General features: G+C 69.4%; 103 protein-coding genes and 1 pseudogene (2 of these 104 only partly in view). 49 read left to right on the top strand and 55 right to left on the bottom strand.

Going from position 1 to position 112,132, the window contains the following annotated elements; all coding sequences use genetic code 11:
* The 3 genes in view from AC4GY7_RS12220 to AC4GY7_RS12230 are tightly spaced (at most 11 nt apart) and all read left to right on the top strand, a layout consistent with a single transcriptional unit that may run on beyond the window.
* Position 1: a 1-nt sliver of a DUF4153 domain-containing protein gene (locus AC4GY7_RS12220; protein WP_491114412.1), read on the top strand. Its footprint begins 1,517 nt before the window's first position; just 1 of its 1,518 coding nucleotides falls inside the window; the start codon falls outside the window, past its left edge; its stop codon straddles the left edge of the window (only 1 of its three bases is visible, at position 1).
* Positions 2 to 12: 11 nt separating this feature from the next.
* Positions 13 to 711, top strand: a complete 699-nt coding sequence (locus AC4GY7_RS12225) for a response regulator transcription factor (protein ID WP_491114414.1) — start codon at positions 13 to 15, stop codon at positions 709 to 711.
* Complete coding sequence (locus AC4GY7_RS12230) at positions 696 to 2,261, top strand: sensor histidine kinase (protein ID WP_491114417.1); 1,566 nt, start codon at positions 696 to 698, stop codon at positions 2,259 to 2,261. Before AC4GY7_RS12225 ends, AC4GY7_RS12230 begins: the two co-directional genes overlap by 16 nt.
* Before the next feature lie 34 nt (positions 2,262 to 2,295).
* Here the strand turns inward: AC4GY7_RS12230 and AC4GY7_RS12235 are convergent, their stop codons facing one another.
* From AC4GY7_RS12235 to AC4GY7_RS12245, 3 genes are all read right to left on the bottom strand, one after another.
* On the bottom strand, positions 2,296 to 4,221 hold the full coding sequence (locus AC4GY7_RS12235; protein ID WP_491114420.1) for a CocE/NonD family hydrolase: 1,926 nt from the start codon (positions 4,219 to 4,221) through the stop codon (positions 2,296 to 2,298).
* A 78-nt stretch (positions 4,222 to 4,299) separates the two neighbouring features.
* The gene (locus tag AC4GY7_RS12240) at positions 4,300 to 4,785 is read right to left on the bottom strand and encodes a MarR family winged helix-turn-helix transcriptional regulator (protein WP_491114422.1); all 486 of its coding nucleotides are present in this window, start codon (positions 4,783 to 4,785) and stop codon (positions 4,300 to 4,302) included.
* An 89-nt stretch (positions 4,786 to 4,874) separates the two neighbouring features.
* On the bottom strand, positions 4,875 to 5,486 hold the full coding sequence (locus AC4GY7_RS12245) for a class I SAM-dependent methyltransferase (RefSeq protein ID WP_491114425.1): 612 nt from the start codon (positions 5,484 to 5,486) through the stop codon (positions 4,875 to 4,877).
* A gap of 188 nt (positions 5,487 to 5,674) precedes the next feature.
* On the opposite strand from AC4GY7_RS12245, the gene AC4GY7_RS12250 reads away from it, so the two are divergent.
* Both AC4GY7_RS12250 and AC4GY7_RS12255 read left to right on the top strand, forming a co-directional pair.
* The gene (locus tag AC4GY7_RS12250; protein WP_491114428.1) at positions 5,675 to 5,995 is read left to right on the top strand and encodes an antibiotic biosynthesis monooxygenase; all 321 of its coding nucleotides are present in this window, start codon (positions 5,675 to 5,677) and stop codon (positions 5,993 to 5,995) included.
* A complete protein-coding gene (locus tag AC4GY7_RS12255; protein WP_491114431.1) occupies positions 5,992 to 7,284 on the top strand; it encodes an MFS transporter in 1,293 nt (430 codons plus the stop codon). The genes AC4GY7_RS12250 and AC4GY7_RS12255 overlap by 4 nt, the downstream gene beginning before the upstream one ends.
* Positions 7,285 to 7,417: 133 nt before the next feature.
* Here AC4GY7_RS12255 and AC4GY7_RS12260 read toward each other — a convergent pair whose 3' ends face one another.
* Positions 7,418 to 9,688: a CDC48 family AAA ATPase gene (locus AC4GY7_RS12260; RefSeq protein WP_491114434.1), complete on the bottom strand. Its 2,271-nt coding sequence runs from the start codon at positions 9,686 to 9,688 to the stop codon at positions 7,418 to 7,420.
* Positions 9,689 to 9,969: 281 nt separating this feature from the next.
* Here AC4GY7_RS12260 and AC4GY7_RS12265 point away from each other — a divergent pair, with 281 nt between their 5' ends.
* Positions 9,970 to 10,857: a LysR substrate-binding domain-containing protein gene (locus tag AC4GY7_RS12265; protein ID WP_443583490.1), complete on the top strand. Its 888-nt coding sequence runs from the start codon at positions 9,970 to 9,972 to the stop codon at positions 10,855 to 10,857.
* A 137-nt stretch (positions 10,858 to 10,994) separates the two neighbouring features.
* On the opposite strand, the gene AC4GY7_RS12270 is transcribed toward AC4GY7_RS12265, so the two are convergent.
* Positions 10,995 to 11,453 carry a peptidylprolyl isomerase gene (locus tag AC4GY7_RS12270; protein ID WP_491114437.1) on the bottom strand — a complete coding sequence of 153 codons (459 nt, stop codon included), beginning with the start codon at positions 11,451 to 11,453 and terminating at the stop codon, positions 10,995 to 10,997.
* 124 nt (positions 11,454 to 11,577) lie between these two features.
* On the opposite strand from AC4GY7_RS12270, the gene mgtE reads away from it, so the two are divergent.
* Positions 11,578 to 12,981 (top strand): magnesium transporter, encoded by a 1,404-nt coding sequence (mgtE, locus tag AC4GY7_RS12275; protein WP_491114439.1) that lies wholly within the window; start codon positions 11,578 to 11,580, stop codon positions 12,979 to 12,981.
* A 95-nt stretch (positions 12,982 to 13,076) separates the two neighbouring features.
* The gene (locus AC4GY7_RS12280) at positions 13,077 to 13,478 is read left to right on the top strand and encodes a DUF1489 family protein (RefSeq protein ID WP_443583493.1); all 402 of its coding nucleotides are present in this window, start codon (positions 13,077 to 13,079) and stop codon (positions 13,476 to 13,478) included.
* Between the two features lie 290 nt (positions 13,479 to 13,768).
* On the opposite strand, the gene AC4GY7_RS12285 is transcribed toward AC4GY7_RS12280, so the two are convergent.
* From AC4GY7_RS12285 to AC4GY7_RS12315, 7 genes are all read right to left on the bottom strand, one after another.
* A complete protein-coding gene (locus AC4GY7_RS12285) occupies positions 13,769 to 14,470 on the bottom strand; it encodes a GIN domain-containing protein (protein ID WP_491114443.1) in 702 nt (233 codons plus the stop codon).
* 50 nt (positions 14,471 to 14,520) lie between these two features.
* On the bottom strand, positions 14,521 to 15,261 hold the full coding sequence (locus AC4GY7_RS12290; protein ID WP_491114446.1) for a head GIN domain-containing protein: 741 nt from the start codon (positions 15,259 to 15,261) through the stop codon (positions 14,521 to 14,523).
* A gap of 62 nt (positions 15,262 to 15,323) precedes the next feature.
* Positions 15,324 to 16,052, bottom strand: a complete 729-nt coding sequence (locus tag AC4GY7_RS12295) for a GIN domain-containing protein (RefSeq protein ID WP_491114449.1) — start codon at positions 16,050 to 16,052, stop codon at positions 15,324 to 15,326.
* A 150-nt stretch (positions 16,053 to 16,202) separates the two neighbouring features.
* Positions 16,203 to 16,736, bottom strand: a complete 534-nt coding sequence (locus tag AC4GY7_RS12300) for a CarD family transcriptional regulator (RefSeq protein WP_443583497.1) — start codon at positions 16,734 to 16,736, stop codon at positions 16,203 to 16,205.
* A gap of 230 nt (positions 16,737 to 16,966) precedes the next feature.
* Entirely contained in the window at positions 16,967 to 17,308 is a 342-nt protein-coding gene (gene fdxA, locus AC4GY7_RS12305) for a ferredoxin FdxA (protein WP_443583498.1), read from the bottom strand.
* A gap of 85 nt (positions 17,309 to 17,393) precedes the next feature.
* Positions 17,394 to 17,687, bottom strand: a complete 294-nt coding sequence (locus AC4GY7_RS12310) for an RNA-binding S4 domain-containing protein (protein ID WP_443583499.1) — start codon at positions 17,685 to 17,687, stop codon at positions 17,394 to 17,396.
* Positions 17,680 to 20,172: a helicase-related protein gene (locus AC4GY7_RS12315; RefSeq protein WP_491114454.1), complete on the bottom strand. Its 2,493-nt coding sequence runs from the start codon at positions 20,170 to 20,172 to the stop codon at positions 17,680 to 17,682. Before AC4GY7_RS12315 ends, AC4GY7_RS12310 begins: the two co-directional genes overlap by 8 nt.
* Positions 20,173 to 20,392: 220 nt before the next feature.
* On the opposite strand from AC4GY7_RS12315, the gene AC4GY7_RS12320 reads away from it, so the two are divergent.
* On the top strand, positions 20,393 to 21,868 hold the full coding sequence (locus AC4GY7_RS12320; protein ID WP_491114457.1) for a M23 family metallopeptidase: 1,476 nt from the start codon (positions 20,393 to 20,395) through the stop codon (positions 21,866 to 21,868).
* Positions 21,869 to 21,901: 33 nt separating this feature from the next.
* Here AC4GY7_RS12320 and AC4GY7_RS12325 read toward each other — a convergent pair whose 3' ends face one another.
* The 8 genes and pseudogenes from AC4GY7_RS12325 to AC4GY7_RS12360 all read right to left on the bottom strand — a co-directional run.
* The gene (locus tag AC4GY7_RS12325; protein WP_491114460.1) at positions 21,902 to 23,587 is read right to left on the bottom strand and encodes an ATP-binding protein; all 1,686 of its coding nucleotides are present in this window, start codon (positions 23,585 to 23,587) and stop codon (positions 21,902 to 21,904) included.
* Between the two features lie 70 nt (positions 23,588 to 23,657).
* The gene (locus tag AC4GY7_RS12330; protein WP_491114689.1) at positions 23,658 to 24,392 is read right to left on the bottom strand and encodes a TIGR02186 family protein; all 735 of its coding nucleotides are present in this window, start codon (positions 24,390 to 24,392) and stop codon (positions 23,658 to 23,660) included.
* A gap of 35 nt (positions 24,393 to 24,427) precedes the next feature.
* On the bottom strand, positions 24,428 to 25,342 hold the full coding sequence (locus AC4GY7_RS12335; protein WP_491114463.1) for a sulfite exporter TauE/SafE family protein: 915 nt from the start codon (positions 25,340 to 25,342) through the stop codon (positions 24,428 to 24,430).
* Between the two features lie 63 nt (positions 25,343 to 25,405).
* Positions 25,406 to 26,407, bottom strand: a complete 1,002-nt coding sequence (locus AC4GY7_RS12340; protein ID WP_491114466.1) for a hypothetical protein — start codon at positions 26,405 to 26,407, stop codon at positions 25,406 to 25,408.
* Between the two features lie 14 nt (positions 26,408 to 26,421).
* Complete coding sequence (locus AC4GY7_RS12345) at positions 26,422 to 27,090, bottom strand: glycosyltransferase family 2 protein (RefSeq protein WP_491114469.1); 669 nt, start codon at positions 27,088 to 27,090, stop codon at positions 26,422 to 26,424.
* Positions 27,033 to 27,803, bottom strand: a complete 771-nt coding sequence (locus AC4GY7_RS12350; protein WP_491114471.1) for a glycosyltransferase — start codon at positions 27,801 to 27,803, stop codon at positions 27,033 to 27,035. The genes AC4GY7_RS12345 and AC4GY7_RS12350 overlap by 58 nt, the downstream gene beginning before the upstream one ends.
* Positions 27,804 to 28,142: 339 nt before the next feature.
* The gene (locus tag AC4GY7_RS12355) at positions 28,143 to 28,610 is read right to left on the bottom strand and encodes a transposase (protein WP_491114473.1); all 468 of its coding nucleotides are present in this window, start codon (positions 28,608 to 28,610) and stop codon (positions 28,143 to 28,145) included.
* Between the two features lie 76 nt (positions 28,611 to 28,686).
* Positions 28,687 to 29,085 (bottom strand): annotated as a pseudogene (locus AC4GY7_RS12360) (IS110 family transposase); the annotation flags it as partial.
* Positions 29,086 to 29,581: 496 nt separating this feature from the next.
* On the opposite strand from AC4GY7_RS12360, the gene AC4GY7_RS12365 reads away from it, so the two are divergent.
* Both AC4GY7_RS12365 and pbpC read left to right on the top strand, forming a co-directional pair.
* The gene (locus tag AC4GY7_RS12365; RefSeq protein ID WP_491114476.1) at positions 29,582 to 35,311 is read left to right on the top strand and encodes an alpha-2-macroglobulin family protein; all 5,730 of its coding nucleotides are present in this window, start codon (positions 29,582 to 29,584) and stop codon (positions 35,309 to 35,311) included.
* A gap of 126 nt (positions 35,312 to 35,437) precedes the next feature.
* Positions 35,438 to 37,552 (top strand): penicillin-binding protein 1C, encoded by a 2,115-nt coding sequence (gene pbpC, locus AC4GY7_RS12370; RefSeq protein ID WP_491114479.1) that lies wholly within the window; start codon positions 35,438 to 35,440, stop codon positions 37,550 to 37,552.
* Positions 37,553 to 37,752: 200 nt separating this feature from the next.
* On the opposite strand, the gene AC4GY7_RS12375 is transcribed toward pbpC, so the two are convergent.
* A complete protein-coding gene (locus tag AC4GY7_RS12375; protein ID WP_443583508.1) occupies positions 37,753 to 38,250 on the bottom strand; it encodes an outer membrane protein assembly factor BamE in 498 nt (165 codons plus the stop codon).
* Positions 38,251 to 38,355: 105 nt separating this feature from the next.
* Here AC4GY7_RS12375 and AC4GY7_RS12380 point away from each other — a divergent pair, with 105 nt between their 5' ends.
* Complete coding sequence (locus tag AC4GY7_RS12380; RefSeq protein WP_491114483.1) at positions 38,356 to 38,868, top strand: ubiquinol-cytochrome C chaperone family protein; 513 nt, start codon at positions 38,356 to 38,358, stop codon at positions 38,866 to 38,868.
* Positions 38,865 to 39,383: a DUF177 domain-containing protein gene (locus AC4GY7_RS12385; protein ID WP_491114486.1), complete on the top strand. Its 519-nt coding sequence runs from the start codon at positions 38,865 to 38,867 to the stop codon at positions 39,381 to 39,383. Before AC4GY7_RS12380 ends, AC4GY7_RS12385 begins: the two co-directional genes overlap by 4 nt.
* Here AC4GY7_RS12385 and AC4GY7_RS12390 read toward each other — a convergent pair.
* From AC4GY7_RS12390 to AC4GY7_RS12405, 4 genes are all read right to left on the bottom strand, one after another.
* A complete protein-coding gene (locus AC4GY7_RS12390; protein WP_491114489.1) occupies positions 39,358 to 40,464 on the bottom strand; it encodes an AI-2E family transporter in 1,107 nt (368 codons plus the stop codon). The two genes, AC4GY7_RS12385 and AC4GY7_RS12390, sit on opposite strands and share 26 nt — an antisense overlap.
* 125 nt (positions 40,465 to 40,589) lie before the next feature.
* Positions 40,590 to 41,129, bottom strand: a complete 540-nt coding sequence (locus tag AC4GY7_RS12395) for a SixA phosphatase family protein (protein WP_491114492.1) — start codon at positions 41,127 to 41,129, stop codon at positions 40,590 to 40,592.
* On the bottom strand, positions 41,126 to 43,843 hold the full coding sequence (locus AC4GY7_RS12400) for an ATP-dependent DNA helicase (RefSeq protein ID WP_443583513.1): 2,718 nt from the start codon (positions 43,841 to 43,843) through the stop codon (positions 41,126 to 41,128). Before AC4GY7_RS12400 ends, AC4GY7_RS12395 begins: the two co-directional genes overlap by 4 nt.
* Before the next feature lie 46 nt (positions 43,844 to 43,889).
* Positions 43,890 to 44,456, bottom strand: coding sequence for a Uma2 family endonuclease (locus AC4GY7_RS12405; RefSeq protein WP_491114495.1), 567 nt, complete (start codon positions 44,454 to 44,456; stop codon positions 43,890 to 43,892).
* Positions 44,457 to 44,510: 54 nt separating this feature from the next.
* On the opposite strand from AC4GY7_RS12405, the gene AC4GY7_RS12410 reads away from it, so the two are divergent.
* The 4 genes from AC4GY7_RS12410 to AC4GY7_RS12425 all read left to right on the top strand — a co-directional run bounded on the left by AC4GY7_RS12410 (position 44,511) and on the right by AC4GY7_RS12425 (position 49,810).
* A complete protein-coding gene (locus AC4GY7_RS12410; protein ID WP_491114498.1) occupies positions 44,511 to 46,091 on the top strand; it encodes a lysine--tRNA ligase in 1,581 nt (526 codons plus the stop codon).
* A 95-nt stretch (positions 46,092 to 46,186) separates the two neighbouring features.
* Complete coding sequence (locus AC4GY7_RS12415; RefSeq protein WP_491114501.1) at positions 46,187 to 47,401, top strand: MFS transporter; 1,215 nt, start codon at positions 46,187 to 46,189, stop codon at positions 47,399 to 47,401.
* Entirely contained in the window at positions 47,398 to 48,594 is a 1,197-nt protein-coding gene (gene nhaA, locus AC4GY7_RS12420; protein ID WP_491114503.1) for a Na+/H+ antiporter NhaA, read from the top strand. Before AC4GY7_RS12415 ends, nhaA begins: the two co-directional genes overlap by 4 nt.
* Complete coding sequence (locus AC4GY7_RS12425) at positions 48,584 to 49,810, top strand: MFS transporter (protein ID WP_491114506.1); 1,227 nt, start codon at positions 48,584 to 48,586, stop codon at positions 49,808 to 49,810. The genes nhaA and AC4GY7_RS12425 overlap by 11 nt, the downstream gene beginning before the upstream one ends.
* Here AC4GY7_RS12425 and AC4GY7_RS12430 read toward each other — a convergent pair.
* Complete coding sequence (locus tag AC4GY7_RS12430) at positions 49,807 to 51,045, bottom strand: dipeptidase (protein ID WP_491114509.1); 1,239 nt, start codon at positions 51,043 to 51,045, stop codon at positions 49,807 to 49,809. The two genes, AC4GY7_RS12425 and AC4GY7_RS12430, sit on opposite strands and share 4 nt — an antisense overlap.
* 166 nt (positions 51,046 to 51,211) lie before the next feature.
* Here AC4GY7_RS12430 and epsC point away from each other — a divergent pair, with 166 nt between their 5' ends.
* From epsC to AC4GY7_RS12445, 3 genes are read left to right on the top strand one after another with little or no spacing between them, the layout of a single operon-like run.
* Positions 51,212 to 52,171, top strand: a complete 960-nt coding sequence (gene epsC, locus AC4GY7_RS12435) for a serine O-acetyltransferase EpsC (RefSeq protein ID WP_491114511.1) — start codon at positions 51,212 to 51,214, stop codon at positions 52,169 to 52,171.
* Positions 52,171 to 52,956 (top strand): gamma-glutamyl-gamma-aminobutyrate hydrolase family protein, encoded by a 786-nt coding sequence (locus tag AC4GY7_RS12440; RefSeq protein ID WP_491114514.1) that lies wholly within the window; start codon positions 52,171 to 52,173, stop codon positions 52,954 to 52,956. Before epsC ends, AC4GY7_RS12440 begins: the two co-directional genes overlap by 1 nt.
* Positions 52,953 to 53,198, top strand: a complete 246-nt coding sequence (locus tag AC4GY7_RS12445; protein ID WP_491114517.1) for a hypothetical protein — start codon at positions 52,953 to 52,955, stop codon at positions 53,196 to 53,198. The genes AC4GY7_RS12440 and AC4GY7_RS12445 overlap by 4 nt, the downstream gene beginning before the upstream one ends.
* A 92-nt stretch (positions 53,199 to 53,290) precedes the next feature.
* Here AC4GY7_RS12445 and AC4GY7_RS12450 read toward each other — a convergent pair whose 3' ends face one another.
* Complete coding sequence (locus tag AC4GY7_RS12450) at positions 53,291 to 53,569, bottom strand: acylphosphatase (RefSeq protein ID WP_491114519.1); 279 nt, start codon at positions 53,567 to 53,569, stop codon at positions 53,291 to 53,293.
* The gene (locus tag AC4GY7_RS12455) at positions 53,566 to 53,877 is read right to left on the bottom strand and encodes a metalloregulator ArsR/SmtB family transcription factor (protein ID WP_443583524.1); all 312 of its coding nucleotides are present in this window, start codon (positions 53,875 to 53,877) and stop codon (positions 53,566 to 53,568) included. The genes AC4GY7_RS12450 and AC4GY7_RS12455 overlap by 4 nt, the downstream gene beginning before the upstream one ends.
* An 82-nt stretch (positions 53,878 to 53,959) precedes the next feature.
* On the opposite strand from AC4GY7_RS12455, the gene AC4GY7_RS12460 reads away from it, so the two are divergent.
* Positions 53,960 to 54,904: an acyl-CoA desaturase gene (locus AC4GY7_RS12460; RefSeq protein ID WP_491114522.1), complete on the top strand. Its 945-nt coding sequence runs from the start codon at positions 53,960 to 53,962 to the stop codon at positions 54,902 to 54,904.
* Positions 54,905 to 54,966: 62 nt separating this feature from the next.
* On the opposite strand, the gene AC4GY7_RS12465 is transcribed toward AC4GY7_RS12460, so the two are convergent.
* The 3 genes from AC4GY7_RS12465 to sucC form a co-directional block, all read right to left on the bottom strand.
* A complete protein-coding gene (locus tag AC4GY7_RS12465) occupies positions 54,967 to 55,896 on the bottom strand; it encodes an electron transfer flavoprotein subunit alpha/FixB family protein (RefSeq protein ID WP_491114525.1) in 930 nt (309 codons plus the stop codon).
* The gene (locus AC4GY7_RS12470; protein WP_443583527.1) at positions 55,893 to 56,639 is read right to left on the bottom strand and encodes an electron transfer flavoprotein subunit beta/FixA family protein; all 747 of its coding nucleotides are present in this window, start codon (positions 56,637 to 56,639) and stop codon (positions 55,893 to 55,895) included. The genes AC4GY7_RS12465 and AC4GY7_RS12470 overlap by 4 nt, the downstream gene beginning before the upstream one ends.
* A gap of 358 nt (positions 56,640 to 56,997) precedes the next feature.
* Positions 56,998 to 58,197 carry an ADP-forming succinate--CoA ligase subunit beta gene (gene sucC, locus AC4GY7_RS12475; RefSeq protein ID WP_491114528.1) on the bottom strand — a complete coding sequence of 400 codons (1,200 nt, stop codon included), beginning with the start codon at positions 58,195 to 58,197 and terminating at the stop codon, positions 56,998 to 57,000.
* Between the two features lie 178 nt (positions 58,198 to 58,375).
* Here sucC and AC4GY7_RS12480 point away from each other — a divergent pair, with 178 nt between their 5' ends.
* Complete coding sequence (locus AC4GY7_RS12480; RefSeq protein WP_491114531.1) at positions 58,376 to 58,849, top strand: sterol desaturase family protein; 474 nt, start codon at positions 58,376 to 58,378, stop codon at positions 58,847 to 58,849.
* A 25-nt stretch (positions 58,850 to 58,874) separates the two neighbouring features.
* Complete coding sequence (locus tag AC4GY7_RS12485; RefSeq protein ID WP_443583530.1) at positions 58,875 to 59,210, top strand: PilZ domain-containing protein; 336 nt, start codon at positions 58,875 to 58,877, stop codon at positions 59,208 to 59,210.
* A gap of 305 nt (positions 59,211 to 59,515) precedes the next feature.
* On the opposite strand, the gene AC4GY7_RS12490 is transcribed toward AC4GY7_RS12485, so the two are convergent.
* On the bottom strand, positions 59,516 to 60,463 hold the full coding sequence (locus tag AC4GY7_RS12490) for a ribose-phosphate pyrophosphokinase (protein ID WP_491114535.1): 948 nt from the start codon (positions 60,461 to 60,463) through the stop codon (positions 59,516 to 59,518).
* 112 nt (positions 60,464 to 60,575) lie between these two features.
* Here AC4GY7_RS12490 and gltX point away from each other — a divergent pair, with 112 nt between their 5' ends.
* From gltX to ribH, 7 genes are all read left to right on the top strand, one after another.
* Positions 60,576 to 61,916, top strand: a complete 1,341-nt coding sequence (gene gltX / locus AC4GY7_RS12495) for a glutamate--tRNA ligase (protein ID WP_491114538.1) — start codon at positions 60,576 to 60,578, stop codon at positions 61,914 to 61,916.
* A 119-nt stretch (positions 61,917 to 62,035) separates the two neighbouring features.
* Positions 62,036 to 62,713, top strand: a complete 678-nt coding sequence (locus tag AC4GY7_RS12500) for an energy transducer TonB (RefSeq protein ID WP_491114541.1) — start codon at positions 62,036 to 62,038, stop codon at positions 62,711 to 62,713.
* Between the two features lie 118 nt (positions 62,714 to 62,831).
* Complete coding sequence (locus tag AC4GY7_RS12505) at positions 62,832 to 63,179, top strand: hypothetical protein (protein ID WP_491114543.1); 348 nt, start codon at positions 62,832 to 62,834, stop codon at positions 63,177 to 63,179.
* A gap of 20 nt (positions 63,180 to 63,199) precedes the next feature.
* The gene (ribD, locus tag AC4GY7_RS12510) at positions 63,200 to 64,213 is read left to right on the top strand and encodes a bifunctional diaminohydroxyphosphoribosylaminopyrimidine deaminase/5-amino-6-(5-phosphoribosylamino)uracil reductase RibD (protein ID WP_491114691.1); all 1,014 of its coding nucleotides are present in this window, start codon (positions 63,200 to 63,202) and stop codon (positions 64,211 to 64,213) included.
* Between the two features lie 11 nt (positions 64,214 to 64,224).
* Positions 64,225 to 64,836 (top strand): riboflavin synthase, encoded by a 612-nt coding sequence (locus tag AC4GY7_RS12515; RefSeq protein WP_491114546.1) that lies wholly within the window; start codon positions 64,225 to 64,227, stop codon positions 64,834 to 64,836.
* Complete coding sequence (gene ribB / locus AC4GY7_RS12520) at positions 64,820 to 65,962, top strand: 3,4-dihydroxy-2-butanone-4-phosphate synthase (protein ID WP_491114549.1); 1,143 nt, start codon at positions 64,820 to 64,822, stop codon at positions 65,960 to 65,962. Before AC4GY7_RS12515 ends, ribB begins: the two co-directional genes overlap by 17 nt.
* Positions 65,963 to 65,964: 2 nt before the next feature.
* On the top strand, positions 65,965 to 66,384 hold the full coding sequence (gene ribH, locus AC4GY7_RS12525; protein WP_443583537.1) for a 6,7-dimethyl-8-ribityllumazine synthase: 420 nt from the start codon (positions 65,965 to 65,967) through the stop codon (positions 66,382 to 66,384).
* Between the two features lie 253 nt (positions 66,385 to 66,637).
* On the opposite strand, the gene AC4GY7_RS12530 is transcribed toward ribH, so the two are convergent.
* From AC4GY7_RS12530 to AC4GY7_RS12540, 3 genes are all read right to left on the bottom strand, one after another.
* On the bottom strand, positions 66,638 to 68,008 hold the full coding sequence (locus AC4GY7_RS12530; protein WP_491114553.1) for an ammonium transporter: 1,371 nt from the start codon (positions 68,006 to 68,008) through the stop codon (positions 66,638 to 66,640).
* Between the two features lie 8 nt (positions 68,009 to 68,016).
* Positions 68,017 to 68,355, bottom strand: coding sequence for a P-II family nitrogen regulator (locus AC4GY7_RS12535; RefSeq protein WP_017980283.1), 339 nt, complete (start codon positions 68,353 to 68,355; stop codon positions 68,017 to 68,019).
* Between the two features lie 140 nt (positions 68,356 to 68,495).
* Complete coding sequence (locus AC4GY7_RS12540; RefSeq protein ID WP_491114557.1) at positions 68,496 to 68,696, bottom strand: putative signal transducing protein; 201 nt, start codon at positions 68,694 to 68,696, stop codon at positions 68,496 to 68,498.
* Between the two features lie 47 nt (positions 68,697 to 68,743).
* Here AC4GY7_RS12540 and AC4GY7_RS12545 point away from each other — a divergent pair, with 47 nt between their 5' ends.
* Positions 68,744 to 68,989 carry a type II toxin-antitoxin system CcdA family antitoxin gene (locus AC4GY7_RS12545; RefSeq protein WP_443583540.1) on the top strand — a complete coding sequence of 82 codons (246 nt, stop codon included), beginning with the start codon at positions 68,744 to 68,746 and terminating at the stop codon, positions 68,987 to 68,989.
* Positions 68,989 to 69,279, top strand: coding sequence for a CcdB family protein (locus AC4GY7_RS12550; RefSeq protein WP_443583541.1), 291 nt, complete (start codon positions 68,989 to 68,991; stop codon positions 69,277 to 69,279). Before AC4GY7_RS12545 ends, AC4GY7_RS12550 begins: the two co-directional genes overlap by 1 nt.
* Here AC4GY7_RS12550 and tldD read toward each other — a convergent pair.
* Together tldD and AC4GY7_RS12560 are read right to left on the bottom strand one after the other, a co-directional pair.
* The gene (tldD, locus tag AC4GY7_RS12555) at positions 69,276 to 70,718 is read right to left on the bottom strand and encodes a metalloprotease TldD (RefSeq protein WP_491114560.1); all 1,443 of its coding nucleotides are present in this window, start codon (positions 70,716 to 70,718) and stop codon (positions 69,276 to 69,278) included. The genes AC4GY7_RS12550 and tldD overlap by 4 nt on opposite strands.
* Before the next feature lie 18 nt (positions 70,719 to 70,736).
* Positions 70,737 to 70,970 carry a zinc-finger domain-containing protein gene (locus tag AC4GY7_RS12560; protein WP_443583543.1) on the bottom strand — a complete coding sequence of 78 codons (234 nt, stop codon included), beginning with the start codon at positions 70,968 to 70,970 and terminating at the stop codon, positions 70,737 to 70,739.
* A 193-nt stretch (positions 70,971 to 71,163) separates the two neighbouring features.
* On the opposite strand from AC4GY7_RS12560, the gene AC4GY7_RS12565 reads away from it, so the two are divergent.
* From AC4GY7_RS12565 to nadB, 3 genes are read left to right on the top strand one after another with little or no spacing between them, the layout of a single operon-like run.
* Positions 71,164 to 72,123 carry an ABC transporter ATP-binding protein gene (locus AC4GY7_RS12565; protein ID WP_491114563.1) on the top strand — a complete coding sequence of 320 codons (960 nt, stop codon included), beginning with the start codon at positions 71,164 to 71,166 and terminating at the stop codon, positions 72,121 to 72,123.
* Positions 72,124 to 72,513 carry an endonuclease domain-containing protein gene (locus AC4GY7_RS12570; protein ID WP_491114566.1) on the top strand — a complete coding sequence of 130 codons (390 nt, stop codon included), beginning with the start codon at positions 72,124 to 72,126 and terminating at the stop codon, positions 72,511 to 72,513.
* The gene (nadB, locus tag AC4GY7_RS12575) at positions 72,510 to 74,087 is read left to right on the top strand and encodes an L-aspartate oxidase (RefSeq protein WP_491114569.1); all 1,578 of its coding nucleotides are present in this window, start codon (positions 72,510 to 72,512) and stop codon (positions 74,085 to 74,087) included. The genes AC4GY7_RS12570 and nadB overlap by 4 nt, the downstream gene beginning before the upstream one ends.
* Before the next feature lie 108 nt (positions 74,088 to 74,195).
* Here nadB and AC4GY7_RS12580 read toward each other — a convergent pair whose 3' ends face one another.
* Positions 74,196 to 75,971 (bottom strand): thiamine pyrophosphate-requiring protein, encoded by a 1,776-nt coding sequence (locus AC4GY7_RS12580; RefSeq protein WP_491114572.1) that lies wholly within the window; start codon positions 75,969 to 75,971, stop codon positions 74,196 to 74,198.
* A gap of 222 nt (positions 75,972 to 76,193) precedes the next feature.
* Between AC4GY7_RS12580 and AC4GY7_RS12585 the strand changes: the two genes are divergently transcribed.
* The 3 genes from AC4GY7_RS12585 (at position 76,194) to AC4GY7_RS12595 (ending at position 82,104) form a co-directional block, all read left to right on the top strand.
* On the top strand, positions 76,194 to 77,267 hold the full coding sequence (locus AC4GY7_RS12585) for a serine hydrolase (RefSeq protein WP_443583703.1): 1,074 nt from the start codon (positions 76,194 to 76,196) through the stop codon (positions 77,265 to 77,267).
* A gap of 447 nt (positions 77,268 to 77,714) precedes the next feature.
* Positions 77,715 to 80,468 carry a DNA polymerase I gene (gene polA, locus AC4GY7_RS12590; RefSeq protein WP_491114575.1) on the top strand — a complete coding sequence of 918 codons (2,754 nt, stop codon included), beginning with the start codon at positions 77,715 to 77,717 and terminating at the stop codon, positions 80,466 to 80,468.
* A 121-nt stretch (positions 80,469 to 80,589) separates the two neighbouring features.
* Complete coding sequence (locus AC4GY7_RS12595) at positions 80,590 to 82,104, top strand: lipopolysaccharide biosynthesis protein (RefSeq protein ID WP_491114578.1); 1,515 nt, start codon at positions 80,590 to 80,592, stop codon at positions 82,102 to 82,104.
* A gap of 269 nt (positions 82,105 to 82,373) precedes the next feature.
* Here AC4GY7_RS12595 and purH read toward each other — a convergent pair whose 3' ends face one another.
* The 4 genes from purH to AC4GY7_RS12615 form a co-directional block, all read right to left on the bottom strand.
* Positions 82,374 to 83,945, bottom strand: coding sequence for a bifunctional phosphoribosylaminoimidazolecarboxamide formyltransferase/IMP cyclohydrolase (gene purH / locus AC4GY7_RS12600; protein WP_491114581.1), 1,572 nt, complete (start codon positions 83,943 to 83,945; stop codon positions 82,374 to 82,376).
* Between the two features lie 165 nt (positions 83,946 to 84,110).
* Complete coding sequence (locus tag AC4GY7_RS12605) at positions 84,111 to 85,844, bottom strand: heparinase II/III family protein (protein ID WP_491114584.1); 1,734 nt, start codon at positions 85,842 to 85,844, stop codon at positions 84,111 to 84,113.
* Entirely contained in the window at positions 85,841 to 86,497 is a 657-nt protein-coding gene (gene rpe / locus AC4GY7_RS12610) for a ribulose-phosphate 3-epimerase (protein WP_443583551.1), read from the bottom strand. Before rpe ends, AC4GY7_RS12605 begins: the two co-directional genes overlap by 4 nt.
* Positions 86,498 to 86,558: 61 nt before the next feature.
* Positions 86,559 to 87,857, bottom strand: a complete 1,299-nt coding sequence (locus AC4GY7_RS12615; RefSeq protein ID WP_491114588.1) for an RsmB/NOP family class I SAM-dependent RNA methyltransferase — start codon at positions 87,855 to 87,857, stop codon at positions 86,559 to 86,561.
* A gap of 59 nt (positions 87,858 to 87,916) precedes the next feature.
* Here AC4GY7_RS12615 and AC4GY7_RS12620 point away from each other — a divergent pair, with 59 nt between their 5' ends.
* The 3 genes from AC4GY7_RS12620 (at position 87,917) to AC4GY7_RS12630 (ending at position 90,725) form a co-directional block, all read left to right on the top strand.
* Positions 87,917 to 88,087, top strand: coding sequence for a DUF1674 domain-containing protein (locus tag AC4GY7_RS12620; protein WP_443583553.1), 171 nt, complete (start codon positions 87,917 to 87,919; stop codon positions 88,085 to 88,087).
* A 59-nt stretch (positions 88,088 to 88,146) separates the two neighbouring features.
* Positions 88,147 to 89,982, top strand: a complete 1,836-nt coding sequence (locus AC4GY7_RS12625; protein WP_491114591.1) for an AsmA family protein — start codon at positions 88,147 to 88,149, stop codon at positions 89,980 to 89,982.
* Between the two features lie 65 nt (positions 89,983 to 90,047).
* Positions 90,048 to 90,725, top strand: a complete 678-nt coding sequence (locus AC4GY7_RS12630; protein WP_491114594.1) for a helix-hairpin-helix domain-containing protein — start codon at positions 90,048 to 90,050, stop codon at positions 90,723 to 90,725.
* Between the two features lie 140 nt (positions 90,726 to 90,865).
* Here AC4GY7_RS12630 and AC4GY7_RS12635 read toward each other — a convergent pair whose 3' ends face one another.
* A complete protein-coding gene (locus AC4GY7_RS12635; RefSeq protein ID WP_443583556.1) occupies positions 90,866 to 92,167 on the bottom strand; it encodes a hemolysin family protein in 1,302 nt (433 codons plus the stop codon).
* A gap of 153 nt (positions 92,168 to 92,320) precedes the next feature.
* Here AC4GY7_RS12635 and AC4GY7_RS12640 point away from each other — a divergent pair, with 153 nt between their 5' ends.
* Positions 92,321 to 92,992 (top strand): YiaD family glycine zipper/OmpA-like lipoprotein, encoded by a 672-nt coding sequence (locus AC4GY7_RS12640; protein WP_443583557.1) that lies wholly within the window; start codon positions 92,321 to 92,323, stop codon positions 92,990 to 92,992.
* A 61-nt stretch (positions 92,993 to 93,053) separates the two neighbouring features.
* Here the strand turns inward: AC4GY7_RS12640 and AC4GY7_RS12645 are convergent, their stop codons facing one another.
* Together AC4GY7_RS12645 and AC4GY7_RS12650 are read right to left on the bottom strand one after the other, a co-directional pair.
* Positions 93,054 to 93,482 (bottom strand): nucleoside deaminase, encoded by a 429-nt coding sequence (locus AC4GY7_RS12645; RefSeq protein WP_491114694.1) that lies wholly within the window; start codon positions 93,480 to 93,482, stop codon positions 93,054 to 93,056.
* A gap of 71 nt (positions 93,483 to 93,553) precedes the next feature.
* Positions 93,554 to 93,763, bottom strand: coding sequence for a hypothetical protein (locus tag AC4GY7_RS12650; RefSeq protein WP_443583558.1), 210 nt, complete (start codon positions 93,761 to 93,763; stop codon positions 93,554 to 93,556).
* 144 nt (positions 93,764 to 93,907) lie between these two features.
* Here AC4GY7_RS12650 and rpmB point away from each other — a divergent pair, with 144 nt between their 5' ends.
* Positions 93,908 to 94,207, top strand: coding sequence for a 50S ribosomal protein L28 (gene rpmB, locus AC4GY7_RS12655; RefSeq protein ID WP_443583559.1), 300 nt, complete (start codon positions 93,908 to 93,910; stop codon positions 94,205 to 94,207).
* Positions 94,208 to 94,270: 63 nt separating this feature from the next.
* On the opposite strand, the gene AC4GY7_RS12660 is transcribed toward rpmB, so the two are convergent.
* The gene (locus AC4GY7_RS12660) at positions 94,271 to 95,284 is read right to left on the bottom strand and encodes an esterase-like activity of phytase family protein (RefSeq protein WP_491114599.1); all 1,014 of its coding nucleotides are present in this window, start codon (positions 95,282 to 95,284) and stop codon (positions 94,271 to 94,273) included.
* Positions 95,285 to 95,450: 166 nt separating this feature from the next.
* Between AC4GY7_RS12660 and AC4GY7_RS12665 the strand changes: the two genes are divergently transcribed.
* Complete coding sequence (locus AC4GY7_RS12665) at positions 95,451 to 95,819, top strand: glycine zipper 2TM domain-containing protein (RefSeq protein WP_491114602.1); 369 nt, start codon at positions 95,451 to 95,453, stop codon at positions 95,817 to 95,819.
* 404 nt (positions 95,820 to 96,223) lie between these two features.
* On the opposite strand, the gene phbB is transcribed toward AC4GY7_RS12665, so the two are convergent.
* The 4 genes from phbB to AC4GY7_RS12685 all read right to left on the bottom strand — a co-directional run bounded on the left by phbB (position 96,224) and on the right by AC4GY7_RS12685 (position 102,258).
* On the bottom strand, positions 96,224 to 96,946 hold the full coding sequence (phbB, locus tag AC4GY7_RS12670) for an acetoacetyl-CoA reductase (RefSeq protein ID WP_491114605.1): 723 nt from the start codon (positions 96,944 to 96,946) through the stop codon (positions 96,224 to 96,226).
* 85 nt (positions 96,947 to 97,031) lie between these two features.
* Positions 97,032 to 98,048 (bottom strand): ferrochelatase, encoded by a 1,017-nt coding sequence (gene hemH, locus AC4GY7_RS12675; protein WP_491114608.1) that lies wholly within the window; start codon positions 98,046 to 98,048, stop codon positions 97,032 to 97,034.
* Entirely contained in the window at positions 98,045 to 100,243 is a 2,199-nt protein-coding gene (locus tag AC4GY7_RS12680; protein ID WP_491114610.1) for a molybdopterin cofactor-binding domain-containing protein, read from the bottom strand. The genes hemH and AC4GY7_RS12680 overlap by 4 nt, the downstream gene beginning before the upstream one ends.
* Positions 100,244 to 100,584: 341 nt before the next feature.
* Positions 100,585 to 102,258 carry a class I adenylate-forming enzyme family protein gene (locus tag AC4GY7_RS12685; RefSeq protein ID WP_491114613.1) on the bottom strand — a complete coding sequence of 558 codons (1,674 nt, stop codon included), beginning with the start codon at positions 102,256 to 102,258 and terminating at the stop codon, positions 100,585 to 100,587.
* Positions 102,259 to 102,341: 83 nt separating this feature from the next.
* On the opposite strand from AC4GY7_RS12685, the gene lgt reads away from it, so the two are divergent.
* The 4 genes from lgt to pgeF are packed head-to-tail and all read left to right on the top strand — an operon-like array spanning position 102,342 to position 105,582.
* On the top strand, positions 102,342 to 103,262 hold the full coding sequence (lgt, locus tag AC4GY7_RS12690; protein ID WP_491114615.1) for a prolipoprotein diacylglyceryl transferase: 921 nt from the start codon (positions 102,342 to 102,344) through the stop codon (positions 103,260 to 103,262).
* Positions 103,263 to 103,271: 9 nt separating this feature from the next.
* A complete protein-coding gene (locus tag AC4GY7_RS12695; RefSeq protein ID WP_491114618.1) occupies positions 103,272 to 104,315 on the top strand; it encodes a class I SAM-dependent methyltransferase in 1,044 nt (347 codons plus the stop codon).
* A complete protein-coding gene (locus AC4GY7_RS12700) occupies positions 104,312 to 104,821 on the top strand; it encodes a GNAT family N-acetyltransferase (protein WP_491114621.1) in 510 nt (169 codons plus the stop codon). The genes AC4GY7_RS12695 and AC4GY7_RS12700 overlap by 4 nt, the downstream gene beginning before the upstream one ends.
* Positions 104,818 to 105,582, top strand: a complete 765-nt coding sequence (pgeF, locus tag AC4GY7_RS12705; protein ID WP_491114624.1) for a peptidoglycan editing factor PgeF — start codon at positions 104,818 to 104,820, stop codon at positions 105,580 to 105,582. The genes AC4GY7_RS12700 and pgeF overlap by 4 nt, the downstream gene beginning before the upstream one ends.
* A gap of 251 nt (positions 105,583 to 105,833) precedes the next feature.
* On the opposite strand, the gene AC4GY7_RS12710 is transcribed toward pgeF, so the two are convergent.
* Positions 105,834 to 107,936, bottom strand: a complete 2,103-nt coding sequence (locus AC4GY7_RS12710) for a RelA/SpoT family protein (protein ID WP_443583570.1) — start codon at positions 107,934 to 107,936, stop codon at positions 105,834 to 105,836.
* 89 nt (positions 107,937 to 108,025) lie between these two features.
* Positions 108,026 to 108,334, bottom strand: a complete 309-nt coding sequence (locus AC4GY7_RS12715) for a CC_3452 family protein (protein ID WP_491114627.1) — start codon at positions 108,332 to 108,334, stop codon at positions 108,026 to 108,028.
* Positions 108,335 to 108,471: 137 nt separating this feature from the next.
* Between AC4GY7_RS12715 and AC4GY7_RS12720 the strand changes: the two genes are divergently transcribed.
* Complete coding sequence (locus AC4GY7_RS12720; RefSeq protein ID WP_491114630.1) at positions 108,472 to 108,948, top strand: winged helix-turn-helix transcriptional regulator; 477 nt, start codon at positions 108,472 to 108,474, stop codon at positions 108,946 to 108,948.
* A 41-nt stretch (positions 108,949 to 108,989) separates the two neighbouring features.
* Here the strand turns inward: AC4GY7_RS12720 and AC4GY7_RS12725 are convergent, their stop codons facing one another.
* The 3 genes from AC4GY7_RS12725 to AC4GY7_RS12735 all read right to left on the bottom strand — a co-directional run.
* On the bottom strand, positions 108,990 to 109,766 hold the full coding sequence (locus AC4GY7_RS12725) for a sulfite exporter TauE/SafE family protein (RefSeq protein WP_491114633.1): 777 nt from the start codon (positions 109,764 to 109,766) through the stop codon (positions 108,990 to 108,992).
* Between the two features lie 22 nt (positions 109,767 to 109,788).
* The gene (locus AC4GY7_RS12730) at positions 109,789 to 111,009 is read right to left on the bottom strand and encodes an LL-diaminopimelate aminotransferase (protein WP_491114636.1); all 1,221 of its coding nucleotides are present in this window, start codon (positions 111,007 to 111,009) and stop codon (positions 109,789 to 109,791) included.
* Between the two features lie 80 nt (positions 111,010 to 111,089).
* Positions 111,090 to 112,132: the 3' portion of an SGNH/GDSL hydrolase family protein gene (locus tag AC4GY7_RS12735; RefSeq protein ID WP_491114639.1), read on the bottom strand. It continues 28 nt past the right edge of the window; 1,043 of the gene's 1,071 nt are visible here — the last part of the coding sequence; the start codon falls outside the window, past its right edge; the stop codon is at positions 111,090 to 111,092.

A 112,132-nucleotide genomic window follows, 5' to 3' on the forward strand; every position in this document is an offset into this window, starting at 1 on the left:
ATCCTGTGTCCGATGCCGCGCACCGTTCTCGTCGTCGACGACGATCCCCACATCCGCCAGCTGCTGGTCTTCGCGCTGCACAAGGCGGGGCTCGACACGCTGGAGGCGGAGGATGGCGAATCCGGCCTGGCGCTCGCCCTCGCCCGCACGCCCGATCTCGTCATCCTCGACATCAACATGCCGCGCATGGACGGGCTGGAGGTTTGCCGCCGCCTGCGCAGCACCAACGACGTGCCGATCCTGTTCCTGTCGAGCCGCGACGACGAGATCGACCGCGTGCTCGGCATCGAACTCGGCGCCGACGATTACGTCGTCAAACCCTTTTCCCCGCGCGAGGTGGTGGCACGGGTGATGGCGGTGCTGCGGCGCACCGCGGCGCGGCCGCCGGCGGTGGAGGACGGCCGCGCGCTCGACCATGGCCGGCTGCGCATCGATCTCGACGGCTGGCACGCGGCCTGGGACGGGCAGGAGGTGACGCTGACCGTCACCGAATTCTCCATCCTGCGCCTGCTCGCCTCGATGCCGGCCAAGGTGTTCAGCCGCGATGCGATCATCGACCGGCTGCACGGCCCAGGCTTCGCGATCACCGACCGCACCATCGATAGCCACGTCCGCAACCTGCGCCACAAGTTCGCGCACGTCGGCGCAGGCGATTTGATCGAGACGCGCCCCGGCATCGGTTATCGCCTCGGGCCTTGCACCGGCGCGTGATCGGTGCCGCCAAGGCCTGGGCGAAACGCCACTGGCCGCGGCTGCGGCTGCGCACCATCCTGTTCGCGACGCTGTTCCTGGTCGCCGCGCTGCCCGGCTTCGGCGCGGTGTTCCTGCGCGTGTACGAGAATACGCTGGTCCGCCAGACCGAGGCGGAACTCGCCGCGCAGGGCGCCGCCCTCGCCGCGGCAGCCGCCGCGCAATGGCCGGGGGCTGGCGGGGCTGCGCTGTCGCCGTCCCGCATCGTTCCGCAGGGCGAAGGCGTCGACCTCAGCCTCACCCCGATCCTTTCGGAACGGCCGCCGCCGGTTCCCGCCGGAGCGGTTGCTCCCGACGCCATGACGGCAGCGGCGCAGCTCGCCCCCATCCTGCGGGCGACGCAGATGACGACCCTCGCCGGCATCCTGCTGCTCGATTCCGACGGTCGGATCGCTGCCGGCACGCGGGCGCGCGGCAGCTACGCCCGCCTGCCGGAAGTCGCCGCCGCGCTGCATGGCCGCCCGATGACGGTGCTCCGCCGCAACGGCGCCTATCGCGCGGTATACCGCTTCGAATGGCTGTCGCGCGCCGCCGCGATCCGCGTGCATCATGCCCGGCCGATCGTGGTGAACGGCCGCGTCGTCGGCGTGCTGCTGCTGTCCCGTTCGGCCCGCGCGCTGTTCCGCGGCCTGTACGAGGATCGCGGCAAGATCCTGATCGGCATCGCCGCGATCCTGTCGGCGCTGGTGCTGCTCAGCGGCATCATCTCGCGCGGGGTGACCCGCCCGATCGAGCAACTGGGCCTCGCCACCCGCGCCGTCGCATCCGGCCGCGGCACCGTGCCGGAGGTGCCGCCCACCGCCGCGATCGAGATCCAGGGCCTTTACGCCGACTTCGCCGCGATGACCGCCGCGATCGACCATCGCTCGCGCTACCTGCGCGATTTCGCCTATGCGGTCAGCCACGAATTCAAGACGCCGCTGGCCGGCATTCGCGGCGCGATCGAGCTGTTGCAGGACCATCCCGACATGGCCGCCGCCGATCGCCACCGCTTCCTCGCCAATGCCGATGCCGACGCCGGTCGGCTGGCGCTGCTCGTCACCCGCCTGCTCGAACTCGCCCGCGCCGATATGGCCGCGCCCGCCGACGATGCCACGGACGCCGCCGCCATCGTCGCGCGCGTCGCGGACGCCTGGCGCGGCGACGCCTTCGCCATCCAGGTCGTCTGGGCCGCGCCGCCACCGCCCGTCGCGCTGCCCGCCGCAACGATCGAAACCGCGCTGGCGACGCTGTTCGACAATGCGCGTCAGGCCGGCGCGCGCAGCGTGGAGGTCACCGGCACCGTCACCGCGCAGCATGTCGCGCTCCGCGTCGCCGATGACGGCCCCGGTATCGCCGGCGGCGACGCGGCCCGGCTGTTCGAACCCTTCTTCACCACCCGCCGCGCTGCGGGCGGCACCGGCCTGGGCCTCGCCATCGCGCGATCGCTGCTCGAAGCGGGCGGCGGCACGATCGCGCTCGCCGGACCCGGCGCGACGTTCGTGCTGACCCTGCCGCGCTCAACCGCCTGACGGCATCCGCTTGAGCCAAGGCTCAGGCACCACCCTATCGTGCCTGCGGCTGCTCCACCGGCACCACCGGCAACAGCACCGCGCTGGCGTTGTCACCGCCGCGGCGGAGCGTCACCGTCGCCTTCTTGTAATCACCCGGCTTGGCGAAGAAGATGTTGGGCACATAGGTCTGCGGATTGCGATCGTAGAGCGGGAACAGGCTGGATTGCACCTGCACCATCACCCGGTGCCCCGGCTGGAAGACGTGGTTCACCGTCGGCAGGCGGAAGCGATAATGCTGCACCTTGCCCGCAGGGATCGCACTCGGCTTCGCGAAGCTGTTGCGATAGCGGCCGCGGAAGATGTCGAGGCTGATCGGCAGCTGGTATCCGCCCATCTTGGGGTCGGTCGCATTCTCGGCCGGGAAGACGTCGATCACCTTGACCACGAAGTCGCCGTCGGTGCCGGTCGTCGCCGCGTAGAGGTCGGCGATCGGCGCGCCGGAGACGCGCATCGGGGCGGTCAGTACCGGCGTCGTATAGGTCATCACGTCCGGCCGCCCATCGGCATGGCGCTGGTCGCTGACCAGCCAGTCGCCCCAGCGCCCGTCCTTGAAATTGACCGGGCGCGGCAGGTGCGGCACCGGCTTGGCGGGATCGGAGACGTAGCTGTCACCGCCCGCCGCGCCCTTCGCGAAGCCGAGGCCGCCGTCCGCCTGCAGATAGATCGGCTTCAGCGGCGTCGGGCAGCCAGTTTCGCAGGCGAGCGGCCATTGGCCCAGGCGATCCCAATGGTTTTCGCCGGTGTTGTAGATCGCCGCCTGCGGCAGGTTCGCGGCCGGCCCGTCCTTCAGATATTGGTCGAACAGCGGCAGCACCATCTGCTCGCGGAATTGCTGCGCGGTGTCACCATCCCACTGGAACGGCCCCAGGCTGCGGCCTTCACGATTGACCTGGCTGTGCCGCCATGGCCCCATCACGAGGAAGTTGTTACCCGTCTTGCCCTTGGCCTTCAGCGCCTCCCATGCGGTGATCGCGCCGTACATGTCCTCCTGATCCCACAGGCCCTGTTCCCAGATCGTCGGCACGTTCGACGGGTTGGCGGCGAGCAGCTTGTCGAGCGCCTGCCCCTGCCAGAAATCGTCATAGGCCGCGTGCTGCGACATGCGCGTCCAATAGGGCAATTGATCGTAGCCCGACTTCCTCGCCCAATCGCCCGCCGAGCCGACTTCGCGGAAATTGTCGTAATCGTCCCAGCCGCCGGTCGGCGGCACGGTGCCGCCGCCCTTGTAGCCGGTCTGCCCGCCCAGCCAGGCGATGTTGGCGAGCCGGAACGCGCCATAGTGGAACCAGTCGTCGCCCATCCAGCCGTCGATCATCGGGCTTTCCGGCGCCGCGACCTTCAGCGCCGGGTGCGGGTTCAGCAGCGCCATGACGACGGTGAACCCCTCGTACGACGATCCGATCATGCCGACGCGGCCGTTCGACTGCGGCAGGTTCGCCTTGTTCACCAGCCAGTCGATCGTGTCATAGGCGTCGGTGACATGATCGACCTTGGTCGGATTGAGCGGCCCGATCACCGGCCGCGTCACCACGTAATCGCCCTCCGACCCGTATTTGCCGCGAATGTCCTGATAGACGCGGATATAGCCGCCCTTCACGAACATCTCGTCGGCGAGCGGCAGCGTGTTGAGCATCGAGGCGCTGTCCGACCGGTTGGCGCGCGCCTTGGCATTGTAGGGCGTGCGGGTCAGCACGATCGGCGCATTGGTCGCGCCCTTGGGGATGACGATGACGGTATAGAGCTTCGTCCCGTCGCGCATCGGGATCATCACTTCGCGCTTGATATAGTCGTTGGCGGTATCGACCAGCTTGAAGGTCGCCGGAATATCGCCCGACGGCGCCGGCTGCTGCTGCTGCTGCGCATGCACGCCCACGGACAGAAGGGCGATCGACGAAAGCAACAGGAAGGGACGGCGCATGGTCATCTCCGGCAGGAACAATGACCTATGCTAACGCCAGCGCGCCAGCCGGCAAGGGGGCGTTGCTGCGTTCGGGGTTCAACGCCCCAGCGCGTCGACGTGGACGCGCGCCGCCTCGGGGATCAGCGCCTCCAGCACCGACCAATAGCCCGCGACGGCATCCTGGCCGGCATGCGAATAGGCGTTGGCCATCCGTTCGCGCTGTTCCTGATAGAGCGCGGTTTCGAGTTCCGTACCGCGTGCGGTCAGGCGCAGCAGGCGATGGCGACGGTCGAGGTCGCCATGACGCATCTGGACGAGGCCGCCATCGACCAGATCCTTCATCACGCGCCCCAGCGATTGTTTGGTGACGCCGAGCAAGGTGAGCAGTTCGCCGACGGTGATGTCGGGTTTGCGGGCGATGAAATACATCGCGCGATGATGCGCACGTCCCAGGCCCATCTCGGCAAGCTTCTCGTCCGCACTGCGCACGAAACGCGACTGCGCGAAGATCATCAGTTCCATGCCGCGACGGATGGCGGCATCGTGCAGGAACAGCGCCGAGGAAAGCTTATGTGCGTCCATAACGGACGCACTAGCGCAATCGATATCTTATGTGAAGAGGATCAGGGTTATTACCTATCCGAAAAGATCGTCGAAGCACCCTCTGACGATCAATCCTTCCACGCCCAATAGAGCTGGGCCGGCGGGACGTTCCACCATTCCATGTCGTGGTCGATCGTCTGGAAGTGCGGGGTGAGGAAGTCCTTCACCTTGGGCGAGAATTGATAGACGAGGAACGCGCCGCCGGTGCGGATGATCCGATGGGTGGCCGATGCGATCGCCGGGCCGATGCCCGCCGGCAGCGTCGAGAAAGGCAGGCCGGACAGGATGTAGTCCGCATGGTCGTGGCCATGTTCGCGCACGATCCGCTCCACGTCCGCCGCCGACCCTTCCACCGCGACGAAGCGCGAATCGGTGATCGTATGGTCGAGGTAGCGGATGAAGTCGGCGTTGGTGTCGATCGCGATCAGCATCGCATCGGGTGCCATCCGTTCCAGGATCGGGCGGCAGAAGGTGCCGACCCCCGGGCCATATTCCACGAACAGCTTGCACGCGCCCCAGTCGACCGGCGCCAGCATCTTGCGGATCAGCTTGTCGGACGACGGGATGATCGATCCGACCATCACCGGATGCTTCAGGAAGCCCTGGAAGAACATCGCGACCGGGCTCGGCACGCCAGCAGGACGGGTACGGCGCCTGGCGGCGGTGGTCGAACTCGGCATCGGTTTCCTGTCGTTTTCGCGTGATCGTCCCGCGTGGGCATGCGGGTGACACCCCGTGCCACGTTTTCGGAACGCGTTTCAAGACGTGCGGTTGCGTAAAAGGATGCGGTTCATCGCAGCGAAGCACCGCGAACCCCCGCTTGCCCTGCGGTCGGAGACGCTTAGGAGGGAGGCGAAGGGACAGGCGCATGGGGCAACGGCAAGGCGAAACCGCGGTGATCTTCGCATCCGTGCGCAACGGCGACGACGCGGCCGGCTATGACGCGGCGGCGATCGCGATGGAAAGGCTCGCCGCCCGTCAGCCGGGTTATCGCGGGATCGAGAGCGCGCGCGGCGTCGATGGGGCGGGAATCACCGTCAGCTATTGGGCGGATGACGCGGCGGCGCTCGCCTGGCGCGATCAGCCCGATCACGTTGCGATCCGCGAAGCCGGGCGGCGGCGATGGTACGACAGCTATCGCGTCACCGTCTGCACGGTCACCCGCGCCTACCACTGGACCCGCGCATGACGCGGACGGCCAGCGTCATGGATCGCCGCTTTGCGCTGATGTTCCTCGTCATGCTGACGATCGCGGCGGGCAATACCGCGCTGCAATCGATCCTGCCTGCGCTCGGCCGCTCGCTCGGCGTCGCCGACCGCGCGGTGGCGGCGGCATTCTCCCTGTCCGCCCTGCTGTGGGTGCTCGCCGCGCCGTTCTGGGCGAACCGGTCCGACCGCCACGGGCGGCGGACGATGATCCTGCTCGGCGTCGGCGGCTTCGCGGTGTCGCTCAGCCTGTGCGGGCTGTTCCTTGCCGCCGGGATCAACGGCTGGATCGGCGGCACCACCGCCTTCCTGCTCTTCATCGGCGGCCGGCTGATCTACGGCACCTTCGGCTCGGCCGCCCCGCCCGCGGTGCAGGCGCTCGTCGCCGGCGAGACGACGCGCGAGGATCGCACCAAGGCGCTGACGCTGCTCGCCAGCGCCTTCGGCCTCGGCACCATCCTGGGGCCGGCGATCGCGCCCTATCTGCTGCTCGGCAGCGTCGGGCGGATCGAGATCGGCCTTGCCGGCCCGGCCTTCGTCTTCGCGCTGTTCGGCGTCGCGGTGTGGATCACCGTGCGCACCATGCTGCCCGACGATCGCCTCGGCGGCACGCGCGCGCACGGCGCCTCCTCCGCCTATCCGTCGATCGGCGGCGCCCCGACCGGCGCCACCGTCACCGCCGCGACCGAGCCGCACGTCGAACATATCGGCTATCTCGACGCCCGCGTGCGCGGCTGGATGATCGCCGGCCTCGTCATGGGCCACGCCCAGGCGATGACCAGCCAGGCGATCGGGTTCCTGGTCATCGACCGGCTGGCGATCCCGCCGGCGCAGGCGCTGGAACCGACCGGCATCGTGCTGATGATGGGCGCGGGCGCGGCGCTGCTGGTGCAATGGGGCGTGATCCCGCTGCTCGGGCTCAGCCCGCGGCGGCTGGTGCTGGTCGGGCTGGTGCTGGCGGCGGCGGGCGTCGCGCTCACCGGCATCGCGACCTCGCTCTACGGCATCGCCACCGCCTATGCGCTCGCCAACCTGGGCTTCGGCTTCACCCGGCCGGGCTTCACCGCCGGCTCCAGCCTCGCGGTCGGTCCCGCCGCGCAAGGCTCGGTCGCGGGCAAGGTGACCAGCGTCAACGGCGCCAGCTTCGTGCTCGGCCCGTCGATCGGCGTCGGCCTGTACGAGATCGCACGGCCACTGCCGTATCTGGCAGCAGCCGCCGCCCTGCTGCTGCTGTTCGGCTACGCCTGGGCCACGTTGCGCGAGCGCGCGTAGGTCCTCCCCGGTACGGGGAGGTGGCAGCGCGCCGGTGCTGGCGGAGGGGCAGCCGCAGGCGACGTCGCTTGCGGCTGCCCCTCCACCACCCGGCTGCGCCGGGCGGTCCCCCTCCCCGTTCCGGGGAGGATTCCTATGCGTCCCCCCGTTTCGGAAAGGCGAAACCGATCGGCTGGATCGCCGCGGCATCCTGCTTCAGCCGCGCGGCGATCTGCTCGTAATCCTTTTCCATCTCCGGCGTCACGCTCGCCCGCGATTCGGTCAGCGCCTCTTCAAAATCCGCCATGGTGACGTGGGTCGATTGCAACGACCGGCGCAGCGCGACGAGGCCCGCACGCCGCACCACATCCTCCAGATCGGCGCCGGTGAACCGATCGGTCCGCCGCGCCACTGCGTCGAGGTCGACGTCGCCGTCGAGCGGCATCTTCTGCGTCTGGATCGCGAGGATGCGCCGCCGCCCCTCGGCATTGGGCACGCCGACGTAGATCAGCTCGTCGAACCGCCCCGGCCGCAGCAGCGCCGGGTCAACCAGGTTCGGCCGGTTGGTCGCGCCGATCACCACCACCGATTGCAGCTCCTCCAGCCCGTCCATTTCGGCAAGGATGGTGTTGACGACGCGCTCGGTCACCTGCGGCTCGCCCAGGCCACCGCCGCGCGCGGGGACGAGACTGTCGAGTTCGTCGATGAAGATCACCGTCGGCGCCACCTGCCGCGCCCGCGCGAACAGCCGGCTGATCTGCTGCTCGCTCTCGCCATACCATTTGCTCAGGAGGTCGGAGGATTTGGTGGCGATGAAATTCGCCTCCGCCTCGCGCGCCACCGCCTTGGCAAGCAGCGTCTTGCCCGTTCCCGGCGGCCCGTAGAGCAGGAAGCCCTTGGCCGGGCGGATGCCGAGCCGGCGGAACGCGTCCGGGTCCTTGAGCGGCAGCTCGACGCCTTCCTTCAACCGGTTCTGCGCCGCGTCGAGGCCGCCGACATCCTCCCATCGCACCCGCGGCGCCTCCACCATCACCTCGCGCATCGCGGAAGGCTGGACGCGCTTCAGCGCCTCCAGGAAATCCTCGCGCGTCACCGACAAGGTATCGAGCACCTCGGGCGGGATCGTCCGCTCTTCGAGGTTGAGCCGCGGCATGATCCGCCGCACCGCCTCGATCGCCGCCTCGCGGGTCAGCGCGGCAAGGTCGGCACCGACGAAGCCATAGGTCGTCCGCGCCAGTTCGGCGAGGTCGACGCGGTCGCCCAGCGGCATGCCGCGGGTGTGGATGCCCAGGATTTCGCGCCGTCCGCGCTCGTCCGGCACGCCGACGACGATCTCGCGGTCGAAGCGGCCGGGCCGGCGCAGCGCCTCGTCGATCGCCTCCGGCCGGTTGGTCGCGGCGATGACGACGAGGTTGGCGCGCGCCTCCAACCCGTCCATCAGCGTCAGCAGCTGCGCGACGACGCGCTTTTCCGCCTCGCCCTGCACGTTGCCGCGCTTGGGCGCGATCGAATCGATCTCGTCGATGAAGACGATCGACGGCGCCGACTTGGCCGCTTCCTCGAAGATCTCGCGCAGCCGCCCTTCCGATTCGCCATAGGCGGAGCCCATGATCTCCGGCCCGTTGATGAGGAAGAAGCTGGCATCCGATTCGTTGGCGACCGCACGCGCCAGCCGCGTCTTGCCCGTTCCCGGCGGCCCGTAGAGCAGCAGCCCCTTGGGCGGATCGACGCCCAGGCGCTGGAACAGCTCTGGATAGCGCAGCGGCAGCTCCACCATCTCGCGCAGCTGGTCAATCGTGCCCGCCATGCCACCGATATCGTCATAGGTGACGTCGGCGCGGCGCTGCGTCGGCTCCTCATATTCGGGCCGCAGCTCGATCTCGGTATTCTCGTCGATATGGACGATGCCCTTGGGGCTCGCCGACACCACCGCCAGGCGGATCTCCTGCAAGGCATAGGCCGGCGCGTTCATGAACTGCTGGATGCCCGGTGGCATGTTGCCGACGCGCTGGTGGCCGGCGGTCGCGACCACGTCGCCCTGGCACAAGGGTCGCCCGAAGAAGGTCCGCTTCAGCGCCTGCGGCTGGCCCTGCAGGCGCAGGTTCGCCTGCGCCGGTGCGAAGACGACGCGCGTCGCCGGCTTCGATTCCACCTTGCGCACCTCGACGAAGTCACCCGCGCCGACGCCGGCATTGGCGCGTTGCAGGCCGTCGATGCGCAGCACCTCGATCCCCTCGTCCTCCGGATAGGGGCCGACCGCGCGCGCCGGCGTCGATTGCTTGCCGACGATCTCCACCACGTCGCCTTCGCCGACGCCGATCGCCGCCATCAGGCTGCGCGGCAGGTGCGCGAGGCCACGGCCTGAATCTTCAGCGCGGCTGTTCGCCACCTGGATCTTGCGGGTGGGGGTGTCGGTATCGGCCATCAACTCGGGTCCCTCGCGGAAAGCGGGTTCGAAGCGCGCGAGATAGGATGCAGGTTCCGGCCCCGCCACGCCAAGGCCGGCGATCGCAGGACAAAAAAAGGGCCGACTCCATGAGGAGCCAGCCCGTGAAAGTTTTTAGGAGAGGATGCCTGAAAGGCCCGTTCCTTCTGTCCTCGGCAGCTTTATGTTGCAAGTGCGAAAAGATGCGATACGATTGCACAATCTGCACGCGTTAACACAGGTCGGCGCCACCGCGCCCCCAGGCCAGAGGGAGGATCGTCATGCGCAGGCTGCCACCGCTGGGTGCGATCGAAGCCTTCGTCCAGGTCGCCCGCCTGGGGTCGGTCAAGGCCGCCGCCGCCGAACTGGCGCTGTCCGCGCCCGCCCTCAGCCGCCGCGTGCAGAGCCTGGAGCGGTTCATCGACCGCCCCCTGTTCGAACGGCGCCACCAGGCGATGGTCCTCAATGCCGACGGCGAGCGCCTGCTCGGCCTGATCGCGCCGGTGCTCGACAGCATGTCCGACGCGGTCGAGGCGATGACCGGCACCGTCGAGGTGCTGCGCCTGCGGCTCGGCATCCTGCCGCTGTTCGCCTCGCAGCGGCTGTTCCCGCGACTCGGTGAATTGCGTGCGGCGCATCCCGAACTCCACCTCGACATCGACACCGCCGGCCATGGCGTCGCCCGCCTCGGCGAGGGGCTGGACGCGGTGATCGCCCTGTCGCGCGAGATCGATCCGACGCTCTACGCCAAGCGACTCGATCGCAATTCAGTGTACGTCATCGGTGCAAGGACGTTGCTGGAGGGGCCGGACCCGATCACCCGCCCGGAACAGCTCACCGGCCTCACCGCCCTGATCCACCGGGAAATGCCTGACAATTTCACCGCCTGGCGCGAGGCGGCGGGGATCGATCCCGGCATCGAGCCGCTGGCGATCGACTATTTCGATTCGGGTGCGCTGATGCTGGAGGCGGCGGCGCAGGGCCTCGGCGTCGCCTTCATGCACGAAAGCCATTTCCAGGACGCCCGCGACCCGCGGCTGGTCCGCCTGTTCGATATCGTGGTCGAGAGCCCGTACAGCTACTGGTTCGTCTGCCGGCCCCGCGCGCTCCAGCAGCGGCCGGTCCGCATGTTCCACGACTGGCTGATCCGGACCTTGGGCGAAGTCTGAAATCCTCCCCGGCACGGGGAGGGGGACCAGCGAAGCTGGTGGAGGGGGCTATCCGCAAGCGGATCGCCAGCGGATAGCCCCCCTTCCGTCAGCGCTGACGCGCTGCCACCTCCCCGAACCAGGGAGGAATCAGCGGATTAATCCGCCTTCGCCTTGACGATCTTGCCCGGGTTCCGCGGCGGCTCGCCCTTGGGCAGCGCGTCGATCAGCTCCATGCCGCCGGTCACTTCGCCCCACACCGTATACTGGTTGTCGAGGAAGCGCGCGTCGTCGAACACGATGAAGAACTGGCTGTTGGCCGAATTCGGATCGCTGGTGCGCGCCATCGAGCACACGCCGCGCACGTGCGGCTCCGCGTTGAACTCCTGGCGGAGGTTCGGCTTGCTCGAACCGCCGGTGCCGTCGCCGCGGCCGCCGTCGCCGCCCTGCGCCATGAAGCCCGGGATCACGCGGTGGAACGGCACGCCGTCGTAGAAGCCCTCGTTCGCCAGCTCGCCGATGCGCTGCACGTGGTTGGGCGCCAGGTCGGGGCGCAGCTTGATCGTCACGTCGCCGTCATCCAGCGTCAGCGTCAGGGTGTTGAAGGTATCGGCCATGATCTGTCCTCTTGTGGTGACGGGCAGGTAGTGTCGCCGATGGCGAAGGGCAAATTTCCGGGTGTGGCCATTCCTGCCGCAGCGCGGTAGAGCGCCCCCGGATCCACGCCGGGAGGAGGCAGCGATGAGCGAGACCGAACTTCCCGAGGCGCCCGCGCCCGAGCAGGACGAGCTGGACGAGGACGACCGGCTGCGCCCCGAATTCGTCGACGCGGTGCTCGATGCCGCGCGCGAGGGCGACGACGAGGCGGCGCGCGCGCTGGTCGAGCCGCTGCATCCCGCCGATATCGCCGACCTGTTCGAGCTGACCCCGCACGAGGATCGCGGCATCCTCGCCAAGGCGCTCAAGGACCTGCTCGACGCCGACGTCTTCGCGGAGATGAACGATTACGTCCGCGAGGACCTGATCGACGCGCTGACCCCTACCGAGGTCGCCGACCTCGCCTCCGAACTCGATACCGACGATGCCGTCGCGATCATCGAGGACATGGAGGAAGCGGACCAGCGCGCGGTGCTGCGCGCCCTCGACCCCGACGATCGGGCCGCGATCGAGGAAGCGCTGTCCTACCCCGAGGAAACCGCCGGCCGCCTGATGCAGCGCGAGCTGATCGCGGTGCCGGATCATTGGACGGTCGGCGACACGATCGATTTCCTGCGCCACCATGAGGAACTGACCACCGATTTCTGGGAGGTGTTCGTCGTCGATGCCGGCCACCATCCGGTCGGCACCTGCCAATTGTCGTGGATCCTGCGCACCCCGCCCGAGATCGCGATGGCGGACGTGATGAAGCGCGAACAGACGCTGATCCCGGTCGACATGGATCAGGAGGAGGTCGCGCTCCGCTTCCAGAAATATGCGCTCATCAGCGCCGCGGTGGTCGATGCCTCCGATCGCCTCGTCGGCATGATCACCGTCGACGACATCGTCCACATCATCCAGCAGGAGGCGGGCGAGGACGCGCTGCGCCTGTCGGGCGCCGGCGAAGGCGACATCAACGAACCGATCCGGCTGACCGTGCGCAGCCGCGTCGCCTGGCTGGTCGTCAATTTGGGCGCGACGATCCTCTCCGCCTCGGTGGTCGGCATCTTCCAGGGCGAGATCGCCCGGTTCGCGCTGCTCGCCGCGCTGATGCCGATCGTCTCGGCCCTGGGCGGCAATGCCGGTACGCAGACGCTCGCGGTGGTGGTGCGCGCGCTCGCCACCAACCAGCTGACCAGTTCCAACACCGTACGCATGCTGTTCCGCGAATTTCGCATCGCGCTGTGCAACGGCGTGGCGCTCGGCCTGGTCGGAGCGATCGGCAGCTGGGTGATCCTCGGCAACCTGCAATTGTCGATCGTGTTCGCCATCGCGATGATGATCAACAGCATCGTCGCCGGGCTGGTCGGCGTCGTCGTGCCGGTCGCGCTCGACAAGGCGAACGTCGACCCGGCGGTGTCCTCCGCCGTGTTCGTCACCACCGCCACCGACGTGATGGGCTTCTTCTCCTTCCTCGGCCTCGCCACCGTCTGGGGCTTGAGCGGCTGACCACCTTGCGGTGGCTGGCCGGCTGACCACCTTGCGGCGGCTGGGCGGTTTACCGCCTTGCGGCGGCTGGGCGGCTCACCCACATCGGCGGACCGATGCTGCACCTGACGAAAGTGGCCTTCGGCGCGACCAGCGCCGATCATCTTGCCGAACGCCTCCAGCTGCGGGCGCAGGACGGCCCCGTGTTCCTGACCACCCGCTACCTGCCCAAGCGGCACGAGGAGGTCGCCGGCCGGGGCTCGCTGTTCTGGATCCTCAAGCACCAGCTCGTCGCGCGATCCCCCATCCTGGGGTTCGGCGAGGCGGAGGGCGGCCGCGTCGCCATCCATATCGATCCGGCACTGGTGCTGGTGCAAGCCCGCCCCAAGCGCGCGCACCAGGGCTGGCGCTACCTGGAGGCCGCCGACGCCCCGCTCGATCTCGGCGGCGAAGCGGACGGCCTCGCCGCCATGCCGCCCGCGCTGGTCGGCAAACTCGCCGAGCTGGCGCTGATCTGATCGGCTCGCTCCACATCCGTTCGTGCTGAGCCTGTCGAAGCACGGGTGAGACTCACACCCTTCGACACGCTCAGGGCACACCGCGAGCATCGACCCAACCGACGCCCAGCCGCTAGATCAATCGACCTTCAATCCTCCCCCGCCAGGGGGAGGTGGCAGGCGCAGCCTGACGGAGGGGGAGGTAAGCAACCACCAGCGTTGGGAGTCCTCCCCCTCCGTCGCCTTCGGCGCCACCTCCCCCTGGCGGGGGAGGATGAAGGAGGTCCCTCATCTTGAATGTCGATCAGCCGCTAGCTCCCCGAACCGCAGGTCACCGGCGCGCCGGCCGCGGCGGTGACCCGGCATTTGGGGCGTCCGGCGACCGTCACTGTGCCCAAGCCGCTGCTCGACACCTGTGCCGTATAGCGCGCCCGCGCCGCGATCGTCCCCAGCCCTTCGAGATGCGCGGTAAGGTCGCCCGCATCCAGCCCGGCGGCGTCGATCGTCCCCGCCCCATTGGCCAGCAGCCGCGCGGTCGCGACGCGGCCGGCGACGCTGACATTGCTTTCGCCGACCAGCTGCACGGCGATCTGGTCGCCGTCGATCGCCGCGACGGCGATGCCGCCCGAGCCGCTGGCGGTCACCTCCATGCGCGGCGCCGCCAGCCGCGACACCGCGACGCGGCTGCCGCCGATCATCGTGACGCTCGCGAGGCGCGGCGTGGTCAACACGATCCGGATCGGCGTCGTCCTGCCGCTCGACGGCTGTTCGCCCCAGCGGCCGCTGCTCGTGCCACGCACGGTCAGCGTCATGCCCTCGGCGTGCAGGTCGACATCGCCGATCGCGCCGGAATCGCCGATCACCGTCGCTCCCGGCGATCCGCCCGTCGTCACCGTCACGTCGAACGCGCCCTGGACCCGCAGCCGCTCGAAGCTGCCGAGCGCCACGCGGCGCTCCGCCGCAGAGGCCTCGGCGGGCAGGATGAGCAGCAGCAGCGCGATCAGACGAACCATGACGCCAGCGTCGCATCCCCCGCCCGTCACGGCAAGGGCACGATGCCGGCTTACCGGGTGCCGCAGCGCACCGAACCCGATCCCGTCTTCGACACGCGGCAGCGCGCCTGCGCGCCGAGATCGACATCGCCCGATCCCATCAGCTCGACCTTGGCTTCGCCGGCGACCGCGGCCCGCACGTCGCCCGAACCGGCGACGGTTACCTCGGCCCGCTCCGCGCGCAGGCCAGCGGCATCGAAGCTGCCCGATCCGGCGACATCGACCTCCAGCCGCTTCACCGCGCCGCCGGCGCGCACATTGCCCGATCCGGCGATCGACACCTCCGCCTCGTCCACGGTCAGCGCGGCGATGTTGAGGTCGCCCGATCCGGCGATATTGCCCTCGAACGATCCGCCTTCGATCCGGTCGACCGCCATCGTGCCGGACCCGGCGATGCTCGCCTCCGCGAGGCGCGGCAGCGTCACGAATACCTTCACCTTGTCGTGACGGCCCCAGCCGAAGGCGCGATGCCTGCGGCCGATCGACAGCGTGTCGCCGTCACGGGCGATGCGCAGCTGGTCGAGTTCGTCCGCAGGCCCCTCGGCCCGGACGGAGAAGGCGGTGCCGGCGCGCACGTCGACATCGTCGCTGCCGGCGAGTTCGATCTTGCTGAACCCGTCCGCCGCATAGCTGCGGGTCGTGCCGCTGCCCGTGGGCGCGATCCCCGGCCCGTCGTCGTTGCCGATCGAACAGCCGCCGACCGCCACCGCCGCCAGCATCGCCAGACCCACCGTATGCCCCGTGCCGTGCATCGCCCGTTCCTCCTTCGTGTATTGCCAAACTAACACACGAAAGCGCGGCGGACAATGTCGCGTCAGCGGCCGCAGCGTACCGTGCCGCTGCCGACCTTGCTCACCCGGCAACGCGCCTGCGCGCCGAGGTCCACGGTGCCGCTACCCGCCATCGACACGTCGGCCGGCCCCGCCACCGCGGCGCGGACGCTGCCCGATCCGCCGACCGATACGGATGCGCGCGCCGCGCGCAAGCCGGGCGCCGCGATCGAACCGGATCCGCCGACGTTCGCCTCCAGCGCCGCCACGCTGCCCGCCGCGACGACCTCGCCCGATCCCCCGACGTTCAGGTCGACGGATTGCGCATCGAGTCGCGCGATGCGCAGCGACCCCGATCCGCCGACCGATCCGGTGAAGCGCTGGCCGGCAGCGCGGTCGACCACCATGCTGCCCGATCCGCCGACGCTCGCCGCGGTCAGCGCCGGCAAGGCGACGTGGACGACGATGCGGCGCTCCAGCGGGTTCTCCGGCCGTCCTTCGTACCGGCGGCCGACCTCCAGCGTGCGTCCGTTCTGCGCGACGCGGAAATTGGCGAAGGCCGCGGCGGGGCCGTCGGCGTGCACGGCAAAGGCCGGCCCCGTCTCCACGATCACCCGCGCGCCGCCCGACAGGCTGACCGCGTCGAACCCCCGCGCCCCATAGCTATAGCCGCCGCCTTGCGGCTTGCCGGCGATCCCCGGCCCCTTGTCACGCTCGGCAGCGAGCGCGGCGGTGGCAAGGATGGGGATCAGGACGAGCGCGAGCGGCTTCATGGGGCAAATCCTCTGCTGGTGCAGGCGGATGGTAGGCCGCATCGTCTACACTTGTAAACATGGCTCGGACCGAAAAGGACGGGCACCCCAACGAAAAAGGCGGCCCCCCGCGGAGCCGCCCCTTCGCATAACCGGATGTGACGCCAGGCGTCAGGCCGGCACCTTCTCCTTGTTGTAGATCGCCGCAGCGGCGCGGAGGATATCGAGGATCTTCTCCTGCGCCTTGGGCTCGTCGATCTCTTCCATCGCCGCCAGTTCGCGGGCGAGGCGGCTGCATGCCGCTTCGAAGATCTGGCGCTCCGAATAGCTCTGCTCGGGCTGGTCGTCGGCGCGGAACAGGTCGCGGACCACCTCGGCGATCGACGCGAGGTCGCCCGAGTTGATCTTCGCTTCATATTCCTGCGCGCGGCGCGACCACATGGTGCGCTTGACCTTGGGCTTGCCCTTCAGCGTCTCCATCGCCTCGCGCATCGTCTTGTCCGACGACAGCTTGCGCATGCCGACCGACTCGGCCTTGTTGGTGGGAACGCGCAGCGTCATGCGCTCCTTTTCGAAGCGGAGCACGTACAGCTCCAGGCTGGTCCCGGCGATCTCCTGCTTCTGCAGCTCGATCACACGGCCGACACCATGCTTCGGATAAACAACGTAATCACCGACATCGAAGGACAATGCCTTGGCAGCCATGAACGGGCCTTTCTCAGGTCGCATCGCTCGTCGCGGACGATCCCTTTGGCGGCAGGCCGCCGAACAGGACCGACGAGGATGGTTGGTACGAACGTCATCGACGGGCGAGACGCATCGCGCCCGTCGTGGACCCTTTTAACACGTTCGCAACAAAATTACCAGCGTGGATGAGACAGATACGCTGCCTTATCAGGGCTTTTGGCCGTTGCCGCGCCCGCGTCCCGACCCACTCAGTCGCCGGTGCCGGGCTCGGGCGAGAAGAACTTGTCGTACTTGCCCTCGACGCCCTTCATCGCATCGGCGTCGGGCGGCGTCTGGTCCAGCTTGCGCGTGACGTTGGGCCATTGCGCGGAGAAGGTGGTGTTGAGCTCCAGCCACTGCTCCAGGCCGCTCTCGGTATCGGGCAGGATCGCCTCGGCCGGGCATTCGGGCTCGCACACGCCGCAGTCGATGCATTCGCTGGGGTTGATGACGAGCATGTTCTCGCCTTCATAGAAGCAATCGACCGGACAGACCTCGACGCAATCCATATACTTGCAGCGGATGCAGGCATCGGTGACGACGTAGGTCATGGGAGTTCCTTGCGGCCTTTGGCACGGTTGCGACGGAGCGAACCGGGTTTGAACGCGAGGCTGCTATGCCGCGTTCCTCTCCGCGTCAATCGGAGGCGGGCGGTTGCGAGACGTTTGCAACCAGTTCCTGATAGCAACCTTGCGCTTCGGGAGCGGGTCCGCGCCGCGCCGGCAGCGCCTCGATTCGCAGCACGCGCACCCGCGGCCCTTGTGCGAAGGTCAGGATATTGCCGACCCTGACCGGTGCATGCGCACGGTCAATCGGCCGCCCGTCGATCCGCAGCCGCCCCTCGCATGCAAGCTCCTGCGCCCGGTCGCGCGTCTTCACCAGCCGCGCGAACCACAGGAAGCGATCGAGGCGCATCGTCGGTTCAGCCATGATTCTTCTCGAGATTCCCCCACGCCGCGAGCGCCGCGAACGCGCCGGTCGGCGTCGGCGCGGGGCGATCGTCACGGCGCGGCGCCCGCCGCCCCTGCCAGATCCAGGCGGCCGCCTGTTCCCCGCCCGCCCGTACGGTGCGGAACCCCAGCTCCGCCATCAGCCGCTCGAAGGTCGCCGGCTCCACTCCCATCGAGGTGGCGAGCGCCGGATCGGGGGCAAAGGGCTTCCTGCCCTGCCGCGCGTCATGCGCGGCGCGTGCGATCCGCTCGACCAGGTCGACGCGCACCGCCTGGGCGGCGAGCGGGCGAAAACCGGTGGCGATCCGCGCGCCCGGCGCGCCCCGCGGCAGGACGGTCGCGCCCTCGCGCGGCAGATCGGTCGACTGGCCCCGCACCGCCAGCAGCGCCTGCCGCCAGCGCGCCGCCGCCGGCTTCATCAGCCGCGGGTCGAACAGGTCGAGTGCGCCGATGGTGATGCCGATCCGCCGCAGCCGCTTGCGCTCCTCGGGCGACAGCGCATCCACCGCCTCACGCAGGGCGAGCCGCGGCGCCAGGCCGCCCGCCGCCTCCAGCTCGCCCGCCACCACCCGCAGGCCCGGTGTCGCCGCCGGATCGCGTGCCGCTTCGGCGAGCGCCGCCAGCACCGGCACGTGGCGCGCGACCATCCCGCCCAGCCACCGCATCAGCCGCTCGCGCACCGCCTCGCGCTGCGGCTTGGCGAGGCAGTCGAGGTCGCGATGCAGCGTCACCTGCGGGCGCGCCAGCGACGGACCGGGCTTCAGATCGGCGACGCCATGGCCGTTCCACAGAATGGCCGGCCCGCTGACCGTGAACGCCGCGTCCTCCGCCGAAACCAGCGCCTCGGCGCGGCGGCTGCGCTCGCCCGCCAGCCGTTTCTCCGCCGCGGCGAGCAGCAGCCGGCGATCGGCGGCGCGCGCGGCGGGATCGACGGTGAAGCGGAACCCGTCGAGGCGCCCGATCGCATGCTCCTCCACCAGCACCTCGCCCTCCGCGCCGATCGTCACCGGCAGCAGGCTGGCGTCCGCGCCGATCTGGCGGATCAGCGCTGTGGTGCGCTTGTCGACGAAGCGCTGGGTCAGGCTGGCGTGCAGGCCGTCGGACAGCCGCTCCTCGATCGCGCGGGTGCGTTCGGCCGCCTGCGCCGGGTCGGCGAGCCAGTCCGCGCGCTGCGCGATATAGGCCCAGCTGCGGATCGCCGCGATCCGCCCGGCGATCGTCTCGACATCGCCCGCGATCGTGTCGAGCCGCGTCACCTCGTCGGCGAACCATTGGTTGGGCACCACCATCCGCCCCTCCGACAGGTGGCCGAAGATGCGGCTGACGAAGCGGGCGTGCGGGTCGATGCCCACCTTGCGGAAATCGGGCAGGCCGCATGCCGCCCACAGCCGCTTGACCATCGCCGGCCCGCGGGCGCGCTCGCGCACCCAAGCCTCGTCCGCCAGCCGCTTGAGCACGAGCAGGTCGGTGGCCGGCGGCGCAGGCAGCAGCACGCCCGGCTCCGGCCGCCGCTCCAGGCTGGCGATCAGCGCATCGATGCTGGAGACATCGGGCTCGCCGTTGCGCCAGTAGAGATGCTCGATCGGCGGAAAACGATGTTCCTCGATCGCGAACACCTCTTCGGGCAGGAACGCGCCCGGCCCCTCTTCGGTCACCGCGCCGAACGTGCCGTCGCGCTGGTGCCGCCCGGCACGCCCGGCGATCTGCGCCATCTCGGCGACCGTCAGCCGCCGGTTGCGCCGCCCGTCGAACTTGTGGAGGCTGGCGAAGGCGACGTGCGCCACGTCCATGTTGAGTCCCATGCCGATCGCATCGGTGGCGACCAGATAGTCGACCTCACCCGCCTGGAACATCGCGACCTGCGCGTTGCGCGTCCGCGGCGAAAGCGCGCCCATCACCACCGCCGCGCCGCCGCGCAGGCGCCGCAGCATCTCGGCGACGGCATAGACTTCCTCGGCGCTGAACGCGACGATCGCCGATCGCTTGGGCAACCGGCTGATCTTCTTGGCGCCCGCATAGGTCAGGCGGGAAAAGCGCGGCCGGCCGATGATCTCGGCATCGGGCACCAGATCGCGGATCATCGGCCTCAAGGCTTCGGAGCCGAGGATCATCGTCTCCTCGCGCCCGCGCCGACGCAGCAGGCGGTCGGTGAAGACATGGCCGCGCTCGGCATCGGTGCCGAGCTGCGCCTCGTCGAGCGCGACGAAGGCAGCGTCGTGCTCGGGCATCGATTCCGCCGTGCACAGGTACCAGCGCGCGTTCGGGGGAACGATCTTTTCCTCCCCCGTCACCAGCGCGACCTGTTCCGGTCCCTTCAGCCGGACGACCCGATCGTAGACCTCGCGCGCCAGCAGCCGCAGCGGAAAGCCCATGATCCCGCTGGAATGCGCGCACATCCGCTCGACGGCGAGATGGGTCTTGCCCGTGTTGGTCGGCCCGAGGACCGCGGTGACCGCCGCTTTCATCACACCAACATCGGGGTTCCGGCGGCTTCGCGCAATGATGCAGATCGTCGGCAGGCGGCACGCCCCGCAGCGCACCCGCCGCAGCGAGGAAACGCCTCGTCGCACCGCGAGTCGTACAGGCCGGCGGTTAATTTGACTTTAGAACTTTGCCCCCACAACGCTGCGACCCGACGCCGGGGGGACGACACGGCGACACGATCGAAAGAGGCGCCGTTTCCGCGTGTTCCTACGCAACGATCAGGGATGGGAACTGGCCGGCGGCACCGCCGCGCGGCCGTTCGGCCGTGCGCCCGCCGTGCCGCGGGATCTCGGCCGGATCGAGCGCCTGCGCGGCGCCGCCGCCGGGGTCGACTGGGTGCCCGATCTCGGCGCGCAGATCGGCAGCCGCGACTGGTGGCGCGGCCTCGCCACCTTCACCGCGCTCGCCGGCGCCGCCTGGGTGCTCTCGCCGGGCCTTCGCCCGCTCATCGGTGCCACCCCCGCGCCGCTCACCGGCACCGCCTGGGAAGAGTCCCGCGCCCAGAGCATCGCACCGCTCGCCTGGGGCGGGGATACCGGCCACCACATGGCGGCGAACGACCTCGTCGCGCCGTTGGCCGAGGCGCCCGAACGCCCCGTCGTCGAGCTGGCCGCGACATTGGGCGAGGGCGACGATTTCGGCCGCATGCTGATGCGCGCCGGCGTCGGCCGTGGCGACGCGCGGGCCGCCGCCGATCTGGTCGGCCAGGCGGTCGCGCTCGATCAGATCAAGCCGGGCACCCGCATCGCCCTGACGCTCGGCCGCCGCCCGGCCAAGACGGTAGCGCGCCCGCTCGACAAGCTGGCCTTGCGCGCCCGCTTCGACCTGGCGCTGACGCTCGACCGCGCCGGCAGCGGGCTGGTGATGACGCGCCAGCCGATCGCCGTGGATGCGACGCCGCTGCGCATCCAGGGCCTCGTCGGCTCCAGCCTCTATCGTTCGGCGCGCGCCGCCGGCGCACCGGCCCGCGTCGTCGAAAGCTACATCAAGGCGCTCGCCACCCGGCTGTCGATCGGTCGCGACGTCGGCGCCGCCGACACCTTCGACCTGATCGTCGAACAGGAACGGGCCGCCACCGGCGAAGTGCGCCTCGGCGACCTGCTGCTTGCGGGCATCGATCAGGGCCGCCGCCAGGTGCAGCTGGTCCGCTGGGACGACGGCGGCAAACCCGCCTGGTTCGATTCCAAGGGCGAAAGCGAGCGGCGCGGCTTCATGGGCATGCCGGTCGCGGGGCGGATCACCTCGTCCTTCGGCTATCGCATGCACCCGCTGCTCGGCTACCTCAAGATGCACAAGGGCGTCGATATCGGCGCGCCCTACGGATCGCCGATCTACGCCGCGCTCGACGGCGTCGTGCAGGGCGCGGGGCGCTTCGGCGGCTATGGCAATTTCGTCAAGCTCGCGCACAGCGGCGGCCTCGCCAGCGGCTATGGCCATATGAGCCGCATCGCGGTGGCGCGCGGCCAGCACGTCCGCCAGGGGCAGGTGATCGGCTATGTCGGCTCCACCGGCATGTCGACCGGCCCGCACCTGCACTGGGAAGTCTGGCGCAACGGCCAGACGATCAACCCGCGCTCGATCAGCTTCGCCAGCGTCCAGGCGCTGTCCGGCGACACGCTGCGCCGGTTCAAGGCGCGCGTCGCCAGCCTGCTGTCGGTGAGGGTCGGCCACCCCTGAATTCCTCCCCGCTGTGGGGGAGGACGTACCGGGTCACCGCCCTTGCGCGCGCCAGCGCATGATCGTGCGCTGGATGATCGCATCCTCGCCGCCCACGTCGCGCCACAATTTCGAGAACAGCGGGTCCCCCGACGCGGGTCGCTTGGTTTCCTCCAGCCCGTCGAAGCTCACCCGGATCGGCACCGCGACGCCTTCGCCGCAGATGATGCATTCGCGGTTGCGCAGCGCGGGGATCGAATCGAGGAACCCGCGCGCGCCTTCCGGCATCGCGGCGCGCACGAACGCCTGGTCGCGCTCGTTGTTGAGGCGCATCGCGATGATCGTGCCGCATTGCGACAGCACGCCTTCTTCCAGATCGGACGGCCGCTGCGTGATGAGGCCCAGGCTGACGCCGTACTTGCGCCCTTCCTTGGCGATCCGCCCCAGGATGCGCCCGACCGAGGCACTGCGCCCGCCGCTGGCGTTACCGCTCGGGATATAGCGGTGCGCCTCTTCGCAGACGAGCAGGATCGGCCGTTGCGGCTCGTTGCGCGACCAGATCGCGAAGTCGAACGTCATGCGGCTCAGCACCGCCACGACCACCGACGTGATCTCCGACGGCACGCCGGACACGTCGACGATCGAGATCGGCCGCCCGTCGCCCGGCATGCGAAAGATGCGGCCGAGGAAGTCCGCCATCGTGTCGGCGACCAGCATGCCGGAAAACATGAAGCCGTAGCGCGGATCGGCCTTGATCTCGTCGATCTTGGTCTTGAGCCGCAGGTAGGGCGCGGTATCGCCCGCCCGGTCGAGCTTGCCCATCTCGAGGGTGAGGAAGTTGGTCAGATCGCTCAGCAGGTACGGGATCGGCGCATCCACGGTCAGCTTGGCGATTTCCTGCCCCAGCCGGTTCTTCGCGCGCGCCATCAGCAGGCATTTGGCGAGGATGTCGGCGTCCATCTGCCGGTCGGAGCCGGCCGAGGTGACGAACACCTCGCAATGCTCCTCGAAATTCATCAGCCAGTACGGCATCTGCAGGTTGCCGACGTCGTAGATCGCGCCGTTGCCGCGGAAGGCGGCGGCATATTCGCCGTGCGGATCGATCATCACGACATGGCCCTGCGGCGCCAGTTCGCAGATGCGATGCAGGATCAGCGCGGCGCTGGTCGATTTGCCGGTGCCGGTCGATCCGACCAGCGCGAAATGCTTGCCCAGCATCGCATCGACGTAGAGCGAGGCGCGCACGTCGCGCGTCGGATAGACGCTGCCGATCTGGATGTGCGGCTGGTCCGCCGCCGAATAGATCTGCTTGAGGTCGGCGGTGGCGACCGGAAACACCTCGCAGCCGGGGATCGGATAGCGGGTCACGCCGCGCCGGAAGTTATAGAGCTTGCCGGTCAGCCGCTCCTCGTCGCCTTCGCCGAGGAAGTCGATATCGGCGCCTACCCAATCACCCTGCCCGTCCTGCAAGGCGAGATTGCGGATGTTGGCGACCAGCCACGATCCGCCGACGCGCATCTTGATCTGTCCGCCGACCTGGCCGGCCGACGCGACCACCGGATCGCCATCCTGCGCCATCAGGTCGAGCGCGTTGCGATCGAACATCACGCGGCTGCCGCCGCCGCCGATCGCCAGCACGCAGCCGATCGGCGTCAGGCCGGCGGCGCCGCCACCACCCAGTGCGGCGGCAGCGAGCGGCACGGCATCGGCGAACGCGCCCGGCCTCGGCATCTCGGTCATCACGGTCAATCCTTGTCCATTCCGGACAGGTCATAGGCATCGAGCCGTTAAGATACGGTAATTGCTGGCCTCACACCCGCCGCGCGATCCATCCCGCCGCCAGTCCCAGCCCGACCGACAGCGCCACCGCGACAAGGCCGTAGAGGATCGATTCACGCTCGGCCGCCCGCGCGACGAAGCGTTCGAAGCCCGATTTGCGGATATCGATGTCGCGCACCGCCGCCGCGAGCACCCGCCCGTCGCGAATCAGGAAGGTTTCGGCGGTAAACCGGCCCACCGGCACCCGCGCGGGAATCGTCAGCCGCGCGCGGTAGAGGACGCCGTCGGTGATCTCCACCGCGTGCGGCGCCTCGACATACAGGCCCGCCCGCTCGCGCAGGTCGACCAGCCCGCGCTGGAAGCGCTGCTCGACCGCGCTGACCGCGCTCGACCCGGGCGACAGTTGCAGGCTGCCGAGCCCCAGTTCGTAGATCGCGCGGGTGCGCTCGTCGACGATCCGCCCGATCGGCCGCGACGAGGCGAGCGCATAGAAACTGGGTGCCGAGCTGTAGCGCAGATGCTCGGCATTGACCCAGATGCCGGCGACCTTCTGCTTCTCGCGCACCACCACTGGCTGCGTCGGCCCCTTCACCACCACCACGATGTCGGTCGGCGATTCGCCGCGCGGCAGTCGCCCGCCGGGATAGAGGATCGCACCGAACAGCAGCAGCTCGGCGCCGGTGAAGCTGTAGGCGATCTCGATCGAGCGTTGCGACACGTCGGGCACCAGCACCGGCTTGCCCGACGATGCGGGCGCCTGCCCCATCAGCAGGGGCGCGAGCAGCAGCGGTGCCGCCCGCTTCACGTCAGCTCCACCGTGAAGATCTCCTCCGGCCGCCAGACGAGGCCGAGCAGGATGCGCAGGCCGACCAGCAGCACCATCACCGCCAGCGCGAGGCGGAGATATTCGGGCTTCACCTTGGTGGCGAACCGCGCGCCGAGCTGCGCGCCGACCACTGATCCGACCAGCAGTAGCCCGGCGAGCACGATGTCGACCGCCTTGGTCGTGGTGGCGTGCACCATCGTCGCCACCGCGGTGACGAACAGCGTCTGGAACAGCGAGGTCCCGACCACCACGCTGGTCGCCATGCCGAGCAGGTAGATCATCGCCGGCACCAGGATGAAGCCGCCGCCGATGCCGAGCAGGATGGTGAGAATGCCCGTTCCGAAGCCGAGCAGCAGCGGCGCCAGCGGCGAGATGTAGAGGCCGGAGGCGTAGAAGCGCGTGCGCAGCGGCAGCGCCGCGACCAGCGGATGATGCCGCCGCCGCCGCGGACGGGCCGCGCGACGGCCCTTGGCGACACCGATCGCGCTGATCGATTCGCGTGCCATCAGCGTGCCGATCGATCCGAGCAGCACCACATAGACGACGCCGATCACCGTATCGATCTGTCCGCTCGCCTGCAGCAGGCGAAAGATCCAGGCGCCGGCGAAACTGCCCAGGATGCCGCCCGCGACGAGCACGCCGCCCATCTTGATATCCACGCCCTTGCGATGGAAATGCGCGACCACGCCCGACACGCTCGCCCCCGTCACCTGGCTCGCCGAAGAGGCGGCGGCAACGGTCGGCGGGATGCCGTAGATGATGAGCAGCGGCGTCGTCAGGAAGCCGCCGCCGATCCCGAACATGCCAGATAGCAGCCCCACGCCGCCACCGAGCAGGATGATGACGAAGGCGTTGACCGACAGGTTGGCGATGGGAAGGTACAGGTCCACCCGCGCGTTATACGCCGCTCGGCGAAGGGGACCAGAGCGGAGCCGCCGATCCCCGCCCGATGCTCAAAAGTCGGTGCCGAGCGACAGCGCCGGGCCCGAACCGGGTCGCGAAGCCCCGGCGATGCGCTGGCGCCAGTCGGCGGACAGGCGGAGGCGGCGCCCGCCCACGGGCAGGACCAGCCCGAGCGACGGCCCCACGTCGAGCCGCGCCGCACCCCGCTGCGCCCCGCCCCATATCCCCGCCCCGATATCGATGCGCACGCCCGCCAGCGTGGCGAGCGGATGCGCCGCCCGCAGCGCGCCGTCGGCAAAGCCCTCGCCGCCGTCGCGCGCGATCACGCCCGCCTGGCCATAGCCCTCCAGCACCACGCCGCGCGTCACCTCGGCCGGACCGAAGCCGCCGATCGCCGCCAGCGTCGGCCCGCCGCGCCCGCCGTCCAGGCCGATCCTGTGTTCGGCAAGGACGTGGACCGGCAACCGGGTCGGTTGCCAGTCGATCCCCGCCGCCGCCTCCCGACCACGACCGGAGAGCGGCGCCGACAGGCGGGCAGCCAGCGCCAGCCGTCGGTTGGCGGTGAGGCCATAGGTGACGCGCACACCCGCCTGCGATCCGCCGAGCTGGCTGCCCGGCAGGCCGATCGCCGACCCGTTGCGCGCGATCAGCCAGGCGCTGCCTGCCCACCGTCCCGAACGTGGTGCCGGCGATGGACCGGGGGCGGCAACGGCAGGCGCCGGCGCCATGATGACGCCGGGCAGCAGCGGCGGCGTGCCCGCCGATCGTACCTGCGGTTCATCCCGGGCTGTCGGCTTGGCCCGATTCGCCTCGACGGCTGCCGGTGGCGATCGCCTCTGCCGTGCCGCCGCTGCCACGGGGGGCGACGCGGGATTGCGAACCTTCGCCACCAGTCCGGGGGACGGCGCAGCGGCGGCGGGCGTGATGCCGATCGCGGCGGCGAGCGCCCGGACCGGCGCGATGCCGGCGTCGCTTTCGCCCTCGGCAGCACCGTACAGGTCGACACCGCGCGCCGCCGTCCAGCCGCTCAGCACGATGACGAGGAACCACAACGGCCGCCCTCCCCTCATACCGGCGCGATGCCCTCGATCGCGGGGAAATCGTGGCGCGTCTTGTCCCACACCAGCGGCTTGCCGCGCAGCACCCGCAGGTAGCGGCCGATCGCGCGCGGCGCGGCGATCAGCGAGACGATATTGCCGACGAAGAACCGCGGCACCGACCAGCAGGCCTGCCGCCAGCCATAGGCGCGGCCGGTACAGACCACCCGCATCAGCAGCCGCCAGCCGAGCAGCAGCGAGGTGGCGAGCAACAGCCAGTCGGCCAGCCGGTCGTCGGGATGCTCGCTCAGGCCCCACCAATGCAGCAGGATCGTCACCGGCCACAGCAGCACGGCGCAATAGGCGACCGCCAGCACCAGCACCGACAGCGGCGCGCGGCGGTCGCGGAGGCGCATCCAATGGTCCGCCACCGCCCCCGCCCGTGCCCAGCCGGTGCGATCCCAGCCGGCGAGCGCGATCCCGGTCATCCACCGCGCTTTCTGGCGGGTCGCGGCGGGGATCGTATCGGGAAAATAGGCGCGCACCGCGACCAGGCTGCCGTCACGTTCATCGCGCACCCGCGCGAACCGGCTGCGCCCGCCCCGTCCGGCGACGTGCAGGCCCAGTTCGTAATCCTCGGTCAGGCTGGTGGCATCGAACGGCGCGCCATCCCGCTCCGCCGCAATGGCGGCAAGCATCGGCATGGCGATCGCACAACCGTGCCGGCAAGTGGCAGGGCGGCGCCTAACATCGCGCGCACCGGCTGCTGGATGCTGTGCGCATAGGCGAATTCGTCGGCATAATGGCCGGACACGAGGGATCCCGGCCGGATCAGCGGCAGCACCGGCAATTGCACCACCGCATGACCATCGATCAGCGCGTCGAAGACGGTCAGTTCGGCGGGATGGACGACATCCTCGGCATCGTGCAGCACGACCGCGCGCGTCGCCCGACCGGCCGCCGCATCGTCGGCGACCAGCGCTCCCCACAAGCTATTGAGGCAATCCGCCTTCGTCGTCGGCCCGTCGCGGCTCCCCACGATCATCCGGATGCGCGGATCGGTCGCGGCGACGGCGCGAACCGCGGCGATCGTGCCGGGATCGTTGGGGTAGACGCCGACATAGAGCCGGTAGTCGGGATGTTCGATCCGCGCGACCGCGGCGGACAGCATGCCGCCGATCACCGCTTCTTCATCCCAGGCGGCGACGAAGACGGCGAAGCGGCCCGGCGTCTCGGGCGCAGCCAGCGCCTCCACGGTCAACCGCTGCCGCCCGCGCCGGGACAGGCGATGACCCATGAAGCAGAGGTCGACCACGCCATCGTCGAGCCCGCCGATCAGCAGGCCTGCCGCCGCAAACAGCATCGTCTCGCGCGCGGCAACATCGACGATGCCCGTCACCTGTTCCAGCATGTGCCCCCCGGCCTCTCGAACCCCGGCTATCATGTCCGAAATGGATTAAAGAAGTCAAAGGGCTTCTGGGGGAGATCAAAGCGGCCTCTGGCGATCCGATCGATTACATCCAGAACGGTCGCTAAACGATGGTCAGCCGGTTTTCCCAAGCCGATCGATATTCAATCCTCCCCCGCCAGGGGGAGGTGGCAGGCGCAGCCTGACGGAGGGGGAGGTAAGCGACGACCACCGTCGGTATTCCTCCCCCTCCGCCGCCTTCGGCGCCCCCCCCTTGGCGGGCAGGGCTATCGCATATGGACTGTCTGATCCGGGGGCGTTCTTTAATCCTCCGTCATCAACTCAGAAGATGGCTGCGTCTCTGAGCCTGGCGTTGGCGATGACGATGAGTTTTCGCATGACGGCGACGGTGGCGACGATGGGTTTTTTGCCGTTGGCGAGGAGGCGGCGATAGAAGGCGTTGAGGTCGGGGTGGCGGCGTGCGGCGGTGAGGGCGGCCATGAACATGGTGTGTTTGACGCCGGGTCTGCCGCTGCGGGTGGCGCGATAGGCGTCGGACGCGCCGCTTTGTCGTGGGTGTGGAGCAAGGCCTGCCAGGGCGGCGGCCTGTCGGCGGCCGAGGGTGCCGAGCTCGGGCATGAGCGCGATGAGGCGGGCGGCGGTGACGGGGCCGATGCCGGTGATGCCGCCGAGGACGTCGACGGCCTGACGCAGCGGCTGGCAGGCGGCGATCAGCGCTTGGCATATCGGCCTCGATGCCGGCGATCTCGGCGTCGAGGGCCGCGAGGATGCGGTGCAGGCGTGGGGCAAGGTCGCCCATGCCGGGTGCCTGGATGCGGTTCTTGCAGGCGACGCGCTGTTCGACGAGGTCCTGACGGGCCGACACCAAGCGGTGGAGCCGGTCGCGCTGGCGGTCGCGCGGTCGCCAGCGGGCGAGGCGGTCGTGCCGCTCGCGGCCGTAGTGCGCCAGCGCCCGGGCATCGATGGCGTCGGTCTTGCCGAGCGTGCCGAAGGAGCGGATGAAGGCCTTGACCTTGCGGGCATCGGCGCGATGCGCGGCGCGGCCGGCACCGGTCAGCGCATCGAGCAGGAGCGCCTCGTACCCGCCTGTCGCCTCGCAGATCACCAGCGCGCCGGGATCGAGCGCGGCGGCGAAGTCGGCCAGGGCGGTGCCGGTGTTGCGAACCCGCGTGATGCGCTCTGTCCGGCTGTCGAAGACGACGATCTCGGCCTTGCCGACATCGCAGCCGATGAAGCAGGTGGGAACGGTAGCGGACGTGTCCATGGCAGGCTATCCTTCCAGCAGCTTGTGATTGTCTGCGGGCGTGGATCAGCGGCCCTGGCAACTCACCAAGCGTCAAGGGAAGCGGACGGCTGACCCCGATGACGACGGGCCTTCTGGCCCTATGCCGGAACGGTCACGCTGTCCGCGCCCGGGTCGGGTGGTCACCCGACCCGGGCATCCCGCTCATCGCGGAACGTCCCCTCCCTACACCCTTTCCAACAGACAATGCCGGACTTGGTCCGGCATCCATCGTGCCGCACACCAATACGCTCTTGATTTTGCGGCACGGTGGACCCCGGAACACGTCCGGGGTGACGAAGGATACCTGGATGGCATGCCCCTTCACCTGCAGCCGGCAGCTATCATCGCCATATGCGATAGCTGCCCTGGCGGGGGAGGATGAAGAGGGTCCTTCATCTCCAATGTCGATCAGCCCTAGCCTCTGGATTCGACCGGTCATCACGATTACGCTCGGCCTGCGGCGGGGAGACGGCGAATGCGTGCGGCGATGCGATGGGCAGTGCTGGCTCTGGCGCTGGCCCCGGTAGCGGCCTTCGGCGACGACAGCCCGCAGGTCGTGCTCGCCCAACCCGGCATCAGCGGCGCCGCGGGCGCGGTGGAGCGCTATACGATCCGCTTCAACCAGCCGATGGTACCGCTCGGCGATCCGCGCGCGCCGGCTCCCTTCACCACCGGCTGCGCCGGCAGCGGCCGCTGGGTCGACCAGCAGACCTGGGTGTTCGACTTCGCCGCCGCGCTGACCGGCGACGCCAAGTGCCGGTTCGACGCTGCCAAGGGGCTGAAGAGCGTCGCCGGCTACGCGCTGAACGGGCGGGCGAGCTTCGCGGTCGATGCCGGCGGCCCGCGCGCGGTGGCGGTGTTGCCGGCGAACGATGGCGACGGGATCGAGGAGGACCAGATATTCCTGGTTGCCGCCGGGATCGCCCCCACCCGCGCCTCCGTCGCGGCCAACGCCTATTGCGCGATCGACGGCGTGGGCGAGAAGATCCCGGTCGACCTGCTCGCCGCCGATCTGCCGGCCAGGCTGATCGGAGGGATGGGAACGCGGAACTGGGCGGTGCGCAGCTTCCTCGACAGCGCCGGACTGCCCGAGGCGATCCCCGCCAAGCCGGCCGAGGCGCAGGCGCTCTACGCCGGCATCACCGCGCTCAAATGCCGTCGGGCGCTGCCGCCGGGACGCGACATGGCGCTGGTGTGGGGCAAGGGGGTCGCATCCGCCGCCGGACGGCTGGCGGGGGCCGACCAGCGCTTCGACTATACCGTCCGCAAGCCCTTCACCGCGCGGTTCGAATGCAGCCGCACCAATCCGCGCGCCGGATGCAGTCCGGTGGAGGCGGCGCACGTCCGCTTCACCGCCCCGGTGCCGATGAGCCAGGCCGCCGCGATCCGCCTCGCCTTTGCGGACGGCAAGGCGATCGCGCCGACCTTTACCGATGACGAAAAGTCACAGGCGACCGTCTCCGACGTGACTTTCAAGGCGCCGCTGCCCTTCGATACGACCGCAAAGCTGACGCTGCCCACGGGCATCAAGGACGAAAGCGGCCGCGCCCTCGCCAATGCCGAACGCTTCCCGCTCGACGTCCGGTTCGATGCCGCGCCGCCGCTGGTCAAGTTCGCCGCCACCTTCGGCATCCTCGAATCGACGCAGGGCGGCGTGCTGCCCGTCACCGTCCGCAACGTCGAGCCGGCGTTGCAGGGCCGCAACCTCGCGATCGGCGGCCGCACGCTGAAGGTCGGCGATTCGGATGCCGCCGTCGCCGAATGGCTGCGCACCGTCGATGCCGCGGACGACGAGAATGTCGAGGAGGTGAAGCGCGGCGATGACGTGGTGCGGCGGATCAATCACACCGGCGACCGCTCGATCCTCGGCAACCAGGGCGCGGGGCTGAAGCTCGGCCTGCCCGGCAAGGGCCACGCCTTCGAGGTGGTCGGCATTCCGCTGGGGAAGCCCGGCTTCTACGTCGTCGAACTCGCCAGCCCGGCGCTGGGCCGCGCGCTGCTCGGCCGCAACGCCCCCCGCTACGTGGCCAGTGCGGCACTCGTCACCAACATGGCGGTGCATTTCAAATGGGGACGCGAACGCAGCCTCGTCTGGGTGACGGCGCTCGACAGCGGCCGGCCGGTGGCGAACGCCGCCGTGCAGATCAGCGACAGCTGCACCGGCCGCGCCCTCGCCCGCGGCGTCACCGATCGCAGCGGCGGCCTGATGGTGCCGGCCGGCCTGCCCGCGCCCGAAACCTACGGCAGCTGCGAGAGCACGGGCAGCGCGCACCCGCTGATGGTATCAGCCCGCGCCGGGGACGATTTCAGCTTCGCGCTGACCAGCTGGGGCGAAGGCATCCGGCCCTATGATTTCGAACTGCCCTATGGCTATGCCGCGCCGGCCGAGACGTTCCACACCGTCTTCGACCGCGCGCTGGTGCGCCAGGGCGAGACGATCCACATGAAGCATATCGTCCGCCGTCAGAGCGGCACCGGCTTCACCATACCGGCGGGCTTCACCGGCACCCTGCGCCTCGCCCACCGCGGCTCCGACACGCAGTTCGACCTGCCGCTGACCATCGACGCGCGCGGCATCGGCGAGACGAGCTGGACCGCGCCGCAGGGCGCCCCCATGGGCGATTACGACCTGCGCATCGTGCGCGGGGACGACGTCACCTTCACCGACCAGTCGTTCAAGGTCGACGAATACAAGCTGCCGACGATGCGCGCGACCGTCACCGGGCCGAAGGCCGCCGCGGTACGCCCGCGATCGCTGCCGCTCGACCTGTACGTCGGCTATCTGTCCGGCGGCGGTGCCGCGGGCATGCCGGTCGATGTGCGGGTCGGCTGGTTCGCGCACACCGCCACACCGGAAGGCTATGACGGCTATACCTTCGGCGGCGCCAGGGTGGAGCCGGGCGTCAAGCCGATGAACGGCGACGGCGACGATCAGCCGACCCCGCTGCCCCCCACGCAGACGCTGCCGGTGACGCTGGGAGCAGGCGGCACCGCGCGCACCAGCGTCGACGTGCCGGCGCTCGACGGCCTTGCCGACATGCGGGTCGAGATGGATTACCAGGATGCGAACGGCCAGGTGCTCACCGCCACCCGCACCCTTCCCATCTACCCCGCGGCGGTCCAGCTGGGCGTCAGGACCGACGGCTGGCTGATGCGGCAGGACGATCTGCGCCTGCGCTTCGTCGCGCTCGGCACCGACGGCAAGCCGCGGGCGAACCAGCAGGTGTCGGTCGCGCTCTACAGCCGGCAGATCCTCACCGCGCGGCGGCGGCTGATCGGCGGCTTCTATGCCTATGACAACCAGATGCGCACGACGCAGCTCGACGCCACCTGTACGGCGACCACCGACGCGCAGGGCCTCGCCCAATGCAGCGTCGATCCCGGCGTGTCGGGCGAGGTGTATGTCGTCGCCACGACCAAGGACGCCGACGGCAACGTCGCGCGTGCGGTCCGCCCGGTGTGGCTGGCGGGCGACGATGCCTGGTGGTTCGGCGGCGACAATGGCGACCGGATGGATGTCGTCCCCGAACGCAACGCCTACCAGGCGGGCGAGACGGCGCGCTTCCAGGTCCGCATGCCGTTCCGCCAGGCCACCGCGCTGGTGACCGTGGAGCGCGAAGGCGTGCTGTCGAGCTTCGTCACCGAACTCAGCGGCACCGACCCGGTGGTCGAGGTGCCGATGCCGGGCAGCTACGCCCCCGACGTCTTCGTGTCGGTGATGGCGGTGCGCGGGCGGATCGACAGCGGCTGGACCGGCTGGCTGCGCGGCATCGGCGCGAAGCTGGGGCTGGTGAAGGCCGAGCCCGCGCCCGAGCCGACGGCGCTGGTCGACCTCGCCAAGCCCGCCTACCGACTGGGCATCGCCAAGGTGAAGGTAGGATGGGAAGGCCATAGCCTCGCCGTCGCGGTGAAGGCGGATCGCGAGCGCTTCGCCCCGCGCGGCACCGCCGCCGTCGCGCTGCAGGTCAGGCGGCCGGACGGTCGCCCCGCCGCCGGTGCCGACGTCGCCTTCGTCGCGGTGGACGAGGCGCTGCTGCAACTCGCCCCCAACGACAGCTGGGACGTGCTGGGCGCGATGATGGGCGAACGGCCGCTGTCGGTGCTCACCTCGACCGCGCAGATGCAGATCGTCGGCAAGCGCCATTACGGTCGCAAGGCGGTGGAGGCCGGCGGCGGCGGTGGCGGCGACCTCGCCGCGCTCAACCGGGAGAATTTTCAGCCGGTGCTGCTGTGGCGCGGCCATGTGCCGCTCGACGCGCAGGGGCGTGCCGCGCTGTCGGTGCCGCTGTCGGACGCGCTGTCCTCATTCAAGCTGGTCGCCATCGCCACCGACGGCGACGGGCTGTTCGGCACCGGCTCCACCGCGATCCGCACCGCGCAGGACCTGTCGATCTATGCCGGCCTGCCGCCGCTGGTGCGCAGCGGCGACTGGTATGGCGCGGGCTTCACGCTGAGGAACGGCAGCGACCGGCCGATGACGGTCACCGCGCGCGTGGAAGTGTTCCCGCGCATCGCCACCGGCAAGCCGCTGACCGTCACCATCCCCGCCGGCGGCGCCGCCCCCGTCGCCTGGAACCTCACCGCCCCGCAAGCGAGCGGCGCCCTGCGCTGGCAGGTGACGGCGACCACCGCCGACGGCAAGGCCGCCGACCGGATCACCGCGACGCAGACGGTGGTGCCGGCGGTGCCGGTCGAAACCTGGGCCGCGGCGTTGACGCGTGTCGGCGATACCACGCTGCCGATCGCACCGCCGGCAGGCGCGCTGCCCGGCCGCGGCGCGGTCGACGTGCAGCTCGCCGATACGCTCGCACCGCCGCTCACCGGGGTGCGGCGCTACATGAGCGACTATCCCTATGATTGTTTCGAACAGCAGCTGAGCCGCATCGTCGCCCTGGGCGACACCGCGCGCTGGACGGCGCTTGCCGGCGCCATCCCGACCTACCAGGCGCCCGACGGCCTGCTCCGCTACTGGCCGAGCGAGTCGCTCGACGGCTCCGAGGCGCTGACCGCCTACGTCCTGTCGATCACCTCGGAGGCCGGCCTGCCGCTGCCCGCCGCGCCGCGCGCGCGGATGATCGAGGGGCTGAAGGCGGTGCTGGACGGGCGCCTGCGCCACGAAAGCTATGGCGATCCGCGCCAGCAGCGGCTCGTCGCCTTCGTCGCGCTCGCCCGCGCCGGCGCCGCCACCCCGGCGATGCTCGGGCAGATCGGCCTGTCCGCGGCCGAGATGCCGACCGCACTATTGGCCGATTACCTCGCCGCGCTCGACCGCGTCGGTTTCGCCAATGCCGCCGCGCTGAAGGCACAGGCGGAGGGCGTGCTGCGCAGCCGGCTGGTGTACGAGGGCACGCGGCTCGACCTGTCCGATGCGGCGAACGCGCCCTGGTGGCTGATGTCCTCCGCCGACGAAGCGGCGATCAAGGCGCTGCTGGTGACGCTCGGCCGGCCGGGTTGGCAGGACGAGGCGGCGAAGATGATGGTCGGCGTCGCCTCGCGCCAGTCGCGCGGCCATTGGGATACGACGACGGCCAACGCCTGGGGCGCCGTCGCGGTGCGCAAGTTCGCCGGCCTGTACCCGGCGCAGGCGATCGTTGGCACCACGACGCTCCAGCTCGGCGGCACGAGCGTGTCGCGCGCGTGGCCGCTGGCACCCGACGCGCGGCTGGTCAGCCTGCCGCTGCCGGCCGGCCCGACGCCGCTCGTGCTGCGGCAGAGCGGCGGCAGCGGCCCCTGGGCGACGGTATCGGTCCGCGCCGCAGTGCCGCTGAAGGCAGCGCTGTTCGCCGGCTACCGGGCGACCCGCACCGTCGCCGTGGTCCAGGCGCGCAAACCCGGTCAGTTCACCCGCGGCGACGTGCTGCGCGTGACGATTACCGTCGATGCCACCGCCGAGCGCAACTGGGTGGTGGTGAACGATCCGATCCCCGCCGGCGCGACGATCGTTGGCGATCTCGCCAACCAGTCGCAGATGCTGGGGGCGGACGACGGCGGCGACGGGGTGCAGCCCTCCTATGTCGAGCGTGGCAACGACAGCTGGCGCGGCTTCTACGCCTGGGTGCCACGCGGCCGCTTCACCGTCAGCTACGCGCTGCGGCTGAATGCCGCAGGCCGCTTCAGCCTGCCGCCGACGCGCATCGAGGCGATGTATGCGCCAAGCGTGCGGGCGCAGCTGCCCAATGCACCGGTGGTGGTGGCGCAGCGGTGAGTGGCCAGCCTCCCGCACACCCCATCGTCATCCCGGCGGACGCCGGGATGACGGTTGGGAAAGGTGTGGCCTCCTCTCCCTCCGTCGGTCCCGCGCCCGCCCCGCCCGCCTCGTGGGAAGCCTGACATGGCCTTCACCCCCGCCCGCGCCATCGCCCTCGTCGCGGCGCTCGCGGTCGCCGGCGGCACGCTGGACTATGCCACGCGGCCGCCGCTGCTGCCCGACTATGCCGCGGTCCGTGCGCGCTGGCACCCATCCGAATCCTGGCTCTACGATCGCCATGGTCGGCTGATCGACAGCGCCCGCGTAGACTTCGCCGCGCGCCGGCTCGCCTGGACGCCGCTCGCCGCCGTGTCGCCCGCGGCGCGAAGCGCGATCGTCGCTGCGGAGGATCATCGCTTCTTCGACCATGGCGGCGTCGACTGGCTGGCGATCGGTGGCGCCGCGCGGGCACGAATCGACCGGCAGCGGCCACGCGGCGCCTCGACGCTGTCGATGCAGGTCGCCGCCTTCCTCGCCCCCGCGCTCGCCCGCCCCGGCGCGCGGGGCTGGCTGGACAAGCTGCGCCAGATCCGCGCCGGCCGGGCGATCGAGGCGCGATGGAGCAAGGACCAGATCCTCGAAACCTATCTCAACCTCGCCGGCTATCGCGGCGAGGCGCAGGGGATCGGCGCTGTCGCGCTCGGCCTGTTCGGCAAGACACCCGCCAGCCTGACCCGCGACGACGGCCTGCTGCTCGCCGCGCTTTTGCCCGACCCACGTGCCGATGCCCGCCAGATCGCACGCCGCGCCTGCGCGCTGTCCGGCGGGGGCGACTGCGCCCGCTTCCCCGCCGCGGCCGCCGCCATGCTCGGCCCCGCGCGCAGTCTCGCGCTCGATCCTGGCCTGGCGCCGCACCTGTCCGACCGCCTGCTCACCCGGCCCGGCCTGCGTATCGCCACCACGCTCGATGCCGGGATGCAGCGGCTCGCGATCGCCGCGCTGCGCCGCCAGCTGCTCGGCCTGGGCGGCACCCGCGCACGCGACGGCGCGGTGGTGGTGGTGGACAATGCCAGCGGCGACGTGCTCGCCTATGTCGGCGGGATCGGCGGCGCCTCCACCGCGCCGGCGGTCGACAATGCCAATGCCTATCGCCAGGCGGGATCGACGCTGAAGCCCTTCCTCTACGCCCAGGCGATCGAGCGGCGGTATCTCACCCCCGCCTCGATCCTCGACGATTCGCCGGTGCAGCTCGACACCGCCTCCGGCCTCTATGTGCCGCAGAATTATGATCGCGGGTTCAAGGGGCCGGTATCGGCGCGCACCGCGCTGGCGGGATCGCTCAACGTGCCGGCGGTGCGCACGCTGCTGCTCGTCGGTGTCGAGCCGTTTCGCGACCGGTTGTGGGACATCGGCTATCGCGGGCTCACGGAGGATGGCGATTATTACGGCTTCTCGCTGGCGCTTGGATCGGCCGAGGTGACGTTGCTGGAACAGGCCGCCGCCTATCGCGCGCTGGCGGACGGCGGACGCTGGAGTCCGCTGCGGCTGACGCTGGCGCAGCCGCGTGCCGCACCTCGCGCGATCGTCGCCCCGGCGGCGGCCTGGATCGTCGGCGACATGATCGCCGATCCCAACGCGCGCGCCGCCACCTTCGGCCTCGATTCGGCGCTGCGCCTGCCGTTCTGGGCGGCGGTGAAGACGGGGACATCCAAGGCGATGCGCGACAATTGGTGCATCGGCTATAGCGACCGCTTCACCGTCGGCGTCTGGATCGGCAATGCGGAGGGCGATCCGATGCGCGCGGTGTCCGGCACCAGCGGCGCGGCGCCGGTGTGGCGCGACGTAATGATGGCGCTGCACGCGCACACCGGCAGCCGCGAGCCGGCACCGCCCGCCGGCGTGGAGGCACGCCGCATCGCCTTTGCCTACGGCATCGAGGAGCCGCGCCGCGACTGGTTCCTCCATGGCACCGCGCAGACGGTGATCGCCGCCGCGCCGCCCGCCGCGCGCCGCCCGCGCTTCACCAACCCGGTGGCCGGCAGCGTCTATGCGCTCGACCCCGACATCCCGATCGACCGCCAGCGGCTCAGCATCGGCGTCAGCGGCGCGGGGGCGGCGCACCGCGTGGTGCTCGACACGCGCGACCTCGGCCCCGCCGACCACCCGCCGCTGATCCTGCCCGGCCCCGGCGCGCACCGGCTGCGGCTGATCGACCTCGCCGGCCGCGTGGTGGACCAGGTGATCTTCACCGTGCGCTGAATCGCGCCCCGGCACGGTACCGGACATTTAAACTTGCGGCCGTATAGAACCAATGCGGCGGCGGCGCGTTGCGCCACCTGATCCCTTCCCCTTTCGGGATCAGTGCCGGTCCAAGCACGGCACGGCCGCGCCGATGCGTAGCAGGCGGCGCGGCCAACAGGGGGCATTCCCCGCCGTCAGGTACGGACCATCTGCCCGGATCAGGGCGTGTCGCGACCGCCGCCGGTGTTGCTGCCGCCACCTGGACCGCCGGCACCCGCTGCGCCCACCGTGCCGATGTTGCCGAACAGATCCTCGAAGAAGCCGCGCTTGCGGCCCAGCGTCGGCGTCGTCTTGCCATAGGGGCTGACGCTCGCGATCTGGTCCAGCCCGGTCCGCGTCACCGACTTCACCGTGCCGTTGGGATCGAAGCTGATCTTCAGCGCGATCTGGTCCTTGGCCTTGGGCTTCTGGAAATTGAGGTTGCGGCTGTCGCGCGCGACATAATACCAGTCATAGGGCGCGAACTGGCTGGCGATGGTCGGGTGGCCGAGCGTGCTCGATACCGACTGGCGGTTGTCGACGCCGGGCTGCACCGAGTTCACTAGGTCGGTGTCGATGATATAACCCTGGTGCGAGCGCAGCGGCGCGCACGCCCCCGCGGCAAGGGTCAGCCCGAGACCCGCAAGAACGGCGGTGCGGGCAAAGGATACGCTCATCACTATCTCCAGCGGCGAAGGCGCGCATGGCCGATTGCATCGCCCGCCGATCGCCTCGATATGCGAAGGGCAGGCCGGCATCAAGCGCCGGGGTCGAATGGGGACGTGCAAGTGGGCTGGTGGGGACGGTTGTTCGGCGAGACGCGTGAAGAGGCCTTGCCGCTCTACAATGCGGTGGTGACGCGCGGCCGGGAGGAGCATTGGTACCTCGCCGGCGCGGTGCCGGATACCGTCGACGGCCGCTTCGACATGATCGCCGCGGTGCTGGCGATGGTGCTGCTGCGGCTCGAAACGCAGCCGGAGGCGGCGCGTCTGTCCGCACACCTAACCGAGCGGTTCGTCGACGATATGGACGGGCAGCTGCGCCAGATGGGCATCGGCGACATCACCGTCGGCAAGCATATCGGCAAGATGATGAGCATGCTGGGTGGTCGGCTCGGCGCCTATCGCGACGGCCTGGCGGCGGGCGACTTGCGCCCGGCGCTGGTCCGCAATCTCTATCGCGGCGCAGGACCGGCACCCGAAGCGCTCGATCATGTCGCCGGCGCGCTCACCGCCTTTCACGCCGCGCTGGGCGCCGTGCCGCTCGACCGCCTGACTGCAGGAGACCTGCCGTGACCCCGGAATTCAGCCGCCCCGAACGCCTCGATGCCATCGGCGAACGCGAGCGCGAGGTACGGATCGCCGCCGATCCAGCCGAGCGCACGGCGTTGGCCACCCGGTTCGGCGTCCTGTCCGTCGACCGGCTGGAGGCAGTGCTCGGCGTCCGGCGCGAGGCTGCGGGAATTGCTGTGCGCGGCCGCGTGACTGGTGCGGTGGTGCAGGCCTGCTCCGTCACGGGCGTGCCGCTGCCCGCCGACATCGACGAGCCCGTCGCGCTGCTGTTCGTCGAGACGCTGGATGGTCAGGACGAGGTGGAGCTCGATGCCGGCGCGCTTGACACGGTGGAGATCGAAGGCGGCGTGATCGACCTCGGCGAGGCAGCGGCCGAGACGATGGCACTGGCGCTCGATCCGTTTCCGCGCAGTTCCGACGCCGAGGCGACGCTGCGCGAGGCTGGCGTCGTCAGCGATGACGAGCACCGGCCGCTCGGCGCCTTGCAGAACCTCAAGTCGCTGCTGGAGGGGCGTTAGCCGCGGCGTCCGGGTCGCCGTCCACCCGTCGCCCCTCGCGCTCCTCGGTGAGGATCTGCCAGCCGGCGATGAACAATGCGGCGACCAGCGGACCGACGACGATGCCGCTCAATCCGGCGACCTCGATCCCGCCCAGCGTCGTCACCAGCACCAGCCAGTCGGGAATACCGGTGTCGCGCCCGACCAGGATCGGCCGGAGGATATTGTCGGCAAGGCCGATCACCGCGACGCCGGAGACGATGACGACCACGCCCTGCCACACCGCGCCGGTGGCGAGCAGATAGATGGCCACCGGCACCCAGACGATCGCCGGGCCCACGGCGGGCAGCAACGCGACCAATGCCATCAGCAGGCCCCACAGCAGGGCCGCCGGCACGCCGACGATCCAGAAGGTGATCGCCCCCAGCGCGCCCTGCACCAGCGCGACCACCACCGAACCCTTGATCGTCGCGCGGACGACCGACACGAACTTGCCGAGCAGGCGGTCGGCGACGCTGCGCTCCAGCGGCAGCGCGTCGCGCACCGCCGGCGCCAGCCGCTCGCCGTCGCGCAACAGGAAGAAGGTGACATAGAGCCCGACGCCGAACGCCAGCAGAAAGGCGGCGGCATTGCGCCCGATCGACAGCGCCTGCGCCGCGATCGACTGGAAGCTGCTGCGCAGCCCCTGCGCGATGCGTGCCTGCGCAAGGTCGAAACTGCCGAGGCCGGCACGATCGAGCGGGTGCCGGACCCAATCGGGCAGCGCATCGTGGACCTGATCGAAATAGCGGGCGAAATCGATCTGGCCGCTCTGCACCTTGGCATAGACGCCCGCGGACTGATCGACGACCATGCCGGTGATGGCGAGCGCCGGCAGGATCACGGCGACGAGGATGATGAGCAACGTCGCCGCCGCGGCGAGATTGCGCCGCCCAGGCCATCGGGCGAGCAGCCAGCGGAACAGCGACTGGAACAGGATCGCCGCCAGCACGCTCCACAGCAGCGCGCCGATGAAGGACGACACGACCAGCAGCAGCGCGACCGAGATCAGCACCAGAAACAGGATCAGCCCGCCCGATTCGAGCCGCCGCTGGTCGATCACGTCTTTCCCCCTTGGCCCACTTGGCCAGGCACTTAACCCGTCACGGCCGTTTCGGGTCCAAGCGGTTGCGCCGCAGCGGTGTGGAAGACTTCATACATTCGGGGCACAGCCGCGAACCGAAGGTCCTATTCCTCGTCCGGTCCCAGCGCCGGGTCGAGGTCACGCGGGCGCACGTACCGGGTCAGCGAAGCGCCACCCGCCGCCACGGTGTTCCAGCGTTCGGCATCCAGCGTCATTTCGGCCAGCGTGGCGGTCGGATATTTTTGCTCGACCAGCAGGCGCAGGTCGCCGCCGCCTTCCGGCACCAGCATCAGCACCAGGTCCTCGAGGCCGGGATTATGCCCGACCATCAGCACGCGTCCCGCCGTGTCGGGGAGTTCGTGCACCACGTCGAGCAGCGTCGCCGCCGAGGCGAGATAGATGCGCCGTTCCCATACCGGGCCGAGCTTGCGGCCATAGCCCGCCTCGATCGCATCCAGCGTCTCGCCGACGCGGATCGCCGGTGACGCGACCACATGGTCGAAGGCGAGGTCGAGATCGCGCATATGCCGCCCGACCGTCTGCGCGGCGCGCTTGCCCTTGGCATTGAGCGGACGATCGAAATCGCGGGAGACGGGATCGTCCCAGCCGGACTTGGCGTGGCGCAGCAGCGTCAGCGTCTTCAACCGGCCTCTCCGTGGTGCATCGCGGGAGCCGCCTCATGCCCGAAATGGTCGGACAAGGAAAGCCGCGCACGCACCCGCGCCACCGCCTCGTCCAGCGTCACCCGTGCGATGCCGACGCCCGGCGGAAACGCAGCGAGCAGCCGCGACGGCATCGCCGCCGACAGCATCACGAACGCCCCGCGATCGTCGGCACGACGGATCAGCCGGCCGAACGCCTGCGCCAGCCGCGCCCGCACGATGCGGTCGTCATAAGCCGATCCGCCGCCTGCCAGCCGTCGCGCGGCATGCAGCACGCTCGGCTTGGGCCAGGGCACACCCTCCATCACCACCAGCCGCAGCGACCGGCCCGGCACGTCGACGCCATCGCGCAGCGCGTCGGTGCCGAGCAGCGAGGCGGCGGGATCGTCGCGGAAGATATCGACCAGCGTGCCCGTGTCGATCGGATCGACGTGCTGCGCGTGCAGCGGCAGCCCCTCGCGCGCCAGCCGATCCGCGATGCGGCCGTGCACGCCGCGCAGTCGCCGGATCGCCGTGAACAGCCCGAGCGTGCCACCGCCCGCGGCGACGATCAGCCGCGCATAGGCGTTGGCGAGCGCGGGCAGGTCGCCGCGCTTGACGTCGGTGACGATCAGCACCTCGGCAAGATCGGGATAGGCGAAGGGACTGCGCGCCTCGAACCGCGACGGCGCGCGGGCGAGATGCGGCGCGCCGACCCGCGCCTCCGCCGTGTCCCAATCGCCACCGCCGGTCAGCGTCGCCGAGGTGACGAGCGCGCCATGCGAAGGCTTCAGCACGATCTCGGCGAAGGGCTTGGTCGGATCGAGCCAGTGGCGGTGCAGGCCGATGTCATATTCGCGCCCCTCCACCCGATCGACCGCCAGCCAGTCGACATGCGCCGGATCGACTGGGCCGCCGATCCGGGCGAGCAGCGCCAGCCACGCCGCCACCGTCTCCGCCCGCCAGCCGATCGAGGCGATCGCGCCTTCCACCCGCGCCCGTGCCGGGGCATCCATCCAGTCGGGCGCCTCGGCCAGCACCGCCTCCAGCCGCCGCCCGAGCGTGACGAGCGGCCGCACCAGCGCATCGAGCGCTGCGGCGGCGGGCGCCGCCGCCTCGATCAATTCGGGCGTCGGTTCGGCCAGTTCGGTTTCCAGCCCGTAGCCGGCGTCGCCCGGCTGCTCGGCGCGCGCATAGGTGAGGCCGCGGACGGCGGCGAGCAGATGCTCGACCGGCCCGAACGGCGCGCCTTCGGCGATTCGCCCCAGCCAGCCGTCGCCGGCGAGGTGGCGCGCCGCCGCCACCGCATCCTGGATCGCAATGCCACCCTGTTCGTCATAGCTGGCGACATCCGACAACCGCGCCTGAAGCCCACGACGCCGGCCACGACCGCCGCTTTCCGGGCCGAGGATCCAGCGCCTGAGCTCGATCGTCTCCTGCCCGGTCAGCGCGGTGGAGAACATCGAATCGGCTGCTTCGAACAGGTGATGACCTTCGTCGAAGACATAGCGCGTCGGCCGCGTCGACGTTTCCCGCCCGCGCGCCGCATTGACCATCACCAGGGCATGATTGGCGATCACGACGTCCGCCTCCGCGCTCGCCCGCGCCGCGCGTTCGATGAAGCATTTCCGGTAATGCGGGCAGCCCGCATAGACGCACTCGCCGCGGCGATCGGTCAACGCCGCGGGGCCGTTGCGGCGGAACAGGGTAGGCAGCCAGCCGGGCAGATCGCCGCCGACCATGTCGCCATCGGCGCTATACGCCGCCCAGCGCGCGACCAGTTGCGCCAGGATCGCGGCGCGGCCGGCAAAGCCACCCTGCAACGCATCCTCCAGGTTGAGGAGGCACAGGTAATTCTCGCGGCCCTTGCGGGTCACCACCTTGTGCCGGCGCACCGCAGGATCGGGGAAAAGCCGCTCGGTTTCCTTGGACAATTGGCGTTGCAGCGCCTTGGTATAGGTGCTGATCCACACCGCACCGCCCGCCCGCTCCGCCCAGAGCGAGGCCGGGGCGAGATAGCCCAGCGTCTTCCCGATCCCCGTCCCCGCCTCGGCGAGCACGAGGTTGGGGGCGTCCCGCATCGCCCGCGGCGCAAAGGCATCGGTCGCTGCGGCGGCGAAGGCGCGCTGCCCAAGCCGCTCCTCGGCGCCATGGCCGGTGAGGTCGGCGAGCCGCGCCTCGGCGTCGGCGGGCGGGATCGCGACGGTCAGCGGTGCGGGGCGGGCGGCATGCTCCTCCCATTCGGGCAGCGTGGCGAACAACCAGCGTTCGTTGACCTTGGGCTTGGCGAGCAACGGCGCGATCGCCGGCGCCCAGGGCCAGCGCAGCCGGGTGAGCGACTGTGCCGCCGTCCAGGCGCCTTCGCGCTCGCGCCACTCGCCCTCCGGCACCGCGAGCAACGCCGCCGTCGCCTCACGCAGGAAGGCGGCGACATCCTCGTCCGCCTCGGGCGGCGACAGGTCGACGGCGCGCGCCAGCCCGCGGGGCGTCGGCACCGCAAAGCGGGCGGGATGCAGGAAGGCGAACAGCTCGAGCAGGTCGAGCCCGGACAGCTCCGGATACCCCAGCCGCTGGCCCACCAAGGGCGCATTGAGCAGGATCACCGGCGTATCCGCGGCGATCCGGATCGCCTCGCCCCGCCCGATCGGCCGCGTGCCCTCGGCATCGGCGATCCAGATGCCGCCGTGGCTGGCGTGGAGGGCGGGATAAGGGATCACGCCAAGGCCCATACCGCGGAACGAATCGCAAACGCCAGAGGCGGAATCAGAGGATGCCGGCGCCGTTCACCATCAGGTCGGGCAGCGTGATGCTGCGGATATCGCCCGCGAGCGGCACGATCCGCGCGTCAGCATAGTCCCCGTCGCGGGGCGTCCAGAATTGGTGGACTTCACGCCGGCTCACATCGGCGACCCAATATTCCGGAATGCCGTGTTCGGCATACAACTGCTTCTTGACCGTCAGGTCGGTGCGCAACGATGACGCGGCCACCTCGATCACGATCGCGATGTCCGCCGCTTCCCAGTAGCGGCCCTGCACATCCGGCTGCGCAACGAGGACGTCGGCGTCGGGCATACTGTGCGGAGGAAACGACAGGCTTGCCTCGACATAGGCATCGAGGGGCGAGGCAATGCCGCGCAGCGCCAGCCTTAACCGGAACATCAACTCGTTCTTCAACCGGCCATGCGGCACGTGCTCGGAATTCACGGTGACGATGACCCCCTCGATCAGCTCGACGCGCTGCATCGCGAACGCACCTGCCTCCCCGAGCAGTTCGTAGTCCTCGATGCGCAGCTTGAACGGCTGCAGTTCGCCGGGCGCCAGCATGTTCATGGCACCACCATAGCATTTGCGCTTCGCGCCCCAAAGCGGCAGATGCGCGGCGCTATGACTGACACCGACCTGCGCTCCGCCGCCCTCGATTCCAAGGCCTGGCCCTATGAGGAGGCGCGCAAGCTGCTCAAGCGCTATCCGGACGGCAAGCCCGGCGGTGCGCCGATCCTGTTCGAAACCGGCTACGGGCCGTCGGGCCTGCCGCATATCGGCACGTTCAACGAAGTGCTACGCACGACGATGGTGCGCAACGCCTTCCACGCGCTGTCGGACCAGCCGACCCGGCTGATCGCGTTCAGCGACGACATGGATGGTCTGCGCAAGGTGCCGGATAATGTCCCCAACGGCGACATGCTGCGTGAACACCTGGGCAAGCCGCTGACCCGCATCCCCGATCCGTTCGGCAAGTTCGACAGTTTCGCCGCGCACAACAACGCCATGCTGCGGCAATTCCTCGATCGCTTCGGCTTCGACTACGAGTTCGCCTCCTCCACCGAATATTACGAGGGCGGCCGGTTCGACGATGCGATCAAGGGTGTGCTGCGCCATTACCAGGGCATCCTGGACGTGATGCTGCCGACGCTGCGGGCGGAGCGACGCGAGACCTATTCCCCGGTGCTGCCGGTCAGCCCGGCCAGCGGCGTCGTGCTGCAGGTGCCGGTCGAAGTGATCGATGCGGAGGCGGGCACGATCGCCTTCACCGACGCGAGCGGCGAACGGATCGTCCAGTCCGCGCTCGGCGGCCAGTCGAAGCTGCAGTGGAAGGTCGACTGGGCGATGCGCTGGGTCGCGCTTGGCGTCGATTACGAGATGGCGGGCAAGGACCTGATCGATTCGGTGACGCAAAGCTCGAAGATCGCGCGCGTGCTCGGCGGCCGCCCGCCGGAGGGCTTCAACTACGAGATGTTCCTCGACGAAAAGGGCGAGAAGATCTCCAAGTCCAAGGGCAACGGCCTCAGCCTCGACCAGTGGCTGACCTATGGCCCCGAGGAAAGCCTCGCCTTCTTCGCCTATCGCGAGCCCAAGAAGGCGAAGGCGCTGCATTTCGGCGTCATCCCGCGCGCGGTCGACGATTACTGGCAGTTCCGCGGCAACTACCCGACGCAGGAAGTGGCGCAGCGGCTCGGCAATCCCGTCCACCACATCCATGACGGCAAGGTGCCGACGGCAACGCTGCCGGTCACGTTCGGCCTGCTGCTCAACCTCGTCGGCGTGATGGGGGAAGCGAGCAAGGAACAGGTCTGGGGTTATCTGCGCAACTACGTGCCCGAGGCGAATGCGGAGCGTGATCCCGAGCTCGACCGGCTGATCGGCTATGCGCTGGCCTATGCGCGCGATTTCGTCGCGCCGACGCTGAAGCGCCGTGCGCCGGAGGGCGTCGAGGTCGAGGCGCTGCGCCGCCTGGACGCCGACCTCGCTGCATTGCCCGGGGAGGCGAGTGCGGAGGATATCCAGAACGTGGTCTACGAAATCGGCAAAACCGCGGGATTCGAGTCACTGCGCGACTGGTTCAAGGCCCTGTACGAGACGCTGCTCGGGTCCGAGCAGGGCCCGCGCATGGGAAGCTTCATCGCCCTATATGGCGTGGACAACAGCCGCCGATTGATCGCCGAGGCGCTGGAAAAGGTGGCTTAACGCCTCCCCGACCAACGGGGAGAACATTGGGTACTCCCCCTTGCCCGAACCATTGATCTTGCTGCAATGCAGCAAGGCCGGTTAGGGCATCCATCATGACGTTACGACAGACCGCCGAGGCGCATCCCGGCCTCGTCCACCTCGCGCTGGCGGTGGGCGGGTTCGCGATCGGCACCACCGAATTCGCCGCCATGAGCCTGGAGCCCGACCTGGCGCGCGGGCTCGGCGTCGATGCGCCGACCGCGGGGCACGTCATCAGCGCCTATGCGCTGGGCGTGGTGGTCGGCGCACCGACGATCGCGGTGCTGTCCGCCAAGATGGCGCGGCGCACGCTGCTGATCGTGCTGATGGCCTTGTTCGCGATCGGCAATACGCTGTCGGCGCTGGCGCCCTCTTATGGCTGGATGCTCGCCTTTCGCTTCCTCGCCGGCCTGCCGCATGGCGCCTATTTCGGTATCGCCTCGCTGGTCGCTGCCTCGCTGGTGCCGGAGAGCAAACGCACGCAAGCGGTCGGCCGCGTGATGCTCGGGCTGACCGTCGCGACGATCGTCGGCGTACCGTTCGCGACGCTGCTGGGACAGGTCGCCAATTGGCGCTGGGTGTTCGCGCTGGTGGCGGTGCTGGCGCTGACCACCGCCACGCTGGTCGCCTTGCTCGCGCCCGTCGACGCGCCGGATCGCGATGCCAGTCCGTTGCGCGAGCTGGGCGCGCTACGGCGCAAGCAGGTGTGGCTGACGCTCGCCACCGGCGCGATCGGCTTTGGCGGCATGTTCGCGGTCTACACCTACCTCGCCGCGACCCTGACCGACGTCACCGGCCTTTCCCCCCGCATGGTGCCAGCGATGCTCGCGGTGTTCGGACTGGGCATGACGATCGGCAACCTCGTCGTGCCGCGCTTCGCCGACCGCGCGCTGATGCCGACTGCGGGCGTGCTGCTGCTGTGGTCGGCGGCGGCGCTGGCGCTCTATCCGCTTGCTGCCGGGCATGTCGCGACGATGACGCTGGACGTGTTCGCCATCGGCCTCGGCGGCGCGCTCGGCACCATCCTCCAGACGCGGCTGATGGACGTCGCCGGCGATGCCCAGGCGCTCGCCGCCGCGCTCAACCATTCGGCGTTCAACACCGCCAATGCGCTCGGTCCCTGGCTGGGCGGCCTCGCCATCGCAGGCGGGCTCGGCTGGACATCCACCGGTATCGTCGGCTGCGGCCTGGCGCTCGGCGGCTTCGCGATCTGGGCGGTGTCGCTGGCGGTGGAGCGCGGCGGCTTCGGCTTGTCGCACGCGCGCGAACCGCTACGCACGAGCCGATGACCAGACGCGGCCAGCACAGCGCATTGCGCAACTTTCTCCACAGCGAGGCGGCCGGCGGCATCGTGCTGATCGCCGCCGCGCTGATCGCGATCATCGTCGCCAACTGGCCGGCGACGGCGCATGGCTACGAAGCCCTGCTGCACCTGCGCACCGGCCCCGTCCTGGCCCCCGCGCTGGGGCCGATGACGCTGCACCTGTGGATCAACGACGGACTGATGGCGCTGTTCTTCCTGCTCGTCGGGCTCGAGATCAAGCGCGAGTTCGTCGACGGTCGGCTGGCGAGCGCGGATCGCCGCCGCCTGCCCTTCATCGCCGCGGCGGCGGGCATGGCGGCGCCCGCACTCGTCTTTCTGGCGGTTGCCGGGGCGGAACCGGTGCTGCAGCCCGGCTGGGCGATCCCCGCCGCGACCGACATCGCCTTTGCGATCGGCGTGCTCGCCCTGCTCGGCAGTCGCGTGCCGCCCGCACTGAAGCTGCTGCTCACCACCGTTGCCATCGTCGACGACATGGGCGCGGTCGCGATCATCGCCATCGCCTATACCGAATCGATCCGCGTCGCCGCACTCGCCGGCGCCGCGCTCGCGGTCGTCGTGCTGTACGTGCTGAACCGTCGCGGCGTGATGCGCCTGTGGCCCTATCTGCTGACCGGCGCGGCGCTGTGGCTGTTCGTGCTGCAATCGGGCGTGCATGCGACGATCGCCGGCGTCGTCACAGCGGCGTTGATCCCGATCCGGCTGTCGCCGGGCGCACCCGACGACGCGCATTCGCCGCTCCACCGGCTGGAACATGCGCTGCATCCCTGGGTCGCCTTCGCCATCGTGCCGCTGTTCGGTTTCGCCAATGCCGGCGTCTCGTTGGCGGGCACTTCGCTCGCCACCTTTGCCGAACCGCTGGTCCTGGGCGTCGCGCTTGGCCTCTTCCTCGGCAAGCAGGCGGGGATTTTCGGCGCGATCTGGGGCGCGGACCGGCTGGGCATCGCGCGCCGCCCGGAAGGGGTCGCCTGGGGCCAGCTCTATGGCATGGCGCTTGTCGCGGGGATCGGCTTCACGATGAGCCTGTTCATCGGCGGCCTGGCCTTTGCCGACCCGGCCCGGCTCGAACAGGTGAAGCTGGGCGTGCTGGCGGGATCGATCGCCTCCGCCCTCGCCGGTGCGGCGGTGCTGATCGCCTGCGGGCGGCGCCATGCCCGCTGACGCCGCCCTGCGGCAGGGGACACCCGCCTATCGTCGGTTGACGCTGGCGATGCTGTTCGCGGGCTTTTCGACCTTTTCGCTGCTCTATGCCGTGCAGCCGCTGCTGCCGCTGTTCGCCCATGATTACGGCCTCACGGCGGAGGGGGCATCGCTGGCGGTGTCGCTCGCCACCGGCCCGCTGGCGATCGGCATCCTGTTCGCCGGCATCCTGTCCGACCGACTCGGACGGCGGCCGCTGATGGTCTGGGCGATGTTCGCCGCCGGTACGCTGACGCTCGCCGCGGCGGCCGTGTCGGGGTGGCATATGCTGCTCGTGCTGCGCCTGCTTACCGGCATCGCGCTTGCCGGCGTGCCTGCGGTGGCGATGGCCTATGTCGCGGAGGAAGTGGACGCCGCCTCGGTCGGTGCCGCCATGGGCCTCTATATCGCCGGTAGCGCGATCGGCGGCATGGGTGGGCGGCTGATCGCCAGTCTGGTCGCCGATGTCGGTGGCTGGCGCTGGGCGCTGGGCTGCGTCGGCCTTGCCGGGGTGGCGATGGCCGAAGCCTTCCGCCGCCTCGCGCCTCCGTCGCACGGCTTCACGCCCGGCGTCGGCGCCAATCCGCTCCACGGCGCGGCGGCCTTGCTCCGCGACGAGGCACTGCCCCTGCTGTATGCCGAAGCGTTCCTGCTGATGGGCGTGTTCGTCACCATCTACAATTACGCAGGCTTCCGCCTGCTCGCCCCGCCCTATGGCCTCAGCCAGACGGCGGTCGGCGCGGTGTTCCTGCTCTACATCCTCGGTTCGGCCAGTTCGGCGCTGTTCGGGTCCTTCGCAGGCCGGGTCGGGCGACGGCGCGTCTTCTGGCTGCCGATCGTGCTGCTGATCGCCGGCATCGCCGCCACCGCCGCGCAGGCGCTCGTGATGGTCATCCTGGGCATCGCGCTGGTGACGGTCGGCTTCTTCGGTGCGCATTCGATCGCCAGCGCCTGGGTCGGCCGCCGCGCGCTCGGCAACCGCGGCCAGGGCGCGGCGCTCTACCTGTTCTTCTATTACATGGGGTCAAGCGTGCTCGGCTCCGCGGGCGGCTTCGCCTGGACGCACGCCGGCTGGCCGGGCGTCGCGGCGTTCTGCGCGATCCTGGGTGGCATCGCTCTCGTCATCGGCCTGCTGCTCGCCCGCATTCCGCCCTTGCCCCTGCCGGAAGGGGCGGACGCCGCGCCGGTCGAGGCCTAGCGCGCGGTTGCGTCCACCGGCGGCTGGCCTGCCAGCCGCCGCGATACCGCCTCCACCGCCTCCATCACCCGCAGGATGTTGCCACCGGCCAGCTTCGCCATGTCGGCATCGCTCCAGCCGCGCCGCACCAGTTCGGCGAACAGCGCCGGATAGCCATCGACGCCGGTCATGCCCCGCGGCGCGGTGCCGTTGATCCCGTCGTAATCGCCGCCCAGCCCGACGTGATCGTGTCCCGCCATTCTGGCGATATGCTCGACGTGATCCGCCACGTCCTTCACCCCGACCGCCGGCTCGGGGTGCGCCGCATCCCATGCGACCAGCGGTGCTGGCGCGCGTCCGCCATAGACGTTGGCCGGCACGCCGACCGACTTGGCGTAGGCGGTGCGCGCCGCGTCCCAGGCGCGCCATGCGTCCGACACGAACGCCGGATAGACGTTGACCATCACCACGCCCCCCTTGGCGCCGATCGCGCCGAGCAGGTCGTCGGGGATGTTGCGCGGCGCAACCGTCACCGCCCGCGCGCCGGAATGCGAGGCGATCACCGGCGCCACCGATACCGCCAGCGCATCGCGCATGGTCGTGTCGGCGACATGGCTGACGTCGACGATCATGCCGATGCGGTTCATCTCGGCCACCACCTGCCGCCCGAATGCGTTGAGGCCACCGGCGCGCGGCGCGTCGGTGGAACTGTCCGCCCACTCCAGGCTCTTGCCGTGGGTCAGCGTCATATAGCCGACGCCCAGCGCCTTGTACTGGCGCAGCACCGACAGGCGCCCATCGATCTGGTGGCCGCCCTCGACCCCGATCAGCGAAGCGATCCGGCCGCTCTTCTCGATCCGCCGCACGTCGGCGGCGGTCGTCGCCATCGCCAGATCCCTGGGATGCGCGGCGACGAAGCGGCGGACGATATCGATCTCTTCCAACGTCATCTCGACATTGCGCGGCCCGATCGTGTCCGCGGGGATCCACACCGACCAGAATTGCGCGCCGACATGGCCGCGGCGCAGCCGCGGGATGTCAGTTTGCAGCGGATGCGGCAGCGTCGCGGTGTCGCGGGATAGGTCGGTCGCCTCGACGACGCCGCCCTGCCCCTCGCGCAATTCCCAGGCGAGATCGTTGTGGCCATCGATCACCGGCATCGCCGTCAGCACCCGATCGACCCGCGCGGCGATGGCGGCATCGGACGGGACGGCCGCTGAGGACATTTGCGCGGCGACGAGAGCGAGAAGCAACATCGCGGCAATCAAGCAGCTTCCCCGCTCAGGGGCCAGCCGGTCTTGGCGGGCGGATAGCTTTTCTTTCTATTCCCACTAAGCTGATGGGATATCCTTCACGCATCTGGAGGACTGGCATGACCCGCGCATTCGCTCTCGCAAACCCGGCCGACCGGCGCTGACCGCCATGGCGTCGTCCGCACCCAGGCCCGATGGCGGCGCGACGCTCGGTCAGGCGGTCGACGCGCTACGTGGCGCTCGACAGGCGTGGCGCGAGCGGCAGCAGCCGGCACGCAGCGCAGCAGTCTTCCCGTCGCGCGGTGCCGTGGAGCGGATCGTCGAGCTGCTCGCGGAAGCGCTCTATCCGCGTCGGCTGGGGCTCCAGCGGGTCACGGCTGCCGATGAAGACCGCTTCGTCGCCGCCAAGCTTGCCGCGGCCTTCACCGAGTTGGAGCGCGAGATCGACCATGAGCTCGGCTATTGGCAGGCGGAGGCGCGCGCCGCTTTCGATCCCGAACAGGCGGCGACGATCGTCCGCCTGTTCGCCGGGACGCTTGGCGATATCCGCCGGTTAGTCGACAGCGACGTCGAGGCGGCGTTCCTCGGCGATCCCGCCGCGGGCAGCACCGACGAGATCCTGGTCTGCTACCCCGGCGCGATCGCCAGCCTGCACCATCGCATCGCGCACCAGTTGCACGGCCTCGGCGCGCCGATCGTCGCGCGCATGATCTCCGAACTCGCCAACGAGCGCACCGGCATCGACATCCACCCGGGCGCGACGATCGGCGAGCGCTTCTTCATCGATCACGGCACCGGCGTCGTGATCGGCGAAACCGCGATCGTCGGCAGCGGCGTGCGCCTCTACCAGCATGTCACGCTCGGCGCGCGCAGCCCGCTCGGTGCGGCACAACGGTCACCGCGGACACGCTATGCCCGCCACCCGATCGTCGGCGACGACGTCGTCATCTACGCCGGCGCGACGATCCTTGGCCCGGTGACGATCGGCGATGGTGCGACGATCGGCGGCAACGTCTGGTTGCTCGGCGACGTGCCGCCCGGCGGCGTCGTGGTGCAGCCGGAGGCCGACCTGCTCGCTCCCTCCGCCGCCCACGCCCTGCGCGACACGCTCGTCGCGGCGGTGGTGTGATGGCGCGCCGCATCGACCCTGCGCGCCGGCCGGTGATCGGCGTCCTGTGCTGCAACGAGGTGGCGGATCGTCCGATCCAGGTTGTCGCCAGCCGCTTCGTCGCGCCGCTGACCCATCTTGCCGGCGCGACGGTGCTGCTGGTGCCGGCGATGCCCGACACTGCCGATGTGGGAACGCTGTCGGCGATCCTCGATGGGCTGCTGCTCACCGGCTCGCGCAGTCACGTTGCGCCATGGCGCTACGGCGCGGCGCCGCTGCCCGCCGGCCAGACGGTGGACGAGGGGCGCGACGAGGTCGCGCTCGTGCTCGCCGGCCGGATGATCGAGGCGGGCAAGCCGGTATTCGGCATCTGCCGCGGTTTGCAGGAGATCAACGTGCTGTTCGGCGGCACACTGGCGCCCGCGGCCGATGCCGCGCGCCATCATCGCGGCGAAGGGCATGACGATTACGAATCGCTTTTTCACCACGGCCACGACGTCGAACTGAGCGCCTGCGGCCGGCTCGCCGATGCGACCGGAGCCCGCCGCGTACGCGTCAATTCGGTGCACCAGCAGGGGATCGACCGGCTCGGCGGCGGCCTCGCGGTGGAGGAGATCGATCCCGACGACGGGCTGGTGGAGGCGGTGTCGGCCCGCCCCTGCGGCGCCGACGTGCTCGGCGTGCAATGGCATCCTGAATGGGACGCCGGCACTGCGCCCGCCAGCCGCGCCTTCTTTTCGCTGATCGGTGCCGGCCTGCGCGGCGGCAGCGGCAGCCATAGCGTTTCAACACGGAGGACTGAATGAAGACTGCAATCCTGGCGCCGGCGCTTGCCCTCGCCGCCCTGAGCCTCGCCGCCTGCGGCCCAAAGGCCGATACCGGCAACAACGCAGCCGCCACCGACACGCTGACGCTCAACGAGGAAGGCGACGCCAGCCTCGGCAACAGCGACGCATTCGAAGCGAACGGCAGCGATCTGGCGGTCGACAACGGCAGCACAGCGCTCGGCGACAATGCGCTGACGCCGACCGACGGCAACGCGCTCTAAGACTTCGCTTCTCCACGAACACGCCAGGTAAGCTCCCTAGGCGTAGACTGGCGGTCCGACATTGCTGGTGTCGGGCCGTCTTTTTGTGCGTGTCACACCGTCGGTCGGGCTTCGAACCCCCGCGAGGTGTCATGCGCCACATCGTCGTGCACAGTCACGCCCGTGACATGCGAAGCGGGCGACCCTGCCCGGGCCTGCGCGACGATAGCCTCGATCGCCTCGCCCGGCCCCTGCACCACCGCCTCGACGCTGCCATCCGTGCGATTGCGCACCCAGCCATCGAGTCCCAGCGCCTGCGCCCGGCCGACGAACCACGCGCGATAGAACACGCCCTGTACCCGGCCGGTGACGATCAGGCGGCGACGGATCACGGCCGCTTCTTGTTCGCGAGTACGGCGCTTTCCCGCTTCAACGGCCGCGATACCGGGCATACCTCCTGCACGAAGCCGTTGAGCGTATTGGCGAGGCTTTCAGGCACTAACGCGTAGAAGACATACTGCCCACGCTTCTCGCTCGTCACCAGCCCCGCCGCCTCCAGCACCGACAGATGCTGCGAAATCGATGGCTTGGACATGGCGAAACGCGCGGCGATGTCGCCCGCGCTGAGTTCGGTATGGGCTAAGTACGCCAGAATTTGCCGTCGGACAGACGACGAGAGGGCTTCGAAGACGCGCTGCATGCCAGGCATTTAGGCGATGAGCTAAGCATTGACAAATCTCCTTATGTAGTTAGGCATATTCCTAATTGCCTAAGGAGCCTTTATGACGTGCGTGTCCACTGCCCGCATGGTTGCACTGCCCGACAGCAACGCGCTCGACGGCACCGTTCGGTGGGCGCCGGCGCGCTCGCTCTGGATGATCGGCATGACCGCTGCCGCGCTGATCCTCGCGCCTTTATACGTTACGCCTGGCGCGGTCCTGCTGTGGCTGACGACTTCGGCGATCACCTTGTGCCTGGGACATTCGATCGGCCTGCATCGCCTGCTCATCCACCGCAGCCTGAAGGCGTCGCACGGGTTCGAGCGTCTGCTTGCCTATCTCGGAACCTTGGTCGGCATGGCAGGGCCGCTCGGTATGGTGCGCCTGCACGATACGCGCGACTGGGCGCAGCGGCAGGCGCAATGCCATGACCTGCATGCGCATCGCACGACGCTGATGCGTGATGCATGGTGGCAGATGCACTGCCGGCTCGAACTCGCGCATCCGCCCCGGTTCATGCTGGAGGAGCGGTTGAGCAACGATCGGACGCTGCGTTTCCTAGAGCAGACATGGATGGCGCAGCAGCTGCCCTGGGCCCTGCTCTTTCTTTGGGTCGGCGGCTTGCCGTGGCTGATTTGGGGTGTGCCGGTTCGCGTCGCCGTCGGCGTGACGGGACATTGGCTTGTAGGTCACATCACCCATCGCGGCGGTCCGCAAGGGTGGCAGGTCGATGGAACGGCTGTGCAGGGTCACGATTTGCCCGCTGCGGCGTTCATCACCTTCGGCGAGGCGTGGCACGGCAACCATCATGCCTGGCCCGAATCGGCCAGGTTAGGGATCGAGCCAGGTCAGATCGATCCAGGCTGGTCGACCTTGCTGATGCTGCGCAGGCTGGGGCTTGTCTGGGAATTGCAGGAACCGGCGATGCTCGAGCCTCGCGCGGGACTGCGGCGGGTGAGTCCACCTGCGGTTGGCAAGCGACGCGGGAGTGGATCCCGCGTCGCGTAGCGTCAGACGGCGCCGGAGCGCCGCTGGCCGTGCTGCGCGCTATGCGCTGGCACCGTCCGCCGTCAGAGCTTTTCGGTCAGCTCCGGCACCACCTTGAACAGGTCGCCGACCAGGCCGATGTCGGCGACCTGGAAGATCGGCGCGTCCTCGTCCTTGTTGATCGCGACGATCACCTTGGAATCCTTCATGCCGGCAAGGTGCTGGATCGCACCCGAGATACCGACCGCGATATAGACTTCCGGTGCGACGATCTTGCCGGTCTGACCGACCTGATAGTCGTTGGGCACGAAGCCCGCATCCACCGCCGCGCGGCTGGCACCGACGCCGGCGCCGAGCTTGTCGGCCAGCGGCTCGATCAGCTTGGTGAAGTTTTCGCCGTTCTGCAGCGCGCGACCGCCCGACACGATGATCTTGGCGCTGGTGAGTTCGGGTCGCGCATTCTCGGCGATCTCGGCGCCGACGTAGGTAGACACGCCCTTGTCACCGGCCGGCGTGATCGCTTCGACCGTGCCCGAGCCCCCCTCGGTTGCCGCCTTCTCGAAGGCGGTGCCGCGCACGGTGATGACCTTCTTGGCATCCGACGTCTGCACCGTCGCGATCGCGTTGCCGGCATAGATCGGCCGGGTGAAGGTATGCTCGCTCTCCACCGACAAGATATCGCTGATCTGCATGACGTCGAGCAGAGCGGCGACGCGCGGCGCGACGTTCTTGCCCGTGGTGGTCGACGGCGCGACGAAGGCGTCGTGCGTGTCCATCAGCTGCACCACCAGCGGCGCGACGTTCTCGGCGAGCGCATGGGCATAGGCCGCATCGTCGGCGACGTGCACCTTGCCGACGCCGGCGATCTGCGCCGCGGCTTGCGCGACGCCGTCGACGCCCTGTCCGGCGACGAGGAGGTGGACCTCACCCAACTTCGATGCGGCAGTCACCGCAGCGAGCGTGGCATCCTTGACCGTCGAGCCATCGTGCTCGACCCAGACGAGCGTCTTCACTTGGCAATCCCCATCGCATGCAGCTTCATCACGAGTTCGTCGACATCGGCGACCTTGACGCCCGCCTGCCGCTTGCCCGGCTCGACGACCTTCAGCGTCGTGATCCGCGGCGTCACGTCGACGCCGTAATCGGCAGCGGTCTTCTGCGCCAAGGGCTTCGACTTCGCCTTCATGATGTTGGGCAGCGAGGCATAGCGCGGCTCGTTGAGGCGCAGGTCGGTGGTGACGATCGCGGGCAGCGGGAATTTGTCCGTTTCGAGACCGCCATCGACCTCGCGCGTCACGGTGACGTCGCTTGCCGTGAGTTCGACCTTCGAGGCGAACGTCCCCTGGCCCCAGCCGAGCAGACCGGCGAGCATCTGGCCGGTCTGGTTGTTGTCGTCGTCGATCGCCTGCTTGCCGAGGATGACGAGGCTCGGCTGCTCCTCCTCGACGATCTTGGCGAGGATCTTGGCGACGCCGAGCGGTTCGACCTTGGTGTCACTGGTCACCAGGATGCCGCGGTCCGCCCCCATCGCGAGCGCGGTGCGGATCGTCTCCTGCGCCTTCGGCTCGCCGATCGAGACGACGACGATTTCGGTGACGCCCTTGTCCTTCAAGCGGATGGCTTCCTCGACGGCGATCTCGTCGAACGGGTTCATGCTCATCTTGACGTTGGCCAGGTCGACACCCGACCCGTCCGCCTTCACCCGGGGCTTCACGTTATAGTCAAGCACGCGCTTGACCGGCACCAGCACCTTCATTGGCTTCCTTCCGATTGCGCCTCCGACGCTTTTTTCGGCGTCGTATCGGCGGATGAGATGGCTGTTTCCCGTGTCTTTCGCAAGTCCGGTACGGTTTGGCCCGCTTGCCGTAGCGGCATGCCAGCCTTTGAAACGAATCAGGCCCGGACATGATGCCCGAGCCTGAAGAAATTTACGAGATTCGTCGGCGGGTTTGCCACACCAATGCCTCGAGCCGTTCGTCACTCCGGACGTGTTCCGGAGTCCACTGCACAGCGAGCGCAGGTCCAGAGGCTCATGGCGGTCCGCCTGCGGACGCGTGGACCCCGGAACGAGTCCGGGGTGACGGGGCGCTGGTGGAAGCGCCCCGCCTTTCGGATCACGCCGCCTTCTGCACCTCGGCGACGATCTTCTTCGCGGCATCGCCCAGGTCGTTGGCAGGAACGATCGCGAGGCCGGAATTGGCCAGGATGTCCTTCCCGGCCTGCACGTTGGTACCTTCCAGACGGACGACCAACGGCACCGACAGGTTCACCTCCTTGGCGGCAGCGACGATGCCCTCGGCGATGATGTCGCACTTCATGATGCCGCCGAAGATGTTGACCAGGATGCCCTTCACCGCGGGGTCGGCCAGGATGATCTTGAATGCGGCCGTCACCTTCTCCTTGTTGGCGCCGCCGCCGACGTCGAGGAAGTTGGCCGGGAACATGCCGTTGAGCTTGATGATGTCCATCGTCGCCATGGCAAGGCCCGCGCCGTTGACCATGCAGCCGATGTCGCCGTCGAGCTTGATGTAGGCGAGGTCGTACTTCGACGCCTCCAGCTCCATCGCGTCCTCTTCGGTGGTGTCGCGCAGCTCCATCAGGTCCTTGTGACGGAACATGGCGTTGCCGTCGAAGCCGACCTTGGCGTCGAGGACGACCAGCTTGCCGCCGTCGGTGACGGCGAGCGGGTTGATCTCGATCTGCTCGGCGTCGGTGCCGAGGAAGGCGTCGTACAGCTTGGACGCGACGCTGGCCGCCTGCTTGGCGAGATCACCGGTCAGCTCCAGCGCCGCGGCAACGGCACGGCCGTGATGCGGCATGAAGCCGGTCGCGGTGTCGATGTCGATCGAGTGGATCTTTTCCGGCGTGTCGTGCGCAACGGTTTCGATGTCCATGCCGCCCTCGGTCGAGGCGACCATCGAGACGCGGCCGGTCGCACGGTTGACGAGCAGCGCGAGGTAGAATTCCTTCGCGATGTCGACGCCGTCGGTGATGTAGAGGCGGTTGACCTGCTTGCCGGCATCGCCGGTCTGGATGGTCACCAGCGTGTTGCCGAGCATGTCGGCCGCATGCGCGCGCACTTCATCGGCGGTCTTGGCAAGGCGGACGCCGCCCTTGGCGTCGGGGCCGAGTTCCTTGAACTTGCCCTTGCCGCGGCCGCCGGCGTGGATCTGCGCCTTTACGACGTAGAGCGGTCCGGGAAGCTTCTTCGATGCCTCGACGGCCTCTTCGACGCTGAGCGCGGCGAAACCGGCGGGAACGGGCACGCCGAACTTCGCCAGCAGTTCCTTGGCTTGATATTCGTGGATGTTCATGGCCTGCCTCGCATGATGCTGGTAAGAGGAGATTGGAGCAGCCTTTCGCACAGGCCGACCGGCGAATCCACCCCGGATCGTGAAGGGGCCCCATTCGTTATTGCAAACGCATCGCATTAGACGGAGCACGCATGTCCTGGCGCTCGGCATCCTTCTGTTTCTCCTGACAGTGGTCGGCATGAAGGGATTGGCCTATGCCGCGCACCGCTGGATCATGCACGGACCCGGCTGGTTCCTGCACGCCAGCCACCACCGTCAGCGGCACGGCAACTGGGAACTCAACGACTTGTATGCCGCGATCTTCGCGGTGCCCTCGTTCGTGCTGCTGCTGGACGCCCTGCAACTCGGCTGGTGGCCGGGCTGGGCTTGGATCGGCGCGGGGATCGCCGCCTATGGCGCAGTCTATTTCGGCTTCCACGACATCATCGTCCACCAGCGGATCGCGACGCGCTACCTGCCCAAGTCCGCCTATATGAAGCGCATCGTCCAGGCGCATCGGCTGCATCACGTCGTCGAGACGCGGGAGGGCAACGTCAGCTTCGGCTTCCTGGTCGCGCCGCATCCCGAGGGATTAAAGGCGGAATTGAAGCGTCGCGGCCGGCAGGGGGTACGTGCGCCCGCGGCGGCCGAGACGTCGTTGGCAGAAAAGTAACCACTGACATGGCAGGCACGCTGCCATGGAACAGCCGATCTTCACGCCGCCCTTCGAACCCGTCGATCCGACGGACGAGTCGCGTCAGGCGCTGCGCAAGGCGGTCAAGATGCGCGCGCACCTGCGCGATCGTGGCCAGACGCGCTTCGAGATCGAGGTGACCGACCTGTCACTCTCCGGCTTCCGCGCCGAAACGAGCTTCACGTTATGGCCGGGCACGGTGGTGTGGCTGACCCTGCCGGGGCTCGCCGGACTGGAGGCGGTGGTCGCGTGGCGCGACAAGTTCAAATATGGCTGCGCCTTCGCGAAACCGTTGCACCCGGCGGTGTTCGATCACATCGTGGCGCTGTCGCAAAGGTAGGCGCGGCAACGCCCGCGCCGGTGCGCGGCACGCGCAACCTTGCGACCGGCCGGCGGGTCGGTGCAACCGAGCCCGTCCGACGGCGGCTTTGCCGTCGTCGCTGCTAGGACCAATCGACCTTTGATCCTCCCCCGCCAGGGGGAGGATGAAGGGGATCCCTCATCTTGGATGTCGATCAGCCCTAATGTCCTCCGAAAAGGACGCCGGCAAAGCCGTCGTCAGTCGGGTCGCGCCGGCGCGCGCCCGCTGGCCGGATTGACCGCTGCGCGTGCCGCGCATCGGCGCGGGCGTAGCCGCGCCTGCGGTCAATCGAACAAGCTACTCACGCTCGTTTCATCCGCGATCCGCTTGATCGCCTCGCCGAGCAGCGGCGCGATCGGCAGGTGGCGGATGCGGCCCGCCCCTCCGTTCTTGGGCACGATCGATTCGTGGTTGCCGATCGAATCGGTGATGACCAGCTCGCGTAGCGCCGAGCCTTCGACCCGCGCCACCGCGCCGCCCGACAGCACGCCGTGCGTCACATAAGCGACGACATCCTCCGCCCCCGCCTCGCGCAGTGCCGCCGCCGCGTTGCACAGGGTGCCGGCCGAGTCGACGATGTCGTCGATCAGGATGCAGAAGCGGCCCTCGACGTCGCCGATGATGTTCATCACCTCCGATTCGCCGGCACGTTCGCGGCGCTTGTCGACGATCGCGAGCGGCGCATTGTCGAGCCGCTTGGCGAGCTGGCGCGCGCGCACCACGCCGCCGACGTCGGGCGAGACGACCATCAGGTTCTTGCCCTTGAATCGGGCGCTGATGTCCGCGCTCATCACCGGTGCGGCGTAGAGATTGTCGGTCGGGATATCGAAGAAGCCCTGGATCTGCCCGGCATGCAGGTCGACCGACAGCACGCGGTCGGCGCCGGCGACGGTGATGAGGTTGGCGACGAGCTTTGCCGAGATCGGCGTGCGCGGCCCCGGCTTCCTGTCCTGGCGGGCATAGCCCATGTAAGGGATCACCGCGGTGATCCGCTTCGCCGACGCGCGCTTCAGCGCATCGATGATGATGAGCAATTCCATCAGATTGTCATTGGCGGGAAAGCCGGTCGACTGGATCACGAACACGTCCTCGCCGCGCACGTTTTCCTGGATCTCGACGAAGATCTCCTCGTCGGCGAAGCGGCGCACCAACGCATCGGTCAGCGGCAATTCCAGATAGGCCGCGATCGCCTTCGCCAAGGGAAGGTTCGAATTGCCGGTCATCAGTTTCATGCGTGGCTCCCCGCCCCATCGATGCTGTTCTCGCGGTCGCGCCTTAGAGCCACCATCACGAAACGGAAAGCTCGCTTGTTCGCCCCTGCCCGACTGACTAGGCGCAGGCACCATGACCGTCATCACCCGTTTCGCACCCTCGCCGACCGGCACGCTGCACGTCGGCAACATCCGCGCCGCGCTTCACAACTGGATGTTCGCACGGGGACAGGGTGGCCGCTTCGTGCTGCGGATCGACGACACCGATGCCGAACGATCCGAGGAGCGCTTCGTCGCGGGTATCCGCGCCGACCTCGCCTGGCTGGGCCTGGAGCCCGATGCGCAGGTCCGCCAGTCCGACCGGTTCGCACTGTATCAGGCGCGCTTCGACGCGCTGGTCGCGGCGGGGCGCATCTATCCGGCCTATGAGACGGCGCAGGAACTCGATCTCAAGCGCAAGATCCTGCTCGGGCGCGGCCTGCCGCCGGTGTACGATCGAGCCGCGCTGACGCTGAGCGATGCCGAGCGGGCCGCGCTGGACGCCGAGGGCGTCCGCCCGCACTGGCGCTTCAAGCTGGATCACGATGCCGCCATCACGTGGGACGATCTGATCCGCGGTCCGCAGGCGTTCGATCCGCGCACGATGAGCGATCCCGTGATCCGCCGCGCCGACGGATCGTGGCTGTATATGCTGCCCTCCGCGATCGACGACGCCGACCTCGGCATCACCCATGTCGTGCGCGGCGAGGACCATGTGTCCAACACCGCGCTGCAATTGCAGATGTTCGCGGCGATGGGCGTGGCGCCGCCGCGCTTCGCGCACGAGGCGCTGCTGACCGGCGCAGAGGGCAAATTGTCGAAGCGGCTGGGCTCGCTCGGCGTTGCGCATTTCCGCGAGGCGGGGATCGAGCCGCAGGCGGTGATCGCGCTGCTCGCGCGGATCGGCACCAGCGATCCCGTCGAGCCGCTGGTCGATCCTGCGCCGCTGATCGCCGCCTTCGATTTCGCACGCTTCGGCCGGGCGCCGGCGCGGTTCGACGAGGCGGAGCTGGCGCAGGTCAACGCGCGCATCGTCCACCAGCTGGATCATGCCGCAGTCGCAGAGCGGCTGCCCGACGGCATGGGGGCCGCCGAATGGGCCGCGGTCCGCCCCAATCTGGCACAGGTCGCCGAGGCGGCGGACTGGTGGCACGTGATCGAGGGGCCGGTCACCCCCCCGGCGATGGACGAAGACGCCCGCGCCTATCTGGCACAGGCGGCCCGCCATGCCGCGACGATCGATTGGGCGGGCGATCCCTGGCACGCGCTGACCGGAGCGTTGAAGGAGGCGACGGGACGCAAGGGCAAGGCCTTGTTCCTGCCGTTGCGTCAGGCGCTGACCGGGCGCGACCACGGACCCGACATGGCCGCGCTCCTGCCGCTGATCGGCCGCGACCGGGCGACCGCACGGCTTTCAGCCGCCGCAAGCGCCTGATCCGAGGGCCACGGCTCGCCGTGCTTTCGGCACGGCTTGACATGGTGACGATACATCGTAACATTTGACGGCCTGCAGGAGATAGGTTCGAAGCCAGACGACGAGACAGGAGACGGATCATGTATGCCGACCGCTACGCCCAGCCGACCCGTTTCAACCCCGGTGGCCTTACCGCCGCCGTCGCGATCAACGTGGCGCTCGTCGCCGCGCTGATGTTCGCAGGACCGAAGATCCTGCCCGACGGCCCGGAGCATGTGCTGACCACCACCAACATCCCCGTCGACGAGCCGCCGCCGCCCGAACCGCCTGCGCCACAGCCCAAGCCGCACGAGATGAGCGCGAGTCGGCCGATGGAGCAGATCACGGCGCCGGTGCCGCCGATCCCGATCCCCAGCACATCGGACTTCACCACCAGCGTGACCGAATCGCCGCCGGTGACGGGGTCGATCGTCGGCAATGATCCCGGTCCGCTGGTGGAGGCGCCACCCGCACCACCGTTGCTGCCGCTGATCGGCCCGCAGGTCGATCCGCGCTACGCCAACGCCTTCCAGCCCGAATATCCTGCCGCCGAACGCCGCGCCAACCGCGACGGCCGCGTCACCGTGCGCGTGCTGGTCGGCGTCGATGGCCGGGTGAAGCAGATCGAACGGGTCACCGCGACCAGCGACGATTTCTGGAAGGCGACGCAGCAGCGCGCGCTGCGGTCCTGGCGGTTCAAGCCGGCGACGCGCGGCAGCGTGCCCGAGGAAGCGTGGCGGACGATGACGTTGACCTTCCGCATGGAGGATGCCGACTGAGGCCGGACGCCGGCGGGTGCGCAAAGCCCGCTGGCGGCCGATGCGGGGCGCCAATCCGGCACCGGCCTGCATCCGACAAGGGCTGGCCCAAAGGCTTCCGCGCTCCTACATCTCATCCATGCAGTTCTTCAGCCGCTTCTCGCCGGTCCGCGCGTACAAGGATCTGCGCTTTTTCCTGTCGCAGCGCGAACCGCGCGACCTGGGGTTTCTGGTCGCGGCGATGGCGATCACCGGGTTCTTCGTCTACGCCTTCATGCGCAACGACATTCCGCCCGAACCCTATCAGCCCAACATCATCTACTTCAAAAACTATGCCGCCGACCGCACCGATGCGCAGATCAAGGCGCAGCAGGCGATCGACAAGGTCGACCAGGACAAGCGCATCGCGGCGCAAAAGGCGCGCGAGAACAAGCTGCGCAGCCAGTTCAAGACGGTCGACGATGCGATGACCAAGTGGGGGCTGTAAGCGCCGGCGACGTGCGCTGGATGGGGGCGGCGCTGGCGCTGGGCGAACGCAGCCGCGGAACGAGCGCCCCCAATCCCAATGTCGGCTGCGTGATCGTGCAGGGCGGCCGCGTGGTCGGCCGCGGCTGGACCCAGCCCGGCGGGCGGCCGCATGCCGAGGCGATGGCGCTGGCGCAGGCGGGCGAACAGGCGCGCGGTGCGACGGCCTATACCACGCTGGAGCCGTGCGCCCATGTGTCGTCGCGCGGGCCGGCCTGTGCCGACCTGCTGGTCGCGGCGGGAGTGGCACGGGTGGTGGTGGCGCTCGGCGATCCCGATCCGCGCACCGACCGCATCGGGATGGCGCGGCTGGCCGATGCGGGGATCGCGGTGACGCAGGGCGCAGGTGCCGAGGCCGCGGCGCGGAGCATGGCGGGTTTCCTGACCCGGCAACGCTTCGGCCGGCCTTTCGTCACGCTGAAGCTCGCGACCTCACTCGACGGGTGCCTCGCGCTGGCGGACGGCACCAGCCGCTGGATCACCGGGCCGGAGGCGCGCGCCCACGCGCACCTCGAGCGTAGCCGGCAGGGTGCGATCCTGGTCGGGCGCGGGACGTGGGAGGCGGATGCGCCGCGACTCGACGTGCGGCTGGCGGGGCTGGAGGCGCGCGGCCCGTTGCGGGTGGTGCTGTCGACCCACCCTCACCCTTCGGCGCTGCGCGCCTCTTCCCTCTCCCGATGGGAGAGGGAGGGAGCACCGCAGGTGCGGCAGGGTGAGGGTAAGCCGGAGTGGATCAGCTCTCCGGCAGACATCGCCAGCCTGCCGGTCGATCACCTGCTGGTCGAAGGGGGCGCCGGCGCCGCCGCCGCCTTTCTCCGCGCCGGCCTCGTCGACCGCCTGCTCCTCTACCGCGCGCCGATCGTCATCGGTGGCGGCAGGGCGTCGGTCGGCGACATCGGCCTCGCCGATCTCGGCGCCGCGCATGGCCGGTGGCGGCTTGCCGATGCACGGCAGCTTGGCACCGACCGTATCGAGGTCTACGAGCGGGCGCGATAACAGGGACGATCATGTTCACCGGCATAGTCAGCGACATCGGCACCATCGAGCGCGTCGAGCACGACGGCGACACGCGCGTGCGCATCGCCACCGCCTACGACACCGGCACGATCGACCTCGGCGCGTCGATCGCCTGTTCGGGCGTCTGCCTGACCGTCGTCGACAAGGGACCGGGCTGGTTCGACATGCAGGTGTCGGGCGAGACGATCGCACGCACCGCCCGCGACCAGTGGACGCAGGGGCGGCGGCTCAACCTCGAACGCGCGATGAAGCTGGGCGACGAACTGGGCGGGCACATCGTCACCGGCCATGTCGACGGCATCGCCACCGTGCTCGGCATCTGCCCGGAAGGCGAATCGCACCGCATCGGCTTCGCGGTGCCGGCCGCGCTCGCCCCGTTCATCGCGCCCAAGGGATCGATCACGATCGACGGCGTGTCGCTGACGGTGAACACCGTTGAGGACCATGGCGAGGCGACGCATTTCTCCGTGAACCTCATTCCCCACACCCAAGCGGTGACGACGCTCGGCACGCTGGCGCAAGGCCAGGCGGTCAATATCGAGATCGACGTGCTCGCCCGCTATCTGCAACGTATGGAGCATTACCGTGGCCAAGGCAGCTGAAGTGGCGAAGCTCCGCCACGCCTTCCTCTCCGCGCCGGAAGAGATCATCGACGAGGCGCGCAACGGCCGGATGTTCATCCTGGTCGACGACGAGGATCGCGAGAACGAGGGCGACCTCGTCATCCCCGCGCAGATGGCGACGCCCGAAAAGATCAACTTCATGGCCAAATTCGGCCGCGGCCTGATCTGCCTCGCGCTCACCAAGGCACGCGTCGACGAACTCGGCCTGCCGCTGATGAGCCGCAACAACGGCACCCGGCACGAAACTGCCTTCACCACCTCGATCGAGGCGCGCGAGGGTGTCACCACCGGCATCTCCGCCGCGGATCGCGCGCGCACCGTCGCGGTGGCGATCGATTCGTCGAAGGGGCCGAGCGAGATCGTGACGCCGGGCCACGTCTTTCCGTTGGTCGCGCGCGACGGCGGCGTGCTGGTGCGCACCGGCCATACCGAAGCGGCGGTCGACGTCTCGCGGCTCGCCGGGCTCAACCCCTCGGGCGTGATTTGCGAGATCATGAACGAGGACGGCACGATGGCGCGGCTCGACGACCTCGTCGCCTTCGCGCAGTTCCACAATCTCAAGATCGGCACGATCCGCGACCTGATCGCCTACCGCCGCCGCCACGACCATCTCGTCGAGAAGCGCGCCGAGGCGCGCTTCGTCAGCGAATGGGGCGGCGAGTGGACCGCGATGACCTTCTGGAACAAGGCGACCGGCAGCGAACAGATCGCGCTGGTGAAGGGCAAGGTCGATCCGACCAGGCCGACGCTGGTGCGGATGCACGCGCTGTCGCCCTTCGCCGACTTGTTCGGCGAGGGCGGCGATCGCGCCGGCCTGCTGCGCCGCTCGATGGAGATCATCGCGGAGGAAGGCGCGGGCGTGATCGTCGTTATCAACCGGCCGCGGGCCGACCAGTTCACCGTCGCGCTGCAGGCGAAGGCGGGAACGCTGCCGGCGTCCGACATGGAGCAGCTGCGCGACTATGGCGTCGGCGCGATGATCCTGACCGAACTGGGCGTCGAGGAGATGGTGCTGCTCACCAACACGCACCACACGCTGATCGGGCTCGACGGCTATGGCCTATCGATCGTCGGCGAACGTGCCGTCGGCGGCAGCGAGGACTGACCATGGCGCACCTGCTCATCGTCGAAGCGCGCTTCTACGATCACCTCAACGACATGCTGCTCGCCGGCGCCCGCGCCGCGATCGAGGCGGCGGGACACAGCCACGAGACGGTGACCGTGCCGGGCGCGCTGGAGGTGCCGGGCGCGATCGCGCTGGCCTCCGATACCGACCGGTACGACGCCTTCGTCGCACTGGGCGTGGTGATCCGCGGCGAGACCTATCATTTCGAGATCGTGTCCAACGAGAGCGCTCGCGGCATCATGGCGCTGACCATGGACGGCCTCGCCATCGGCAACGGCATCCTCACCACCGAAAACGAGGCGCAGGCGATCGTCCGCGCTGATCCCGCGCAGCTCGACAAGGGCGGCGGCGCGGCACTGGCGGCGCTGGCGATGCTGGACCTGCGCCGCCAGTTCGCCTGACCTTACGCGCAGCGTCGATCAGGAGAGTTCGCGCGACACCGCGAAGCCGTGAAGAAGTGGTACCCGCGGCAGCGATCTTGATGCCGAGAGGCAGGCTGACGCCTGTCCAATGCGCGCCCTCTTCGCGTCTTCGCCTCTTCGCGCGAACCAAAAAAGACCCGGTACGTCGCCGTACCGGGTCAGGGTCGTCCGCAGGAGGAACGTCGTGGGGGGCGGGGGTCTGCTGCCCCCGCGCCCGATCAGAGAATGGCGATCAGTTGTAGGCGCGCTCGCCGTGCTCGCCGAGATCGAGGCCTTCCTGCTCGACTTCGGGAGCGACCCGCAGGCCGGTCAGCGCCTTGGCGACGGTGATCGCGATGGCGGTGCCGATCGACGCCCAGACGATGGTGGTCGCGACCGCGCCGAGCTGCACGAGCAGCTTCGCACCCATGTCGTAATCCGCCGCACCGGGGCCGCCGAGCGACGGCGCGTAGACGATGCCGGTGCCGATCGCGCCGATCATGCCGCCGATGCCGTGCACGCCGAAGGCGTCGAGCGCGTCGTCATAGCCGAGGCGCGGCTTCAGCACCGATACGGCGAAGAAGCAGACCACCGAGGCGACGGCACCGAGCACGATCGCGCCGAACGGCCCGGAATTGCCCGCAGCCGGCGTCACCGCGACGAGGCCGGCGACGATGCCCGAGCAGAAGCCGAGCGCCGAGCCCTTGTGGCCGCGCACCCGCTCGATCAGCATCCAGAACAGCCCGCCCGATGCGGTGGCGACGAAGGTATTGATCATCGCCAGGCCCGCCGAGCCATTGGCCTCCAGCGCCGAGCCGGCGTTGAAGCCGAACCAGCCGACCCAGAGCAGGCCGGTACCGACGCCGGTCAGCGTCAGCGAGTGAGGCGGCATCGGCGTCGTCGGATAGCCCATCCGCTTGCCGAGCATCAGCGAGGCGACCAGTGCGGAGACGCCGGCGTTGATGTGCACCACCGTGCCGCCTGCGAAGTCGAGCGCGCCGGCCTTGAAGAACAGGCCCGACGATGCCCACACCATGTGCGCTACGGGCAAATAGACGATCGTCAGCCACACCGCGGCGAAGGCCATCACCGCGCTGAACTTCATGCGTTCGACGACCGACCCCAGCACCAGCGCGACGGTGATCGCGGCAAAGGTCATCTGGAAGCTGACGAAGACATATTCAGGAATCTCGACCCCGGCGGTGAAGGTCGCGGATTGCGAGGCGGCGGTGACGCCCTTCAGGAACGCCTTGTCGAAGCTGGCGAAGAAGTTGGTGAGGAAGCCGCCACCTGCCATGTCCGGACCGAAGGCGAGGCTGTAGCCGTACATCACCCAGATCAGCATCGCGAGACAGGCGACCGCGCCGACCTGCGTCATCACCGACAGCATGTTCTTGGCGCGGGTGAGGCCGCCGTAGAACAGGGCGAGGCCCGGCAGGATCATCATCATGACGAGGACCGTGCTGGTCATCATCCACGCGGTATCGCCCTTGTTCACCGTCGCGGCGGGCGCGGCGGCGGGCGGCGATTGCAGCGCCGCATCCTGCGCCCAGGCGGGCATGGCGGCGAACGCCAGGGCGATCAGCCCCGCGACGCCGGCGTATTTCAGTGCATGCTTCATCATCACCCCCCTCAGAGCGCGCTGTCGTCGGTTTCGCCGGTGCGGATGCGCACCGCCTGCCCGACGTCGAGCACGAAGATCTTGCCGTCGCCGATCGCGCCGGTGTTGGCGGAGGCCTGGATCGCCTCGACCACGCGGTCGGCGAGGTCGGCGGCGCAGACCACCTCGATCTTGATCTTGGGCACCATATTGGTGCTGTATTCGGCGCCGCGGTAGATTTCGGTTTGGCCCTTCTGGCGGCCGAACCCCTTGACTTCGGTAACCGTCATCCCCGCCACCCCCAACGTGGTGAGCGCTTCCCTCACCTCGTCGAGCTTGAACGGCTTGATGATCGCAATGACCAGCTTCATCCCTGCCCCCTCGATTGCACGAGGATGGCCATCGCAAACGTCATGCCAGATGCGTAACGGCGCGATTCCAGCGCGGCCGGTGGCCGCGCGGGACCGATTTACGTTAGATTATTGTGCAGGTGCGGCGGCCTGCCCAAAATTCAGGCAGCATCGACGATGCCGCGGGCGGCCGCCAGATCGTCCTCGTCCACCATCACCCTGACGGGGATCAGCAGGTAGCTGCCATCCGCGATGCTCGCCCCGCCATCGAAGGCGATGGCCTCTATCCCCTCCGCCGCCAGCCGCCCGACGATGATGTTGGCGAGGTTGCGATCGTAGCGGCCGAGTTCGACAAGGGACATGGATGCGCTCCGTTGACGCGCAATAGGCATGCGCATACATTTACCATATGAAACATGATGCCATAACACCGACCAAGCGGCGGCCGGTCAACGTCTCACTCGACACTGGCATAGTGGCCGCAGCACGCGAAGCGGGAGTCAATCTGTCGCGCGTGACGGAAGCGGCTCTGCGCGTCGCGGTCAAGGAAGCCCGTGAACACCGTTGGCGCGAAGAAAACCGTGAAGCAGTGGGACGCTTCAACGAGTGGTATGAAGAGCATGGCGATCCGCTGGCGCATCTGGCGTCGCTTTGATGGCCCAATTCGACGCGCTGCGCGTGACCGGCGATGTGATCGTACTGGACTGTCAGTCCAACTTCCTCGTCGATCTACCGACGCGATTCGTTGTTCCGCTCCGTAGAGCCGATCGTGTTGACCTTCCACGATTAACGCCGACCTTCCTCGTCGATGGTCAGCTACTCACCATGATTACGCCATTGGCTCGCAGTATTAGCAAGCGCGATATTCTGGCGACCGTTGCGCGCTTGGACGAGCACGAATATGAAATAAAGGCCGCGCTCGATCTGCTCGTGACCGGCTTTTAGCCCGCCGCCGTTCCGCCCACCGTCAGCCCGTCGACCAGCAGCGTCGGCTGCCCAACGCCAGCCGGCACGCTCTGCCCGCCCTTGCCGCAGACGCCGATGCCTTCGTCGAGCGCGAAGTCGTTGCCGATGCCGGTCACCTTGGTCAGCACGGACGGACCATCGCCGATCAGCGTCGCGCCCTTGATCGGCGCGGCGATCCGGCCGTCCTCGATCAGATAGGCTTCGGTGCAGCTGAAGACGAACTTGCCCGACACGATATCGACCTGCCCGCCGCCGAAGCTCTTGGCGAAGATGCCGCGCTTCACGCGGGCAAGCAGTTCGGCGGGATCGTCCTTGCCGCCCTTCATGAAGGTGTTGGTCATCCGCGGCATCGGCGCATGCGCGAAGCTTTCGCGGCGGCCGTTGCCCGTCGCCGCGACGCCCATCAGCCGCGCGTTCAGCCGGTCCTGCATATAGCCCTTGAGGATGCCGTCCTCGATCAGCACCGTTTCGCCGGTCGGCGTGCCTTCGTCGTCGATCGACAGCGAGCCGCGCCGGTCGGGGATCGATCCGTCGTCGACCACGGTCACCCCCGGCGCCGCGACGCGTTCGCCGATGCGGCCGGAGAAGGCGCTCGTCCCCTTGCGGTTGAAGTCGCCCTCCAGGCCATGGCCGATCGCCTCGTGCAGGATCACGCCCGGCCAGCCCGGCCCGAGCAGTACGGTCATCTCGCCGGCCGGCGCCGCGACGGATTCGAGGTTCACGAGCGCCTGGGCAAGCGCCTCGTCGATGCCGCGGTTCCAGACGCTCGCGTCGAACAGGCGGTCGTAGAGATAGCGTCCACCGATCCCGAACGACCCCGTCTCGCGCCGGCCGTTCTGCTCCACGACGATCTGGATGTTGAGCCGGACCAGCGGCCGCACGTCGGTGGCGACGAAGCCGTCCGGGCGGACGATCTCGACCACGCTCCACGTGCCCGACAGGCCGACCGACACCTGCGCGACGCGCGGGTCGCGCGCCCGCGCCGCCGCATCGATCGTCTGGCACAGATTGACCTTGTCGGCGAACGGCACCAGGTCGAGCGGATCGGCGTCGGTATAGAGGTGCCGGTTGTTGCCCTGGGGCGGCGGCGCCCTGGTGCCCGCGGACGGATCGATCAGCGCCATCGTCTCGCCGGCACGGCGGATCGCGGCTTCCGACAGTTCGTTGGCATGGGCGAAGGCGGTCATCTCGCCCGACACCGCGCGCAGGCCGAAGCCGGCGTTGGTGTCGTAGCTCGCAGTCTTCAATCGGCCGTCGTCGAAGCCGAACGCCTCCGCCTTGCGATATTGCAGGTAGAGTTCGCCGTCATCGGCGCGCCCGAGCGTTTCGGCAGTGAGGCGCAGCGCGGCGTCGGGCGACAGGGCGTCGCGGTAGAGGAACGCGCGGGGATCGGCAGCGGCGGGCGATAACAGGGTCATGCCGCCGATATAGGCGCTCTAGACGCTGGCGCCATCCGGGTGGTCGCGCAATTGCGACTGGTCGGCGCCGTCCGCCGGACCGCCGATCAGCACGAAGCGGCGATCGCAATAGCCGCAGTCGACATAGCCTTCCTCGTCGATCTGCAGGAAGACGCGAGGGTGGCCGAGCGCGGCGCCGCCGGGAATGTCGGTGGCGCCGTCACAGGCGACGCGGCGTTGCGATACGCGGACGGTTTCGGGCGGCGGGATCATGGCCTGCGGATAGCAAGGCCGCCTGCCCTCTTCAATCCTCCCCGGCACGGGGAGGTGGCAGCAGCAGGCTGACGGAGGGGCAGCCAGGCAGGACCTGGGCGCGGGGCCGCCCCTCCACCAGCTTCGCTGGTCCCCCTCCCCGTGCCGGGGAGGATTTCCTTGCACCGCGCGGAGAGCGGCGTATGCCGCCCGCATGACCGAGGCCGCGATCCGCATCCAGAACCTCTGCAAGACCTATCAGGGCGGCAAGCGCGCGCTCGACGGGATCACCTTCGACGTGCCGCGGGGGCAGATCTTCGGCCTGCTCGGGCCGAACGGCGCAGGCAAGTCGACGCTCATCAACATCCTGGCAGGCCTGGTCAACAAGACCGACGGTCAGGCGGCGATCTGGGGTTTCGACATCGACGCGCACCCGCGCAACGCCAAGGCATCGATCGGCATCGTCAACCAGGAGATCCTGTTCGACCCCTTCTTCACGCCGATCGAGACGCTGGAGATCCAGGCCGGCCTCTACGGCGTGCCCAAGGGCGAACGCCGCAGCCTCGACCTGCTGCGCGCCGTGCATCTGGAGGACAAGGCGAACGCCTATGCCCGCACGCTGTCGGGCGGCATGAAGCGGCGGCTGATGGTGGCCAAGGCGATGGTCCATTCACCCCCCGTGCTGGTGCTGGACGAACCGACCGCGGGCGTCGACATCGAATTGCGCCAGCAGCTGTGGGCCTATGTCCGCCAGCTCAACGCCGCAGGCGTCACGGTGGTGCTGACCACGCACTATCTCGAAGAGGCCGAGGAACTGTGCGATCGCATCGCGATCATCAACCACGGCCGGCTGATCGCCAACGAGCCGACGCGCGAGCTGGTCGGCAAGGCGCAGGAAAAGGTGGTGGCGGTGACGGTCGACCGCGACGTGGCGACGCTGCCGCAGAACGCGTGCTTCGGCAGGATCGTGCTCAAGGGCACGCGCACGCTGGAGATCACCTACGCCAAGGACCGGGTCAACGCCGGCGAAGTGTTGGCCGCGGTGCAGCACGGCGGGTTCGGCATCGTCGACGTTTCCACCAAGGAGCCGGATCTGGAGGACGTGTTCCTCAGCCTGACGCGATCTTCTGCTCCCCTCCCGCTTGCGGGAGGGGCTGGGGGTGGGCCTGCGTAGATGCCGGAATGGCAGCCGCGGAATACCGCACGGGCAAGGGAGTTGCGCCACGAGGCGACCCCGGCGGAACGGCGTTTGTGGCAGTATCTCAGCGGCAACCGGTTGGGCGGTCACAAGTTCAGCCGGCAGATGCCGCTGGTCCCCTATTTCTGCGACTTCCTCTGTCGGCGCGCCAAGATGGTGATCGAGTTGGACGGCGATACGCATGCCGTTTCACCGGAAGCTGACGCGCGACGGGATCGCTTCATGCAACAGCAGGGGTATCGCGTGCTGCGGTTCGGTAACGCCGACGTGATGGGGAATGTCGAGGGGGTGGTGACCGCTATCGGCGAGGCGCTTGCGGACACGCCCACCCCCAGCCCCTCCCGCGAGCGGGAGGGGAGTTTATGACCGCCGACGTCCTCATCGTCGGGTCCGGTGCTGCGGGGCTCACCGCGGCGCTCAACCTTGCCGAGCGGTTTCGCGTCACCGTGCTGGCCAAGGGTGCGCTGAACGAAGGGTCGACCGCCTGGGCGCAGGGCGGGATCGCCGCGGTGCTGGAACCGGGCGACACGTTCGAGCACCATGTCGAGGACACGATGGTCGCGGGCGCGGGCCTCAACGATCGCGACGTGGTGGAATATGTCGTCGAATGCGCGCCCGCCGCGATCGAGCGGCTGACCGCACTCGGCGTGCCTTTCGCGACCGAGGGCAACGCCCTGCATCTCACCCGCGAAGGCGGCCATTCGCACCGGCGCATCGTCCATGTCGCCGATGCCACCGGCTGGGCGGTGCAGGAAGCGCTGCAGCGCGCCGCGGAGGCGCATCCCAACATCACGCTGATCCCCGACCAGGTGGCGATCGACCTTGCCACCAGCCGGCACGAGCAGCGCTATTCGGGCGCGGGCAACGTCTGGGGCGTCTACGCGGTCGACCGGGGCACGGGACGCGTCAACCTCTACACCGCCAAGGCGACGATCCTCGCCACCGGCGGTGCGGGCCGCACCTACCTGTTCTCCACCGCGCCGCGCGGTGCGACCGGGGACGGGATCGCGATGGCATGGCGTGCCGGCGCCCGCGTCTCCAACATGGAGATGATGCAGTTCCACCCGACCTGCCTCTACCATCTGGACGTCAAGAACTTCCTCATCACCGAGGCGGTGCGCGGCGAGGGCGGGCGGCTGATCAACCCGACGACCGGCAAGCGCTTCATGAGCTATTACGACGCGGAGCGAATGGAGCTTGCGCCGCGCGACGTAGTGGCGCGCGCGATCGATGCCGAGATCAAGCGCTACGGCCTCGACGGCGTCCACCTCGACATCAGCCACCAGCCCGCCGACTTCATCCGCGGCCATTTCCCCAACATCTACGAAAAGCTGATCGGCCTCGGCATCGACATGACGCGCCAGCCGATCCCGGTGGTGCCGGCGCAGCATTATACCTGCGGCGGCATCGTCATCGACCGCGACGGGCGCACCGACCTGCCCGGCCTCTATGCCGCGGGCGAGTGCACCGAGAGTGGGCTGCACGGCGCCAACCGCCTCGCCTCCAATTCGCTGCTCGAATGCTTCGTCTTCGGCAAGGCATGCGCCGACCATATCGCCGCGCATTGGGACGCGCTGCCGCCGGTGTCGGTGATCCGGCCGTGGGACGAGAGCCGCGTCACGGATTCGGACGAAGAGGTGGTCATCAAGCAGAACTGGACCGAGATCCGCCGCTTCATGTGGAATTACGTCGGCATCGTCCGCACCACCAAGCGGCTGGAGCGTGCGCAACACCGCATCCAGATGCTGACTGAAGAAGTCGCCGATTATTACGGCCATTTCCGCGTCACGCCGGACCTGATCGAACTGCGCAACCTGCTCCAGACGGCGGAGTTGATCGTGCGATCGGCGCTGCACCGGCACGAGAGCCGCGGGCTGCATTATACGCTCGATTATCCCGGCATGCTGGCGGAGGCGGTGGATACGGTGCTGGTGCCGTAGACGGCGCATTCACCCTCACCCTTCCGCGGCTGCGCCGCTCCCTTCCTCTCCCATTGGGAGAGGGAGGGAGGCGCGAAGCGCCGGAAGGGTGAGGGTGAGGGCGGCGCCTTATCCCGTCACCTCCTTGAACAGCTGCCGCGCGGTGTCGGCGAGGACGCGGCCGGCACCGCGATCACCCTTGGCCATCGAGGTCATGAACGCCTTCGCCTCGGCAAGCGTTAGGTGCGGCGGCAGCGGCGCAACCTCCGGGTCGGTCTTCACCTCCAGGATCACCGGCCGGTCCGCGGCGAGTGCCGCCTCCCACGCCGCGCCGAGGTCCTCCGGCCGGTCGACGAAGATGCCCTTCAGCCCGATCAACTCGGCGAAACGGGCGTAGGGGACGTCGGGCAGGTCCTGCGTGGTGGGAAAGCGCGGATTGCCCTCCATCACGCGCTGTTCCCAGGTCACTTCGTTCAGGTCCTCGTTGTTGAAGACACAGACGACGAAGCGCGGGTCGGCCCAGCGCTGCCAATATTTCTGCACCGTGATCATCTCGGCGAGGTTGTTCATCTGCATCGCCCCGTCGCCGACCAGCGCCACCACCGGCCGTTCCGGAAAGGCGAACTTGGCGCCGATCGCGTAGGGCACGGCCGCGCCCATCGAGGCAAGGCCGCCCGACAACGACGAGCGCTGCCCCTTCTTCACCCGGAAATCACGCGCATACCAATTGGCGCAGGAGCCGCTGTCGGAGGTGACGATCGCGTCGGCGGGCAGGCGCGGCGACATCTCCCACACCACGCGCTGCGGATTGACCGGCTTCGCCTCGGCATGCGCGCGGCCCTCCAGCGTCCGCCACCAGTCGGCGACGCCCGCCTCGATCCCTTCGCGCCAGCTGCGGTCGGCCTTGGCATGGATCAGCGGGATCAGCGCCTCCAGCGTCTCCTTGGCGCCGCCGTGCAGGTTGACCTCGGTCGGGTAGCGCAGGCCGAGCATGCCGGCATCGACGTCGATCTGCACCGCGCGCACCTTGCCGTCCGCGGGCAGGAACTCCGCCCAGGGGAAGCCGGTGCCGATCATCAGCAGCGTGTCGGCGCCCTGCATCAGGTCCCACGACGGCTTGGTGCCGAGCAGGCCGATCGCACCGGTGACGAACGGCAGGTCGTCGGGCAGCACGTCCTTGCCGAGCAGCGCCTTGGCGATGCCGGCGCCGAGCAGATCGGCGATCCGCACCACCGCATCTGCGCCCTCGCGCGCGCCGGCGCCGATCAGGATGGCGACCTTGCTCCCTGCGTTCAGCACCTCGGCGGCGCGGGCGAGGTCGGCCAGCTGCGGTACCATCCGCGGCCGGCTGTAGCCGACGCCCGACCGGGTGAAGCCGTGCGCGACCTTGGGCTCCTCATAGGCCTCGTCCTGCACGTCCTTGGGCAGCACGATCACGCCGACCCCGTTGCTGGCGACGGCGATGCGGATCGAGCGGTCGGTGACGTGGCGCATCTGCGCGGGTGCGCTCACCTCCTGCACGTAATCGGCGACGTCGGCGAACAGGCGGTCGAGGTTCAGTTCCTGCTGGTAGCTGGCGCCGCGCACCGTCGTTTCCGCCTGTCCGGCGATGGCGAAGACCGGCGCATGATCGAGCTTGGCATCGTAGAGGCCGGTCAAGAGGTGCGTCGCGCCGGGGCCGCCGGTGGACAGGCAGACGCCGATCTCGCCGGTGAACTTGGCATGCGCGGTCGCCATGAACGCCGCCATCTCCTCGTGGCGGACCTGGATGAACTCGATGCCCTCTCCTGCTTTCTCGGCGCGTTGCAGTGCGCCGAGCACGCCGTTGATGCCGTCGCCCGAATAGCCGTAGATGCGGGTGACGCCCCACGCCTTCAGCCGCTCCACGAACGCGTCGCTGGTCATCTCCGCCATAGTGTCTGTCCCGTCTCGATCGAAGGCGGCGTCAACGGATGGCGGCGCGCGATGTTGCGTCGCGCAACTCGCCGCGCCGCAGCCGCGCTTCGTCGCAGCGGGTGGCGGTGCCGGTTTCCGCAAACCATTCCGCAGCTAAGGATTGCAGGCGTTGCGAAGCGGGGCCTCAGCCACAGTATGACAGCGTACGGCCGGGTGGCCACCACGATCCTGATTGTCGGAACCTGCGCCTGGACGGCGGCGTGCAGCTCGCCGTCACGACCGAGCGGCAGCGGGCCTGCGCCGGCGGTGTCGCCGCCGGTCGAGGTGTCGATCCCCATCCCCGCCGCGGCACCGCCGGCCCATCGCGTCGCGCCCGCGCAACTGACCGCGTCGATCGACGCGCTCGCCCGCAATTTCGACGGCAAGTTCGGCATCGCCATCCGCGCGGTCGACGAAGGCTGGACCGTCACCTCGCCCGGCGCCCGCACCCGGATGCCGCAGCAGTCGGTCAGCAAATTGTGGGTCGCGATGACGCTGATGGACCTGCGCGACCAGGGCAAGGCGCGGCTGGACGATCCGGTCGTCGTCCGGCCGGAGGACCTGACGCTGTTCCACCAGCCGATCGCGATGCTGGTGAAGGGCGACGGCTATCACACCACCGTCGGCGAACTGCTCACCCGCGCGCTCACGCATAGCGACAACACCGCCAACGACCGGCTGCTGACCTATGTCGGCGGCCCCGCCGCGGTGCGTGCGATGATCGAGCGCAAGCAGCTGGGCGATATCCGCTTCGGTCCCGGCGAGCGGCTGCTCCAGTCGAAGACCGCCGGCCTCACCTGGAACCAGGCGATGGCGCAGGGCGGCGGCTTCGAGGCGGCGCGCTCGCGGCTCGATCCGGCGGTGCGGACCGCGGCGCTCGACGCCTATGTCAACGATCCGCCCGATGGCGCCGCACCGCTCGCCATCGCCGATGCGCTGGCCCGCCTCGCCCGTGGCGAATTGTTCACCGAAACCTCGACGCGCATCCTGCTGGATACGATGGGCGCTTCGGTCACCGGCCGCGCCCGCCTGCGCGCCGCGCTGCCGGCGGGTTGGAAGATCGCGCACAAGACCGGCACCGGCCAGGACCTCGGCACCCGCAATGCCGGGTTCAACGACGTCGGCCTGCTCACCGCACCCGATGGCCGCCGCTATGCGATCGCGGTGATGATCGGCGACAGCCGCCGCCCGATCCGCGAGCGCCAGCAGCTGATCCAGGCGGTGGCCGCCGCGGTGGCGGATTACGCCGGGGGATCGCGCGCGTAACGTCTTTTCGTCCGCGTCCCACGCCAAGGCAGGGCCATCGCATATGGCTAGATCGGCTGCCGGCTTCGGGGGAAGGAGCATCCCATCCAGTGTCCTTGTCACCCCGGACGTGTTCCGGGGTCCACCGCGCTGCCTAATCAATAGCGTATCGGTGTGCGGCACGGTGGATGCCGGACCAAGTCCGGCATGACAGAGGATTGAAGAACACCACCACGTACCAGACAGCCGGTATCCGATAACCCTGCTCGCAAAGGGAGGAAGCGCTGCGAAGTGGTGACGGAGGGGGCGTCCAGCGGCGTGGTTGCGGAGACGCCCCGTCCACCCTTCGCCTGCGGGGGCGCCGAGGGACGTTTTAGTTGTGGCGCCAAAGCCACACCTCTCCACAGCTTGGCCGCATGCCAAGGATCGGTTGGTGCCATTCCGCCGATCCGCTAAACGGCATCCACGATGCCCCATCTCTATCTCGTCGACGGCTCGGGCTATATCTTCCGCGCCTATCACCGGCTGCCGCCGCTCACCAACAGACATGGCGAGCCGGTGGGGGCGGTCTATGGCTATACCGCCATGCTGTGGAAGCTCGCCGACGAGCTGCACAAGGCGGAAGGCCCCACCCACATGGCGGTCATCCTCGACAAATCCTCGTCGACCTTCCGCAACCAGATGTACGACCAGTACAAGGCGCATCGGCCGCCGCCGCCGGAGGATCTGGTTCCGCAATTCCCGATGATCCGCGACGCCACCCGCGCCTTCTCGCTGCCGTGCATCGAGGAGGAAGGCTGGGAGGCGGACGACCTGATCGCGAGCTATGCCAAGGCGGCGCTGGCGCAGGGGTGGCAGGTGACGATCGTCAGTTCCGACAAGGACCTGATGCAGCTGATCGAGCCGGGCCTCGACCTCTACGACACGATGAACAACCGCCGGTTGGGTGCGGAGGCGGTAGTCGAGAAGTTCGGCGTCGGCCCGCAGCAATTGGGCGACGTGCTGGCGCTGATGGGCGATGCAGTCGACAACGTGCCGGGCGTGCCGGGCGTCGGCCCCAAGACCGCGGCCAAGCTGATCCAGGAACATGGCGACGTCGAGGCGGTGCTCGCCGCGGCGCCGGCGATGAAGAAGGGCAAGCTGCGCGACAATCTGATCGAGCATGCCGAGGCGGCACGCCTGTCGCGCAAGCTGGTGGCGCTCGCCTGCGACGTGCCGCTGGAGCATCCGCTGGAGGAGCTGGCCTTGCAGGGCATCCCCGATGCGCCCTTGCGCGCCTTCCTGGAGCATCACGGCTTCAAGACCTTGCTCGCCCGGCTGGGGCAGGTCGCCGACGCGCCCGTCGCGGAACCCGCCGACGTGCCGTTCGAGCCCGACCCGCCATGCGAGCACGACGCCTATGAGACGGTGGTCGATGCCGAGGCGCTCGACCGCTGGGTGACGGCGGCGCAGCATCAGGGCTGGGTGGCGATCGACACCGAGACGACCGGCACCGACGCGACGCGCGCCGATCTGGTCGGCGTCAGCCTGGCACTGGGTGCCAACCGCGCCTGCTACATTCCGCTCGGCCATGGCGGCAGCGACCTGCTGGCCGAGGTGCCGGTACAGATCGATCGCGGCGAGGCGCTCGCGCGATTGAAGACGCTGTGCGAGGATGCATCGGTCCTCAAGATCGGCCACAACCTCAAGTTCGACATGATCGTGCTGGGCTTGTGCGGGATCAGCGTGGCGCCGCACGACGACACGATCGTGATGAGCTTCGACCTCGACGCCGGGCTGCACGGCCATGGCATGGACGAGCTCGCCGCCACGCACCTGTCGCACAGCTGCATCGCCTTCAAGGACGTGGTCGGCACCGGCAAGTCGCAGCGCGGCTTCCACGAGGTCGACCTCAAATCCGCGACGCGCTACGCCGCCGAGGACGCCGACGTCACCTATCGCCTGTGGAAGCGGTTCAAGGCGCGCCTGCCGGCCGAAGAGGCGACGCGCGTCTACGAGATGGTTGACCGGCCGCTGGTGCCGGTGATCGCCCGCATGGAGACGCGCGGGATCAAGGTCGACCGCGAGCGCCTGTCGGCGCTGTCGGCGGAGTTCAGCGGCCAGATCGGCGAGCTGGAGACGGTGATCCACGGCCTCGCCGGCGCGCCCTTCACCATCGGCAGCCCCAAGCAACTGGGTGACGTGCTGTTCGAGCGGATGGGCATCAAGGGCGGCCGCAAGGGCAAGTCCGGCGTCTATTCGACCGACGTCAACGAGCTGGAGCGGATCGCAGCCGATAAGGATTCGCCCGGTGCGGATATCGCCGCGCGCGTGCTTGAGTGGCGGCAGCTGACCAAGCTCAAGAACACCTATACCGATGCGTTGCAGAACGAGATCAACCCCCGGACAGGCCGCGTCCACACCAGCTATTCGCTGACCGGCGCACAGACCGGGCGCCTCTCCTCGACCGAGCCCAACCTGCAGAACATCCCGATCCGCACCGAGGTCGGACGGCAGATCCGCGACGCCTTCGTCGCGGACGCCGGCAACGTCATCCTCGCCGCCGACTATTCGCAGATCGAGCTGCGGCTCGCCGCGCACATGGCCGACGTGCCGCAGCTGCGCGAGGCGTTCGCCAATGGCGACGACATCCACAGCCTGACGGCGCAGGAGCTGTTCGGCGAGGTCAACCGCGACACGCGGGCGAGCGCCAAGACGATCAACTTCGCGATCCTCTACGGCATCAGCCGCTGGGGCCTGGCCGGGCGGCTCGATATCTCGGCGGACGAGGCGCAGGCGATGATCGATCGCTACTTCGACCGCTTCCCCGGCATCAAGACCTATATCGCCGAGACGACGCAGAGCGTCCGCCAGCGCGGCTTCACGACGACACTGTTCGGCCGCAAGACGCACTTCCCGCGCATATCGAGCAAGGTGCAACACGAGCGCCAGGGTGCCGAGCGCGCCGCGATCAATGCGCCGATCCAGGGAACCAGCGCCGACATCATCAAGCGTGCGATGGTGCGGATGGAGCCGGCGCTGCTCGCCGCGGGGCTTCCGCACGTGCAGATGCTGCTCCAGGTGCACGACGAACTGGTGTTCGAATTGCCCGAAGGCGATGTCGCCGCGGCCAAGCCGGTGATCGAACGGGTGATGGCCGAGGCGGCGGCGCCGGCGGTGACGCTGTCGGTGCCATTGGGGATCGAGATCGGTGTGGGCGCGAGCTGGGGGGCGGCGCATTGATCCTGGCCGTCTCGCGCCCACCCTCACCCTTCCGCGGCTACGCCGCTCCCTCCCTCTCCCAGCAGGAGAGGGAGAAGACGCCGAAGGCGGCGCAGGGTGAGGGCAGCATGCCCGTCTTGCCGTGACCGAAACCAAGGATATCGACGCCCTCGCCAAGGGCGGCCGCACCAACATCGCCGGATTCGTGCTGCGCCTGGCCGCGCGCATCCCGTTCCTGTTCATCGCCGGGCGGCTCTACGGGCCGGACCTCGTCGGCCGGTTCGCGCTGGCGGTGGTGGTGGTCGAACTCGCCGCGCTGGTCGCGACGCTGGGCCTCAAGCGCGGGCTGGCGCAGGCGCTGTCGGGATCGGACCAGCCTCACGCCTGCGTCGTGTGGGACGCGCTGGCGGTCGCCTTCGTCATGTCGATCGCGGCGAGCGCCATCCTCATTGCCTTCCCGCAAGTGATGTATGCCAACACGCAGGTGACCGGGCTCGACCGGTTCCTGCCCTGCATCATCCTGGCGATCGCCTGGTCGGACGTCAGCCTCGCCGCGCTCGCCTATCGCCATGACGTCAAGGCGGCGGTGACCGCGCGTGCGGTGGTGGAGCCGTGGACGATCTCGATCGCCGCCTGGATATTCTCCTTCTTCACGATCAAGGACGGCCTCGTCCTCTCCTATGTCGCGTCGATGACCGCGGCGCTGATCGCGAGCTTCGTGCCCTTCCTGCGCAGCTATGGCATGCCGCACGGCTGGTCGCCGCAGATCGGGCCGCTGTTCGCGCTCGCGCGCGCCAATGCGCCGCTCGCCGGCGCCGATGCGCTGGAATGGGGCAGCCGCAACGTCGACCGGTTCATCCTGGGCGTGATGTTCGAGCCCAAGATCGTCGGCATCTACTACATGGCGCAGCAGGTCGCCTCGCTGCCGCAGAAGCTGAAGACGAGCTTCGACCCGATCCTGGGGCCGGTCATCACCCGCAGCCTCGCCGTGAACGACCGCGCCGCCATCGCCAACCAGGTGCGGCAGGTCGCCTTCTGGATCATGGCGGCGCAGACCGGCCTTGCGCTGATGGGATCGATCCCGGCGGAAGCGGTGATGGGCGTCGTCGGGCCGCAGTTCGTGGCGGGCAGCGCCGCGCTCGGCTTCCTGCTGTTCGCCGAGGTGCTCGCCTCGACCGGGGCGGTGTGCGAATCGGCGCTGGTCTATACGGCGCGGCACCGCAACCTGGTGATTTCGGTCGTGATGCTCGCGGTGCAGATCGTGCTGAGCTTCGTCCTGATCCTGGCGATGCGCGGGGCGGGCTGGCCGACGACATGGCAGGCGGCGGGGCCGGCGGTGGCGCTGATGGTCAGCGTCGGGTTGACCTCGGTGGTGAAGGCGCGACTGCTGGGGCACATCCTGTCGGCACCGGTATCGCCGTGGCGCTGGCCGCTCCTGTGGGCGGCGGTGGCGGCGATCGTGGTCGGCGGCGCCTTCACCCTGCTGCCGCACCATTTCGAATGGCTGGAGCTGGTCGGCGGCGAGCCGGCGATCGCCGCCACCTACCTCTTCGTGCTGTGGCGCTGGGCGTTCGGCCCCGCCGACCGTGCGCTGTTCGGCAAGATGCCGTCCGCGGAGGAAGCGACGCTGCCCAACGTCGGATCGCCGGTGCGGTAGAGGATGGCATAGCATCGTCCCGTTCGTGCTGCGCGTGTCGAAGCACCTGTGAGACTCAGGTCCGTCGACACGCTCAGGGCGAACGATGAGGTTCGATCAGCCCAACGGCAGACCGGCTGCGAAAGGTCACAAAAGTCTCACCGAAGACGGTGTTTCGCGGGCGCAGTGCATGGCGGCGGCGATGAGAAGGAGCGCTGGACCGAATCGGCCCTCGCCCTTCGTTTCATAGCTTTTCCAAATAGGACAGAGGACGCGGTGCGCCCTCTGCATCAATGCCGGAAGTGGCGCATGCCGGTGAAGATCATCGCCAGGCCCGCTTCGTCCGCTGCGGCGATCACCTCGTCGTCGCGGATCGAGCCGCCCGGCTGGATCACCGCCGTCGCGCCCGCTTCCACCGCGGTGAGCAGGCCGTCGGCGAAGGGGAAGAAGGCGTCCGATGCCACCGCCGAGCCGATCGTGCGCGGCTGCGCCCAGCCTGCCTTGTCGGCCGCGTCCTTCGCCTTCCAGGCGGCGATGCGTGCCGACTCCAGGCGGTTCATCTGGCCCGCGCCGACGCCGGCGGTGGCGCCGTCCCTGGCATAGACGATCGCGTTCGACTTGACGTGCTTCGCCACCGTCCAGGCGAAGCGGCAGTCGGCGAGTTCCTGCGCGGTCGGCGCGCGACGGGTCACGACCTTGAGGTCCCCCGGCACGCCCGCGTCGCGATCCTGCACCAGCCAGCCGCCGGCGATCGTCTTGGCAAAGCGGCCGGCGCGGTGCGGGTCGGGCAGTTCGCCGGTCAGCAGCAGGCGCAGGTTCTTCTTCGCGGCGAACAGCGCCAGCGCCTCCTCGTCGGCGTCCGGCGCGACCACCACTTCGGTGAAGATGCCGGTGATCGCCCTGGCCGTCGCGCCATCCAGCGGCCGGTTGACCGCGATGATGCCGCCGAACGCCGACACCGTGTCGCAGGCGAAGGCCTGGGCATAGGCGTCCGCCAGCGTCGCCGCGGTAGCGACGCCGCACGGATTGGCGTGCTTGACGATGACGCAGGTCGGATCGGCGTCGCGGAATTCGGCGGCCAGTTCCAGCGCGGCGTCCGCGTCGTTGAGATTGTTGTACGACAGCTCCTTGCCCTGCACCTGCCGCGCCTGGCCGATGCCGGCGACACCGTCGTTCGCGGTGTAGGCGGTGTAGAAGGCGGCGGACTGATGCGGGTTCTCGCCGTAGCGCAGCGATGCCGCGCGCCGCATCGTCACCGGCAGCACCGGCGGGAACGCCTCGCCCTGATCGACCGTGCCGAACCAGCGCGCGATCGCGCCGTCGTAGGCGGCGGTGGCGGCAAAGGCCTTGGCGGCGAACAGGCGCCGCTGCTCCAGCGTCGTCTCGCCGCTCGCCAGCGCAGGATAATCGGCGGGGTCGGTCACGATCGCGACATAGGCGTGGTTCTTGGCGGCGGAGCGCACCATCGACGGGCCACCGATGTCGATATTTTCGATCACCGTGTCGCGATCGGCGCCACGCGCCACGGTCGCCTCGAACGGATACAGGTTCACCACCACCAGATCGATTCCGCCGATGCCGTGCTGCGCCATCGCGGCGGCATGATCGGCATCGTCGCGCACCGCCAGCAGGCCGCCATGGACCATCGGGTGCAGCGTCTTGACGCGGCCGTCCATCATCTCGGGAAAGCCGGTGAGGTCCGACACGTCGCGCACAGTGAGGCCGGCATCGCGCAGCGCCTTGGCCGTGCCGCCGGTGGAGACGAGTTCGACGCCCTTGTCGGCAAGTCCGCGGGCAAGATCGACCACCCCGGTCTTGTCGGAGACGGACAGCAGGGCGCGGCGAATGGGTAGGGTCGACATGGCGGGTCCTCTAGCGGCGGATCGCCCGGTCGAACAGGGCGGATGTAGCTAATCCTCCCCGGCCCGGGGAGGGGTGGTGGAGGGGAGGCCGCACGTGCCTTGCCTGCGGAAGCCCCCTCCGTCAGCGCTATCGCACTGCCACCTCCCCGTGCCGGGGAGGAACGGTCAGACCGCGCGCTTCAATGCCCAGCTGACGTTGGCGCCGCCCGCCGGGGCTTCGCCGCTGACGACGAGCTGCTGCGTCGCGACCGGGCGCCCCTCGCCATCGATCCACAGCGAATCCTCGATGGTCAGCGCGCCGCCGCGGCAGCGGAACTGCCACAAGGCGCCGCCGGGCAGGCGCAGCAACGCGGCGAGGCCATCGGCGGTCGGCGAAGCCTGCACGCCCTGCCCCAGGTGGAAACGCACCGCGAACGGCACCACGCCGAGCTTGCGCCGGCGCCCTTGCGGCAGCAGCGCATCCTCGCCGCGCAATTCCTTGCCGTCGCCGGTCAGCATCAGCTGGCGGCGGTGAACGAAGCCCCAGCGGCGGACATAGCCGTCGTGGCTCGCCTCGATCCGGCTGGCGACGTCCGACTCCTGGCGCGACAACTCGACCTCGCCGACGCCGCGGCCCAGCGTGCCGTCGGCGTGGATGGCGGTGGAGTTGGAATCGCCGACGGTCAGCGTCGAATGCGCCGCAGTGGTGCGCAGCCCCTCGGCGATGGCATCGGGCAGCTGGCGCAGGCTTTCGCGCGCGCCGCCGCAATTGACCACCAGCCGGGCATCGCCATCGGAAAACTCGAACGCCAGCGTCGAGGCACAGCCCCCCTCGACCAGCCGCGCGATCGGTGGCGGCGCGGCATCGACGATCAGCACCGTGCCGCCGGCGGCGAGCCGCTGATACCCCCAGTCGCGCGCCTGGCGCAGCGGCCGGGTGCGGATGCCGCTCGCCTCGATCACCGCGGCGAGCGCGTCGGGCGTGGCGGGGCCACTGCCCTGCCAGCTCGACAGCTGGCGGTCGCCGTGCATCATGCCGAGCAGCGCCGGCACCGCCTTGGCCAGCGCGTTCTGCGCCACCTGCGGCAGGTCCTCGCGCCGCGCGGCATAGGTTTCGCGCAGCATCGCGAGCAGCATGATCGTGTCGGCGAGCATCGCCGGGCTGCGCGACACCGAGCCGCCATCGTCGCTGAGCCCGCCGGCGATCGCGCGGGCGAGGCCCGCTTCGCCGAAGCTCCTGCGCGGGTCGCCGCCCGGGATCAGCAGCCCGGCGGCGACCACGCCCGACCAGGCGGCGATGCGCTGCGCACCCGGCGGCGCCTTGTCCGCGCCGCGATCGAGGTGCCGCGCGCCGCGCGCCAGCGTGTTGAGCACGCTCGACCGATAGACGAGGTCGGTCGACGACAGGATCAGCGGCGCATGCGCCGTCCAGAACAGCAGCCGCCGGCCCCACAGGTCGGCCCGCCAGGCGAGCGCATCGACCCGTTCGGCGTAATCGTCGAGCCAGCGCGCCATCAGCGCCTCGGCGATCGGCGCGCCCTGCGCCCGCGTCGCCACCGTCGACAGGTCGCGCAGCCAGGCGAAGCTGTGGACATATTCGGCGAACGGCCGCCCCCAGTCGCCGCGCTTGAAGGCGAGCGTGTCGATCGGATGCGTTTCGCCGCGGAAGCTCAATTCACCACGCAGAATCGCCTGCCCGCGCCGCACGTCGCCGATGACCGGGTCGTCCGGCACCGCGATCAGCTTCAGCGGATAGCGCCCCTTCAGGCGCATGGCGTGGATCGGCGTGCGCCAGGTGAGCTTGTGGAAGCGTTCGGACAGGCGCTCGGCGAGGCTGAGCCCCTTGTCGCCGCCGACGCGCATCAGGCGCTTTCCCTCTTCGATGCCGTCCGGTTCGCCCTGCGGCGCGATCGCACTCATCCCCGCAGGGCCGCGATGTTGGCGGCATAGGCGTCGGGTCCGCCCTTGAACGCCGCCGTGCCGGCGACCAGGGCGTCGGCCCCGGCGGCGATGCAGCGGGCGGCATGTTCGGCGTCCACCCCGCCGTCGACCTCCAGGTCGATGCTGCGGCCGGTGGCATCGATCATCTTGCGGATCGCCGCGATCTTCTTGAGCTGGCTGTCGATGAAGCGCTGGCCGCCGAAGCCGGGATTGACGCTCATCACCAGCACCAGGTCGACCATGTCGATCAGGTAATCGAGCATCTTGGCCGGCGTGGCGGGATTGAGCACGACGCCGGCGCGCTTGCCCAGCCCCTTGATGTGCTGGACCGTGCGGTGGATGTGCGGCCCCGCCTCGGGATGGACGGTGATGCAGTCGGCCCCGGCCTCGGCGAAGGCATCGAGGTAGAGGTCGACCGGCGAGATCATCAGGTGGACGTCGAACGGCTTGGCGGTGTGCGGCCGCAGCGCCTTCACCACCGCCGGGCCGATGGTGATATTGGGCACGAAATGCCCGTCCATCACGTCGATATGGATCCAGTCCGCCCCCGCCGCATCGATGGCACGCACCTCTTCGCCCAGTTTGGCGAAGTCGGCGGATAATATGGAGGGGGCGATACGGACCGGCTGCATGACCCCGACTCTGTAGCCTGCTGTCCCTCTATTACAACTGTGCCGGCACGACGCGGCGCAGTTAAGCCGTGCGCCGCAGCCGCGCCACGAAGAAGCCGTCGCAGCCGCCCGCATCGGCCAGCATGCCGGGAGCGGTGCGAACATAGCCATCGGCATGGACCGGCACGCCGGGCGGCAACAGCGCAGGTTCGGGCGGGTCGATCGCGTAATCGGGCCGGTCGGCGAGGAAGCGCGACAGCTGCGCCTCGCCCTCCTGCGGTTCCAGGCTGCAGGTCGCGAAGACCAGGCGGCCGCCCGGTGCCACCCAATCCGCCGCACGGGCGAGGATGCGCGCCTGCAATTCCGCCATCTCCGCGATGATGGCGGGATGGACGCGGTGCAGCACGTCGGGATGGCGGCGGAAGATGCCGGTGGCGCTGCACGGCGCGTCGATCAGCAGCGCATCGGCCGGCGCGGGCGGTGCCCATGCCAGCACGTCGGCGGCGATCACCTCCGCCTTCAGCCGGGTGCGGAACAGGTTCTCGCGCAGGCGCTTGATCCGCGCGTTGGACACGTCGACCGCGGCCACCGCATAGCCGGCGGCGGCGAGTTGCAGCGTCTTGCCGCCGGGCGCGGCGCACAGGTCGATCGCCGTGCCCCCGCCGCCCGCCGCCAGCAGCCGCGCCGGGATGGAGGCGGCAATATCCTGCACCCACCAGCGCCCGTCGGCGAAGCCGGGCAGTTCGGTGACCGGCGCGGCATCGACCAGCCGGACATGGCCCGGCATCAGGCTGACGCCGCCGAGTTCGCCGGCCCAGCGCTCCGTTTCCGCAGGATCGGCGAGCGTCAGGTCGAGCGGTGGCGGCGCGGCGATGGCCTGCGCGGCGCCCTCCACCATCTCCGCGCCCCAGGCCGCTTCCCAGCGCGTCTCCACCGCCGGCGGCAGGGCCGGCACCTCCGGCAGCAGCACGCCCGAGCGGACGATCGCGCCGAACACGCCATGGACCAGCTTGCGCGGCCCGCCGTCCACCAGCGGCAGCACCGTGGCGATCGCGGCATGATGCGGCGTGCCGAGCACCAGCGCCTGCACCAGCGCGATGCGCAGCGCCATGCGCGCCTTGGCATCGCCCGGCAGCGGCCGCTCGGTGACCGAATCGATCAATGCGTCGAGATCCGGCAGCCGGCGCAGCACCTCTGCGGCGATGGCGTGCGCCAGGCCGCGGTCCGGCCCGTAGACATGGCGGGTGGCGGCGACCAGCGCCTGTTCGAGCGGCTCGCCCCGGCGCAGCACCGCATCGAGCAGGCGCAGCGCCGCCCGGCGTGACGGGGTGCCGAGCGGCTCGGCAGGAGCCTTGGCAGGCTTGGAGGAGGCAGGGGGCAAAACTTGTGAAACCTCGTGCGGCAAACGATATGTGAACCGCCTTAGACCGGAGAGCCGCCATGGGCCAACGCCCCGCGCATGTGAAGCCGCCCGCCTACCTCAGCAAGACCGTGCCGGTGCCCCAGCCGGAGCCGCAAACCGCGCAACCGCTGCGGGGGGACGACCCGCTCGGCCTCGACCCCACGCGCTACGGCGACTGGGAGCTGAAGGGCATCGCGGTCGATTTCTGACCGGATCGGAACCAGCGGCGCCGACGCGCGTCCACCGATCCATGATAATCCGACCGCGCGTGCGCAGGCGCACTCTCCTGCTGAGCCTCGCGGTCGCGGTGCCGCTGATCCTGGTGCTGATCGTCGGCGCCTTCCCCTTCGGCGTGTTGAAGGGACTGGTCGCCGATCGGCTGACGCAGCGGTTCGGGCGGCCGGTGACGATCGCGACGATGGAGCGGGTCGACGGCTTCGGCTTCACGCCGACGATCGCGGTGCGCGGCGTGCGCATCCCGCAGGCAGCCTGGGCTGGCGATGGCGATTTCCTGACCCTGCGCGAGGCGCGGGTGAGCTTTCCGGTCTGGCCGCTCCTCACCGGCACCTTTCGCCCGCGGGACATCACCGCGGAGGGCTTGCAGCTCGCGCTGGTCCGCGACGCCGCTGGCCGTACCAACTGGGCGCGGCCAGGCAAGCCCGAGAACGGCGGATCGTCCAACGATCTGAAAGGGTTGATCGTCCGTGACAGCATGATCCGTTACCGCGACGCCAAGCAGGATCGCACGGTGCACGTCGCCTTCACCTCCGATGCGCAGGGGCTGCGGGCGAGCGGCACCGGCACGATCCGCGGCACGCCCGTCCGCATCGCGCTGACCGGGGCATCGGTGGCGCAGCCCACGCCCGGTCCGTGGCCGTTCAGCGCGACGATCGAAGGCGATGCGCTGCGCATGCGCGCCACCGGCCGCATGGATCGCCCACTCGACACCGATGCGATGACGCTCGACGTCGACGCCCGCGCCGCCGACCTGCGCCTGATCGACGCGGTGATCGAGGCGGGCCTGTTCGGCACCCAGCCGGTGGCGCTGACGGCGCATGTCCGCCACGACGCGCCGCGCTGGACCGTCACCGATCTGAAGGGGACGATCGGCCGGTCCGATATCGCCGGCCGGATCAGCGTGGACAAGCGCGACGGGCGTACGCGGCTGGATGGCGCGGTCGCCTCCAACCGCTTCGACTTCGACGATCTTTCGTCCGACGAGGGGCTGGTAAAGGGCGCTGCGCGGGAACGCGCGATCGGCCCGCGCGTGGTGCCCGACACGCGGATCGACCTTGCCAACCTCGCCCATACCGACGGCCGGATCGCGGTGCGGGTCGCCCGGGTGTTCAGCCGCAACGGCGGCACCTCGGTGACGGGCATCGAGGGGGTGCTGGCGCTCGACCGGCAGCGTCTCACCGTGCAGCCGCTCACCATCCGTCTCGCGGGCGGCACGGCGCGCGGGATCGTCCGCGTGGATCAGCGGGACGGCGCGACGGTGCCGACGCTCACGCTTGACCTCACGCTGGCGGGCACGCGCGTCGCGGCGCTTGCCGGCACCGATGGGGCGTTCACCGGGCGGATCGCGGCGCATGCGCGGCTGACGGGGCGCGGCGAGACGATCCGCGCGGCGGTCGGCCGGTCGGGGGGACGGATCGGCTTCGTGGTGCGCGACGGGTCGCTGCCGGAACGCTATGCCGCCGCACTGGGCTTCGATGCGGGGCGGGCGCTGCTCGCCGGCAGCGACGACCGCGCCCAGCTGCGCTGCGTGATCCTGGCGCTGCCGGTGTCCGGCGGCGTCGGCATCGCGCGCCCGCTGATCGTCGATACCAGCGCCAGCCAATTGCGCGGCACCGGCACCATCCGCTTTCCCGCCGAGCGGATCGACCTGAGGCTGACCGGCGCGCCCAAGGGCAAGAGCCTGCTGCGCCTGCCCGGCGAGGCGTTCATGACCGGCACGCTGAGCGATCCGGTGCTGACCGTGCCGCCGCAGGTGAAATCGGTCGGCAACGTCCTGAAGGCGATCGGTCGCGCGATCACCGGCCACGAGGGGCCAAAGGCCACCGATGCCGATTGCGGCGCCCTCGCCGCTCGCGCGTTACGCTGACCCGCTCAAGCGCGGCAGGCGGTTTCCGCTCGCCGTGCCGTACCGTCACCGCTAGGATTGCCGCCATGAACGATACCACCTCCGCCGGCGGCGCCACCGGGGCCAGCCTGATCCCGAGCACCACCGACGCCTTTACCGCCGCGCATCTCGCGGTCGTCGCCATCTTCGCGATCGTGGTGATCGCCGCGATCATCTGGGGATCGCGGCTGAAGCATCGTCGCAAGGCCGCCGAGCGCGAGATCGCCGAACGCAATGCGGAGGTCGAACATGGCGCGACCGCCGCGCCGGCTGCGGGCGAACACGACGCGCCGCGGCCGGCCGTGCGAGAGGATACGCCGGTGGTACCAGCCTCGCGCCCGGTCGCCGTGCCGCCGGTGGAGGATACGCCGCCCGCACCCGCGCCGCTGGCCGACGAGCCGATCGCGGCGACGGCGCCGCTCGATGCCGCTCCTGCTACCGAGGCGGCGTCGACGCCGGCCCCTGCCCCGGCGGCATCCTCCCCCGCCGACGAACCGGTGAGCACCCTCAAGGGGCTGGGGCCGAAGCTTGCCACCCGGCTCGGCGAACTCGGCATCACCACCGTCGGCCAGATCGCGGCGCTGAACGATGACGAGGCCGCACGGCTCGATGCGCAGCTCGGCCCCTTTGCCGGGCGCATGGCCCGCGATCGCTGGATCGAACAGGCCCGCTTCCTCGCCGCGGGGGACCGCGCCGGGTTCGAAGCGGTGTTCGGCCGGCTTTGAGAGCCGACTCTTTGCCCTGAGCGTGGCGAAGGGGAAGGTGCCACGGGCGATACGCCTGCGGCACGGTGCCCTTCGACAGGCTCAGGGCGAACGGAAACCGGGCGGGCCGGGTTCATGCCGTCCCACGGCGCGGCGGGTGTTCAGAGTTCGCTGACGAGCAGCTTGTCGATCCGTCGGCCGTCGAGGTCGACCACCTCGAACCGCCAGCCCTGTTCCTCGAAGCTTTCGCCCTCGCCCGGCAGGTGGCGGAAGGCGGCGAGCGCGAGGCCGGCGACGGTCGCGTAATCGCGGTCTTCGGGCAGGTCGATGCCCAGCCGTTCGGCCAGCGCATCCGCGGCCATCGTGCCGGCGACCAGCAGCGAACCGTCGTCGCGCACCACCACGGAGGGCGATTCGTCGGGATCGGCGTCGCTCGCGAATTCGCCGGCGATCGCAGCCAGCAGGTCGGCCGGCGTCACGATCCCTTCGAAATGGCCGTATTCGTCGTGGATCAGCGCCATCGGCACTTCCGCGGCACGCAGCGCGATGAGCGCGTCCATGGCGTCGATCCGGTCGATCACCACCGGCGCCTTGCGCATCAGCGCCTTGAGGTCGATCGCCTCGCCCCGGAACAGCGCGGCGGCGATGTCGCGCGCCTGCACCACGCCGACCACCGCATCCACCGATCCTTCGGCCACCGGCAAGCGGGTATGCGGCGTCGCCAGCAAGGTGTCGCGGATGCCGTCGGCATCCAGCGTGCAGTCGAGCCAGTCGACTTCGGTGCGCGGCGTCATCACCTCGCGCACCGGCCGGTCGGCGAGGCGCACGACGCCCGAGATGATCGTGCGTTCATGCTCCTCGATCACGCCGGACTTGCTCGCCTCCGCGACGATCAGGTGCAGCTCCTCCGCCGTCACCTGATCCTCCGATTCGCGGTTGAGGCCGAGCAGGCGGAAGATCACGGCGCTGGTCGAGTCGAGCACCCACACCACCGGCGCGGTGCCGACCGCCAGCCAGCGCATCGGCAGCGCCACCAGCGCCGCGATCGGCTCCGGCTTGCGCAGCGCGAACTGCTTGGGCACCAGCTCGCCGACGATCAGCGAGGCGAAGGTGGTGAGGCCGATGACGATCGCGAAGCCGACCGTCTCCGCGCTATGCGCGGACAGCCCCAGCGCCTGCAGCCGCGCCGCAGTCGGCTGGCCGAGGCTCGAACCCGAATAGGCACCCGCGAGGATGCCGATCAGCGTGATGCCGATCTGGACGGTGGACAGGAACTTGCCGGGATCGGCGGCCAGCAGCAACGCGGCGCGCGCGCCCTTGCGCCCGGTGCGTGCCATCGCCTCCAGCCGCGCCTTGCGCGCCGACACGATGGCGAGCTCGCTCATCGCGAACACCCCGTTCAACGCGACGAGCGCGAGGATGATGAGGACGTCGATCCAGGGGAAGGGCGGCAGCGGAGGCATCGGCGTGAGCCGTCTTTGCCGCACAAGTGGCGCGACGACAACCGCCTGTATCAAGCCCGGCCGAATATCTGTGTCAGGGCGTGTTCAGATCGCAAGCGGAACAAGCCGCTCCGGACCTGAGTTTACCAGCCCGACGATCATGAAAGGGATATCATGCGATCGAAGTTTCTCGCCGCCGCGGCCCTTGCCGCCCTGGTCACCACCAGCGCCTGCACCACCGATCCCGAGACCGGCGAACGCCGCATCTCGAAGACGGCGATCGGCGGCATCGGCGGCGCGCTCGGCGGCTATCTGCTCGGCGACCTCGTCGGCGGGCGGCGCGACCGGACGGAAAAGATCCTGGGCGCCGGCATCGGCGGCCTCGCCGGCGCCGGGATCGGCGCGTACATGGACAAGCAGGAGCGCGACCTGCGCGCCCGCACCGCCGGCACTGACGTGCAGGTGACGCGCGAGGGCGACAATCTGATCCTCAACATCCCGTCGGGCATCACCTTCGCCTATAACAGTGCCGAGGTGCAGCCGCAGTTCCGCCGGACGCTGGACCAGGTCGCCGACACGCTGGCGCAATACAACCAGACCTATGTCGACGTGTACGGCTTTACCGATTCGACCGGTTCGGCGGACTATAACCAGACGCTGTCGGAACGGCGCGCGACCGCCGTCGCCGATTATCTCGCCAGCCGCGGTGTTCAGCAGGCGCGGATCGGCACCCGCGGCTTCGGCGAGACGCAGCCGATCGCGTCCAACGACACCGATGCGGGCCGGGCCGCGAACCGCCGCGTCGAGATCAAGGTCGTCCCGATCTCGCAGAACGACCTGCGCTGACGTCCGCACCCCCCGTTGCCCCGGACGTGTTCCGGGGTGACGGGGAGGCGTTTCGAACGGTTTAACGCTTGTGCCGGAAGAAATCCCGTAGCAGCGCTGCCGCCTCGGCCTCGCCGATCCCGCCATAGATATCGGGACGGTGGTGCAGCGTCGGCTGGGTGAACAGCCGCGGGCCGTGCTCCACCGCGCCGCCCTTCGGATCGCTGGCGGCATAATAAAGGCGGCCGATCCGCGCATGGGCGATGGCGCCAGCGCACATCGCGCAGGGCTCCAGCGTTACCCACAGGTCCGTGCCCTCCAGCCGTTCGCGCCCCAGCCGGGCGGCCGCATCGCGGATCACCCGCATCTCCGCATGCGCGGTCGGGTCGCAGAGCGCGCGCGGCGCGTTGCCAGCGACCGCGATCACCTCGCCCTGCCAGACCAAAGCGGCGCCGACCGGCACCTCGCCGGCCGCCGCCGCCGCTGCCGCGGCATCGAGCGCATGGCGCATCGGGATCGGCAGGGGGAACATCGCGCCTTCCCTGCCGCGCCCGCGGTGCGCCGTAAAGCTGGCGGGGTATGCTATTGGGCGTTGCCGGGCTTTTCGACGTTGACGGTCGGGACGGCGACGGTCTTGTTCTCCGTACCGACGCTGACGCGGGCGACGTCCGCCTTGAACTGCGGCGCCTGCACCACGGCGGGGCGGGTCTGGTCGATGTTGATGAGGCCGAAATACATCAGCGCGACGACGATCAGGGCGATGATCCCCAGCAGAGCCAGCAACGTGCGCATTCCATCATCCCCTGTGCAAAGACCTTTACGAGTCCGAAACAACGCCCGACGCAGGGGTCCGTTGCATGACTCTCGGTTGACGAAAGCCCGGCGAGCCGCTAGTGGCGCCGACTTTCCGGGCAACCGAATTCAGGATTTAAAGCCATGTCGCGCATTTGCGAGCTGACCGGCAAGGGCCGGCAGGTGGGTCACAACGTTTCCCACGCCAACAACAAGACCAAGCGGACCTTCCTGCCGAACCTGCAGAACGTCACGCTGATCTCCGATTCGCTGGAGAAGAGCGTTCGCCTGCGCGTCTCGACGCATGGCCTGCGTTCGGTCGAGCACAACGGCGGTCTCGACAACTGGCTGGTGAAGACCGGTGACGACAAGCTGTCGCTGCGCTGCCGCCGCCTGAAGCGCGAGATCGTCAAGAAGCTGTCGGCGACCGCCGAAGCCGCGTAAGCGGTTCGCAGCCAAGGCCGGATCCGAGGCCCGCCGCTCCCATCGAGCGGCGGGCTTTTGGCGTCAGCGCGGGTCGAGGCGGAACTTCAGCAGCAGGGTGCGTTGCAGCACCGACTGGTTGTCGTCCGACACCAGCCAGACGATCGTCGCGCCATCCTCCTGCGTCGTCGCCACCCCTTCGAAATTGTCGTGGATGAGCGGCGAATCGAGCGTCGCCAGCAGGCGGCCGCGCGCCACCGCGCCGGGCCGGATCGCGGCGGCGGGCACCAGCGACAGCCGATTGCTGAAATGATACGGCAGGCGAAAGCCGCGATCGAGCACCAGCAGGTCGCCATTGGGCAGCGCCGTCGCGTCGGCCGGGTCGAAGCGGCCTTCGGGCATATAGGCAAAACGCTGCGGCCGGGTGACGATCGGGTCGCCGGGGAAGATCAGCGAATCGCGGCTGTGCAGCCGCTCCGCCTCCGACCCGGCCCAGAACCGGCGGGGAACGTGCATCTCTTCGCCGATCGCCACGAACCGGCCGTCGGGCAGGCGCGCCAGTGATTCGGGGCCGCCGTTGACCGGCCATCTGCGCATCGCCGCCGGTGTACGGTGCGCCTCCGCCCGGGTGAAGCCGGGGGCGTAGCGCCAGATGCCGTTATAGCGTTCGTAGCCGATCCAGATGCGCCCGGTCGCCGGATCGATCGCCATCGATTCGGTATCGCGATCGCGCTTCTCCCAGCCGGTGCCGGGCCCGGCCGGCAGGTTGCGGAACCACAGGCGCCGCGGCTGCCAGTCGGCGCCGAGCGTGAAGCCGACCACGGTGCCGCCGTCGCTCAGCATCGTGATCCGGTCACCGTCCGCCCCGCGTACCACCGACAGCGCCGAATAGCCGCCGAACGCAGGATCGATGCTGCGCAGCGCCACCCCGCCGAGATAGGTCAACGCCCCCACCCGCCGGCGGCGGGGATCGGCGGGGTCGAGATCGACGCGGGTCGCCGTCATCTGCGGCTTGGCGCCGAGCAGCGGCAGCCGCTCCTCGCCCGACCAGCCGGGGACGATCAGCAGCACCACAAGGATGACGAACAGGACGCGCATGCAGGCCTCATAGGCGACGCGCGGGCGATCGATAGCCTGAACGCGCGATAACGAGCGCATTCAGGGTCGGCTCAAGCCGAATCGGGCAAAACGCCTTCATCGACGACGGGCAGGTGCTCGACCGCGCCGCCGCCGAGTTGGAAGAGTTCGAGACGGGAGAAGACCCATGCTGAAGACCCTGAGCCTCGCCGGTGCCGCCCTTGCGATGACCGCCACCGCCCTTGTCCCCGCCACGCCGGCGATGGCGCAACGCGGCTATTATGGCGACCGCTACGAGCGCGGCTACGACCGCGGCTATCGGGGCGACCGGGTCTATCGCGGCGACCGCGGTTACTACGGCGACCGCAACTATCGTCCGCGTCGCTGCAACAGCGGCACGACCGGCACCATCGTCGGCGCGATCGCCGGCGGCCTGCTCGGCCGGACGATCGACAGCCGCGGCGACCGCACGCTCGGCACGGTGCTCGGCGCCGGTGCGGGTGCCCTGGCCGGCCGCGCGGTCGAACGGTCGGACCGCCCCGGCTACTGCCGCTAAACCGGCAGTGCGTACCCCTCGCGTAGCGTGATGAGGGTTTGGAGCCCGGTCGCCGCAAGGCGGCCGGGCTTCGTGGTGTGTGGGTGATGCGAAAGAGCGGAACGAAATGACATGGCATCATCCGTTCGTGCTGAGCCTGTCGAAGCACAGATGAGAGCCATGCCCTTCGACAGGCTCAGGGCGAACGGTGCGTGCTAGCGGCGATGTCGCCGGTAGGACAGCGCTGGAATAATTGATGAGTGGATACAAGCGCTTGGCGATCCCGTCGTCCTATCGGCGCGGCGACGGCGGAGCCGCCGCCGGGGCGTCGGACGGGTTCGGCTGGCGCCGACCCGCCGGCCGTGCCGGGCCGTGCGACTGGCTTTGCCGGCGCAGCGGCGCGGGCGTGGCCGCGCCTGGGCCCGTCAGTACATGTGCTGCCCACCATTGATGCTCAGCGTCGATCCCGTCACGAAGCCCGCTTCGTCGGAACACAGGAAGGCGACGCCGCGTGCGATCTCGCTCGCCTGGCCGAGGCGGCCGACCGGAATCTTGGCGACGATCTTTTCGAGCACGTCAGCGGGGACCGCGGCGACCATGTCGGTATCGATATAGCCCGGTGCGATGGCGTTCACCGTCACGCCGGCGCGCGCGCCCTCCTGCGCCAGGGCCTTGGTGAAGCCGTGGATGCCGGATTTCGCCGCGGCGTAATTGACCTGGCCGTACTGGCCGGCCTGGCCGTTGATCGAGCCGATGTTGACGATCCGCCCCCATTTGCGCTCGCGCATGCCGGGGAAGGTCGCCTTCGCCATGTTGAAGCAGCCGCCGAGATTGGTGTCGATCACCTCTTTCCACGCATCATAGGTGAGCTTCAGGATCGTGCCGTCGCGGGTGATGCCGGCATTGTTGACGACGATATCGACCGGGCCGAGCTCTTCCGCGATCTTTGCGCAGCCCTGCTGGCAGGCATCGAAATCGGCGACGTCCCATTTGTAGGCGGCGATGCCGGTACGTTCGGTGAAGGCGCGCGCACGCTCGTCGTTGCCGGCGTAATTGGCGGCGACGGTGATGCCGGCGTCCTTGAGCGCCAGGCTGATCGCCTCGCCGATCCCGCGGGTACCACCGGTGACGATCGCTACTCTGGCCATTCAACCTCTCCCATTATGCTTGCGCGGCGAAGGCTAGGGACACTGCCGGAAACTGGCAATGGCCGTAGCGTCAATTCACCTTTCGTTACGTGACCCAGCCGGCGAGTTCGCGCGCGATCAGCGTGCGCAGCATCGCCATGCCGGGCTCGCCGTCGTTGAGACAGGGCAGATAGGCGAAGTCCGTCCCGCCCGCCGCCATAAAGCTCTCGCGTCCGCGGATCGCCAATTCCTCCAGCGTTTCCAGACAGTCGGCGGAAAAGCCCGGGGCGATCACGGCAACCTTGCGGCTGCCTTTCGCGGGCAGTGTCGCCAGCGTCTCGTCGGTCGCCGGCCCGAGCCACTTGGCCGGACCGAAGCGCGACTGGAAGGCGACGATGAGTTCGCGCCCCGCCAATGTGGTCGCGAGGGCGTCGGCGAGCAGCCGCGCGGTCTTCTGGCAATGGCAATGGTAGGGATCGCCCAGTTCGAGCGTCCGCCGGGGCATGCCGTGGAAGCTCGCGATCAGCGCGTCGGGGGTGAAATCAAGCGCCGCGAGCTGCGATTCGACCTGCGCCTTCACCGCGGCGATATAGGCGGGATCGTCGTGGTAGGGCGGCAGGGTACGGATCGCCGGCTGCCAGCGCATGCCGGCCAGAGCGGCGAACGCCTTGTCGTTGGCGGTCGCGGTGGTGGCGGCGCAATATTGCGGATAGAGCGGTGCGAGCAAGATGCGCTCGCAGCCCTGCGCCTTCAACGCATGCAGCCGCTCGGCGATGGCGGGATTGCCGTAGCGCATCGCATGGTCGACGATCACATCGGGACCGAACGCGCCCTGCAAAGCCGTCGCCTGGCGCCGGGTGATCGCGGCGAGCGGTGAGCCCTCCTCGCTCCAGACCAGGCCATAGGCATGCGCCGACTTCTTGGGCCGGGTGTTGAGCACGATGCCGCGCAGGATCGGCTGCCAGGCGATCGGCGGGATCTCCACCACGCGGCGGTCGGACAGGAATTCGCCGAGATAGCGCTTCACCGCGCGCGCGTCCGGCGCGTCGGGGGTGCCGAGGTTGATGAGCAACACGCCGATCTTGCGCGGCGGGATGACGGGATGGTCGGGCGGCGGGGTCATGGCGCCCGCCTTAGCGGCAGGTGGCGCAGGCGGATACCGGTCGCGGCATGGACGGCGTTGGCGATGGCCGGCGCGACCGCCGGGACGCCCAGTTCGCCGACGCCGCCGGGCGCCTCTTCCGAGGGCACCAGCTCAACGATCACGTCCGGCGTGTCGGCGAGGCGCGGCAGGTGCATGCCGGCGAAACCGCGCACGTCGGTGCGCCCGGCGGTGATGCCGGTGGCGGCGCCGAGCGCTTGGGCGAGGCCGAAGATCAGGCCGCCCTCGACCTGCTGGCGGACAAGGTCGGGATTGACGTGTCGCCCGCAATCGACCGCGGCGACCAGCCGGGCGACCGCGGGGACGCCGCCGGCCCCCATCTCGGCCTCCGCCAGCACCGCGATATGGCTGCCGCGGAAGCTGTGGCAGGCGATGCCTTGGCCCGATCCCGCCGCGCCGCCGCCCCAGCCGCCCAGCGCCGCGACGGTGGTGAGGCAGCGGGCAAGGCGCGCTTCGCCGCCGAGCATGCCGATCCGGTAGGACAGGGGCTCGGTGCCGGCGACGTGCGCACATTCGTCGATGAAGGCTTCGCGGAAGAAGGCGGTGTAGCCGTGCGCGCCGCCACGCAGGTGGCCGGTGGCGACGCCGATATCGGCGGGATGGTGATCGATCGCCACCGCGGGGATGCGATAGGGCGGCATCGCGCCGGCGACGGCATAGGGATCGCCCGCGCCCGTCATCAGCGCGGCGCCGGGGATGAGCTGCGCCGCGAGGGCATGGCCGGTGGCGGGGGCGGCGATGGCGGCACGCCAGGCGGCGATCGCGCCATTGCCGGCTAGGCGGGCGCTGAGCCGCGCCCGCGCCGGCGGCCGGAACCGGTCGTGCGCGGTATCCTCGCCGCGCGACCAGACGAGGTTGACCGGGCGCTTCAGCCGCATCGCGAGCAGCGCCGCCTGTTCGGCGACGAGGGCGTTCAGCGTCGCGCCGAAATTGCCGCCGCCGAGCGTCGGGTGGATGACGACCGCCCCCTCCCCCAGTCCCGCCGCCGCGGCCGCCGCCCGGCGCGCGGCCATCGGCGCGGCGCTCGGCATCCAGATCTCCAGCCGGCCGGCGCGAAAGGCGGCGGCGGCGCTCATCGGTTCGAGCGAGGCGTGGAGGCCGAGGCGCGCGGAGTAATCGGCGGTGACGACGCCTGCCCCCGCCAGCAGCGGGTCCGGATCGCCGACGCCGGCGATGCGCGTGCCCGCCTGCGCCAGCGCCGCATCGAGCGCGGCGGCGATGCGGGTGTCATCGGCCGGATCGTGCGTCGCGAAGCGCGGCGCCATGGCGTCGACCGCCCGGTTGGCCGCCCACCAAGTCGTCGCCACCGCCGCGACCCAGCGCGGGTTCTCGACCACGGCGAGCACGCCGCGGATGCGATCGGCGGCGGCGCGATCGACGTGCAGCAGGCGGCTGTCGCCGATCGGCCCCTGCCGGATCGCGGCATGCAACATGTCGGGCAGGCGGATATCGCCGGCATAGCTGGCCGATCCGTCGACCTTGGCTGGCACGTCGATACGGGGCAGCGGCCGGCCGACGAGCTTGCCCGCCCCCTGTACGCCGATCGGCAGCGGATCGGGCACGCTCTCGCCCGCCGCCTCCGCCGCGAGCGCGGCGAAGCGCAGGCGGCGGGTGCCGTGGGTGACGAAGCCCGCATCGACCGCGCAATCGGTCCAGGCGACACCCCAGCGCCGCGCCGCCGCCTTGCACAGCAAGGCGCGGGCCGCCGCGCCGGCGGTGCGGCATTCGTCCTCGAACATGCGGACCGAGGTGGAGCCGCCGGTCGCCATCAGCCCGGCGCGGGTGGCGAGCGTCCCTTCCAGCGATTCGGGCAGGCGGGTCAGCGTGCCTTCGAGCAGATCGTCGAGCGCGAGCGGGTTGGCGTAGAGCGGGTTGGCGGGTGCCGCCTCGACCCCCACGGTACGCCAGTCGGCGCCGAGTTCGTCGGCGACGATCTGCGGCAGCGCGGTGTAGACGCCCTGGCCGTGCTCGAGCTGCGGAACGACGACGGTGACATGGCCGTCGTCGCCGATCTTGAGCCAGGCGCCGAACAGGCTTTCGCCGGGCGCGGCGACCAGCGTCGGCGGATAGATGCGCGGCCACACCGCCCAGGCGACGACGAGGCCGATGCCGGCCCCGCCGCCGACGAGGAGCGTGCGACGGTCGATGCCGCTCATCGGGCGGCGCCGACGGGGTGATTCGCGCGCTTCGGAGGCGCGGAAGTTGGCGAAGTTGACGGCACGTCGCGCTCGGAATCGGGGTTGGCGGGGGTGTGCGGGCGAAGCGGGGCGAGCGATTGGGGCGGACGAGCGCGCATGACCGCGGGACGGTGGCAGAGGACGCCCGCGTAGGACAGCGGTTTCTTCTTATTCCTCCCCCGCCAGGGGAAGGGGGACCGCTCGGCGCCAGCCGAGTGGTGGAGGGGGAGGTAGGCGGCGTATCCTGTTACGAAGTTCGCCGCTTACCTCCCCCTCCGTCACCGCTTTGCTGCGCCACCTCCCCCTGGCGGGGAAGGAATTCATGCGGCGGTCCGGTAGCGGTTGCGCAGCGCAACTTTGTCGATCTTTTCCGTGCCGAGCCGGGGCAGCGGATCGGGGGAGAGCCAGATGCGCGCCGGGATCTTGAAGGCGGCGATATGGTCGGCGAGGAAGGCTTGCAGCGCCGCTTCGGTGGTCGCTTCGCGCAGGTGGACGATCGCGCCGGGGATCTCGCCCAAGCGCTCGTCGGGGAGGCCGATCACCGCCGCCTCCGCCACCGCGGGATGGGCGTAGAGCGCGGCCTCCACCTCCTGCGCGGCGATATTCTCGCCGCCGCGGATGATGATGTCCTTGGCGCGATCGACGATGAAGAGATAGCCGTCGGCGTCGAGGTAGCCGATGTCGCCGGTGCGGAAGAAGCCGTTGGCGGTGATGCAGGCGGCGGTCGCCTCCGGCCGGTTCCAATAGCCGAGGAAGTTGCAGATCGAACGGATCGCGATCTCTCCCCGCTCGCCCTGCGCCACAGGTGCGCCACGATCGTCGAGGATCGCGAGTTCGACCAGCGGCGCCGACGGGCGGCCGGCGCTGTCGGGCTTGGCGAGATAGTTGCTGCGCCAGTTGCCGGTGCCGACCGCGTTGGTCTCGGTGAGGCCGTAGCCGATCAGCGGCGCCGATCCGCCCATCTCCGCATCGATGCGGCGGACGTGATCCACCGGGCGCGGCGCACCGCCGGCGGCGAAGTCGGTGACCGTGGACAGGTCGTAGGCGGCGCGATCGGGATGGGTGAGGATCTCGAAGCTCATCAGCGGCACGCCGACGACATAGCTGATCCGCTCCGCCTGGATCAGCCGCATCGCCTCGCGCACGTCCCATTTGGGCATCAGCACCAGCTTGCGCCCCATCGCGAAGCTCTGCAGCATCACCGGAATTTCTGCGGTGACGTGGAATAGCGGCAGCGTGAGGAGGGTGGAGGGCTGCTCGGTCGGCGGATTGCCGTCGGCGGTGGCGATGCCGAGCATCATCAGCGCCTGCGCCAGATAGTTGAAGATGCCCTGCACCACGCCGCGGTGATCGGCGAGCGCCCCCTTCGACTGGCCGGTCGAACCCGAGGTGAAGAGGATCGTCGCATGATCGGTGGCGGCGACCGCGGGCAGCGGCGTGTCGGGCTGGCCGGCGGCGGTGACCGGAGCGAGTGCCTCGGCCAGCGGCCGGGTGTCGTCGATCGTCACCACCGGCGCGGCGATCCCCGCCAGCCGCTGCGCGCGTGGTGCGTCGGCGAAGACCAGCGTGCAGTCGACCTCGGCGACCGCGGCGGCGAGTTCCTCCGCCTGCCACCAGCCGTTGAGCAGGGTGGCGACGCCGCCGGCCATGACGATGCTCATGTAGAGCACGATCCACGCCGGCGAATTGCGCATCGCGATGCCGACGCGCAGGCCGCTCGACACATGATGGCCGGCGATCAGCGCGCGGGCGACCGCGCCGGCCTGTGCGTACACCTCGGCAAAGGTCAGGCGTTCGTCGCCGGCGACGAGGAAGGTCTTGTCGGCATGCTCGTGGCAGAAATGCGCGAAATACGCGGGCAGCGTCGGCGGCGCGGTGCCGATCAGCGGGTAGCTGCGCCCGCCCCGCTCCGCCTCACCCAGCGCGAGCGGACCGCCCGGCCCGGTCAGCGCCGCCATGGTCGCGTCCATTCGCTCGTCGAGGGCCGTGCGCATCCGTCTCTCCATCACGTTCCGGTCTTGGGCTTGGTCTTGTGCCTTTGCGCCACTATGCAGGCGGCAAATCAAAGGGAAAAGCCTTGATCCTGCCGTTGCTCGCCGCTGCCGTCCAAACCGCCGTACCCGCCGCCGCGGCGGCGGGCGGCGGCCATATCCGCTTCGCCGACCTGGGGCTGCACCCCGACGTCTTCTCGATCGGCTTCTTCACGCTGCGCTGGTACAGCCTCGCCTATATCGCCGGCATCGTCATCGGCTGGTGGTATCTGCTGAAGCTGCTGGCGCAGCCGGGGGCGCCGATGGCGCGCCGGCATGCCGACGACCTGGTGTTCTACGCGACGCTGGGCATCATCCTGGGCGGGCGGATCGGCTACGTGCTCTTCTACGCGCCGGACATGTTCCTGCATCCCTTGCGCATCTTCCGCCTCTGGGACGGCGGCATGAGCTTCCACGGCGGGGTGATCGGCACCTCGCTGGGGCTGATCCTGTTCGCCCGCAAGCACAAGCTCGACTGGCTGCGGGTGCACGATTACATCGCCGCTTGCGTCCCCTTCGGCCTGTTCTTCGGCCGGCTCGCCAATTTCGTGAACGGCGAACTGTGGGGCAAGCCGGCCGACGTGCCCTGGGCCATCGTGTTCGAGCGCACCGTTCCCTATGGCGTGCCCGAACCGGCGCGCCACCCCAGCCAGCTGTACGAAGCCGCACTCGAAGGCGTGCTGCTGTTCGCGGTCATGTGGTTCGCCTTCTGGAAGACCAAGGCGCGCTACCAGCCGGGCCGCCTCGTCGGTCTGTTCGTGCTGGGCTACGGCATCGCGCGCTTCGTGGTCGAATTCTTCCGCGAACCCGACGCGCAGTTCCGCGGCACCTTCATCGAGGCGACGCATATCCACATGGGCCAGTGGCTGTGCCTGCCGATGATCGCCGGCGGCCTGTACCTGATGCTGACCGCGCCCGGCCGCCGCACCCGCGTGGAGCCGATCGCGGGGACGCAGAGCGTGGCGTAACGCGGCGCCATGACCGAAGCCTCCCTTCCCGACCGCCTCGCCCGCGCGATCACGCTTGCCGGGCCGATGCCGGTGTCGCAGTTCATGGCGGCGGCGAACGCGCATTATTACGCGACCCGCGATCCCTTCGGCGCGGGCGGCGATTTCGTCACGGCGCCGGAGATCAGCCAGATGTTCGGCGAACTCGTCGGCCTGTGGTGCGCCGACCTGTGGGACCGGGCGGGGCGGCCCGAGGTCGCATGGGTCGAACTGGGGCCGGGCCGCGGCACGCTGGCCGCCGATGCCGGCCGCGCGATGGCCAAGGCCGGGCTGACGCCCGCGGTGCATTTCGTCGAGACGAGCCCGACGCTGCGCGCGGCGCAGGCAGAGCGGGTGGCGGATGCGACATGGCACGATGGCGTCGACACGCTGCCCGGCGATCGGCCTCTGATCGTCGTCGCCAACGAATTCTTCGACGCACTGCCGATCCGCCAGCTGATCCGCCGGGGAGACGGCTGGCACGAGCGGCTGGTCGCCTGCCAGGACACGCTGTTCCTGCCGATCGCGGGCAAGCCGGTGCCGCTGGAGGTGCTGCCCGAGCCGCTGCGCGACGCGCCCGCCGGATCGGTGCTGGAGATCGCACCGGCGGGCGTCGGCGTCATGGCGGCGCTCGGCCGGCGCATCGCCGCGCAGGGCGGCGCGATGCTGGCGGTGGATTACGGCTATGAAGGGCCGGCGCTGGGCGACACGCTGCAGGCGGTGCGCGGCCATGGCTTCGCCAACCCGTTCGAGACGCCGGGGGACAACGACCTGTCGGCGCATGTCGACTTCACCACGCTCGCCGCGGCGGCGCAGGCGAACGGCGCGGCCGCCTGGGGACCGGTGACGCAGCGCGACCTGCTCGGCCAGCTCGGCATCGACCAGCGCGCCGCCGCGCTCGCCCGCGCCGCGCCCGAGCGTGCGGAGGCGCTGCTCGCCGATCGTGCGCGGCTGATGGGCGACATGGGGACGCTGTTCAAGGCCTTGGCGGTGACGCATCGCGACTGGCCGGCGCCGGCGGGGTTCGGCGCATGACCGCTACATTGCGCACGCCCACGCTCGCCGATGCGGAGGCGATCGCCGCGCTGATGGCGGACTGTTTCACCGCGACCTTCGGTCACCTCTACGATCCCGCCGATCTCGCCAGCTTTCTCGACGGACTGACATTGGAGCGCTGGCGGGCCGAAATCGCCGACCCCGCCTTCGCCTTCCTGCTGGCGGAAGAGGATGGGGCCGCGGTGGGGTTCGCCAAGCTGGGGCCGCATTCGCTGCCGGTGACGCCGACAGGGCCGATGATCGAGCTGCGGCAATTGTACCTCACCGCCGGGCAGCAGGGCAGCGGGCTCGCCGCGCGGATGATGGACTGGGTGATCGCCACCGCCCGCGCCCGTGGTGCGGGGGAGCTGTTCCTGTCCGTCTATGTCGACAATGCGCGCGCGCGGCGCTTCTACGAACGTTACGGCTTCGCGGAGGTCGGGCTGTATACCTTCATGGTCGGCAACCATCCCGACGAGGATCACCTGATGCGGTTGCAGCTGTGAGCGTCGACGTGATCCGCGCCCGTGGGCTGGACGGCGTGGCACATGGCTTCCTCGGCCGGCGTGGGGGCGTGTCGGAGGGCCTCTTTGCAAGCCTCGACCTCGGGCGAAGATCGCAAGAGGTGGATGACTGGATCGCCGAAAACCGGCGTCGGGTGATAGCCGCGACGTTACCGGGCGCGGCGCTCTGCACGCTGTATCAGGTGCATTCTGCAACGGCGGTCGTCATCGACGCTGCCTATGAGCACGACGCCCGCCCGCATGCCGACGCGCTGGTCACCGACCGGCCGGGGCTGTTGCTGGGCATCCTGACCGCCGATTGCGCCCCGGTGCTGTTCGCCGACCCCGCCGCCGGCGTCGTCGGTGCGGCGCATGCCGGATGGAAGGGGGCGCTGGGCGGCGTCACCGACGCGACGCTCGACGCGATGGAGCGGATCGGCGCGCGGCGGAACCGGATCGTCGCCGCGATCGGCCCCTGCATCGCGCGCGCCTCCTACGAGGTCGACGACGCGTTCCTCGCGACCTTCGCCGCGGCCGATCCGGCCAACGATCGCTTCTTCGCCGATGGTCGGGCGGGGCATCACCAGTTCGACCTCGAAGCCTATGTCGCGCACCGGCTCGCCGCCGCCGGCGTGACCCGCGTCGAGGCGCTGGGGCTGGATACCTATGCGCAGGACGACCGCTTCTTCAGCTTCCGCCGGGCGACGCATCGCGGCGAGGCGGATTACGGGCGGCAGATCAGCGTGATCGGACTGGGCGGCTGAGAAAGGCGCTGTGAAGGCCTGAGTCTCACCTGTGCTTCGACAGGATCAAAGCGAACGGATCCAGGGGATCGAGCTATACATGCGGTTCGTACCTTTCCGTTCGCCCTGAGCCTGTCGAAGGGCGGGACTGCCACGGGCAGTTCGCTTGCGGCACGGTGCCCTTCGACAGGCTCAGGGCGAACGGGTCAGGTTTGACGCTCAACGTTCGAGGTTGCAGCGCATCGCCGCGCCGGAGCGTTGACCTCGCCCCGTCAGACCCGCTCCACCGCGTTCACCGCGTCCGCCGCGCGCAGGGCGGCGATCAGGCGCATCAGCTGATGGATGTCGTGGACCTCGACGTCGATGACGTTGGTGTGGAAGATGGAATCGCGGGTGTCGAGGCGGAGCGCGATGATATTGGCCCGATGCGCGCCGATGATCGTCGAGACGATGCCGAGCGCACCGGGTTCGTTCTTCACCTGCACGGAAATGCGCGCCACCGCGCCGTCGCTCTTGTCGCCCCAGTCGACGTCGACCCAGTCGGTCTCGTCGGCGCCGCGTTCGGCGAGTTCGGCGAGTACCGAACAGTCGATCGCATGCACCTCGATCCCCGCATCGGGCCGGCGCAGGCCGACGATGCGGTCGCCCGGCACCGGGTGGCAGCATTCGGCGAGGTCGAACGCCACCCCCGGCGTCAACCCCTTGATCGAGATGGCGGTGGATTGCGGCGCGAGCAGCGCGACGTCCGCCCCCGCCGACCCCGGCATCAGCGCCTCCATCACCGCCGCATCGGACAATGTGCGCCGCGCGATCGCCGCCATCAGCGCCGCCTCGTCGGGCAGCTTCAGCCGCGACAGCGCGTGATCGAGCGCGTCGGCACCCAATTGCGCGGGCAGGCGGCGGACGATGTCCTCGTACAGCTTGCGACCCAGCGCGATCAGCTCGGCGCGCTCGCTGTGGCGCAGGTGGCGGCGGATGCCGGCCAGCGCCTTTCCGGTGATCGCGAAGTTGAGCCAGCCCGGCTGCGGCACCTGCCCCTTGGAACGCAGCACCTGCACCTGGTCGCCGTTTTCGATCACGGTCGACAGCGGCACGACGCGGCCGTTGATCTTGGCGCCGACCGCCTGATCGCCCAGGTCGGTGTGCACGGCATAGGCGAAGTCGATCGGCGTCGCGCCCTTGGGCAGCTGGATCAGCTCGCCCTTGGGCGTGAAGGCGAAGATGCGATCCTGGTACATCGCCATGCGGGTGTGCTCGAGCAGCTCTTCGGGGCTGCCCGCGGTTTCCAGGATCTCGACGAGGTCGGCGATCCAGCTGTGCTGGCTGTCGGCGCGGACCTTCTTTTCCTTGTACGCCCAATGCGCGGCGAGGCCGAATTCGGCCTCCGCATGCATTTCCGGCGTACGGATCTGGATCTCGATGCGCGCATTGTCGGCGTGGATCACGCTGGTGTGCAGCGACCGGTAACCGTTGCGCTTGGGGGTCGAAATATAATCCTTGAACCGCCCCGGCACCATCGGCCAGCGACGATGGATGATGCCGAGCGTCGCGTAGCAATCCTCGATCGTCGGCACGATCGCGCGGAACGCCATGATGTCGCTCAATTGCTCGAAGCTGATGTGGCGCTCGCTCATCTTGCGCCAGATCGAATAGGGATGCTTTTCGCGGCCCGACACCTGCGCGTCCACCCCGGCCCGGCCGAGCAGCAGCTTGAGGCCGGAGGCGATCTTCGCGATGCGGTCGCCGCCGCCGGTCTTCAGCTGATCGAGGCGGCGGGTGATCGATTCATACGCCTCGGGTTCGAGCTGTTCGAAGGCGAGCGTCTGCATCTCCTTCATGAACTCGTACATGCCGATCCGCTCGGCGAGCGGTGCGTAGATGTCCATCGTCTCCTTCGCGATCCGCCGCCGCTTCTCGGGCTTGGGGATGTGATGAAGCGTGCGCATGTTGTGCAGGCGGTCGGCGAGCTTGACCAGCAGCACGCGGATGTCGTCGGACATCGCCAGCAGGAACTTGCGCAGGTTCTCGGCGGCGCGCTCGTTCTCGCTCTGCGCCTCGATCTTGGACAATTTGGTGACGCCGTCGACCAATCGCGCGACGTTGCCGCCGAAGACGCGCTCGATCTCCTCGGAGGTCGCCACGGTATCCTCGACCGTGTCGTGGAGGATCGCGGTGGCGATCGTCTCGTCGTCCAGCCTCAGATCGGTGAGGATGCCCGCCACCTCGATCGGATGGCTAAAATAGGGGTCGCCGCTCGCCCGCTTCTGGCTCCCGTGCGCCTGCATCGAAAAGACGTAGGCGCGGTTGAGCAATGCCTCATCGGCACCCGGGTCGTAGTCGAGCACCCGGTCGACCAGTTCATATTGCCGTAGCACCCCCGACACATGGGCGAGGCGCCTACCGCTTTGCAACCCATTGTTGGCACCGGCGCGCGCTTTTGTGCGCGCGCCGGGGGATGGCGCGATCAGGCCTTCTTCGCCTTGGCGTTGCACTTGGCGAGCTTGTCGGCGTCATAGGCCGTGCCGGCGACGGTGAAGCTGCTGAGTTCGCCGATCTGGCGCACCACCAGTTCGCACAGCACGGCGGGGCGCTCGGGCGCCTGGCCGGCGACGAAGGTGCCGTTCTGCTGGCGCCACACCGTGGAGCGGGTGATGAAGGTCGACTTGTCCGACGCCGCGGCGGGCGTGGCGACATAGACGTCGGCAGGGGCCGCCGCGGCGGCGGAGCCGAACAGGGTGGCGATGGCGAGCGCGAGCGTGGCGAAAAGCTTCATGACCGGTCCTCCCGAACCTTTGTGGTTGCGATGCCGCCGCCTAACGCTATAGGTTTTAGGTTGCAACCTGAAACTTACAAACCGCTCTATGTCCTGCCGGTTTTGCGTTAGGTTGCGCCCCTGCGAGAAGGATCATCATGGCGACACCGGCCGAGCGCCCGAAATTGCGCGAAACGTTGCGCGAATGCAGCCTGCCCGCCGCGCTGGAGGCGATGGGCGAGCGCTGGGCGTTCCTGATCCTGCGCGCCGCCTTCAACGGGCTGCACCATTTCGAAGAATTCCAGGGTGAGCTGGGCATCGCGCGCAACATCCTCGCCAATCGGCTGGGGCGGCTGGTCGATCATGGCATCCTGCAACGCGAGCCGCTGCCCGACGACCGACGCAAGATCCGCTACACGCTGACCGAAAAGGGGCATGCGCTGCTGCCGACGATGATCGCGCTGAGGCAATGGGGCGAGCGCTGGGAACTGGGCGTGCCGGCGTTTCCCATCCTGGTCGACACGCGCGACCGCCGGCCGATCGCGCCGGTCGCCGTCCATGCGCATGATGGCCGGGTATTGGAGAAGGGCGACCTGATCTGGGCCTTGCCCGACGAGGTGGCTAGGGAGGCATGATCCGCCGTCATTCCGAGGGTTGGCGCCGTCGAGGCTTCGCCTCACATCAGCAGTTTGACGCCGACGATCGCGAGCACGCCCGCCAGGATCGGGCGTAGCGCTGCCTCGCGCAGGCTGCCGGCGAGCAGGCTGCCGATGACGATGCCGGGAATCGAGCCGATCAGCAGCGAGCCGAGCAGGCCGATATCGACCGAGCCGAGCAGCCAATGGCCGGTGCCGGCCAGCAGGGTGAGCGGCACCGCATGCGCAATATCGGCGCCGACCAGGCTCTTCAGCGGGTGGCGCGGATAGAGGACGAGCAGCGCGGTCATGCCCAGCGCGCCCGCCCCGACCGAGGTCAGCGACACCAGCACGCCGAGGATCGCGCCAAGCAGCACGGTGAGCGCCACGGGCTCTCGCGCCTCCGTCTCGCCGAGGCGCGGGGTCAGCGCCGCGACGATACGGTGGCGCAGCAGCGTCGCCACCGCCGACACCACCAGCACGCCGCCGAGCAGGGTGGCGAGCAGGTGCTGCGTGCCCGAGGAATGCTCGCTCGCCCGGCCGAGCAGCAGCAGCGTCAGGATCGTCGTCGGCACGCTGCCCAGCGCCAGCCGGCGCACGATCCGCCAGTCCAGCGTCCCGCGCCAGCCGTGCACGGTGGTGCCGACCGTCTTGGTCGCGGCGGCATAGAGCAGGTCGGTGCCGACCGCCGTCGCCGGGTGGAAGCCGAAGGCGAGTACCAGGATCGGCGTCATCAGCGAGCCGCCGCCGACCCCGGTCAGCCCGACGAGGATGCCGACGGCCACGCCGGCGAGCGAATACAGGGGTTCGATCGTCATCCGACGATGCGCCCGCGCGCGCTCAGCCCGCTTTCTGGCCCGACGCCTGGCTGGGCGTGTTGACCCCCATCGACTGGAGGTAGCGCTTCACGTTGCGCGCCGCCTGGCGCAGCCGCTGCTCGTTCTCGACCAATGCGATGCGCACGAAGCCTTCTCCATTCTCGCCGTAGCCCACCCCTGGAGCCACCGCGACCTGCGCGCACGTCAGCAATTGTTTGCTGAACTCAAGGCTGCCTAGATGCGCCACCGCCGGCGGCAGCGGCGCCCAGGCGAACATGCTCGCACGGGGCGAGGGGATGTCCCACCCTGCCCGGCCAAAGCTTTCGACCAGCACGTCGCGGCGCTTGTGATAGAGCTGACGGTTCTTTTCGACGATATCCTGCGGGCCATTGAGCGCGGCGCAGGCGGCGGCCTGGATCGGGGTGAACGCGCCATAGTCGAGGTAGGACTTCACCCGCGTCATCGCCGCGATCAGCGTCTTGTTGCCGACCGCGAAGCCGATCCGCCAGCCCGCCATGCTGTAGGTCTTGCTGAGCGAGGTGAATTCGACCGCGACGTCCTTTGCCCCCTTCACCTGCAGGATGGAAGGGGTCGGATGGCCGTCGTAATAAAGTTCGGAATAGGCGAGGTCGGAGATGATCCACACCTTGTTCTCGCGCGCCCAGGCGACGAGGCGTTCGTAGAAGGCGAGATCCACCGCCTCGGCGGTCGGATTGGACGGATAGTTGACGACCAGCACCGACGGGCGCGGCACGGTGAACGCCATCGCCCGCTCGAGGCTTTCGAAATAGGCATCGTCCGGCGTGGTCGGCACCGCGCGGATCGTCGCCCCGGCGATGATGAAGCCGAAGGTGTGGATCGGATAGGAGGGATTGGGCGCCAGCACCACGTCGCCGGGCGCGGTGATCGCCGTCGCCAGGCTGGCCAGTCCCTCCTTCGATCCCATGGTCACGACGACCTCGGTCTCGGGGTCGAGGTCGACGCCGAATCGGCGGCCGTAATAATTGGCCTGGGCGCGGCGCAGGCCGGGAATGCCCTTGGACTGGGAATAGCCGTGCGCGTCGGGTTTGCGGGTGACTTCGATCAGCTTCTCAAGCACATGATCGGGCGGCGGCAGGTCCGGATTGCCCATGCCGAGGTCGATGATGTCCTCTCCCGCCGCCCGCGCCGCGGCCCGCATGCCGTTGACTTCGGCGATGACATAGGGCGGCAGGCGCTTGATGCGGTAGAAGTCGTCGGACATGGGTCACCTTGTAGTTGACGCACGGGTTCTACGCGGGCCGGGCGTCTTTAACCACTTCAATTCCTCGGAACGGTGCGTCCTCACCGTCGCCAGATCGCCGGATGCGCATCGACGTAGCGGGCGATCGCATCGGAGATCAGGCGGTCGTCCGCCACCGAGGGGTGCGCATGGCAGGCGTTCAGCGCCAGCCGGGGCGCGGCGATGAAGCCCATGTCGCGCATCCCGGCGGCGGTCAGCCGCGCGACGACGCGGCGCTCCTCCGCCGCGATCTCGCCATCGGCAAGATCGGTCGCCCAGAGCAGCACGTGGGCATGGGGATGCTGCGCGCGCAACGTGCGGATGAACGTCATGTAGCGCGCCTCGTAATCGGCGTGCAGCGCGTCGCGGTCCTTCCACGGCTCGCCGGGTTTGAGGGCGGTGGAGAAATCGTTGGTGCCGAGCGCGATGACGATCAGTTGCGGATCCCAGCCGGCGGTGTCCGCCGCCTGCGCCTTGTCGAACAGCACATAGGGATAGGCATCGGGCACCTTGTCCGCGGCGAACCCTGCATAATTGCGCACCACGCCCCGGCCGGAGATGGCGTGCACGCGATAATCCGCGCCGTAGCGGCGCGCGGTGACGCCGGCGATCCCCTGCGAGGTGTCGGTGGTCGCCCACACCTGATCCTGCGTGCAGTCGCGCGTGCCTGCGGTGTTGCCATAGCCGACGGTGTGCGAATCGCCGATGAACTCGATTTGGCGCGGCAGCGGCGGCGGGGCGGCGAGCGGCGTGGTACCGGCACCGGCGAAGAGGCCGCCGAAGGTGGTCGGCGCGGCCTGGCTTTCGCTCGCCACCTCGACGCGCAGCACGTGACGGCCGGCGGACAGGCCGGCGACGCGGTACAGGCCGGGCGCCGGCTTCACCAACGTCGTCGCCGGCCGGCCGTCGACCAGCACGTGCAGGATCACCTCCCCCGGCCCGACGCGCAGTAGCGCCTGCCGGCCCCGGAAGGCGCCTTCGAAAAAGGTGCCGGGCCATTGCCGGCGCCAGCCGTCGGCGACCCGCTCGGCACGGCCGCCGATGCGCAGCGGCAAGGCCGGACCGGCGGCGGTCCGCGCCGGCGCGGGGGTGACGGTGATGGTGG

This window comes from Sphingomonas sp. SP5, from assembly GCF_058313455.1.

What these genes read in the sequence shown, in the direction of transcription:
- ribH (WP_443583537.1), top strand. Translation starts at nt 65,965, where the DNA reads ATGGCGCACCTGCTCATCGTCGAAGCGCGCTTCTACGATCACCTCAAC.
- AC4GY7_RS12490 (WP_491114535.1), bottom strand. Translation starts at nt 60,463, where the DNA reads ATGAAACTGATGACCGGCAATTCGAACCTTCCCTTGGCGAAGGCGATC.
- AC4GY7_RS12310 (WP_443583499.1), bottom strand. Translation starts at nt 17,687, where the DNA reads ATGGCTGAACCGACGATGCGCCTCGATCGCTTCCTGTGGTTCGCGCGG.
- AC4GY7_RS12270 (WP_491114437.1), bottom strand. Translation starts at nt 11,453, where the DNA reads ATGGCCGATACCTTCAACACCCTGACGCTGACGCTGGATGACGGCGAC.
- AC4GY7_RS12535 (WP_017980283.1), bottom strand. Translation starts at nt 68,355, where the DNA reads ATGAAGCTGGTCATTGCGATCATCAAGCCGTTCAAGCTCGACGAGGTG.
- AC4GY7_RS12225 (WP_491114414.1), top strand. Translation starts at nt 13, where the DNA reads ATGCCGCGCACCGTTCTCGTCGTCGACGACGATCCCCACATCCGCCAG.
- pbpC (WP_491114479.1), top strand. Translation starts at nt 35,438, where the DNA reads ATGGCCTTCACCCCCGCCCGCGCCATCGCCCTCGTCGCGGCGCTCGCG.
- AC4GY7_RS12700 (WP_491114621.1), top strand. Translation starts at nt 104,312, where the DNA reads ATGACCGCTACATTGCGCACGCCCACGCTCGCCGATGCGGAGGCGATC.
- AC4GY7_RS12295 (WP_491114449.1), bottom strand. Translation starts at nt 16,052, where the DNA reads ATGAAGCCGCTCGCGCTCGTCCTGATCCCCATCCTTGCCACCGCCGCG.
- AC4GY7_RS12250 (WP_491114428.1), top strand. Translation starts at nt 5,675, where the DNA reads ATGGGGCAACGGCAAGGCGAAACCGCGGTGATCTTCGCATCCGTGCGC.
- AC4GY7_RS12245 (WP_491114425.1), bottom strand. Translation starts at nt 5,486, where the DNA reads ATGCCGAGTTCGACCACCGCCGCCAGGCGCCGTACCCGTCCTGCTGGC.
- AC4GY7_RS12650 (WP_443583558.1), bottom strand. Translation starts at nt 93,763, where the DNA reads ATGCGCACGTTGCTGGCTCTGCTGGGGATCATCGCCCTGATCGTCGTC.
- AC4GY7_RS12515 (WP_491114546.1), top strand. Translation starts at nt 64,225, where the DNA reads ATGTTCACCGGCATAGTCAGCGACATCGGCACCATCGAGCGCGTCGAG.
- AC4GY7_RS12685 (WP_491114613.1), bottom strand. Translation starts at nt 102,258, where the DNA reads ATGCGCACGGCCCTCGACGAGCGAATGGACGCGACCATGGCGGCGCTG.
- nadB (WP_491114569.1), top strand. Translation starts at nt 72,510, where the DNA reads ATGACCGCCGACGTCCTCATCGTCGGGTCCGGTGCTGCGGGGCTCACC.
- AC4GY7_RS12720 (WP_491114630.1), top strand. Translation starts at nt 108,472, where the DNA reads ATGGCGACACCGGCCGAGCGCCCGAAATTGCGCGAAACGTTGCGCGAA.
- AC4GY7_RS12315 (WP_491114454.1), bottom strand. Translation starts at nt 20,172, where the DNA reads ATGAAAGCGGCGGTCACCGCGGTCCTCGGGCCGACCAACACGGGCAAG.
- AC4GY7_RS12680 (WP_491114610.1), bottom strand. Translation starts at nt 100,243, where the DNA reads ATGAGCGGCATCGACCGTCGCACGCTCCTCGTCGGCGGCGGGGCCGGC.
- AC4GY7_RS12605 (WP_491114584.1), bottom strand. Translation starts at nt 85,844, where the DNA reads ATGAGTGCGATCGCGCCGCAGGGCGAACCGGACGGCATCGAAGAGGGA.
- tldD (WP_491114560.1), bottom strand. Translation starts at nt 70,718, where the DNA reads ATGACCCTGTTATCGCCCGCCGCTGCCGATCCCCGCGCGTTCCTCTAC.
- AC4GY7_RS12480 (WP_491114531.1), top strand. Translation starts at nt 58,376, where the DNA reads ATGAAGGGATTGGCCTATGCCGCGCACCGCTGGATCATGCACGGACCC.
- polA (WP_491114575.1), top strand. Translation starts at nt 77,715, where the DNA reads ATGCCCCATCTCTATCTCGTCGACGGCTCGGGCTATATCTTCCGCGCC.
- AC4GY7_RS12550 (WP_443583541.1), top strand. Translation starts at nt 68,989, where the DNA reads ATGGCCCAATTCGACGCGCTGCGCGTGACCGGCGATGTGATCGTACTG.
- purH (WP_491114581.1), bottom strand. Translation starts at nt 83,945, where the DNA reads ATGTCGACCCTACCCATTCGCCGCGCCCTGCTGTCCGTCTCCGACAAG.
- sucC (WP_491114528.1), bottom strand. Translation starts at nt 58,197, where the DNA reads ATGAACATCCACGAATATCAAGCCAAGGAACTGCTGGCGAAGTTCGGC.
- rpe (WP_443583551.1), bottom strand. Translation starts at nt 86,497, where the DNA reads ATGCAGCCGGTCCGTATCGCCCCCTCCATATTATCCGCCGACTTCGCC.
- epsC (WP_491114511.1), top strand. Translation starts at nt 51,212, where the DNA reads ATGGCGTCGTCCGCACCCAGGCCCGATGGCGGCGCGACGCTCGGTCAG.
- hemH (WP_491114608.1), bottom strand. Translation starts at nt 98,048, where the DNA reads ATGACCCCGCCGCCCGACCATCCCGTCATCCCGCCGCGCAAGATCGGC.
- AC4GY7_RS12240 (WP_491114422.1), bottom strand. Translation starts at nt 4,785, where the DNA reads ATGGACGCACATAAGCTTTCCTCGGCGCTGTTCCTGCACGATGCCGCC.
- mgtE (WP_491114439.1), top strand. Translation starts at nt 11,578, where the DNA reads ATGAGCGAGACCGAACTTCCCGAGGCGCCCGCGCCCGAGCAGGACGAG.
- nhaA (WP_491114503.1), top strand. Translation starts at nt 47,398, where the DNA reads ATGACCAGACGCGGCCAGCACAGCGCATTGCGCAACTTTCTCCACAGC.
- AC4GY7_RS12485 (WP_443583530.1), top strand. Translation starts at nt 58,875, where the DNA reads ATGGAACAGCCGATCTTCACGCCGCCCTTCGAACCCGTCGATCCGACG.
- AC4GY7_RS12350 (WP_491114471.1), bottom strand. Translation starts at nt 27,803, where the DNA reads ATGCTGGAACAGGTGACGGGCATCGTCGATGTTGCCGCGCGCGAGACG.
- AC4GY7_RS12715 (WP_491114627.1), bottom strand. Translation starts at nt 108,334, where the DNA reads ATGAAGCTTTTCGCCACGCTCGCGCTCGCCATCGCCACCCTGTTCGGC.
- AC4GY7_RS12640 (WP_443583557.1), top strand. Translation starts at nt 92,321, where the DNA reads ATGCGATCGAAGTTTCTCGCCGCCGCGGCCCTTGCCGCCCTGGTCACC.
- AC4GY7_RS12325 (WP_491114460.1), bottom strand. Translation starts at nt 23,587, where the DNA reads ATGACCGAGATGCCGAGGCCGGGCGCGTTCGCCGATGCCGTGCCGCTC.
- AC4GY7_RS12280 (WP_443583493.1), top strand. Translation starts at nt 13,077, where the DNA reads ATGCTGCACCTGACGAAAGTGGCCTTCGGCGCGACCAGCGCCGATCAT.
- AC4GY7_RS12530 (WP_491114553.1), bottom strand. Translation starts at nt 68,008, where the DNA reads ATGATGAAGCATGCACTGAAATACGCCGGCGTCGCGGGGCTGATCGCC.
- AC4GY7_RS12660 (WP_491114599.1), bottom strand. Translation starts at nt 95,284, where the DNA reads ATGCGCGTCCTGTTCGTCATCCTTGTGGTGCTGCTGATCGTCCCCGGC.
- AC4GY7_RS12630 (WP_491114594.1), top strand. Translation starts at nt 90,048, where the DNA reads ATGAACGATACCACCTCCGCCGGCGGCGCCACCGGGGCCAGCCTGATC.
- AC4GY7_RS12620 (WP_443583553.1), top strand. Translation starts at nt 87,917, where the DNA reads ATGGGCCAACGCCCCGCGCATGTGAAGCCGCCCGCCTACCTCAGCAAG.
- AC4GY7_RS12255 (WP_491114431.1), top strand. Translation starts at nt 5,992, where the DNA reads ATGACGCGGACGGCCAGCGTCATGGATCGCCGCTTTGCGCTGATGTTC.
- AC4GY7_RS12425 (WP_491114506.1), top strand. Translation starts at nt 48,584, where the DNA reads ATGCCCGCTGACGCCGCCCTGCGGCAGGGGACACCCGCCTATCGTCGG.
- AC4GY7_RS12440 (WP_491114514.1), top strand. Translation starts at nt 52,171, where the DNA reads ATGGCGCGCCGCATCGACCCTGCGCGCCGGCCGGTGATCGGCGTCCTG.
- AC4GY7_RS12415 (WP_491114501.1), top strand. Translation starts at nt 46,187, where the DNA reads ATGACGTTACGACAGACCGCCGAGGCGCATCCCGGCCTCGTCCACCTC.
- AC4GY7_RS12460 (WP_491114522.1), top strand. Translation starts at nt 53,960, where the DNA reads ATGACGTGCGTGTCCACTGCCCGCATGGTTGCACTGCCCGACAGCAAC.
- AC4GY7_RS12455 (WP_443583524.1), bottom strand. Translation starts at nt 53,877, where the DNA reads ATGCAGCGCGTCTTCGAAGCCCTCTCGTCGTCTGTCCGACGGCAAATT.
- AC4GY7_RS12410 (WP_491114498.1), top strand. Translation starts at nt 44,511, where the DNA reads ATGACTGACACCGACCTGCGCTCCGCCGCCCTCGATTCCAAGGCCTGG.
- AC4GY7_RS12580 (WP_491114572.1), bottom strand. Translation starts at nt 75,971, where the DNA reads ATGACCAGCGACGCGTTCGTGGAGCGGCTGAAGGCGTGGGGCGTCACC.
- AC4GY7_RS12265 (WP_443583490.1), top strand. Translation starts at nt 9,970, where the DNA reads ATGCGCAGGCTGCCACCGCTGGGTGCGATCGAAGCCTTCGTCCAGGTC.
- AC4GY7_RS12235 (WP_491114420.1), bottom strand. Translation starts at nt 4,221, where the DNA reads ATGCGCCGTCCCTTCCTGTTGCTTTCGTCGATCGCCCTTCTGTCCGTG.
- AC4GY7_RS12695 (WP_491114618.1), top strand. Translation starts at nt 103,272, where the DNA reads ATGACCGAAGCCTCCCTTCCCGACCGCCTCGCCCGCGCGATCACGCTT.
- AC4GY7_RS12500 (WP_491114541.1), top strand. Translation starts at nt 62,036, where the DNA reads ATGTATGCCGACCGCTACGCCCAGCCGACCCGTTTCAACCCCGGTGGC.
- AC4GY7_RS12365 (WP_491114476.1), top strand. Translation starts at nt 29,582, where the DNA reads ATGCGTGCGGCGATGCGATGGGCAGTGCTGGCTCTGGCGCTGGCCCCG.
- AC4GY7_RS12565 (WP_491114563.1), top strand. Translation starts at nt 71,164, where the DNA reads ATGACCGAGGCCGCGATCCGCATCCAGAACCTCTGCAAGACCTATCAG.
- AC4GY7_RS12470 (WP_443583527.1), bottom strand. Translation starts at nt 56,639, where the DNA reads ATGAAGGTGCTGGTGCCGGTCAAGCGCGTGCTTGACTATAACGTGAAG.
- AC4GY7_RS12570 (WP_491114566.1), top strand. Translation starts at nt 72,124, where the DNA reads ATGCCGGAATGGCAGCCGCGGAATACCGCACGGGCAAGGGAGTTGCGC.
- AC4GY7_RS12560 (WP_443583543.1), bottom strand. Translation starts at nt 70,970, where the DNA reads ATGATCCCGCCGCCCGAAACCGTCCGCGTATCGCAACGCCGCGTCGCC.
- phbB (WP_491114605.1), bottom strand. Translation starts at nt 96,946, where the DNA reads ATGGCCAGAGTAGCGATCGTCACCGGTGGTACCCGCGGGATCGGCGAG.
- AC4GY7_RS12505 (WP_491114543.1), top strand. Translation starts at nt 62,832, where the DNA reads ATGCAGTTCTTCAGCCGCTTCTCGCCGGTCCGCGCGTACAAGGATCTG.
- AC4GY7_RS12645 (WP_491114694.1), bottom strand. Translation starts at nt 93,482, where the DNA reads ATGCGCCATGCGCTCGATGCCGCGGCAGCGGCGGCGGCGGCCGGCGAG.
- AC4GY7_RS12330 (WP_491114689.1), bottom strand. Translation starts at nt 24,392, where the DNA reads ATGGGGCAGGCGCCCGCATCGTCGGGCAAGCCGGTGCTGGTGCCCGAC.
- AC4GY7_RS12635 (WP_443583556.1), bottom strand. Translation starts at nt 92,167, where the DNA reads ATGCCTCCGCTGCCGCCCTTCCCCTGGATCGACGTCCTCATCATCCTC.
- AC4GY7_RS12300 (WP_443583497.1), bottom strand. Translation starts at nt 16,736, where the DNA reads ATGGCTGCCAAGGCATTGTCCTTCGATGTCGGTGATTACGTTGTTTAT.
- AC4GY7_RS12665 (WP_491114602.1), top strand. Translation starts at nt 95,451, where the DNA reads ATGCTGAAGACCCTGAGCCTCGCCGGTGCCGCCCTTGCGATGACCGCC.
- fdxA (WP_443583498.1), bottom strand. Translation starts at nt 17,308, where the DNA reads ATGACCTACGTCGTCACCGATGCCTGCATCCGCTGCAAGTATATGGAT.
- AC4GY7_RS12285 (WP_491114443.1), bottom strand. Translation starts at nt 14,470, where the DNA reads ATGGTTCGTCTGATCGCGCTGCTGCTGCTCATCCTGCCCGCCGAGGCC.
- AC4GY7_RS12430 (WP_491114509.1), bottom strand. Translation starts at nt 51,045, where the DNA reads ATGTTGCTTCTCGCTCTCGTCGCCGCGCAAATGTCCTCAGCGGCCGTC.
- AC4GY7_RS12725 (WP_491114633.1), bottom strand. Translation starts at nt 109,766, where the DNA reads ATGACGATCGAACCCCTGTATTCGCTCGCCGGCGTGGCCGTCGGCATC.
- AC4GY7_RS12730 (WP_491114636.1), bottom strand. Translation starts at nt 111,009, where the DNA reads ATGTCCGACGACTTCTACCGCATCAAGCGCCTGCCGCCCTATGTCATC.
- AC4GY7_RS12545 (WP_443583540.1), top strand. Translation starts at nt 68,744, where the DNA reads ATGAAACATGATGCCATAACACCGACCAAGCGGCGGCCGGTCAACGTC.
- rpmB (WP_443583559.1), top strand. Translation starts at nt 93,908, where the DNA reads ATGTCGCGCATTTGCGAGCTGACCGGCAAGGGCCGGCAGGTGGGTCAC.
- AC4GY7_RS12540 (WP_491114557.1), bottom strand. Translation starts at nt 68,696, where the DNA reads ATGTCCCTTGTCGAACTCGGCCGCTACGATCGCAACCTCGCCAACATC.
- AC4GY7_RS12260 (WP_491114434.1), bottom strand. Translation starts at nt 9,688, where the DNA reads ATGGCCGATACCGACACCCCCACCCGCAAGATCCAGGTGGCGAACAGC.
- ribD (WP_491114691.1), top strand. Translation starts at nt 63,200, where the DNA reads ATGGGGGCGGCGCTGGCGCTGGGCGAACGCAGCCGCGGAACGAGCGCC.
- AC4GY7_RS12345 (WP_491114469.1), bottom strand. Translation starts at nt 27,090, where the DNA reads ATGCTTGCCGCCATTGCGGCGGAGCGGGATGGCGCGCCGTTCGATGCC.
- AC4GY7_RS12375 (WP_443583508.1), bottom strand. Translation starts at nt 38,250, where the DNA reads ATGAGCGTATCCTTTGCCCGCACCGCCGTTCTTGCGGGTCTCGGGCTG.
- AC4GY7_RS12445 (WP_491114517.1), top strand. Translation starts at nt 52,953, where the DNA reads ATGAAGACTGCAATCCTGGCGCCGGCGCTTGCCCTCGCCGCCCTGAGC.
- AC4GY7_RS12290 (WP_491114446.1), bottom strand. Translation starts at nt 15,261, where the DNA reads ATGCACGGCACGGGGCATACGGTGGGTCTGGCGATGCTGGCGGCGGTG.
- gltX (WP_491114538.1), top strand. Translation starts at nt 60,576, where the DNA reads ATGACCGTCATCACCCGTTTCGCACCCTCGCCGACCGGCACGCTGCAC.
- AC4GY7_RS12405 (WP_491114495.1), bottom strand. Translation starts at nt 44,456, where the DNA reads ATGAACATGCTGGCGCCCGGCGAACTGCAGCCGTTCAAGCTGCGCATC.